Source organism: Qipengyuania sp. NPDC077563, from assembly GCF_044901345.1.
In the GTDB taxonomy this organism is placed as follows: domain Bacteria; phylum Pseudomonadota; class Alphaproteobacteria; order Sphingomonadales; family Sphingomonadaceae; genus Qipengyuania; species Qipengyuania aestuarii.
In genome coordinates this window covers 172,161-280,272 of the sequence record NZ_JBJDPC010000003.1, presented here as the reverse complement: position 1 = coordinate 280,272, position 108,112 = coordinate 172,161, and the positions used below count along the sequence as shown (strand labels likewise).

The 108,112-nt window shown below is 61.3% G+C and carries 123 protein-coding genes, 1 tRNA gene and 1 pseudogene (1 of these 125 running past the window's edge); 54 read left to right on the top strand and 71 right to left on the bottom strand.

Annotated elements, in window-relative coordinates; genetic code table 11:
- Positions 1–1,656, top strand: the 3' portion of a protein-coding gene (locus ACI2I1_RS12465; RefSeq protein ID WP_404679366.1) for an acyl-CoA dehydrogenase. The gene continues 78 nt to the left of window position 1, outside the view; only the last 1,656 of its 1,734 coding nucleotides appear in the window; the start codon falls outside the window, past its left edge; the stop codon is at positions 1,654–1,656.
- Here the strand turns inward: ACI2I1_RS12465 and ACI2I1_RS12460 are convergent.
- The gene (locus tag ACI2I1_RS12460) at positions 1,653–3,104 is read right to left on the bottom strand and encodes a PQQ-dependent sugar dehydrogenase (RefSeq protein ID WP_404679365.1); all 1,452 of its coding nucleotides are present in this window, start codon (positions 3,102–3,104) and stop codon (positions 1,653–1,655) included. The two genes, ACI2I1_RS12465 and ACI2I1_RS12460, sit on opposite strands and share 4 nt — an antisense overlap.
- Positions 3,105–3,180: 76 nt before the next feature.
- On the opposite strand from ACI2I1_RS12460, the gene ACI2I1_RS12455 reads away from it, so the two are divergent.
- Entirely contained in the window at positions 3,181–3,663 is a 483-nt protein-coding gene (locus tag ACI2I1_RS12455) for a GAF domain-containing protein (protein WP_404679364.1), read from the top strand.
- 2 nt (positions 3,664–3,665) lie between these two features.
- Here ACI2I1_RS12455 and ACI2I1_RS12450 read toward each other — a convergent pair whose 3' ends face one another.
- The 6 genes from ACI2I1_RS12450 to ACI2I1_RS12425 all read right to left on the bottom strand — a co-directional run bounded on the left by ACI2I1_RS12450 (position 3,666) and on the right by ACI2I1_RS12425 (position 9,506).
- Positions 3,666–4,610: a ParB/RepB/Spo0J family partition protein gene (locus ACI2I1_RS12450; RefSeq protein ID WP_404679363.1), complete on the bottom strand. Its 945-nt coding sequence runs from the start codon at positions 4,608–4,610 to the stop codon at positions 3,666–3,668.
- Positions 4,607–5,395: a ParA family protein gene (locus tag ACI2I1_RS12445; RefSeq protein WP_404679362.1), complete on the bottom strand. Its 789-nt coding sequence runs from the start codon at positions 5,393–5,395 to the stop codon at positions 4,607–4,609. The genes ACI2I1_RS12450 and ACI2I1_RS12445 overlap by 4 nt, the downstream gene beginning before the upstream one ends.
- Entirely contained in the window at positions 5,392–6,027 is a 636-nt protein-coding gene (rsmG, locus tag ACI2I1_RS12440; protein WP_404679361.1) for a 16S rRNA (guanine(527)-N(7))-methyltransferase RsmG, read from the bottom strand. The genes ACI2I1_RS12445 and rsmG overlap by 4 nt, the downstream gene beginning before the upstream one ends.
- Positions 6,024–7,877, bottom strand: a complete 1,854-nt coding sequence (mnmG, locus tag ACI2I1_RS12435; protein ID WP_404679360.1) for a tRNA uridine-5-carboxymethylaminomethyl(34) synthesis enzyme MnmG — start codon at positions 7,875–7,877, stop codon at positions 6,024–6,026. Before mnmG ends, rsmG begins: the two co-directional genes overlap by 4 nt.
- Positions 7,878–7,949: 72 nt before the next feature.
- Complete coding sequence (mnmE, locus tag ACI2I1_RS12430; protein ID WP_404679359.1) at positions 7,950–9,224, bottom strand: tRNA uridine-5-carboxymethylaminomethyl(34) synthesis GTPase MnmE; 1,275 nt, start codon at positions 9,222–9,224, stop codon at positions 7,950–7,952.
- 27 nt (positions 9,225–9,251) lie between these two features.
- A complete protein-coding gene (locus tag ACI2I1_RS12425) occupies positions 9,252–9,506 on the bottom strand; it encodes a DUF6489 family protein (RefSeq protein ID WP_221544149.1) in 255 nt (84 codons plus the stop codon).
- Between the two features lie 97 nt (positions 9,507–9,603).
- On the opposite strand from ACI2I1_RS12425, the gene ACI2I1_RS12420 reads away from it, so the two are divergent.
- Both ACI2I1_RS12420 and ACI2I1_RS12415 read left to right on the top strand, forming a co-directional pair.
- Positions 9,604–10,302: a dienelactone hydrolase family protein gene (locus tag ACI2I1_RS12420; protein WP_404679358.1), complete on the top strand. Its 699-nt coding sequence runs from the start codon at positions 9,604–9,606 to the stop codon at positions 10,300–10,302.
- 94 nt (positions 10,303–10,396) lie between these two features.
- The gene (locus tag ACI2I1_RS12415; RefSeq protein ID WP_404679357.1) at positions 10,397–10,798 is read left to right on the top strand and encodes a nuclear transport factor 2 family protein; all 402 of its coding nucleotides are present in this window, start codon (positions 10,397–10,399) and stop codon (positions 10,796–10,798) included.
- 3 nt (positions 10,799–10,801) lie between these two features.
- Here the strand turns inward: ACI2I1_RS12415 and ACI2I1_RS12410 are convergent, their stop codons facing one another.
- From ACI2I1_RS12410 to hemE, 4 genes are all read right to left on the bottom strand, one after another.
- Positions 10,802–11,200, bottom strand: coding sequence for a BLUF domain-containing protein (locus ACI2I1_RS12410; protein ID WP_404679356.1), 399 nt, complete (start codon positions 11,198–11,200; stop codon positions 10,802–10,804).
- An 18-nt stretch (positions 11,201–11,218) separates the two neighbouring features.
- Positions 11,219–12,484 carry a transcription termination factor Rho gene (rho, locus tag ACI2I1_RS12405; protein WP_404679355.1) on the bottom strand — a complete coding sequence of 422 codons (1,266 nt, stop codon included), beginning with the start codon at positions 12,482–12,484 and terminating at the stop codon, positions 11,219–11,221.
- A gap of 174 nt (positions 12,485–12,658) precedes the next feature.
- Positions 12,659–13,102 carry a CopD family protein gene (locus ACI2I1_RS12400; RefSeq protein WP_404679657.1) on the bottom strand — a complete coding sequence of 148 codons (444 nt, stop codon included), beginning with the start codon at positions 13,100–13,102 and terminating at the stop codon, positions 12,659–12,661.
- A gap of 31 nt (positions 13,103–13,133) precedes the next feature.
- Positions 13,134–14,159, bottom strand: a complete 1,026-nt coding sequence (gene hemE / locus ACI2I1_RS12395) for a uroporphyrinogen decarboxylase (RefSeq protein WP_404679354.1) — start codon at positions 14,157–14,159, stop codon at positions 13,134–13,136.
- Between the two features lie 374 nt (positions 14,160–14,533).
- Here hemE and ACI2I1_RS12390 point away from each other — a divergent pair, with 374 nt between their 5' ends.
- The 9 genes from ACI2I1_RS12390 to ACI2I1_RS12350 all read left to right on the top strand — a co-directional run bounded on the left by ACI2I1_RS12390 (position 14,534) and on the right by ACI2I1_RS12350 (position 20,409).
- Positions 14,534–15,325, top strand: coding sequence for a pyruvate, water dikinase regulatory protein (locus ACI2I1_RS12390; protein ID WP_247710948.1), 792 nt, complete (start codon positions 14,534–14,536; stop codon positions 15,323–15,325).
- A complete protein-coding gene (locus tag ACI2I1_RS12385) occupies positions 15,322–15,918 on the top strand; it encodes a Maf family protein (protein ID WP_404679353.1) in 597 nt (198 codons plus the stop codon). The genes ACI2I1_RS12390 and ACI2I1_RS12385 overlap by 4 nt, the downstream gene beginning before the upstream one ends.
- The gene (locus tag ACI2I1_RS12380; RefSeq protein WP_404679352.1) at positions 15,915–16,766 is read left to right on the top strand and encodes a shikimate dehydrogenase family protein; all 852 of its coding nucleotides are present in this window, start codon (positions 15,915–15,917) and stop codon (positions 16,764–16,766) included. The genes ACI2I1_RS12385 and ACI2I1_RS12380 overlap by 4 nt, the downstream gene beginning before the upstream one ends.
- Complete coding sequence (gene coaE, locus ACI2I1_RS12375; protein ID WP_404679351.1) at positions 16,763–17,377, top strand: dephospho-CoA kinase; 615 nt, start codon at positions 16,763–16,765, stop codon at positions 17,375–17,377. Before ACI2I1_RS12380 ends, coaE begins: the two co-directional genes overlap by 4 nt.
- Before the next feature lie 30 nt (positions 17,378–17,407).
- Positions 17,408–18,097 (top strand): DNA polymerase III subunit epsilon, encoded by a 690-nt coding sequence (dnaQ, locus tag ACI2I1_RS12370; RefSeq protein ID WP_224812796.1) that lies wholly within the window; start codon positions 17,408–17,410, stop codon positions 18,095–18,097.
- Between the two features lie 75 nt (positions 18,098–18,172).
- Complete coding sequence (gene hpf / locus ACI2I1_RS12365; protein WP_224812795.1) at positions 18,173–18,745, top strand: ribosome hibernation-promoting factor, HPF/YfiA family; 573 nt, start codon at positions 18,173–18,175, stop codon at positions 18,743–18,745.
- A 24-nt stretch (positions 18,746–18,769) separates the two neighbouring features.
- A complete protein-coding gene (locus ACI2I1_RS12360) occupies positions 18,770–19,228 on the top strand; it encodes a PaaI family thioesterase (protein WP_404679350.1) in 459 nt (152 codons plus the stop codon).
- A complete protein-coding gene (locus tag ACI2I1_RS12355) occupies positions 19,225–19,566 on the top strand; it encodes a DUF1491 family protein (RefSeq protein ID WP_404679349.1) in 342 nt (113 codons plus the stop codon). Before ACI2I1_RS12360 ends, ACI2I1_RS12355 begins: the two co-directional genes overlap by 4 nt.
- A 240-nt stretch (positions 19,567–19,806) precedes the next feature.
- On the top strand, positions 19,807–20,409 hold the full coding sequence (locus tag ACI2I1_RS12350) for a cell wall hydrolase (protein WP_404679348.1): 603 nt from the start codon (positions 19,807–19,809) through the stop codon (positions 20,407–20,409).
- 56 nt (positions 20,410–20,465) lie between these two features.
- Here ACI2I1_RS12350 and xth read toward each other — a convergent pair whose 3' ends face one another.
- From xth to ACI2I1_RS12335, 3 genes are read right to left on the bottom strand one after another with little or no spacing between them, the layout of a single operon-like run.
- Positions 20,466–21,251: an exodeoxyribonuclease III gene (gene xth / locus ACI2I1_RS12345; protein ID WP_404679347.1), complete on the bottom strand. Its 786-nt coding sequence runs from the start codon at positions 21,249–21,251 to the stop codon at positions 20,466–20,468.
- A 38-nt stretch (positions 21,252–21,289) separates the two neighbouring features.
- Positions 21,290–21,619 (bottom strand): iron-sulfur cluster insertion protein ErpA, encoded by a 330-nt coding sequence (erpA, locus tag ACI2I1_RS12340; RefSeq protein WP_221543798.1) that lies wholly within the window; start codon positions 21,617–21,619, stop codon positions 21,290–21,292.
- Between the two features lie 31 nt (positions 21,620–21,650).
- A complete protein-coding gene (locus tag ACI2I1_RS12335) occupies positions 21,651–22,082 on the bottom strand; it encodes a CBS domain-containing protein (protein WP_404679346.1) in 432 nt (143 codons plus the stop codon).
- A 114-nt stretch (positions 22,083–22,196) separates the two neighbouring features.
- Here ACI2I1_RS12335 and ACI2I1_RS12330 point away from each other — a divergent pair, with 114 nt between their 5' ends.
- Positions 22,197–22,493, top strand: a complete 297-nt coding sequence (locus ACI2I1_RS12330) for a hypothetical protein (protein ID WP_221543800.1) — start codon at positions 22,197–22,199, stop codon at positions 22,491–22,493.
- On the opposite strand, the gene ACI2I1_RS12325 is transcribed toward ACI2I1_RS12330, so the two are convergent.
- Genes ACI2I1_RS12325 through ACI2I1_RS12305 form a run of 5 tightly spaced genes read right to left on the bottom strand, consistent with a single transcriptional unit; the run spans position 22,490 to position 27,667 of the window.
- The gene (locus ACI2I1_RS12325) at positions 22,490–22,864 is read right to left on the bottom strand and encodes a (2Fe-2S) ferredoxin domain-containing protein (protein WP_404679345.1); all 375 of its coding nucleotides are present in this window, start codon (positions 22,862–22,864) and stop codon (positions 22,490–22,492) included. The two genes, ACI2I1_RS12330 and ACI2I1_RS12325, sit on opposite strands and share 4 nt — an antisense overlap.
- On the bottom strand, positions 22,857–24,965 hold the full coding sequence (locus ACI2I1_RS12320; protein WP_404679344.1) for a prolyl oligopeptidase family serine peptidase: 2,109 nt from the start codon (positions 24,963–24,965) through the stop codon (positions 22,857–22,859). The genes ACI2I1_RS12325 and ACI2I1_RS12320 overlap by 8 nt, the downstream gene beginning before the upstream one ends.
- Positions 24,966–25,007: 42 nt before the next feature.
- Positions 25,008–25,505, bottom strand: coding sequence for a DUF2497 domain-containing protein (locus ACI2I1_RS12315; protein WP_404679343.1), 498 nt, complete (start codon positions 25,503–25,505; stop codon positions 25,008–25,010).
- A 51-nt stretch (positions 25,506–25,556) separates the two neighbouring features.
- On the bottom strand, positions 25,557–27,065 hold the full coding sequence (locus ACI2I1_RS12310; protein WP_404679342.1) for a TolC family outer membrane protein: 1,509 nt from the start codon (positions 27,063–27,065) through the stop codon (positions 25,557–25,559).
- A gap of 2 nt (positions 27,066–27,067) precedes the next feature.
- Positions 27,068–27,667, bottom strand: coding sequence for a protein-L-isoaspartate O-methyltransferase (locus ACI2I1_RS12305; RefSeq protein WP_404679341.1), 600 nt, complete (start codon positions 27,665–27,667; stop codon positions 27,068–27,070).
- 165 nt (positions 27,668–27,832) lie between these two features.
- Here ACI2I1_RS12305 and ACI2I1_RS12300 point away from each other — a divergent pair, with 165 nt between their 5' ends.
- The 7 genes from ACI2I1_RS12300 to ACI2I1_RS12270 all read left to right on the top strand — a co-directional run bounded on the left by ACI2I1_RS12300 (position 27,833) and on the right by ACI2I1_RS12270 (position 33,728).
- Entirely contained in the window at positions 27,833–29,350 is a 1,518-nt protein-coding gene (locus tag ACI2I1_RS12300) for a fumarate hydratase (RefSeq protein ID WP_404679656.1), read from the top strand.
- A gap of 84 nt (positions 29,351–29,434) precedes the next feature.
- The gene (locus tag ACI2I1_RS12295) at positions 29,435–30,670 is read left to right on the top strand and encodes a sensor histidine kinase (RefSeq protein WP_404679340.1); all 1,236 of its coding nucleotides are present in this window, start codon (positions 29,435–29,437) and stop codon (positions 30,668–30,670) included.
- A complete protein-coding gene (locus ACI2I1_RS12290; RefSeq protein ID WP_404679339.1) occupies positions 30,663–31,400 on the top strand; it encodes a LytR/AlgR family response regulator transcription factor in 738 nt (245 codons plus the stop codon). Before ACI2I1_RS12295 ends, ACI2I1_RS12290 begins: the two co-directional genes overlap by 8 nt.
- A gap of 51 nt (positions 31,401–31,451) precedes the next feature.
- On the top strand, positions 31,452–31,718 hold the full coding sequence (locus ACI2I1_RS12285) for a hypothetical protein (RefSeq protein ID WP_224812783.1): 267 nt from the start codon (positions 31,452–31,454) through the stop codon (positions 31,716–31,718).
- Positions 31,719–31,757: 39 nt separating this feature from the next.
- Positions 31,758–32,615: a diacylglycerol kinase family protein gene (locus ACI2I1_RS12280; RefSeq protein WP_221543809.1), complete on the top strand. Its 858-nt coding sequence runs from the start codon at positions 31,758–31,760 to the stop codon at positions 32,613–32,615.
- Positions 32,605–33,465 carry a metallophosphoesterase family protein gene (locus ACI2I1_RS12275; protein WP_404679338.1) on the top strand — a complete coding sequence of 287 codons (861 nt, stop codon included), beginning with the start codon at positions 32,605–32,607 and terminating at the stop codon, positions 33,463–33,465. The genes ACI2I1_RS12280 and ACI2I1_RS12275 overlap by 11 nt, the downstream gene beginning before the upstream one ends.
- Positions 33,466–33,494: 29 nt before the next feature.
- Positions 33,495–33,728, top strand: coding sequence for a hypothetical protein (locus ACI2I1_RS12270; protein ID WP_404679337.1), 234 nt, complete (start codon positions 33,495–33,497; stop codon positions 33,726–33,728).
- An 83-nt stretch (positions 33,729–33,811) separates the two neighbouring features.
- Here the strand turns inward: ACI2I1_RS12270 and rpsI are convergent, their stop codons facing one another.
- The 3 genes from rpsI to ACI2I1_RS12255 form a co-directional block, all read right to left on the bottom strand.
- A complete protein-coding gene (gene rpsI / locus ACI2I1_RS12265) occupies positions 33,812–34,336 on the bottom strand; it encodes a 30S ribosomal protein S9 (RefSeq protein ID WP_224812781.1) in 525 nt (174 codons plus the stop codon).
- On the bottom strand, positions 34,336–34,815 hold the full coding sequence (gene rplM, locus ACI2I1_RS12260; protein ID WP_221543811.1) for a 50S ribosomal protein L13: 480 nt from the start codon (positions 34,813–34,815) through the stop codon (positions 34,336–34,338). The genes rpsI and rplM overlap by 1 nt, the downstream gene beginning before the upstream one ends.
- A gap of 254 nt (positions 34,816–35,069) precedes the next feature.
- Positions 35,070–36,086 (bottom strand): COX15/CtaA family protein, encoded by a 1,017-nt coding sequence (locus ACI2I1_RS12255; protein WP_404679336.1) that lies wholly within the window; start codon positions 36,084–36,086, stop codon positions 35,070–35,072.
- Between the two features lie 141 nt (positions 36,087–36,227).
- Here ACI2I1_RS12255 and ACI2I1_RS12250 point away from each other — a divergent pair, with 141 nt between their 5' ends.
- Genes ACI2I1_RS12250 through ACI2I1_RS12240 form a run of 3 tightly spaced genes read left to right on the top strand, consistent with a single transcriptional unit; the run spans position 36,228 to position 38,199 of the window.
- Complete coding sequence (locus ACI2I1_RS12250) at positions 36,228–36,632, top strand: MerC domain-containing protein (RefSeq protein WP_224812778.1); 405 nt, start codon at positions 36,228–36,230, stop codon at positions 36,630–36,632.
- A gap of 9 nt (positions 36,633–36,641) precedes the next feature.
- Complete coding sequence (gene thiS, locus ACI2I1_RS12245) at positions 36,642–37,613, top strand: sulfur carrier protein ThiS (protein ID WP_404679335.1); 972 nt, start codon at positions 36,642–36,644, stop codon at positions 37,611–37,613.
- Positions 37,614–37,671: 58 nt separating this feature from the next.
- A complete protein-coding gene (locus tag ACI2I1_RS12240; protein WP_221543816.1) occupies positions 37,672–38,199 on the top strand; it encodes a hypothetical protein in 528 nt (175 codons plus the stop codon).
- 1 nt (position 38,200) lies between these two features.
- On the opposite strand, the gene ACI2I1_RS12235 is transcribed toward ACI2I1_RS12240, so the two are convergent.
- The 3 genes from ACI2I1_RS12235 to ACI2I1_RS12225 all read right to left on the bottom strand — a co-directional run bounded on the left by ACI2I1_RS12235 (position 38,201) and on the right by ACI2I1_RS12225 (position 42,853).
- Positions 38,201–40,009, bottom strand: coding sequence for an AMP-dependent synthetase/ligase (locus tag ACI2I1_RS12235; protein ID WP_404679655.1), 1,809 nt, complete (start codon positions 40,007–40,009; stop codon positions 38,201–38,203).
- A 90-nt stretch (positions 40,010–40,099) separates the two neighbouring features.
- Positions 40,100–41,815 (bottom strand): gamma-glutamyltransferase, encoded by a 1,716-nt coding sequence (gene ggt / locus ACI2I1_RS12230; RefSeq protein ID WP_404679334.1) that lies wholly within the window; start codon positions 41,813–41,815, stop codon positions 40,100–40,102.
- Positions 41,816–41,824: 9 nt separating this feature from the next.
- Positions 41,825–42,853 (bottom strand): quinone-dependent dihydroorotate dehydrogenase, encoded by a 1,029-nt coding sequence (locus tag ACI2I1_RS12225; RefSeq protein WP_404679333.1) that lies wholly within the window; start codon positions 42,851–42,853, stop codon positions 41,825–41,827.
- Between the two features lie 399 nt (positions 42,854–43,252).
- Between ACI2I1_RS12225 and ACI2I1_RS12220 the strand changes: the two genes are divergently transcribed.
- From ACI2I1_RS12220 to ACI2I1_RS12165, 12 genes are all read left to right on the top strand, one after another.
- Positions 43,253–44,989, top strand: coding sequence for a DUF885 domain-containing protein (locus tag ACI2I1_RS12220; protein WP_404679332.1), 1,737 nt, complete (start codon positions 43,253–43,255; stop codon positions 44,987–44,989).
- Positions 44,990–45,219: 230 nt separating this feature from the next.
- On the top strand, positions 45,220–45,804 hold the full coding sequence (locus ACI2I1_RS12215) for a helix-turn-helix domain-containing protein (protein ID WP_404679331.1): 585 nt from the start codon (positions 45,220–45,222) through the stop codon (positions 45,802–45,804).
- Between the two features lie 100 nt (positions 45,805–45,904).
- Entirely contained in the window at positions 45,905–46,315 is a 411-nt protein-coding gene (locus ACI2I1_RS12210; RefSeq protein WP_221543825.1) for an SUF system Fe-S cluster assembly regulator, read from the top strand.
- Positions 46,312–47,793: a Fe-S cluster assembly protein SufB gene (sufB, locus tag ACI2I1_RS12205; protein WP_404679330.1), complete on the top strand. Its 1,482-nt coding sequence runs from the start codon at positions 46,312–46,314 to the stop codon at positions 47,791–47,793. Before ACI2I1_RS12210 ends, sufB begins: the two co-directional genes overlap by 4 nt.
- 109 nt (positions 47,794–47,902) lie before the next feature.
- Complete coding sequence (locus ACI2I1_RS12200; protein ID WP_404679329.1) at positions 47,903–48,139, top strand: hypothetical protein; 237 nt, start codon at positions 47,903–47,905, stop codon at positions 48,137–48,139.
- The gene (locus ACI2I1_RS12195; RefSeq protein WP_404679328.1) at positions 48,136–48,660 is read left to right on the top strand and encodes an endonuclease domain-containing protein; all 525 of its coding nucleotides are present in this window, start codon (positions 48,136–48,138) and stop codon (positions 48,658–48,660) included. Before ACI2I1_RS12200 ends, ACI2I1_RS12195 begins: the two co-directional genes overlap by 4 nt.
- Positions 48,647–49,396, top strand: coding sequence for a Fe-S cluster assembly ATPase SufC (gene sufC / locus ACI2I1_RS12190; RefSeq protein WP_404679327.1), 750 nt, complete (start codon positions 48,647–48,649; stop codon positions 49,394–49,396). Before ACI2I1_RS12195 ends, sufC begins: the two co-directional genes overlap by 14 nt.
- Entirely contained in the window at positions 49,393–49,785 is a 393-nt protein-coding gene (locus ACI2I1_RS12185; RefSeq protein WP_404679326.1) for a hypothetical protein, read from the top strand. Before sufC ends, ACI2I1_RS12185 begins: the two co-directional genes overlap by 4 nt.
- A complete protein-coding gene (locus tag ACI2I1_RS12180) occupies positions 49,782–50,537 on the top strand; it encodes a SufD family Fe-S cluster assembly protein (RefSeq protein ID WP_404679325.1) in 756 nt (251 codons plus the stop codon). The genes ACI2I1_RS12185 and ACI2I1_RS12180 overlap by 4 nt, the downstream gene beginning before the upstream one ends.
- The gene (locus tag ACI2I1_RS12175; RefSeq protein WP_404679324.1) at positions 50,534–51,751 is read left to right on the top strand and encodes a cysteine desulfurase; all 1,218 of its coding nucleotides are present in this window, start codon (positions 50,534–50,536) and stop codon (positions 51,749–51,751) included. The genes ACI2I1_RS12180 and ACI2I1_RS12175 overlap by 4 nt, the downstream gene beginning before the upstream one ends.
- Positions 51,748–52,266 (top strand): SUF system Fe-S cluster assembly protein, encoded by a 519-nt coding sequence (locus ACI2I1_RS12170; RefSeq protein ID WP_404679323.1) that lies wholly within the window; start codon positions 51,748–51,750, stop codon positions 52,264–52,266. The genes ACI2I1_RS12175 and ACI2I1_RS12170 overlap by 4 nt, the downstream gene beginning before the upstream one ends.
- A complete protein-coding gene (locus tag ACI2I1_RS12165) occupies positions 52,266–52,625 on the top strand; it encodes a HesB/IscA family protein (RefSeq protein ID WP_404679322.1) in 360 nt (119 codons plus the stop codon). Before ACI2I1_RS12170 ends, ACI2I1_RS12165 begins: the two co-directional genes overlap by 1 nt.
- A gap of 70 nt (positions 52,626–52,695) precedes the next feature.
- Here the strand turns inward: ACI2I1_RS12165 and ACI2I1_RS12160 are convergent, their stop codons facing one another.
- From ACI2I1_RS12160 to ACI2I1_RS12150, 3 genes are all read right to left on the bottom strand, one after another.
- Entirely contained in the window at positions 52,696–53,634 is a 939-nt protein-coding gene (locus tag ACI2I1_RS12160) for a hypothetical protein (RefSeq protein ID WP_404679321.1), read from the bottom strand.
- 61 nt (positions 53,635–53,695) lie between these two features.
- Positions 53,696–54,112 carry a hypothetical protein gene (locus tag ACI2I1_RS12155; RefSeq protein WP_404679654.1) on the bottom strand — a complete coding sequence of 139 codons (417 nt, stop codon included), beginning with the start codon at positions 54,110–54,112 and terminating at the stop codon, positions 53,696–53,698.
- Between the two features lies 1 nt (position 54,113).
- Positions 54,114–54,800, bottom strand: a complete 687-nt coding sequence (locus ACI2I1_RS12150; protein WP_404679320.1) for an EI24 domain-containing protein — start codon at positions 54,798–54,800, stop codon at positions 54,114–54,116.
- Between the two features lie 112 nt (positions 54,801–54,912).
- Between ACI2I1_RS12150 and ACI2I1_RS12145 the strand changes: the two genes are divergently transcribed.
- On the top strand, positions 54,913–55,908 hold the full coding sequence (locus ACI2I1_RS12145; protein WP_404679319.1) for an adenosine kinase: 996 nt from the start codon (positions 54,913–54,915) through the stop codon (positions 55,906–55,908).
- An 81-nt stretch (positions 55,909–55,989) separates the two neighbouring features.
- Here ACI2I1_RS12145 and ACI2I1_RS12140 read toward each other — a convergent pair whose 3' ends face one another.
- The gene (locus ACI2I1_RS12140; protein WP_404679318.1) at positions 55,990–56,388 is read right to left on the bottom strand and encodes a DUF4168 domain-containing protein; all 399 of its coding nucleotides are present in this window, start codon (positions 56,386–56,388) and stop codon (positions 55,990–55,992) included.
- Positions 56,389–56,606: 218 nt separating this feature from the next.
- On the bottom strand, positions 56,607–57,884 hold the full coding sequence (gene purD / locus ACI2I1_RS12135) for a phosphoribosylamine--glycine ligase (RefSeq protein ID WP_404679317.1): 1,278 nt from the start codon (positions 57,882–57,884) through the stop codon (positions 56,607–56,609).
- On the opposite strand from purD, the gene xseA reads away from it, so the two are divergent.
- Genes xseA through ACI2I1_RS12120 form a run of 3 tightly spaced genes read left to right on the top strand, consistent with a single transcriptional unit; the run spans position 57,883 to position 60,535 of the window.
- A complete protein-coding gene (gene xseA, locus ACI2I1_RS12130; protein WP_404679316.1) occupies positions 57,883–59,373 on the top strand; it encodes an exodeoxyribonuclease VII large subunit in 1,491 nt (496 codons plus the stop codon). The genes purD and xseA overlap by 2 nt on opposite strands.
- A gap of 23 nt (positions 59,374–59,396) precedes the next feature.
- Positions 59,397–59,600, top strand: a complete 204-nt coding sequence (locus ACI2I1_RS12125; RefSeq protein ID WP_221543860.1) for a DUF2093 domain-containing protein — start codon at positions 59,397–59,399, stop codon at positions 59,598–59,600.
- Positions 59,597–60,535, top strand: a complete 939-nt coding sequence (locus tag ACI2I1_RS12120) for a M23 family metallopeptidase (protein ID WP_404679315.1) — start codon at positions 59,597–59,599, stop codon at positions 60,533–60,535. The genes ACI2I1_RS12125 and ACI2I1_RS12120 overlap by 4 nt, the downstream gene beginning before the upstream one ends.
- A 115-nt stretch (positions 60,536–60,650) precedes the next feature.
- Here the strand turns inward: ACI2I1_RS12120 and rpmB are convergent, their stop codons facing one another.
- Positions 60,651–60,938, bottom strand: coding sequence for a 50S ribosomal protein L28 (rpmB, locus tag ACI2I1_RS12115; protein ID WP_221543862.1), 288 nt, complete (start codon positions 60,936–60,938; stop codon positions 60,651–60,653).
- Between the two features lie 158 nt (positions 60,939–61,096).
- On the opposite strand from rpmB, the gene ACI2I1_RS12110 reads away from it, so the two are divergent.
- On the top strand, positions 61,097–61,552 hold the full coding sequence (locus tag ACI2I1_RS12110; RefSeq protein WP_404679314.1) for a nucleoside deaminase: 456 nt from the start codon (positions 61,097–61,099) through the stop codon (positions 61,550–61,552).
- A 108-nt stretch (positions 61,553–61,660) separates the two neighbouring features.
- Here ACI2I1_RS12110 and ACI2I1_RS12105 read toward each other — a convergent pair whose 3' ends face one another.
- The 6 genes from ACI2I1_RS12105 to ACI2I1_RS12080 all read right to left on the bottom strand — a co-directional run bounded on the left by ACI2I1_RS12105 (position 61,661) and on the right by ACI2I1_RS12080 (position 66,182).
- Entirely contained in the window at positions 61,661–61,918 is a 258-nt protein-coding gene (locus ACI2I1_RS12105) for a hypothetical protein (protein WP_224812754.1), read from the bottom strand.
- A 114-nt stretch (positions 61,919–62,032) separates the two neighbouring features.
- On the bottom strand, positions 62,033–62,740 hold the full coding sequence (locus ACI2I1_RS12100; protein ID WP_404679313.1) for a ribonuclease T: 708 nt from the start codon (positions 62,738–62,740) through the stop codon (positions 62,033–62,035).
- Positions 62,730–63,158, bottom strand: coding sequence for a hypothetical protein (locus tag ACI2I1_RS12095; protein WP_221543870.1), 429 nt, complete (start codon positions 63,156–63,158; stop codon positions 62,730–62,732). Before ACI2I1_RS12095 ends, ACI2I1_RS12100 begins: the two co-directional genes overlap by 11 nt.
- Positions 63,159–63,200: 42 nt before the next feature.
- Positions 63,201–64,064 carry a carboxylating nicotinate-nucleotide diphosphorylase gene (gene nadC, locus ACI2I1_RS12090; protein ID WP_404679312.1) on the bottom strand — a complete coding sequence of 288 codons (864 nt, stop codon included), beginning with the start codon at positions 64,062–64,064 and terminating at the stop codon, positions 63,201–63,203.
- Positions 64,065–64,170: 106 nt separating this feature from the next.
- On the bottom strand, positions 64,171–64,968 hold the full coding sequence (locus ACI2I1_RS12085; protein ID WP_221543873.1) for a LytTR family DNA-binding domain-containing protein: 798 nt from the start codon (positions 64,966–64,968) through the stop codon (positions 64,171–64,173).
- Complete coding sequence (locus ACI2I1_RS12080) at positions 64,965–66,182, bottom strand: sensor histidine kinase (RefSeq protein WP_404679311.1); 1,218 nt, start codon at positions 66,180–66,182, stop codon at positions 64,965–64,967. Before ACI2I1_RS12080 ends, ACI2I1_RS12085 begins: the two co-directional genes overlap by 4 nt.
- A 72-nt stretch (positions 66,183–66,254) precedes the next feature.
- On the opposite strand from ACI2I1_RS12080, the gene ACI2I1_RS12075 reads away from it, so the two are divergent.
- The gene (locus ACI2I1_RS12075) at positions 66,255–66,881 is read left to right on the top strand and encodes an HD domain-containing protein (RefSeq protein ID WP_221543877.1); all 627 of its coding nucleotides are present in this window, start codon (positions 66,255–66,257) and stop codon (positions 66,879–66,881) included.
- 10 nt (positions 66,882–66,891) lie between these two features.
- Here the strand turns inward: ACI2I1_RS12075 and ACI2I1_RS12070 are convergent, their stop codons facing one another.
- The 8 genes from ACI2I1_RS12070 to ACI2I1_RS12035 all read right to left on the bottom strand — a co-directional run bounded on the left by ACI2I1_RS12070 (position 66,892) and on the right by ACI2I1_RS12035 (position 75,682).
- Positions 66,892–67,578 (bottom strand): DsbA family protein, encoded by a 687-nt coding sequence (locus tag ACI2I1_RS12070; RefSeq protein WP_404679310.1) that lies wholly within the window; start codon positions 67,576–67,578, stop codon positions 66,892–66,894.
- An 18-nt stretch (positions 67,579–67,596) separates the two neighbouring features.
- On the bottom strand, positions 67,597–68,979 hold the full coding sequence (locus ACI2I1_RS12065; protein WP_404679309.1) for a M48 family metalloprotease: 1,383 nt from the start codon (positions 68,977–68,979) through the stop codon (positions 67,597–67,599).
- A 10-nt stretch (positions 68,980–68,989) separates the two neighbouring features.
- The gene (locus ACI2I1_RS12060; protein ID WP_404679308.1) at positions 68,990–69,904 is read right to left on the bottom strand and encodes an alpha/beta hydrolase; all 915 of its coding nucleotides are present in this window, start codon (positions 69,902–69,904) and stop codon (positions 68,990–68,992) included.
- An 11-nt stretch (positions 69,905–69,915) separates the two neighbouring features.
- The gene (locus ACI2I1_RS12055) at positions 69,916–71,025 is read right to left on the bottom strand and encodes a phosphatase domain-containing protein (protein WP_404679307.1); all 1,110 of its coding nucleotides are present in this window, start codon (positions 71,023–71,025) and stop codon (positions 69,916–69,918) included.
- Between the two features lie 75 nt (positions 71,026–71,100).
- Complete coding sequence (locus tag ACI2I1_RS12050) at positions 71,101–73,503, bottom strand: hypothetical protein (protein WP_404679306.1); 2,403 nt, start codon at positions 73,501–73,503, stop codon at positions 71,101–71,103.
- Positions 73,504–73,747: 244 nt separating this feature from the next.
- Positions 73,748–74,221: a DUF2141 domain-containing protein gene (locus ACI2I1_RS12045; protein ID WP_404679305.1), complete on the bottom strand. Its 474-nt coding sequence runs from the start codon at positions 74,219–74,221 to the stop codon at positions 73,748–73,750.
- Positions 74,218–74,934 (bottom strand): sterol desaturase family protein, encoded by a 717-nt coding sequence (locus ACI2I1_RS12040; protein WP_224812744.1) that lies wholly within the window; start codon positions 74,932–74,934, stop codon positions 74,218–74,220. Before ACI2I1_RS12040 ends, ACI2I1_RS12045 begins: the two co-directional genes overlap by 4 nt.
- Before the next feature lie 52 nt (positions 74,935–74,986).
- Positions 74,987–75,682, bottom strand: a complete 696-nt coding sequence (locus ACI2I1_RS12035) for an MmcB family DNA repair protein (protein ID WP_404679304.1) — start codon at positions 75,680–75,682, stop codon at positions 74,987–74,989.
- Positions 75,683–75,830: 148 nt separating this feature from the next.
- On the opposite strand from ACI2I1_RS12035, the gene ACI2I1_RS12030 reads away from it, so the two are divergent.
- Positions 75,831–75,907, top strand: a tRNA-Arg gene (locus tag ACI2I1_RS12030).
- A gap of 493 nt (positions 75,908–76,400) precedes the next feature.
- Here the strand turns inward: ACI2I1_RS12030 and ACI2I1_RS12025 are convergent.
- On the bottom strand, positions 76,401–77,453 hold the full coding sequence (locus tag ACI2I1_RS12025) for a type I restriction endonuclease (RefSeq protein WP_160727637.1): 1,053 nt from the start codon (positions 77,451–77,453) through the stop codon (positions 76,401–76,403).
- A 144-nt stretch (positions 77,454–77,597) separates the two neighbouring features.
- Positions 77,598–77,786, bottom strand: coding sequence for a hypothetical protein (locus ACI2I1_RS12020; RefSeq protein ID WP_160727638.1), 189 nt, complete (start codon positions 77,784–77,786; stop codon positions 77,598–77,600).
- Between the two features lie 517 nt (positions 77,787–78,303).
- Here ACI2I1_RS12020 and ACI2I1_RS12015 point away from each other — a divergent pair.
- From ACI2I1_RS12015 to ACI2I1_RS11990, 6 genes and pseudogenes are all read left to right on the top strand, one after another.
- Positions 78,304–79,050 carry a hypothetical protein gene (locus tag ACI2I1_RS12015; protein ID WP_404679303.1) on the top strand — a complete coding sequence of 249 codons (747 nt, stop codon included), beginning with the start codon at positions 78,304–78,306 and terminating at the stop codon, positions 79,048–79,050.
- On the top strand, positions 79,050–80,249 hold the full coding sequence (locus ACI2I1_RS12010; RefSeq protein ID WP_160727640.1) for a M48 family metallopeptidase: 1,200 nt from the start codon (positions 79,050–79,052) through the stop codon (positions 80,247–80,249). The genes ACI2I1_RS12015 and ACI2I1_RS12010 overlap by 1 nt, the downstream gene beginning before the upstream one ends.
- A gap of 1 nt (position 80,250) precedes the next feature.
- Positions 80,251–80,853: a hypothetical protein gene (locus tag ACI2I1_RS12005; RefSeq protein WP_160727641.1), complete on the top strand. Its 603-nt coding sequence runs from the start codon at positions 80,251–80,253 to the stop codon at positions 80,851–80,853.
- 473 nt (positions 80,854–81,326) lie between these two features.
- Positions 81,327–81,689, top strand: coding sequence for an excalibur calcium-binding domain-containing protein (locus tag ACI2I1_RS12000; RefSeq protein ID WP_160727642.1), 363 nt, complete (start codon positions 81,327–81,329; stop codon positions 81,687–81,689).
- Positions 81,690–82,211: 522 nt separating this feature from the next.
- The gene (locus ACI2I1_RS11995) at positions 82,212–82,550 is read left to right on the top strand and encodes a hypothetical protein (RefSeq protein ID WP_404679302.1); all 339 of its coding nucleotides are present in this window, start codon (positions 82,212–82,214) and stop codon (positions 82,548–82,550) included.
- A gap of 258 nt (positions 82,551–82,808) precedes the next feature.
- Positions 82,809–83,432 (top strand): annotated as a pseudogene (locus ACI2I1_RS11990) (IS5 family transposase); the annotation flags it as partial.
- A 193-nt stretch (positions 83,433–83,625) separates the two neighbouring features.
- Here the strand turns inward: ACI2I1_RS11990 and ACI2I1_RS11985 are convergent.
- Complete coding sequence (locus ACI2I1_RS11985; RefSeq protein WP_160681134.1) at positions 83,626–83,838, bottom strand: GDCCVxC domain-containing (seleno)protein; 213 nt, start codon at positions 83,836–83,838, stop codon at positions 83,626–83,628.
- A complete protein-coding gene (locus tag ACI2I1_RS11980; protein WP_160681135.1) occupies positions 83,831–84,178 on the bottom strand; it encodes a mercuric transporter MerT family protein in 348 nt (115 codons plus the stop codon). Before ACI2I1_RS11980 ends, ACI2I1_RS11985 begins: the two co-directional genes overlap by 8 nt.
- A gap of 75 nt (positions 84,179–84,253) precedes the next feature.
- Here ACI2I1_RS11980 and ACI2I1_RS11975 point away from each other — a divergent pair, with 75 nt between their 5' ends.
- Complete coding sequence (locus ACI2I1_RS11975) at positions 84,254–84,643, top strand: helix-turn-helix domain-containing protein (protein WP_337191212.1); 390 nt, start codon at positions 84,254–84,256, stop codon at positions 84,641–84,643.
- Between the two features lie 226 nt (positions 84,644–84,869).
- Here the strand turns inward: ACI2I1_RS11975 and ACI2I1_RS11970 are convergent, their stop codons facing one another.
- The 19 genes from ACI2I1_RS11970 to ACI2I1_RS11880 all read right to left on the bottom strand — a co-directional run bounded on the left by ACI2I1_RS11970 (position 84,870) and on the right by ACI2I1_RS11880 (position 104,621).
- Positions 84,870–85,373: a hypothetical protein gene (locus ACI2I1_RS11970; protein WP_375246625.1), complete on the bottom strand. Its 504-nt coding sequence runs from the start codon at positions 85,371–85,373 to the stop codon at positions 84,870–84,872.
- Positions 85,370–85,993: a hypothetical protein gene (locus tag ACI2I1_RS11965; RefSeq protein WP_375246626.1), complete on the bottom strand. Its 624-nt coding sequence runs from the start codon at positions 85,991–85,993 to the stop codon at positions 85,370–85,372. Before ACI2I1_RS11965 ends, ACI2I1_RS11970 begins: the two co-directional genes overlap by 4 nt.
- A 2-nt stretch (positions 85,994–85,995) precedes the next feature.
- Positions 85,996–86,520, bottom strand: a complete 525-nt coding sequence (locus ACI2I1_RS11960) for a hypothetical protein (RefSeq protein ID WP_404679301.1) — start codon at positions 86,518–86,520, stop codon at positions 85,996–85,998.
- Between the two features lie 106 nt (positions 86,521–86,626).
- Positions 86,627–87,148 carry a hypothetical protein gene (locus tag ACI2I1_RS11955; protein WP_404679300.1) on the bottom strand — a complete coding sequence of 174 codons (522 nt, stop codon included), beginning with the start codon at positions 87,146–87,148 and terminating at the stop codon, positions 86,627–86,629.
- Positions 87,149–87,537: 389 nt separating this feature from the next.
- Entirely contained in the window at positions 87,538–88,017 is a 480-nt protein-coding gene (locus ACI2I1_RS11950; RefSeq protein ID WP_404679299.1) for a hypothetical protein, read from the bottom strand.
- A 44-nt stretch (positions 88,018–88,061) separates the two neighbouring features.
- Entirely contained in the window at positions 88,062–90,401 is a 2,340-nt protein-coding gene (locus tag ACI2I1_RS11945) for a heavy metal translocating P-type ATPase (protein WP_086491589.1), read from the bottom strand.
- A gap of 13 nt (positions 90,402–90,414) precedes the next feature.
- On the bottom strand, positions 90,415–91,911 hold the full coding sequence (locus ACI2I1_RS11940) for a multicopper oxidase family protein (RefSeq protein WP_404679298.1): 1,497 nt from the start codon (positions 91,909–91,911) through the stop codon (positions 90,415–90,417).
- A 103-nt stretch (positions 91,912–92,014) separates the two neighbouring features.
- Positions 92,015–92,401 (bottom strand): copper-binding protein, encoded by a 387-nt coding sequence (locus ACI2I1_RS11935; RefSeq protein WP_234029091.1) that lies wholly within the window; start codon positions 92,399–92,401, stop codon positions 92,015–92,017.
- Positions 92,380–95,547 (bottom strand): efflux RND transporter permease subunit, encoded by a 3,168-nt coding sequence (locus tag ACI2I1_RS11930; protein ID WP_160673276.1) that lies wholly within the window; start codon positions 95,545–95,547, stop codon positions 92,380–92,382. Before ACI2I1_RS11930 ends, ACI2I1_RS11935 begins: the two co-directional genes overlap by 22 nt.
- The gene (locus tag ACI2I1_RS11925) at positions 95,544–97,040 is read right to left on the bottom strand and encodes an efflux RND transporter periplasmic adaptor subunit (protein WP_123882996.1); all 1,497 of its coding nucleotides are present in this window, start codon (positions 97,038–97,040) and stop codon (positions 95,544–95,546) included. The genes ACI2I1_RS11930 and ACI2I1_RS11925 overlap by 4 nt, the downstream gene beginning before the upstream one ends.
- Positions 97,041–97,048: 8 nt before the next feature.
- A complete protein-coding gene (locus ACI2I1_RS11920; RefSeq protein WP_404679297.1) occupies positions 97,049–98,284 on the bottom strand; it encodes a TolC family protein in 1,236 nt (411 codons plus the stop codon).
- 115 nt (positions 98,285–98,399) lie between these two features.
- On the bottom strand, positions 98,400–98,756 hold the full coding sequence (locus ACI2I1_RS11915) for a hypothetical protein (RefSeq protein WP_221563801.1): 357 nt from the start codon (positions 98,754–98,756) through the stop codon (positions 98,400–98,402).
- Positions 98,757–98,818: 62 nt separating this feature from the next.
- Positions 98,819–100,168, bottom strand: coding sequence for a rhodanese-like domain-containing protein (locus tag ACI2I1_RS11910; RefSeq protein WP_221543380.1), 1,350 nt, complete (start codon positions 100,166–100,168; stop codon positions 98,819–98,821).
- A gap of 43 nt (positions 100,169–100,211) precedes the next feature.
- Positions 100,212–100,916: an NAD(P)H-binding protein gene (locus ACI2I1_RS11905; RefSeq protein WP_221563811.1), complete on the bottom strand. Its 705-nt coding sequence runs from the start codon at positions 100,914–100,916 to the stop codon at positions 100,212–100,214.
- A 108-nt stretch (positions 100,917–101,024) separates the two neighbouring features.
- On the bottom strand, positions 101,025–101,513 hold the full coding sequence (locus ACI2I1_RS11900) for a DUF6692 family protein (protein WP_054527895.1): 489 nt from the start codon (positions 101,511–101,513) through the stop codon (positions 101,025–101,027).
- Positions 101,510–102,037, bottom strand: coding sequence for a DUF305 domain-containing protein (locus ACI2I1_RS11895; protein WP_202389005.1), 528 nt, complete (start codon positions 102,035–102,037; stop codon positions 101,510–101,512). The genes ACI2I1_RS11900 and ACI2I1_RS11895 overlap by 4 nt, the downstream gene beginning before the upstream one ends.
- Complete coding sequence (locus tag ACI2I1_RS11890; RefSeq protein ID WP_119511733.1) at positions 102,034–102,447, bottom strand: potassium channel family protein; 414 nt, start codon at positions 102,445–102,447, stop codon at positions 102,034–102,036. Before ACI2I1_RS11890 ends, ACI2I1_RS11895 begins: the two co-directional genes overlap by 4 nt.
- Positions 102,444–103,793, bottom strand: coding sequence for an APC family permease (locus ACI2I1_RS11885; RefSeq protein WP_221563812.1), 1,350 nt, complete (start codon positions 103,791–103,793; stop codon positions 102,444–102,446). The genes ACI2I1_RS11890 and ACI2I1_RS11885 overlap by 4 nt, the downstream gene beginning before the upstream one ends.
- A gap of 282 nt (positions 103,794–104,075) precedes the next feature.
- On the bottom strand, positions 104,076–104,621 hold the full coding sequence (locus tag ACI2I1_RS11880; protein ID WP_404679296.1) for a helix-turn-helix domain-containing protein: 546 nt from the start codon (positions 104,619–104,621) through the stop codon (positions 104,076–104,078).
- Between ACI2I1_RS11880 and ACI2I1_RS11875 the strand changes: the two genes are divergently transcribed.
- On the top strand, positions 104,622–104,852 hold the full coding sequence (locus ACI2I1_RS11875; protein ID WP_404679295.1) for a hypothetical protein: 231 nt from the start codon (positions 104,622–104,624) through the stop codon (positions 104,850–104,852).
- Between the two features lie 123 nt (positions 104,853–104,975).
- Here the strand turns inward: ACI2I1_RS11875 and ACI2I1_RS11870 are convergent, their stop codons facing one another.
- The 3 genes from ACI2I1_RS11870 to ACI2I1_RS11860 form a co-directional block, all read right to left on the bottom strand.
- Positions 104,976–105,257 carry a DUF5676 family membrane protein gene (locus ACI2I1_RS11870; RefSeq protein WP_054527892.1) on the bottom strand — a complete coding sequence of 94 codons (282 nt, stop codon included), beginning with the start codon at positions 105,255–105,257 and terminating at the stop codon, positions 104,976–104,978.
- 203 nt (positions 105,258–105,460) lie between these two features.
- Positions 105,461–105,925: a DUF411 domain-containing protein gene (locus ACI2I1_RS11865; protein ID WP_221563814.1), complete on the bottom strand. Its 465-nt coding sequence runs from the start codon at positions 105,923–105,925 to the stop codon at positions 105,461–105,463.
- Positions 105,922–106,626 (bottom strand): class I SAM-dependent methyltransferase, encoded by a 705-nt coding sequence (locus ACI2I1_RS11860; RefSeq protein WP_241554610.1) that lies wholly within the window; start codon positions 106,624–106,626, stop codon positions 105,922–105,924. Before ACI2I1_RS11860 ends, ACI2I1_RS11865 begins: the two co-directional genes overlap by 4 nt.
- Positions 106,627–106,759: 133 nt before the next feature.
- Here ACI2I1_RS11860 and ACI2I1_RS11855 point away from each other — a divergent pair, with 133 nt between their 5' ends.
- The 3 genes from ACI2I1_RS11855 to ACI2I1_RS11845 are packed head-to-tail and all read left to right on the top strand — an operon-like array spanning position 106,760 to position 108,061.
- Positions 106,760–107,056, top strand: a complete 297-nt coding sequence (locus ACI2I1_RS11855) for a hypothetical protein (RefSeq protein WP_066761572.1) — start codon at positions 106,760–106,762, stop codon at positions 107,054–107,056.
- A 3-nt stretch (positions 107,057–107,059) separates the two neighbouring features.
- The gene (locus ACI2I1_RS11850; RefSeq protein WP_008603940.1) at positions 107,060–107,494 is read left to right on the top strand and encodes a Spy/CpxP family protein refolding chaperone; all 435 of its coding nucleotides are present in this window, start codon (positions 107,060–107,062) and stop codon (positions 107,492–107,494) included.
- Between the two features lie 6 nt (positions 107,495–107,500).
- The gene (locus tag ACI2I1_RS11845; RefSeq protein WP_278328895.1) at positions 107,501–108,061 is read left to right on the top strand and encodes an RNA polymerase sigma factor; all 561 of its coding nucleotides are present in this window, start codon (positions 107,501–107,503) and stop codon (positions 108,059–108,061) included.
- Positions 108,062–108,112: the final 51 nt, after the last annotated feature.

The window sequence follows — 108,112 nt, the reverse complement described above, 5'->3', positions numbered from 1 at the left end:
GAAAAATTCGCAGCGGCCGAGCCCGATATGGTGGAGGCCATCGTGGAGGGTGTGGGCCAGTTCGCGGCTGGCGAGTTTGCTCCGCTCAACAGGGTCGGCGATCTGGAAGGCGCCAAACTGGAGAATGGCGTCGTCCGCTTGCCCGATGGATATGAAGAAGCCTACGCCCACTATGTGGAGCAAGGGTGGAATGCCATCTCCTCGCCGGAAGAGTTCGGTGGTCAGGGACTGCCCTTCACGCTGGCCTGCAATGTGCTCGAAAATCTCGGTACCGCAAACATGGCTTTCAATTTGCTCCCGATGTTGAGTGTGGGCGCCATCGAAGCACTCGAACATCATGGCTCGCAGGAACTGCAGCAGAAGTATCTGCCGGATTTGGTGAGCGGCAAATGGTCTGGCACAATGAATCTGACCGAGCCGCACGCGGGCTCCGATGTCGGCGCGCTGCGCACAACGGCCCATTTGATCGAGGATGGTGAGCATGCTGGCAAATACCTGATCAAGGGCCAGAAGATTTACATCACCTGGGGTGAGCATGAGCTCACGCAGAATATCATCCATCTGGTATTGGCCCGGGTTCCCGACGCGCCGGAAGGAAGCCGCGGAATATCACTCTTCATCGTGCCAAAGTTTCACGTGAAACCGGATGGTTCGCTTGGGCCGCGGAATGATGTCCGCTGCGTAAGTCTCGAACACAAGTTGGGCATCAACGCCTCCCCTACCTGCGTGATGAGTTATGGCGACAATGACGAGTGTATTGGCGAACTCGTAGGCGCGGAGAATCGCGGCTTGGCGGCCATGTTCACCATGATGAACAATGCCCGCATCAATGTTGGCAATCAGGGCGTTCAGATCGGCGAGCGCGCACTGCAGCAGGCAACAGACTACGCGCAGGAGCGCGTGCAATCGGCCCGCGCCGGATCGGCGGAGAAATCACCTGTTTCGATCATCGAGCATCCGGACGTGCGGCGGATGATTATCCGCATGAAGGCGCTCACAGAGGCATCGAGAGCGCTCCTCTACTACACCGCCGGTCAAGTCGATCGCGGCGTTCTGGGCGATCAGGATGCCAGATCGCGTGGGGAAGTCCTGACGCCGCTTATCAAGGCATGGGGAACCGACATCGGTATCGAAGTCGCCAGCCTGGGCATCCAGGTCCATGGCGGCATGGGCTTCGTCGAGGAAACGGGAGCCGCCCAGCACTGGCGCGATTCGCGGATTGCGCCTATCTATGAGGGCACGAACGGTATCCAGGCTGCCGATCTGGTCACTCGCAAGCTTGCGCTGGATAGTGGTGAGGCGCTGACTTCTCTTATCGAGGACATCGCGCGGGAAGCAGGGGATGAGAAAGCACTCTTCGATCTTGCGGGCGATTGCGCCGCCATCGTCAAATGGATGCGCGAAGACGCCAGTCTCGACGACAAGCTGGCCGGTAGCGTTCCGTTCTGCACAATGCTTGCTGTGGCCACGGCGGGATGGCAGCTAATCCGCCAGCTCAAGGCCGTGGAAAGCGAAGCCGATATCGCGCGAGCAAAGCGCGCGACAGTCAGGTTCTTCCTCGATCGGATCGTCCCGGAAGCGTCAGGCCTCAAGGCATCGGCCACTGCCGGCGGAGATTCGCTCTACGACATCCCCACCGAGGCCTTGCTGCATTAATTCTCCGTGACGATCCGGGCGTAATCGTCCTCACCGAAGGTCGCGGTCTGCCCGCGCAGCTCACGCTGCGGCGGGAGCCGTCTTCCGGTCACTCGCTCGATGGCGGGCTGTGGTGATGCGCCCGGAGAACTTACGCGCCAGATGATGCCTGCCGTGTCGTCACTGACCAGCAGGGAGCCATCCTTGGCCCAATCCACCCAGGTGGGGCGGCCCCTGGTTTCCCCGTTCGATTTGAGGAACCCGGTCAGGACCGGGATCGGCTTGCCGAGCGGATTGCCGCGCTCATCGAAGGCCACGTAGACCACATCGTAGCCCGACGGGGGTTTGCGGTTCCAGGAGCCGTGACGGGCAACGAACGCGCCGTTGGAGAATTTCTCCCCCATGGCCGCGCCTTCCGCGCTGAAGACAAATCCGAGGGCGGCGACATGCGGGCCCAGCGAATATTCGGGCCGGCGAACATAGTTGATATAGGCGGGCACGGGCGCTTCAACACGGCGATCGTAATTGTCCCCCCAGTAGACCCACGGCCATCCGTATTGGGCACCAACTGGAACGTTGGTCAGGTAATCCGGGACGAGGTCGGAGCCGAGCATGTCGCGCTCGTTCACGGTGGTCCAGAGCTCGCCCGACCACGGGCTGAAGTCGAGACCGTTGGCATTGCGCAACCCGCCGGCGAACTGGCGCCGGCTGCCGGTGGCAAGGTCGACTTCCCAGATGAGCGCGCGCCCCTCTTCGGCCTCCATTCCCTTGTCACCGATGTTGGTGTCAGAGCCTACGGCGACGTACAGCCGGTCACCATCCGGATGAAGCGCGAGATTGCGCATCCAGTGCCCTCCGCCGCCAGCAAGATCGATGACCTTGCGGGGCTTTGCCGTCACGCGGTCAGCCCCCAATTGATAAGGAAAAGCAAGAACTTCGTCGTGGTTTGCGACATAAAGTGTGCCATCACTAAAGGCGAGACCAGAAGGAGAATCGAGCCCGTCGAGGAGAGTCCTCACCGTCTCGGCTTTCCCATCCCCATCCTGATCGCGGAGGAGCACTACTTTGTTTGCAGAAGGCCCGTTAGCACCTGCCTTGCTCATCAATTTGTTGGTGATCCACGACAGGATGCCCTCCGATTCCTGATTCGGCGAGCGGGTCAGCGAGACGAGGACATCCCCATTGGGAAGCGTGTAGAGCGTACGCGGATGGTCGAGACCCTCGGCGAACCGGTCCACGAGCAGTCCCTCTGCGGCGACAGGCTTTTCGCCCTCTGCCCAGCCCACCGGGTCGGCGATCTGTACGGTCGGGAAGGTTTCGGCATCGGGTTCGTCAAGGACCGGATCGTCCCCAGTCACTTCGTCCATCGAAAGGCTGGCTGTGTCACCGCGCGTTACGAAGAAGAAGAAGATCGCGAGGATCGCTATCAGGACGACAAGGCCAATGCCCAGCTTCTTAAGAATGCTCATGGCTTGAGGATAGGCGAGGCCGAGCCTGGCGGCAACGGCTCTTGAACTGGCGCCGTGACGAGTTAAGTGCCCTCCCATGTTCGATTTCAAACCCGATGCCGATTGCCCCAAGGCAGAAACCTATCGCCAGCTTCAGCAGGCCGCCGCCGCGCTTACCGAGGGGGAGCCGGACCCGGTCGCCAACATGGCCAATGTCGCCGCCCTGCTGGGTGATTTTCTGCCCGATCTGAACTGGGCCGGGTTTTATCGAGTCGTTGATGGCGAACTGGTCCTCGGCCCATTTGTGGGCCGCCCGGCCTGCATCCGCATCCCTTTTGGCAAGGGCGTGTGCGGAACGGCGGCGGCTGACGGCGAAACCCGGCTGGTCGAAGACGTGCACGCCTTCCCGGGGCACATCGCCTGCGATTCAGAGACGAATTCGGAACTCGTCGTCCCGGTGAAAAGAAATGGCACCGTGATCGCCGTGATCGATCTCGACAGCCCTTCCCTCGCGCGCTTCGACAATGAAGATCGCGAAGGAATAGAAGGGCTTGCCGAGATTATCTCGGGACGAATCTGAACCTATATATCGCCGCCCGTAAGGCGCTGGCAGATCAGGTCCAGCTGGTCGAGCGTACGATAGCTGATCGTGACCGTGCCATTGCCCGGGGCACCTTCCGGCTTGATCCGCACGGACAGGCCGAGGAATTCTTCGAGATGGCCTTGGACGGCGGCGATATCCGGATCCTCGGCACCATTCCCGGTTGATCCGGGGGACTTGGCCTGGCTTTCCCGTTTGGGCCGGTCGCCGCGAGCGAGCTTTTCGACTTCTCGGACCGAAAGATTGTCGTTCACCGCACGGTTGGCGATATCTGAAGCCTCTTCGTTTCCGATCAGGGGGCGGGCATGCCCCATCGAGAGGCGGCCATCGGCCAGCATGTCCAGAACATCTTCAGGAAGAGCCAGAAGACGTTGGAAATTGGCCACATGGCTACGTGATTTATCGACCAGCTTGGCGATTTCGGACTGGGTCATGCCCTCGTCATCCGCCAGTTTCTGATAGGCACGGGCTTCTTCGAGAGGGTTTAGGTCTTCGCGCTGAAGATTCTCGATCAGGGCCAGTGCCATGATTTCGCGCTGGTCGAGATCCCGCACGATCGCGGGGATGGTGTGCAAGCGGGCACGCTGTGCGGCACGCCATCGGCGCTCGCCGGCGACCAGCTGGAACCGCCCCTGTCCCTTGGTCGTCACGATGATAGGCTGAATAACCCCGCGCTGCGCGATCGAGGCTGCCAGCTGATCGAGAGCTTCGTCGTCAAAACGCGTTCTCGGCTGACCCGGCAAGGGGCTGATGTCCGCTACCGGAATATCAGCGAGGCCCGTGGCATTGCTTGCAGCCTGACCAGATGCAAGATCGTTACCATCGTTACCGGTTCGTGAGGATAGCGGCTCTTCGCGCTGAATTTCCCCCATCAGCGCGCCCAGCCCGCGGCCGAGTTTCTTCTTGCGGTCGACTGCGGCACTCATGCGGCTTTCCTTTTCTCGGGGAGACGTTCGATCAATTCTCTTGCGAGGCCGATGTAGGCTTTGCTTCCCGAACAATTGTGATCGTAAATAAGAGCGGGCATCCCATGGCTCGGGGCTTCCGAAAGCCTCACATTACGGGGAATGACATTCTCGAACACGAGTTTGCCAAGGCAATCGCGGACGTCATCCGCTACCTGGTCCGTGAGCCGGTTGCGGCGATCGAACATCGTCAGCGCAATGCCCACAATGCCGAGGTCAGGATTAAAGCGCTGCTGCACACGCTCGACCGTCTGCAGAAGTTGGCTAAGCCCCTCCAGCGCGAAGAATTCGCATTGAAGAGGCACGAGAAGAGTATTGGACGCACACAGGGCATTGAGCGTCAGCAGGCCGAGCGACGGCGGACAATCGATAAAAACCACGTCATAGCCGGCAAAGCCCGGCTCCTGGGATGCAAGTGCCTTCTGAAGGCGATGCGTGCGATCTTCCACGGCGACGAGTTCCACCTCTGCCCCCGAGAGGTCTTGCGTAGCGGGTACGACATCCAACGAGGGTATCTCGGACGGCTGCGCCGCCTGCGACAAAGTGGCATCGCCCATCAGCAAATCGTAACTCGTGTATTCACGCGCAGAGTTTTCAATGCCCAAGCCGGTCGATGCATTCCCCTGCGGATCGAGATCGATCAAAAGCGTCCGCCAGCCCGAAGCCGCCATTGCTGTCGCTATATTGATGGCACTGGTCGTTTTACCGACCCCGCCCTTCTGATTGGCAATTGCGATTGTGATCATTTTCCCGTCCCGATCTTGCCATGGCCGACAACGATTCCCGCGTCTGTGTCTGTCATAGATTGTTGCACGTGAAACATTGGTTTCAACTTGGGAGAAAGTTCTTCAACTTCTTGGGTTGCGGACCGCCCTTTCGGCAAGACCCACTTGGTGCCTCCTGTGGAGAAGCGTGCGGATAACCTGAGGAGTTTTGGCAGCGGCGCGAAGGCGCGGGCCGAAATAACTCCTGCAGGAAAAGATTCGACAAGTTCCAGTCGCGACCCTTCCACACGGCAATTCTGCAACTCCAACGTCGATACCATCCCCTCGAGCCACTCTACTCGCTTGCGGCGCGATTCGACGAGGATCACCTTCTGCTTGGGCCGGAGAATAGAAACAACCAAGCCTGGGAAGCCTGCGCCGCTACCCAGATCCAACCACGACGATGTCGTTTCACGTGGAACATGATCGAGCAATTGCACCGAATCCGCGAAATGCCGAACCCAGACCTCGTCCAGAGAAGACCTTGAAACCAGATTCTGACGGTCATTTTCCGCGGACAGCAATGCGGCCAGTTTTTCGAGCTTGTTCAGAGCAATATCGTCGAATGCCAGATTGGAAATGAACTCTCGCGCTTCATTCTCGGTCACGATCATGCTGCGCGCTCTTTCAACCGGCGCGCATAGACAAGAAGCGTGGCCAATGCTGCGGGGGTGATTCCCGGCACCCGTCCCGCAGCAGCCAGCGTTTCAGGCGATGACGCCTTTAGGCGTTCTACCATTTCATTGGAGAGACCAGGGACAGTTTCATAAGGGAAGTCATTTGGCAAAGAGACCAGGTCCCCGGCCTTCAAATCGCGCAATTCCGCTTCCTGTCGTGCGAGATAGGGAGCGTAGATAATGTCTTCCGCCATCTCGACGGTGAGCGGATCGGTTGGGTCGAGACCGTCAACAAGACCTGCGAGTGTCTCGAGCGAGATCTGCCCGCCCCGGAGCCAATCGCGGACGGGAATCGTGCCGCGCTCACTCTTGACGGCCAATCCGCTTGCCCTGAGCGCTTCGGCATCCACCGCCACATCGAGGGCTTGATCCACTGTCTCGCGGCGCTGAAGACGTTGCTCGTACCAAGCTTGACGTTCCGCCCCCACCAATCCAGCAGCGATGCCCTTGCGTGTGAGCCTGGTGTCTGCATTGGCAGCACGAAGGCGCAAGCGATATTCCGCGCGTGCCGTCAGCATGCGATAGGGTTCACTCACGCCATGCAGCGTGAGATCGTCCAGCATGACGGCAATATATGAATCCGAACGATCAAGATCGAGAGCTTCGACGCCGAGAACGTTGGCGGCGGCGCTTGCTCCCGCCACCAGACCCTGTGCCGCCGCTTCTTCATAACCGGTCGTGCCGTTGATCTGCCCCGCGCAATAGACCCCGGGGACAGCCCTTATCTGGAGTTGCTTCGTCAACGCTCGGGGATCGATATGGTCATACTCCACCGCGTAGCCAGGCACGACCATTTCGACCCGCTCCAGTCCGGCCATGCAGCGAAGCATGTCGTGCTGGACATCGGTAGGGAGCGACGTGCTGATACCGTTGGGATAGACGAGGTGCGTCGAGAGACCCTCTGGCTCCAGGAAAATCTGATGGCCGTCACGGTCACCGAAGCGATGGATCTTGTCTTCTATCGAAGGGCAGTAGCGCGGCCCGGCCGCACCGATGGCACCGGAGAAGAGCGGCGACCGATGCAGGTTTGCGCGGATGACGTCGTGCGACTTTTCATTCGTGCGGGTTATGGCGCAGAAAATTTCGGGGTTTGGCCGAGCGCCAGTGAGCGACGACATGGTCCAGCCTTCGCCATCGGAAGGCTGTTCTTCGAGCGCAGCCCAGTTGATAGTGCGCCCGTCGAGACGGGGCGGTGTCCCCGTCTTGAGACGAGCCATGGGCAGATCGGCATCGCGCAATTGCTTTGCGAGAATGTGTGCCGCATCCTCCCCGATCCGTCCGCCTTGAAGCCGCTCTTCCCCGCGGAACAGACTTCCGCCGAGGAAAGTCCCTGTGCAAAGGACGACCGCCCCACCCTCGATGCTCGAACCGTCCGCCAAATCCACTCCGTTGGCCACACCAACGGAGAGCCTGAGGGCGGCAACCTCGCCCTGGATCAGGGTGAGATTATCCTGCGCCGCAACGATCCTGTGAACTTCGGCACCGAACAGATGCCGATCCGCTTGGACGCGCGGTCCCCACACGGCACTTCCCTTGGAGCGGTTGAGCATGCGATAATGAATGGCACCGGCATCTGCCGCCCGGGCCATGACACCGTCCAGCGCATCGACTTCGCGAACCAGATGACCTTTGCCCAACCCGCCGATCGCTGGATTGCAGCTCATCGCGCCAATTTTGGTCAGGTCAAAGCTTATCAGAGCGGTCCGCGCACCCAGGCGAGCGCTGGCGCAGGCAGCTTCGACTCCAGCATGGCCACCGCCGACAATGATGACATCGAAATTCAGCATGGTGCGCGATTAGCGGAAAAGCAGTGGGGTTACAAAGCGCAATCGGTGTTTCACGTGAAACAATATCAGCTTTTATTTGCCGATACAGAAGCGTTCGAAAAGCGAATTTAGCATATCTTCCGTCGAATTGCGGCCAAGGATACGGTCCAGCCCTATCCGCGCAAGACGAAGATGCTCACCGACAATCAATGCATCGTTAAGGCCACCAAGGTTGGCCAGAGCGGTATGCGCATCAGAAAGCGCGTCGGTCTGCCTCGCATTGAGGGTTGCCGTACCGGGCTGCGGAAGAAGGTCGCGCGCTCGAGCGACTAGAGCACTGATCAGATTATCTATTCCTGATCCGGTTACCGATGAAACTACGAAATCCGGGGACTGCTTCGAACCACTTGCTTGGTCAGCGAAGGATTCGACCTCAAACCCGCCAGATGGTCCCTTCCCTTCATCACCGAGCCACAGCACTATATCCGCCTCGCTCAGCTGCAGCCGTGCTCGTTCGATGCCGATCCGCTCGATCTCGCCCGCATCGCTGTCGCGCAAGCCTGCGGTGTCGATAAGAACAAAAGGAACGCCATCGAGGGCGATGGGCCGCTCGATCACATCTCTCGTCGTTCCGGCCTCTGCCGAGACAATCGCCGCACCTTCCCGCAGGATAGCGTTGAAGAGCGACGATTTGCCCACATTGGGTGGTCCCGCCAGGACGACCCTGATCCCATCCCGCAACCGTTCCATCTTGGGTCTGCGAAGTTCCCGCTCCCACTCCCCTACAAGCTCGGAAAGTTTCACGTGAAACACTTCCGGGAGTTCGGAAACATCGTCTTCGTCAGAGAAGTCCAGCTGTGCTTCGACCAAGGCTGAGAGGCCGAGAAGGCGATCGCGCCATTCTTCGACCGTCCTCGTCAGACCACCGCCAGCAATCTCCTGCGCCGCCCGGCGCTGTAGTTCGGTTTCTGCCGAGAGCAGGTCACCCAGTCCTTCAGCCTCCGCCAGGTCGAGCACACCATTGGCGAATGCGCGCCGGGTGAACTCGCCCGCCTGAGCGCGGCGCAGGCCAGCGAAACTCGCCAACTCGTTCTCGACGGCCGCGACGACCGCCCTGCCCCCGTGGCAATGCAGCTCTACGAGATCTTCGCCGGTGGCGGTCTTCGGAGCGGCAAACCATAGCAGCAGGCACTGATCCAAGACGCGCCCCTCCCCGTCGCGCAAAGAGCGTAGTCCTGCACGCCGCTCTTCGGGAAGCGAGCCAGCGAGGCGCTCAGCAGCCTCGCAGGCCTGGGGCCCACTGATCCGGATGATGCCGATGGCGGCAGGCGGCGCTCCGCTGGAGAGCGCGAAGATCGTGTCGGTCATTATGAAACGGTTCGCTTGAGCGGCAGCTTACTTGTCTGGCTTCTTGGGAGAGGACTTAGCCGCGTTCGCGCCCTCCATGAAACTCTGGAACAGCTTGAAGCCTGCCTGCCCCATGGGGGCCAACTGGCGGGCATATTCCTGGAGCTGCTCGGTGTTCGAGACGCCCTTCATCGCATTGGACATCATCTCGACATAGACGTCGTTCGCCTTGCCCACATCGGGCAGACCCATGAAGCTCCGGGCCTCTTCCGGCGTACAATCGATTTCCACATGGACCTTCATGGCATTTTCTCCGTTGAGCTTCACTGAGACCTCATCTGGGTTTGCCAACAAAACTCCACAAGGGCTAGACCCGTCACCAACCAGCGGAGATCGACGAATGACCGAAATGATTACCCTTGAAACCATCGACGGCGCAGACAGCTTCCCCGCCTATGTCGCGAACCCGTCGGATACGCCCAAGGCCGCCATCGTGGTCATTCAGGAAATCTTCGGCATCAATGCCGGCATCCGCCGCAAATGCGACAAGCTGGCGGAAGAAGGCTATCTGGCCATCGCACCCGACCTCTTCTGGCAGTTCGAGCCCGGCATCGAACTCGATCCCGATATCGAACCTGAAATGCAGAAGGCGCTCGATCTGTTTGGAAAGTTCGATCAGGATCAGGGCGTGCGCGATATCGAAGCGGCCATCAAATGGGCCCGCGCCGAGGGCTGCGGCAAAGTCGGCGCAGTAGGCTACTGCCTCGGTGGCCGCCTAGCCTATATGACCGCAGCACGCACCGACAGCGATGCCACCGTGGGCTATTATGCGGTCGGCGTGGACAATCTTCTGCGCGAAAAAGACGCCATCGCGAACCCGCTGATGCTGCATATTCCCACCGAAGACGGCTTCGTCGATAAGGAAACGCAGCAGGCCATGCACGGAGGGCTCGACGACCATCCCAAGGTCACGCTTCACGATTACGAAGGCCTCGACCACGGATTTGCCACCGAATTCGGCAAACGGAGGGATGACGACGCAGCCGATCTGGCGGATTCGCGCACGGCCGAATTCTTCAAGACCCATCTGGTCGGCTAATCCGCCGCACCCTTACTGAGCTTCCCGGATCCTGCGCGCTGGCCCGGCCGCCGCAGGATCCAGAAGCATGAAAAATTCCCGGGAGAGAATAGTAATGTCCGCACAAAAAGGCCTCGAGCAATGGCATCTCACCATGCAGGCGGGCAATCAGGCGGAGGATCTGATGAAGCTCGTCCATGCGGATGCGGTCTTCCACTCCCCCGTCGTTCATTCCCCGCAGAAGGGCCGCGCTCTCGTCGTCAGATATCTCGCTGCGGCGGGACAGACGCTGGGCAACGACAGTTTCACCTATGTCCGCGAACTGGTCGATGGCGACAATGCCATGCTCGAATTCACCACCGAAATGGACGACGTGCATGTCAACGGCATCGACCTCATCCAGTTCGACGGGGACGGTATGATAGTGGATTTCAAGGTGATGATCCGGCCGCTCAAGGCCGTGAACAAGGTCTGGGAAATGATGGCTGCCCAGCTACAGGCAGACGCTAAAGCCTGATCGCTATCCGCGCTTCAAGAATGCCCTCGCCTGCTCGGTCAGGTCGAAATCATCCTGTTTGCCGGACAACTGAGCTGACAGCTCCTGGATCGCGGGCGGTCCGTCGAAACTGATCAGCGACTTCATCGACCAGTCCGCAAACAGGCGATCAGAGCCGCTTTCGCGTGCCAGCACGTTAAGACTGTGGTGGCGCGGATCCTCGGCGATGATGCCCATCAGATCCTCGATGACCATGGGCGGCCCCTCGAGATATTGCAGATAGCGATCACCGTCGTTCATCAGAAAGCCGGTCACCCGCTGCAGGGCATTGTTGCGCGCAGCTTCCTCGATAATGTCGAAAGTGTCGCGCGCCGGAGATTGCCCGGCGGCGACACTTTCATAAAGGACGCGTGAAAGACTCAATCAATCCGCCTGAGAACCCTACTGGTTCATGGTCGCGAAGAAGTCTTCGTTGGTCTTGGAATCCTTCATCTTGTCGAGCAGGAATTCCATCGCGTCGATCGTGCCCATCTGCATGAGGATGCGGCGCAGGACCCACATCTTCGACAGCTTGTCCTTCTCGACCAACAGCTCTTCCTTGCGCGTGCCGGACTTGCCGACATCCAGGGCCGGGAAGATGCGCTTGTCGGCAACCTTGCGGTCGAGGACGATTTCGCTGTTACCCGTGCCCTTGAATTCTTCGAAGATGACCTCGTCCATGCGGCTGCCGGTATCGATCAGCGCGGTGGCGATGATCGAAAGCGAACCGCCTTCCTCGATGTTACGCGCGGCACCGAAGAAGCGCTTCGGGCGCTGCAGCGCGTTGGCATCCACACCGCCGGTCAGCACCTTGCCCGAGCTGGGCACCACTGTGTTGTAGGCGCGGCCGAGGCGGGTGATGGAATCGAGCAGGATCACGACATCCTTCTTGTGCTCGACCAGGCGCTTGGCCTTCTCGATCACCATTTCGGCGACCTGCACGTGGCGGTTGGCCGGTTCGTCGAAGGTCGAGGAGATGACTTCGCCGTTCACGCTGCGCTGCATGTCGGTGACTTCTTCCGGACGCTCGTCGACCAGCAGGACCAGCAGGAACACTTCCGGGTGGTTGTCGGTGATCGCCTTGGCGATGTTCTGCAGCAGCACGGTCTTACCGGTGCGCGGCGGTGCGACGATCAGGGCGCGCTGGCCCTTGCCCTGCGGCGAGATGATGTCGATCACGCGGGCGGACTTGTCCTTAACCGTCGGATCGAGCGTGTCGAGATTCAGCTTCTCTTCCGGATAGAGCGGCGTGAGATTGTCGAAATTCGTGCGGGTCCGGACATTTTCCGGATTTTCGTAATTCACCGCGGTCAGGCCGGTCAGGGCGAAATAACGTTCGCCTTCCTGCGGCGCGCGGATCTGGCCTTCGACCGTATCGCCGGTGCGCAGGCCCCATTTGCGGATCTGGTTGGGCGAGACATAGATATCGTCCGGGCCGGCGAGATAGTTCGCTTCGGGGCTGCGCAGGAAGCCGAAACCGTCCTGCAGCACTTCGATCGTGCCGATCCCCATGATTTCTTCGTTATATTCCTCATCGTCCGCGAGTTCGCGAAGGATGCAGAACATCAGGTCCTGGCGCCGCATGGTGCCGGCTGCCTCGACGCCCAGCTCTTCGGCCATGGCCACCAGATCGGCGGGCACTTTTGCTTTTAAGTCTTTGAGATGCATAGATTTTCTCGAATTTCCGAATGGGTATGGCCGGCAGGTCGGTATGGGCTTGGAGAAAGCGGACCCGGCCTCGTCTGAACGCGAGGCCTCTAGCCGTCAGAGCGCTTCAAATAAATTCGCTTGCCCGCCCCGTCAATCGCCAATGCAAAACAGGCGTCGCCGCAGGGGGTCGGATCAGAAGGGTTTGACGACCACCAGCACCACGATCAGCGCCAGCAATATGCCGGGCACTTCCCCAATCATGCGCAGCTGCTTTTCGGTGAGGGGACGTTCGCCCGCGGCCATCTTCTTGGACTGCACGACCAGATAGCCGTGGAAGCCGCTCAGAAGCAGCACCAGCAACAATTTGGCATGCAGCCACCCCTCACCCCATGCGGACAGCGTTTGTGCCAGCAGCAGGCCTAAAATCCACACCACGATGATGCTGGGAGTGAGGATGACCTTGCGCAGCAGGCCCATGCGCTTGCCCCACAGGTCCGATTCGGCCGAACCGGCCGCTGCGGGATGCAGATAGATCATCTGGCGCGGCAGCATGAACAGCCCCGCCAGCCAGAAAACCATGAAGATGATATGGCCGGCCTTGAGCCACAGATAGGTCATCGAAAGCAAATCCTGCATGCGGGTGATGTAGCGTGTCGCATCGAGGATTTCATCCCTTCCAGCCGCGCACAGCCGCAATCAATCGCTCGACATGCGCAATCGGCGTGCGCCGATCGATTCCATGGCCAAGATTGAAGACATGCGGGCGGTCCGCGAAAGCCTTCAGGATGGTCGTCACCCGCTCTTCGAGCCGGTCGGATCCCGCCAGCAGCAGCAGCGGATCGAGATTGCCCTGCACCGGCATGCCTTCGGGCAGTTCGCGTGCCACCCAGTGGGGATCGAGCGTTTCGTCCACGCCCACCGCCTTTACGCCGGTTTCGCGTGCATAGGCCGGCAATTTCTCGCCCGCGCCTTTCGGAAAACCGATGACCGGCGTCGCCGGATGCCGCTCAGCCAGCGCCGCCACGATCCGGGCATTGGGGGCGATGACCCAGCGTTCGAATTCATCCGGCGCCAGGCTGCCCGCCCAGCTGTCGAACAGCTGCACGGCTTCCGCGCCCGCTTCGATCTGGCCGGAAAGATAGGTAATCGTCTGTTCGGCGATCGCATCAATGATCGCCTGCAGGGCGGCGGGATCGCGATAGGCCAGCGCGCGGGCCTCGTGCTGGTCGCGGCTCCCCTCGCCCGCGACCATGTAGGTCGCCACGGTCCACGGGCTGCCCGCAAAGCCGAGCATGGTCACGCCTTCGGGCAGGCGCTGACGGCACAGGCGCACGGTCTGGTAGATCGGTTCGTAACGCGAGCTATCCGGTGTCAGATCGGCCAGCGCGGTATCGACCAGCCGGGGCGACAGCTTGGGCCCCTCGCCCGCCAGGAATTCGAGATGCTGGCCCAGCGCGTGGGGCACGATCAGAATGTCGGAAAACAGGATCGCGCCGTCGAAACCGAAGCGGTCGATCGGCTGCAGGGTAATCTCGCAGGCCGCCTCGCTATCGTAGGCCATCGCCAGGAATCCGCCCTTTTCCGCGCGCAGTTCGCGATATTCGGGGAGATACCGGCCGGCCTGGCGCATGAGCCAGAGCGGGACAGTGCCGGTGGGAGAACCGTTGAGTGTATCGAGAAGGGGACCGGGCATTCAGGAGTCCAATAATACCTAGTTATTATAAGGATTGATGGAGTCTGTTGGCCCTGTGGATATCGGGCACAAGTGGCCCCTGCCCTATTTCTCCCGCCGTGGAAAGGGTTCGATCCGATCATCCGACTCGTGTCCGCGCTTGAGTCGAGTCAAACTTGTCCCCACTGTTACCAGCCTGCGCAAAAGTCGCCGCTTGGTGTGCGGGAATCACCCCCTTGCCTGACTCGTAGTGGGGAGCGATTTCGTCCCCGAACTTGTCGGCAGAGCTGTCCCGTGGTTTATCCCACGCCTGTCCACAGGCCCCCAGCGAGGATCCCATCTCCGACCGTATCCATCTCCACCTGCTTTCCGACAGCACCGGCGAAACGCTGGAAATGCTGGCGAAAGCGGCGCTCGCGCAGTTCGACGATGCCAATGTGGTGCGCCATTTCTGGCCCATGGTCAGGAGCCGCCAGCATCTCGACCGGATCGTGCCCGAACTCAAGGCCAATCCCGGGCTCGTGCTGTTCACCCTGGTGAATGCCGATGCGCGCGCGCGGCTGGAAGAAGTGTGCGCCTCGTTCGGCCTGCCCGCGGTGCCGATCCTCGACCGGGTGACCGCCGCGCTGGAAAAGGCGCTGGGCCAGGAAGCGCACGGCCGTCCGGGCAAGCAGCACCAGATGGACAAGGCCTATTTCGAGCGGGTCGAGGCGATCCAGTTCACCATCGCCCATGACGACGGCATCCTGTGGGACGAATGGGAAGAGGCCGACATCCTTCTGGTCGGCGTGTCGCGCAGTTCCAAGACGCCGACGAGCATCTATCTCGCCAATCGCGGCTACAAGGTCGCCAATATCCCGCTGGTGGTGGAAAGCCCGCCGCCGCCCAAGCTGTTCGAGCTGAAGAACCCCATGGTGGTGGGTCTCACCACGGCGCCCGAACGGCTGGTCCAGATCCGGCGTAACCGGCTCCTGACCCTGAACGAACAGTCCGAGACGGCCTATGTCGACAATGAGAAGGTCAAGAGCGAGGTCGCCTTTGCGCGGCGCATGTTTGCCGATAACGGCTGGCCGGTCATCGATGTGACCCGCCGCTCGATCGAAGAAACCGCGGCGGCCATCATCCGCCTTTATGGCGAACGCAGCCAGCGCGAAGGTGGCGATTTCGAAGGAGTGAAGGCGATATGAGCGGTATTTCAGGCAGCGGGATCGTGCTCGCGTCGAACTCCGCCTCGCGCAAGGCGATGCTGGAGGCCGCGGGTGTGGCCTTTGAGGCGCGCCCCGCCGAAGTGGACGAGCGCGCGCTCGAAGCCGAGATGGAGGGGGCGGAGCCCGCCGAGGTGGCCCAGGCGCTGGCCGCGGCCAAGGCGGCGGCAGTGGCCGACAGCCGCATCGTCCTCGGCAGCGACTCGCTGGTCGAGGTGGGCGGCCGCCGCTTCGACAAGCCCGCGAGCCGGGAAGAGGCAGCCGAGCACTTGCGCTTCTTCTCGGGCAAGGTGATGACTCTCCACAGCGCCGCCGCCCTCGCCCGCGACGGCCAGATCATCTGGGTCGGCTCCGACTTCGCCCGGCTCCGTATGAGAGAGCTTGGCGAAGATTTCATCGCTGCCTATCTCGATGCCGAATGGCCCGCCGTATCCTACTGCGTGGGCGTCTTCCGCATTGAGGGCCCCGGCGTCCAATTGTTCGACAGCATCATGGGCGATCAGTTCACCGTGCTCGGCATGCCGCTGCTGCAGGTGCTGGGTGCGCTGCGCGAGGAAGGTGTACTAGCTTCGTGACCAGCTATGCGGAAGTCATCGGCGATCCGATAGCACAGTCGAAATCGCCCACGATTCACGGGTTCTGGATCGAGAAGCTTGGCCTCGAAGCTGCCTACCGCGGGCATCATGTGACGAGCGGGACCCTTGCCGCCTATCTGTCCGAACGGCGCGAAGACGCAGACTGGCGCGGCTGCAACGTCACCATGCCGCACAAGCAGGCTGTCGCGCCATTGGTAGACCGGATCGAACCGCTGGCGAAGCGGGTGGGCGCGATTAACACGGTGTACCGGGCCGCGGATGGCGCCCTCGTAGGCCGCAACACGGATGTCGCCGGCTTCCTGGAGCCACTCGCCGGGCAATTGCGCGAGCAACACTACTTCCGCATGGCCCGCGTGCTGGGAACGGGAGGGGCGGCGCGTGCGGTCATCTCCGGCCTGGCCGCAGAAGGCTTCACCCTTGTGGTCGCCGGGCGCGATCCAGACAAGGCGCGCGGCCTTCTGGATGAGCTGACCGAGGGTGAGCATCATACCGCCCCTCTTTCCCACTTCGCCGAGCCGACGAATTTCGCATTCGACGACCGTGAGGGGTGCCGCGACCTGATCGTGAATGCCAGCCCGCTGGGTATGCGCGGCCAACCACCGCTCGCTTTCGACTGGAGCCATGCTCCGCCCGGCTCCATTGCCTATGATATCGTCACCGATCCGGTGGAAACCGAATTTCTCAAGCGGGCACGCAATGCCGGATTTGCAACCATCGACGGCCTGGCGATGCTTATCGGCCAGGCTGCCGCTGCCTTCCGCCATTTCTTCGGCGCAGAGGCCCCGCGCGAGCATGACGCAGAGCTGCGAGAGCTGCTGACCCGATGACCGCGCCCCTCATCATCGGGCTGACCGGCTCCATCGGCATGGGCAAATCGACCGTGGCAGCCATGTTCGAAGCCGCAGGCGTGCCCGTCTTCGACGCCGATGCCGAAGTGCGCGCCATGCAGGGGCCGGCGGGCGCGCTCGTTGCCGCGATCGAGGCGGAATTTCCGGGCAGCACGGACGAAAACGGCGTTCTTCGCGACAGGCTCGGCCAGGAAGTTTTCGGCGACACATCGGCCCTCGCACGGCTGGAAGCCATCGTGCATCCTGCCGTCGCCCGCAAGCGCGAGGCATTTCTGGCAGAGCATTTGGACACGCCCCTGGTGGTCTTCGACATCCCCCTTTTGTTCGAGAAGGGCGGCCACGCGAGCGTTGACCGCATAGTGGTGGTCTCGGCACCTGCGGAAACCCAGCGTCAGCGCGTTCTCGCCCGGCCGGACATGACGCCGGAAAAATTCGCCCATATCCTGTCGCTCCAGACGCCGGATGCCGAAAAGCGCAAGCTAGCCGATCACGTCATCGATACGGGCCAGTCGCTCGGCGGGACGGAAGAGGATGTCATCGCGCTGATCGCGCAGTTGCGCGCGGATGCGGCCAATCGAGACCCCTTGTAATATCGGCCCGCGAGTCCGATAGGTTACCCAATGCGTGAGATTGTTTTCGACACCGAAACCACCGGCCTCGATCCCAAGACTGGGGACCGCATGGTGGAAATCGGCTGTGTCGAAATGGTCAATCTTGTCCCTACGGGAAACACGTTCCACGCTTATTACAATCCTGAACGCGACATGCCGGCAGGTGCCGAGGCGGTGCATGGCCTTTCTGCCGCATTCCTGTCCGACAAGCCGTTTTTCCGCGACACTTTTCAGGAGCTGCTCGATTTCATCGGCGATTCGCCGCTGATCGCCCATAATGCCGGCTTCGACTTCGGCTTTCTCAATGCGGAGCTTGCCCTATGCCGATGCGAGCCCGTGTGTATGACCCGCATGGTGGATACGGTGCAGCTTGCGAAAAAGCGCCACCCGGGCGCCAAGCTCTCTCTCGATGCGCTGTGTAGCCGCTATGGCATCGACCGCAGTCACCGCGTCAAACATGGCGCCCTGCTGGATGCCGAATTGCTGGCGCAGGTCTACGTCGAACTGAAGGGTGGCCGCCAGATCGGCCTGGAGCTCGCCGCAGAACAGGCAAAGGCTCAACCGGCTGCCGAACTCATCGCGGTACGCAAGGCGCCGGAGGGACCGCGACGGGACCCGCGGCCCCATGCACCCACGCCCGAAGAGCTGGCGCGGCATAGAGAATTCATGGCCGGGATCGAAAACCCTCTCTGGGGGTAAGTCCACGGCCCATGCAATCCGGCTGGACGGGGCCGGAAGTATCGGCGGGGCGCGATAAAAAGGAGAACGACGCTTATGGATATCCGTGTTTCGGGCCACCAAATCGACACTGGCGCAGCCTTGCAAACCCATGTCGAGGACCGATTGCAGGGCATCGTGGAGAAGTATTTCAACCGCGCGATCTCCAGTCATGTTACTTTCGGCAAGGCCGCAGGCGGGGCATTCTCGTCCGATATCGTGACCCATGTCATGCAGGGCCTCATCCTCAAGGGTCACGCCGAAGCTCATGATGTCCATCAGGCATTCGATGCTGCAGCCGCCAAGATCGAGAAGCAGCTGCGCCGTTATAAACGCCGGATCAAGGATCGGCACGAGCAGGCCGATCACGCCATGCGTGAGCAAGAGGCAGCCTATACGATCTTCGCCGCTCCCGAACCGGAAAGCGAAGCTGAGATAGAGCACGACAGCCCGCCGATCATCGCGGAAACGAGCGCGATGATTCCCGAATGTTCGGTTGCCGATGCGGTCATGCTGCTCGATCTGCAGAACACCAATGCGCTTTTGTTCAAGAACGGTGCGACGGAACGGCACAATATGGTCTATCGCCGTTCGGATGGATCGATCGGCTGGGTCGAACCCCGCAGCTAAGGGAATCGACGAAGACAGATGGTTATGACGGGGGAGCCAAACAGCGGGGCCGAAGGGCACTGGCGCGCGCTCGAACGCCTGTATTCTTCGGCTCCGGTCAATTCCAAATTTGCCTCTTCCCTCGAAGTGACAGGTGAAGGAGCGGCGCGAATTACCTTCGATATTACCGAAGACGTGTTCCATGCGGCGGGCGCGGCGCATGGCACGGTCTACTTCAAGATGCTGGATGATGCCGCCTTCTATGCGGCCAATACGCTGGTGACCGATCGCTTTCTTTTGACCACCTCTTTCAACCTGCATTTCACCAAACCGGTGCGCGATGGCACGATCATCGCCGAGGGGCGCTGGGTCAGCGGTAGAAGACGGGTCTTCGTCGCCGAATCGCGCCTTATCGATGCGGAGGGGGACGAGATCGGGCGCGGAACAGGGACGTTCATGAAGTCGCGAATCCCGCTGTCCGGCCTGCCGGGGTATGCGGAATGACCAGTGATGATCGCCTTCCCGCACATCTCGAAGTGTCCGGCCTGCTCAAGCTTACGCAAGCGCTGGGGGGCTTCGGCATGGTGCTGCAGAAGGGGGAGCGGGATGCCGGTACGTTGGTGATATTAACCACGAACAGTGGCAAAAATACCCGCATGTGGGAGCGTATGCCGCAGATGGACGGCAGCCGGTACTTCGTTCCGACTAAGGAGCAAGATCCTGAAAACCCTAGGGATTTTGACGAATACGTTGACCGGCGCAAAGGCCAGGATCCGGATTGCTGGTTTATCGAACTGGATGGCCCGGATGTAGAACGGTTGATCGATCCCACCGCCCGTTAACTTGACATGGTTGCCGATGACACTATTTGGCCCGCCAGCTTCGATGCGCAGGCGGTCGGGCTGGCAATGGTGTCAGCAGACTAGCACGCAGACGGGGAGTAAGCGGCAGGCCAGTTAACGGATCCACCTTTTAGACGCACGTAACGCGCAAAGGATCCCAGCCTGCGACAGCTACTCACCGCCAAGATAAGCGGGATCATGCGTAAATATCTGTTTGGTATGGCGGCGGCTGCCGCAACTATGATTGCAACGTTTGCCGGTGCGGAAGAAACCGGCGCGCAGGCTGCTCAGGCAGCCGCAGAAACCACTACGGAAGAAACCACCCTCACCACAGAGGTCGTTCCGGTCTTCGTTAGCGAAGAAGTGGTTCAGGAGCTTCCCGAGGAAGCTGTCCAAGAATCCACCGACGTCGATTTCCCCGAGGCGGATAGCCTCTACGAACTGGTTGCCGAAATGCCGGCGACTGAAAATCTGTCGGACGAAATGCGCTGCCTTGCAGGCGCCGTCTATTTCGAATCGCGCGGCGAACCGCTCGCAGGCCAGCTGGCCGTTGCCCAGGTCATCGTGAACCGCAGCGAATCCCACCAGTTCCCTTCCAGCTATTGCGGCGTCGTTTACCAGCGCTCGCAATTCAGTTTCGTGCGCGGCGGAGCCATGCCGCGGATCAAGACCGGCTCGACTGCCTGGAAACGCGCCAAGGCGATCGCCCGCATTGCCCATCAGGGCCTGTGGGACAGCGAAGCCCACGACGCTCTCTATTTCCATGCGAAATATGTAAAGCCGAGCTGGGCGCGCAAGAAGATCGCTCGCGCCACCATCGACACGCACATCTTCTATCGCTGATTGAGCGAAAAGCTGAACGGTGAGGCCGTCTTCATCTTCGAAGGCGGCCTCTTCAATCAGTCTTGGAGTTCGACCCAAACCGGTGTGTGGTCGCTCGATTTCTCGCGGCCGCGGTATTCCTTGTCGACACCGGCGGCAACCATCCGATCAGCCAGCTCCGGCGAGAGCAGGAGATGGTCGATCCTGAAGCCATGATCGCGTTGCCAGGCACCTGCTTGGTAGTCCCAGAATGTCCACACCCCGCCGCGCGGGTTGTATGTGTCGATCGCATCGGTCCAGCCATCGGCCAGCATGCGCCGGTATGCATCCCGGCTTTCCGGCTGCATCAAGGCATCACTGGCCATCGCCTTGGGTGACCACACGTCCTTGTCTTCGGGTATCACGTTGAAATCGCCCAGCACGACAGCCGGGATTTCTTCGTTCCAGAGCGTAGTCATGCGCGCGCGCAGCTTCTCCATCCAGGCAAGCTTGTAGTCGAACTTCGGTCCGGGGTGTGGATTCCCGTTGGGTAGATACAGATTGCAGATCCGTACGCCGCCAACGTCCGCCTCTAGATAGCGGGCCTGTTCGCCCTCACCCTCTTTGGGTCCGTCGATCCCCAAGCCTCGCTGAATTTCAACCGGAGCGGTATTTCGGGCGAGGATGGCGACGCCGTTGAAGCTTTTCTGACCATGCCAGATCGCCTTGTAGCCGATCTTTTCGAAGTCGTCGGCGGGAAAGCCGTCGTCCATCGTCTTGATTTCCTGCAGGCAGGCGACGTCGGGCTGGGTTTCCTCCAGCCATTCTAAAAGGCGCGGCAATCGCGCCTTGATCCCGTTTATATTGAAAGTGGCAATACGCATGGCCGTGTCCATGCCCGAAGCGGCAGCGCGGGTCTAATTTAAATCCCGAAACTCGACCCGCATCCGCAGCCGGCGGCCGCATTGGGATTCTCGACACGGAAGGCTGCGCCGCCCAGCGATTCGACGAAATCCACCACGCTACCGGCGACGAGATCGAGACTGATCGGATCCACTACCAGGCGGACGCCATCCGTGTCGCTCACCGAATCGTCATCCATCGCACCGTCGGCGAGGTCGAATTTGTACTGAAAGCCCGAACATCCCCCACCTTCAACCGAGAGACGCAGGATCGCCGGTTTAGCCTGTTTGTCGGCAATGGTGGCAACGCGCTTGGCAGCGGCGGGTGTGAGAGTGAGCATTTCGGCCATGGGCAAGATGTAGTGAGCGTGCGCCCCGTACTCAAGCGGTCTGGATATACGCCCGCATTTCGGACGCCTCCCGCTGGATTTCGTTCAGCCGTCCCTGAACCAGATCGCCGATGGAGATGAAGCCGCACATTCTCTGTCCATCGAGAACCGGCAAATGGCGGATCCGGCGCTTGCTCATCAGTCCGAGCGCGTCGAGAATGTCGGTCTGCCGGTCGATCGTTATGGCCGGTGCGGTCATTACATCGCCGACCACGCGATCGAGGCAGGATTGCCCTTCATCGGCGAGCCGGTAAATCACATCGCGTTCGGAAAAAATTCCGGCGACCGTATCGCCGTCCATCACCGGCAGTGCTCCGATCCTTTTGGAAGCCAGTATGGCCACGGCATCGCGGACCGGCTGGTCGATGCCGACGGTGATGATGTCCGAACTGGGACGGTCCTCGATAAGCTTGCCGATATTCATGCCTGCTCCTCCTCGATGGATTCTCAGGAGCAGGATGCCATTTTTACCGGCAATTGGCGAATCGATCCAAAACCGGCGTTGAAAGCCTGGGTCCATCGGGCCATGAGCGGTTACATGGCTGGAAAATCCCCTCTCGATGATCCTGAAGCGGCTGCTTTCGCATGGGCGCGCTTCCGGCGAATCATGCGTTTCCTTTTCCTCATGACGGCAGGAATCGTTGCGATCGCGATGGCCCTGCTATGGAAGTTCGAGGACGTATCGATCCACTTCTACATCGCGACTGCGCTGGGGATCGCTTTCACCATGCTTCTGGCCGGTGCCCTGATGGGGCTGATGTTTCTCTCATCCGGGACCGGGCATGACGAATCGGTCGACAACAGCCTGCCCGATAACAAGATCGACGAGGATTAATCGCTCGCGGCGGAGCGAAGGCGATATTCTTCGACCGGAACCCCGCCGATCAGGTGCCGCTGGATGATGGCCTCCAGCACCTCCTCGTTGCAGGAGTGGTACCACACGTTTTCCGGCCACACGACCGCGATCGGTCCGTGGGCGCAGACCTGCAGACAGTCGGCCTTGGTGCGCTGGACTACCCCGCCCCGTCCGACCAGCTTGAGCTCCTTCAGCCGTTTCTTGAGGTAACTCCACGCGGCCTTTCCCTCTTCGCGCGAGCAGCATTTCTGCTTCTCGCTGATCGAGCAGAGGAAAATCTGGCGCTCGGCAGTTTCGCCGCCGATCTTTCCGAGCGCCTTCTGCGCCTTCTCGAGGCCCTTCTTACTCATCCGGCTTCAGCCAGCGGTCCAGCCATGCGAAAACGGTGTTGTGCCATTGCAGCGAGTTCTTGGGATCCAGGACCCAGTGGTTTTCTTCCGGGAATACCAGCAGCTGGCTGGGAATCTGGCGTTCCTGCAGCACGGTGAAGGCAGCAAGGCCCTGCGTGTAGGGCACGCGGAAGTCCTTTTCGCCGGTTACCACCAGCATGGGCGTTTTCCAGTTGTCGACGTGATTGACCGGATTCCAGCGCTCGTAGAGTTCCTTGTTGTCGGCATAGCTTCCGCCGAAATCCCACTTGGGGAACCACAGTTCCTCGGTGGTATAATAGAAGCTGCGCATGTCGAAGAGCCCGTCATGCTGCACGAGGCAATCGAACCTGTCGGGCCACTTGCCCGCGATCCAGTTCATCATATAGCCGCCGTAACTCGCCCCCATGGCGCAGGCGCGGCTGCCGTCGATCTGCGGATCCTGCTTGAGCGCTGCCGCAAGCCCCAGCTTGAGGTCTTCGAGCGGCTTGCCGCCCCAGTCTCGGTTGATGCTGTCGGTAAAGGCCTGGCCATATCCGGTGGAGCCGTGGAAATCGACCGAGATGACGGCATATCCCTGGCTTGCCACAACGCGGGGATTCCAGCGGCTCGACCAGCCATCGTTGAACGAACCCTGCGGCCCGCCGTGGACGTAGAGAATGGCCGGCATGGGGCCTTCCTGACCCTCGAGCTTGGTGATCTGGCCCCAGACCGTATCGCCCCCGGCCCCGGTAAAGCTGAACCGTTCCACCACCACCGTTTCCATCTTGCCGATGGTTTCGGTGGCCACCTGCGTCAGCGGCTGGGCCTGGTCCCAATCCTGCGACAGGAAGAGCTCTGCCGGCGCGCCGATGGAATCCCTGGTGAACAGAATATCTCCGCCATGCAGCGGCACGACATTGCCGATGTGGGCTTCATTGCCCGCCATCAGATCGAGCCGTTCGACATCGCCATTGCGCGGATCGATCCGGAAGGCGGGCGTATCGAGCACATCCTGAGCGGTCGCGACGATCCAGCGCGAATCGGGCGTCCAGGCGAGCGAGCCGAAGCTGCGGTCGAAATCCCCTGTCAGAGCGGTGGTCACGCCGCTCTTGAGATCGCGCAGCATCACGACCTGCCGATCGGCTTCGTAGCCTGGCCGGTCCATGGCGACATAGGCGAGATATTGCCCGTCGGGTGACGGGGTCGGCAACATGTCGAGTGCTTCATTGGCGGCCGTCAGATTGGTCGGCGCAGTGCCGGACAGATCGCTCCACCAGATGTCGAAATTCACACTGTAGGGTTCCTGGGCATCCGCCTTCCGCGCAGCGAAATAGAGGCCCGATCCGTCGGGTGCCCAGGCCACGTCCTCGCCGCCGCCGAAGGGCATGGACGGCGTATCGCCGATCGGACCACCGGCGCCCAGCGGCCCATCCACAGCAATTCCCTCACCGGACACCCGGCCGTTGCTCAGCGGGAAGGCGAAGACGCGGCTGTAGGTCCCCGGCGTTTCCCAGCTGTCCCAGTGACGATAGAAGCCGCCATCGCCTTCGTAGAGCCGGCCATCCCCGGGACCCGGGGCATAGGCTTTGGCGCTGTCATCACAGGCGATGTCGGTGCAGCTGCGGGCAATCTCGGTCCAGATCGCAATCCTGTCGCCGTCCTTGGCGACCGAATAACCGTTTACCCCGCGGGCGATGTTCGTGACCTGCGTTTTCTGCGACACTGCGCCGTTGTCGGCGATCCTGGCGCGCCATACCTGCGTGGTTTCGGTGTCAGCACCGCTGTCCATGTAATAGAGCCAGCCATCGCCGCCAAAGCTCGCCCCGCTCCCTTTCAGATCGAGCGCGACCGGTGCGGCATTCATGTTGTCCAGCGAGCGCAAGTAAAGCTGGCCCTTGCGCGCAAAGCTTTCCGCATCGGTCGTGGTCACGGAATAGACCGCGATCGTCCCGTCAGGCGATACGGTGGGGCTGCCGAGGCGCGGCATGGTCACGAGATCGCTTGCCTGCATGGGCTCGGGCGCCGACTGTGCCACGAGCGGTGAGGCGAAAAGCGCAAAGGCGCTGGCGAGCGGGAATGCGACCCTGGAGCGAACTGTCATGGCTGCGCGATGTAGCGCGCCGCAAAGCGGATGGGTAGAGGCTTAGCGCTTCTTGCCCGCGATGCGGGAAATCTCCGCCTTGACCAGCTCTTCGACCATGGCGGGCAGATTGTCGTCCAGCCACTGGGACAGCATGGGCCGCAGCATGTCGCGGACGAGACCTTCGAGCGACGTTTCCCCTTCGCGGACGATTTGCGGCGGCTTGCCCGGTTTCGAAAGCATGGTCAGCGCAGCGAAATTCTGCTGCATCGCACTGCGCGTCGCGTCTGCGATCAGGCTCTCTTCGTAATCTTCCTCGCCCGGTTCCTCGCCATAGATCGCGTCGAGATCGGCATTGTCCTGGATCAGCAGCTCTTCGCCCAGGCCCGAGCCAAGCTCGAGCACCTCTTCCGCTTCTTCGGCATCGGCGGGTTCCGCGCCGCCAGCGATCAGGCCGCGCCGCCGCTGGGGCGGCTGCCCCTTGGCTTCGGTATCGCGCGCGATCACCTTTTTGATCGAATCGAGAATTTCCTCGACGGAGGGTTCACCGTTGATTTTCATAATCCGGGTTCGGCCCCTTATGGCTGCATCGAGTCGTAATCGAGAGGTACGCTAAGGCCTATCGAGCGGCTGGGCAACTTCTGGAATTTCCGCAGTCGGGGCCGGTATATCGCGGGTAGAGGTGGTAACGACTTCCGGACCCGGTACGCTTTCCCAATCCCAGATCCGGCCGCTCACGCTGTCGTAATTGGTGACAGGGTCGTAAAGCAAGCCTTCTTCCGCCAGCCCGAGATCGCGCGCTTCTGCCCTGCCCATGGCCGCCAGAAGCGAGAACCCGGCGACATAGGCGTTGCGGCGAGCAGTGACGAGCTCGACCCGCGTTTGCAGCAATTCCTGTTCGGCGTTCAGCACATCGAGAATCGTGCGGTTGCCGATGGAATTTTCTGCCCGCACGCCTTCCAGGCTCAGCTCGGCGGCCGAAACGGCGGTTTGCGAACTTTCGATGATGGCAAGCGCTGCCTGCCAGCTGGAATAGGAAGAGCGCACCTGCGCGATCACATCGCGTTCCGCGGCAATGACCTGCTCCAATGCGGCGCTGGCACGCGCGGTCGCCTGGCGCTGCAAGGCAGCCGGGCGGCCGCCCTGGAACAGCGGCACCCTCAGCGAAACGCCGGCTTGTGCGGCCGTGGTGGTCTGCGGGCTGGCGACGGTCGGGCCCAGCGGATTGTCCGGATCAAGTGGCGCATCGGCGACGCTGCCGAGGAAATTCTGGTAATCGTATCCGGCGAAGACCGAGACGCGCGGAAGCCTGCTCGAACCGGCGACATTGATGTCATAGCGCGATGCCTGTGCCCGTTCCTTGGCAGCGATCAGGTCCGGATTGTTCTCCAGCGCGACATCGACCGCCGTCTCGACATCGGTGGGCAGGCCGGCAAGTGGCGGCGGCGCCTGCAGGTTCACGGGCGCTTCGCCGACCAGCGCGATATAATCTTCACGCGCGGCAATGAGGTTCGCCTGCGCGCTTCGTAGATCACCTTGTGCCAGCGCCAGGCGGGCCTGCGACTGGGCGACATCGGTGCGGGTGAGATCGCCGATTTCGAAGCGATCGCTCGTCGCCTGCGTGTTCACGGAAAGCACGTCGACCTGATTGAGCGAGAGCGAGACCAGCGCCTGACCGCGCAGAACATCCATGTAGGCTGCAACGACCTGCGTGAAGATGGCGCTTTCGGTGCCGCGCAAATCTGCCCGGCTGGCGTCCACGCGTTCCTTGGCCGCCCGGACCGAATTCTTGACCGCGCCGCCCGAATAGATCGGTACGCCGAGGTCGACACCGGCAACAAGGGCCCGGTCAGGCGTGAAGAAACTGGTCGAACTCTGCTTGAGAAATTCGGTGGCCGAGGCTGTCGCTTCGGCAGAGGGGAGACCGTCGGCACGCTCGATCTGCACCGTCTCGTCGGTTGCGCGCTGTCCGGCGCGTGCCGCCTCGAGCGTGGGGTTGTTGAAATAGGCTTCGGTCAGGGCTTCCTGAAGCGTATCCGCCTGCGCCGAAGCTGCGCCCAGTGTCAGGGCGGCCAGGCTGGCGGTGATTGCAAGCTGCCGGATCGTCCCGCCCTTGCTCATGCTCAGAAGCTCCAGCTGGCTGGCTTGTCGAATTCGCCCATGCGCGGGATGCCCATTTCGGCGAGCGGCAGCAGGACGAGCGACTTGCCCGACTTGCGACCGGTGGCGAGCCGCGTGACGCCGCGCTCGACGAGGCCGGTTACGATCCGGCCGTCAGCTTCGACGAGCTTGGCGAGGCTGGCGGGTGCATGTTCGATCGCCCCGTCGACGAGAACGAGCGAATATTTGCCCTTCTTCGCTTCCATTGCCTCTGCCGGGCTGAGGGTCTTGACCGAGGAGACCAGCGGTTCGATCAGCGCCGCGAGATATCCGCTGCCGCCTTCGATGATCAGCACCGAATCGCTCGCCATCGGGCGGGCTTCGGACAACATCGCCCCGTGAAACAGCGGTGCCGGCAGATAGCCACCGTCTGCCAGCCGGATCGCGCGGTCCATATAGGCCGTGCCTCTGGCGGTTTCGGGGACGAAATCTTCGCGGGGCACAGTGCCCATGCGTTCGAGCACGAAGGCTTCGTTGATGCCGCTGGTGCGCAGCTGGCTATCGAGCATCGCCTTGCGGGCGGCGGCGTAGTCGTGGCGGGCTGTGGTCGTGGTCATAATCATCCGGAGGCTGTATTACATCAATAACACGGCATTTCAAGCGCTGTCGCGTCCGGGCGTTGCCTTAGGCGCAAGGCCGCGTGCTTCCAAGCGCTTTGACCGATGGCTGCAAACGCGCCTATCGGGGAGCGCAAATCTGCAACATGGGAACGCGCCGCGATGAGCGACATGACGATTATCAAGGAAGAGGATCTGATCGAGAGCGTGAAGGACGCTCTCCAGTACATCTCCTATTACCACCCGATGGATTACATACGGGCGCTGGGCGAAGCCTACGAAGCCGAGCAGGGGCCGGCCGCCAAGGACGCGATCGCCCAGATCCTGACCAACAGCCGCATGTGCGCCGAAGGCCATCGCCCGATCTGCCAGGATACCGGCATCGTCAACGTCTTCGTCAAATGGGGCATGAACTGCCGCCTCGATACGCAGCGCAGCCTGCAGGAGGTCGTCGATGAAGGCGTGCGGCAGGCCTATAATCACCCCGACAACAAGCTGCGCGCCTCGATCCTTGCCGATCCTGCTTTCACGCGCCGCAACACCCGCGACAACACGCCCAGCGTCCTCTCGGTCGAGATGGTGCCCGGCGACACCATCGACGTGGATGTCGCGGCCAAGGGCGGCGGGAGCGAGAACAAGTCCAAGTTCAAGATGATGAACCCCAGCGACAATATCGTCGACTGGGTGGTCGAGCAGCTGCCCAGCATGGGTGCCGGCTGGTGTCCGCCGGGCATGCTCGGCATCGGCATCGGCGGCACCGCCGAACATTGCATGAAGCTGGCCAAGCTCAGCCTGATGGACCCGATCGATATGGGCCAGCTCAAACAGCGCGGCGCGCAGACCGACATCGAGCAGCTGCGGATCGACATTTTCGATGCGGTCAACGCCCAGGGAATCGGGGCCCAGGGCCTTGGCGGCCTCTCCACCGTGCTGGACGTGAAGATCCTCGATGCGCCCTGTCATGCAGCGGGCAAGCCGGTGGCGATGATTCCCAACTGCGCCGCCACGCGCCATGCGCATTTCTCGCTCGACGGGTCCGGTCCTGCCTATCTCGAGCCGCCCAGGCTGGACGACTATCCCGCCGTGACCTGGAAGCCCGATGCGGCGGCTAAGAAGGTCGATCTCGACAATCTCACGCCCGAGGAAGTCGCCAGCTGGGAGCATGGCGACCGCCTGCTGCTGTCGGGCAAGATGCTGACCGGGCGGGACGCGGCGCACAAGCGGATCCACGACATGCTCGAAAAGGGCGAGGAACTGCCGGTCGATTTCAAGGGCCGCGCGATCTATTACGTCGGCCCGGTCGACCCGGTGATGGGCGAGGTGGTCGGCCCCGCCGGTCCCACCACCGCCACCCGGATGGACAAGTTCACCGAGACGATGCTCGACCTCGGGCTCCTCGCCATGATCGGCAAGGCCGAGCGCGGGCACGATGCCGTCAAGGTGATCAGCCGCTTCAAGGTTGCCTATCTGATGGCGACCGGAGGCGCTGCCTATCTCGTGAGCCGTGCGATCAAGGGCGCCAGGGTCGTCGGCTTCGAGGACCTCGGCATGGAGGCGATCTATGAATTCGAGGTACAGGACATGCCCGTCACCGTTGCGGTCGATGCGCAGGGCAACAATGTGCACACGCTCGCACCGGCCCAATGGCGGGAGAAGATCGCGCGAGGCGAGGTCGAATCGGTCGGCTAGCCTCACGGTTGTTCGACAAACCGCATGGGCAGTCCGACAGCCGGACTTCCCTGCGGTTAGTCATATGGGCAAAGTTAGCGGGCTTTGACCACCGAACGTAACCCCACTCCCGAGACCGGAACCGTTTCGATCCGCACGGTCCTCGTGTCGATCGCCTGCGTCTGGTCAGCCTATTTCCTGCTGATCAGCGCCCGCGGCTGGCTGATCGGCCTCGACTTTGAACTCGATCTCGTATCGCGCCGGGTGGCGGTCACGATTGCCGCGATGGGCGTTACCTTCGTCCTCTGGCTGATCATTCGCCTCTTCGACAATCGCTCCCTCGCGATGCAGATCTGCGGCGCATTGGTCTTCGCCCTGCCAGCGGCCTTGCTGATTGCCCAGTCCCAACAGTGGCTCTTCTCTTCGATACAGGAACGGTACGAAGCCAAGATCGCGCAGGACCGAGGTATTTCCCTGCGGAGAGACGATAATGGCAATCTGATCATCGAAGGACCGGTTCCGACCGAACCGAAAATAGGTGAACCGCTCGGAACAGCCACGCCTGCGACCAATACCGCGCAGGTGGTCCTGCCCGATGGCCGCGAACAGGACCGGTGGCTGCAGCTGATCGAGATGGGCCTCGATCGTTATTTTCTGCTGCTCGCATGGGCCGCCCTTTATTTTGCGCTGCTTGCAGGCGCGCGGGTGCAGGCGGCCGAGAGGCGCGGCGAACGCTTCCGCAGCGCGGCGAAGGCTGCAGAATTGCGGTCCCTGCGCTATCAGGTCAATCCGCACTTCCTCTTCAACACGCTGAATTCTCTCTCTGCTCTGGTGATGACCGGCAAGGAAGACCGTGCAGAAGAGATGATCCAGTCGATTTCGCGGTTTTATCGTCATTCCCTGGCCGATGAATCGACAGGAGACGTAACTCTGGAAGACGAGATCGATCTTCAGGAACATTATCTTGAAATCGAGGCGGTCCGGTTCCCTAAAAGGCTCAAGACGCGGGTAGATTTGCCCGATGAGCTGGCTCAAATGAAGGTTCCCGGCATGATCCTTCAGCCCTTGGTTGAAAACTCGGTCAAATACGGCGTATCTGCGAGCAACCGTCCGGTGACCATTTCGATTGTGGCGCGCGAAGAAGGCGGCCGGCTCATTCTGCGGGTTGGCGACGATGGACCTGGCCTGCCATCCGGCCACACGGGAGGGTTCGGCATCGGCCTCGCCAATGTGCGGGACCGTCTGGAAGCGCGCTTCGGCAGAGAGGCGTCGATCCACTCCAGTCAGACGCCGGACGGTTATGAAACCGTGTTGAAGCTGCCAATGGTGAAGCATGGCTGAGGATATCCAAGAAAAACTGCGCACGCTTATCGTCGACGATGAACCGCTCGCAGTCGAACGCATGCAGATCATCTGTAAAAAGCTTGCCAACATCGAGGTTATCGGAACTGCGGGCGATGGAGCCGAAGCTCTGAAAATGATCGAGCAGCAGCGTCCTGAGCTCGTTTTGCTCGACATGACCATGCCCGAAGTCGACGGGCTTTCGGTAGCTCGCACTCTGTCCAAACAGGATAATCGGCCGGCTGTCGTCTTTGTAACCGCTCACGATAATTATGCCGTCGAGGCCTTCGACCTCGACGCGGTCGACTATGTGCTCAAACCCGTCAAGCCGGAGAGGCTTGAGCGCGCGATCCAACGCGCATTTGATCGCCGCGGCGGGGGCGGTGGTCAGGAAAGTAAATGGTTGGAGGAATTATGGATCCCTCACCGCAGCGAACTTCTTCGAATTGATACAGCGGAGGTTTCGCGGATCGATGCGGAGCGGGACTATGTTCGCCTTCACGTCGAAGACCGCAGCTATCTTCTGCTGCAGACAATCGCCGGCCTTGAGAAGCGGCTTGATCCGGCGAAGTTCATTCGCATCCACCGCTCCACCATTCTGCGCAAGGACCGGATCACCGGCCTGCGCCATGATGGTCTCGGCGTCTGGTCTGCGGAGATGGAAGATGGCGAAGCCCTGCGCATCGGCCGTACCTATTTGCCCAAGGTGAAAGCGATGGCTGGCCGGTGATGGCGAGCAAGTGGATTGGCAAACTGTCAACACAGTGCCTATTTTGTATGAATGGTCATCTTGATCGTGTTTCTTCTCGGCATAGGCAATTTCGCTGCCCATAAGGCTGTGCTCGAGAGCGGTCATCCCATGCTCGACGCACTGCCGAGCTTCTATCGCACCGGCGGAGGACGCTTTTCGCTGTGGTTCGAGTTCTTCATCCTGCTGGCTGCGATGTTGCTGGCCGGAAATGGCTGGACCGGTATGGCGTGGGCGTACGGCGTTTACAGTCTGATCAATTTTGCCACTGCCTGGATAATACTCTCTGGCAAGATCTGAACAGTGGGAACCGCCGCTGATATGGCGCGCTAATGCAGCATGGCGAGTGATAATCCTATCTGGCTGCTCACGAATTCGAAGTCAGGCAGTAACACCGATCAGGCTATCGAGATTCTCGAAAGTCATTGCCAAGCCAAAGGCTTCTTCATCGCGCGCAAGATAGGTTTCCCGGACGAGGATCTGCCAAGCGCTGCCGAACTTGATGCCGCCGACATCTCGCAACTCGCTATCTTTACGGGGGATGGCTCGCTGAACGCTGCCATAACCAAGCTTCAGGGTTGGCGTGGGTCCATCATGGTCCTCCCTGGCGGGACGATGAACCTCCTGAGCAAGCGCCTGCACGGGCCTAATGCCGATCTCGAAACGATTATCGAGCGGCATGCAAGCGGCGCGGCGCGTGCCGTCCGGCCATTGATGGCGCGCTGCGATAAGGGCGACGCTCTGGCTGGACTTCTTGCCGGTCCGGGTACTTCGTGGGCAAGCGTGCGTGAAGCGATGCGCGACTTCGACATTCCGGGGATGGCGGGCGGCACGAGTGAGGCGCTCTCGGAAACCACCGGAGGATCGATGGTGCGATGTTGCGATCCGCCCTTGGGAAAGAGCGGCGGTTATCCGCTTATCGAGTTCACACCCAGCCATCGCGGCATGCAGCTTGACGCTTTCCACGCTGAGGGCGCAGGTGAGTTGCTCGCTCAAAGCTGGGCACTGCTGCGCCGCAGCTTTCGCGAAGGTCCGCACACCAGGTTGGGGCTTGTCGACGAGATCGTGCTTGAAACCTGCGATGGCGCTCCGCTGGAGGTGCTGCTCGATGGCGAGCCTGCAACTCTGCCCCCCAAGGCCGAGTTCACGGTAGCGCGGTGCGAGGTCGATCTGCTAGCGACACACCATGGCTTCTGACTTCCGACGCATCTTTCACTTGTCCGATATTCACTTCGGGTTGGAGAACAACACCGCATTGGACTGGGTCAAGCAGCAGATAGAAGAACAGAAGCCGGATGCGGTGGCGATTACCGGAGATCTCACCATGCGCGCGCGCCATCGTGAATTCGAGGCGGCGACCCACTGGATAAATTCGCTATCTGCCCCCGTGACGGTCGAGGTCGGCAATCACGACATGCCGTATTTCAATCCGTTCGAGCGTTTCTTTGCCCCCTACAAGCGCTTCCGCGGTATGGAAGAGAAGGTGGAGAAGGAGCTGGACCTCGGCTCGCTGGCGATTGTTCCGCTCAAAACCGCGGTCCGTATGCAACCTCGCCTCAACTGGTCGAAGGGGTGGGTGTCATCGGCCGCCTTGGAGAAATGCCTTGCCGCCATCGATGCCCTCCCCGCAGGCAAGCGAGCTCTCGTCACCGTCCATCATCCTTTACGGGAAGTAGGGACGCAGGGAACTGCGCTGACCCGCCATGGCGACAAGGCATTGCGCGAACTGGCCAAGCGCCCTGTACAGGCGGTGCTGTCAGGCCATGTGCACGACGCCTTCGATATCATGGAGGACACAGACAATGGTCCCGTTCGCATGATCGGCGCCGGTACTTTGTCCAAACGCACTCGTTCCACGCCGCCAAGCTTCAATGAAATCGAATGGGATGGCAACAAGCTCACGGTATGTGTCCGCAATCTCAGCGACGTGGAGACACGTGACATGCAGATCGACGATGTGCCTGAAGATGCAATGCCGCCACGTGAACCAGGAGATCCGGTCGCTCCCGTCCGTCAGGTCCCGCGCGTCGATCCGCCGGTTCATTAACTAGAAGAACTTGCCATTTCTCAACTCTGTTGGGCGACAATCCAGCAAGAGTTCGAGGGAAAATCATGGAATTCTTCAAAGCCGTGCCGCTCGGCGCGCTACTTTCATATGTCGTTTCGATTGTTGTGGGCACTCAGGGCTCGGATGGCGGGCCGCTCGCGATCTTTCGTGCCGAAATCTATCAATACGACATCTGGTGGAGCTGGCCGATTTTCTTCGCTGCGACGGGACTGGCCTGGGGGCTGATGATCATCCAGCGATGACCCTAAGGTAGGTCAACAAAAAAGGGCGGCTCTGCGGAGCCGCCCTTTTTCTATTTGTCCGGTTGCCCGGCTCTCGAGGTGAATTAACGCTTCGAGAACTGGAAGCTACGACGAGCCTTGGCACGGCCGTACTTTTTACGCTCGACCACGCGGCTGTCGCGGGTAAGGAAGCCGGCGGCCTTTACCGTCGAACGCAGAACCGGTTCATATTTGGCGAGTGCCTGGCTGATGCCATGCTTTACCGCACCGGCCTGACCCGAAAGACCGCCGCCCTTGACGGTGGCGATCACGTCGTACTGACCCTGACGCTCGGTGATGGCGAAAGGCTGGTCGATCACGAGGCGCAGGGTCGGACGTGCGAAATACACTTCCTGATCTTTGCCGTTCACGGTGATCTTGCCACTTCCGGGAACAAGCCAGACGCGTGCAGTTGCGTCCTTGCGGCGACCGGTCGCATATGCGCGGCCCTGACCGTCCAGTTCCTGCTCGCGCAGGGGAACGTCAGCCTTGGCAGCGATGTCCGCGCTGTCGCCCTGAGGTGCGTCGGCGGCAATGTCCTTCAGATCTGCGAGATCCGAGACGGTGTCGTTCTTGGTTTCGTCAGCCATTACGCAACAGCCTTGTTCTTGCGGTTCATCGAAGCGACGTCGAGCGTCTTGGGCTTCTGCCCGTCATGCGGATGCTCGGTGCCGTTGTAGAGGTGGAGTGCACGCATCTGCGCACGGCCCAGCGGACCACGCGGGATCATGCGCTGCACGGCCTTTTCGAGGACGCGCTCGGGGAAACGGCCGCCGAGCACCTTCGCAGGAGTCGTTTCCTTGATGCCGCCCGGGTGGCCGGTGTGCTTGTAATAGGTCTTGTCGTCCATCTTCTTGCCGGTGAACTTCACCTTGTCGGCATTGATGACGATGACATGGTCGCCGCAATCGACATGCGGGGTATAGCTCGGCTTGTGCTTGCCGCGCAGGTGATTGGCGATGATGACGGCGAGACGACCGACGACGAGATTCTCGGCGTCGATGATGTGCCAGTCCTTTTCGACCTCTGCCGGCTTGGCCGACTGGGTCAGTTTGGTGAGAGCCTTCATGGCTGATATGTCCGTTTGCTCGAGTTATCGTGCCTTGCATGGGGCACTAAACGATTGCGCGGCGCCAAAGAGGGAACCGCTAAGCGCGCGCCAATTGACGGTCGAGGACCGATTCGTCAAGTATTTCTGCGGGTCTCGAGTGGGGTATAATAATACGCAGCCGCTTTTGGCGGGATGTCATCGCGCGGGTTGCGCAGTTTTCCTTCCGGTCGTCCAGCTTGGATGCCGGCTTGCTAAGCTGCCATGCCAACACTCTACCGACCAAGTGCATGGGCGCCCCACGCCACAGATGCTACGAGCAACGCCCCAACCAATTGGTGCAACACCGCCAGGTGAAAGTCGACGCCGCTCATCACGGTCGCGATGCCAAGCAGGATCTGGGTTCCGAAGACCGCATGAATGGCAATCGATGCTTTTCGGGAAATGGGCTTCACCTTTCGCGCCATAATGACAAGTGCAGCAACCGCGACCCATGCCCACCAGCGATGCATCCAATGAATGAGGAAGGGATCATGGGACATCGCCCAAAGGATCCCCTGTGACCGGTCGAATTCCGGGAAGAAGCGACCTTGCATCAAGGGCCAGCTATCCGATGCAAGACCAGCATCCAAACCCGCCACCCAGGCGCCCAGCAAAAGCTGTAGGAAGAGAATAAGACCAGTTGCGGCCGCGATCATCGTCAATTTCGCGGGCCGGGCGCTGCTCATGGCCAACCGCCGCAAGTCCAGCGCCGTCCAGATCAACCCGCCAAGCAGGATCAGGGCCGTACAAAGATGGATGGCCAAGCGGAAATGGCTGACGTCTGTACGGGTCTCAAGCCCGGAAGCGACCATCCACCAGCCAAAGCTGCCCTGCAGCGCCACAAGCGCCGCCAGCGCAAAAAGGCGCCAGAAATAACCCTGCGGTATCATGCGGCGAATGGCGAAGAACGCCAAGGGGACGACCAGTGCGAGCCCGATCAGCCGCCCGAGCTGGCGATGGATCCACTCCCACCAGTAAATCGACTTGAACGCAGCCAGATCCATGCCCGCCGGCCCATTGATCTGCGTGTATTCCGGGATACGCTGATACAGCTCGAACTCGGCTTGCCAGTCGGCCTGATTCAGTGGCGGCAAGGCACCGAGAAACGGCTTCCACTCTGTGATCGAAAGCCCGCTTTCGGTCAGCCGCGTTATACCGCCCACCGTGACGATGACGATGACCAGCAGGGCGACGCTGAAGAGCCAATTGGCCAGCAACAAAGGCCTGCTTCGTAGAGGGACGGTGTTCATGGTATGCCTGTTCGCCGCGCACGATGCGTTTCGCAAGTGCAAATGGAGCAAGCGACATAGCGACTGGGTCAAGCGACGAAAAGCCGTCCAATTGCTGACTGGACCTTGTAAGAAGAGACACTATCACATATCTAGCCTTGCATGTTGCAACGCGCTTTAAATCCGATTCGTCAACGGCTGGATCGTGTCGGCATCGGTCTTTCCGGCCTGTGCGCATTGCACTGCATTGCCAGTATCGCTCTCGTATCCGGTCTGGGTATCGGCGGAGAATTCCTGCTTTCTCCTGAAATCCATCGGTGGGGATTGCTGGTCGCCACCCTGATTGCTGGCGTTGCAATCGGATGGGGCGCCTTACGCCACCGGATGGCGATGCCCTTTGTTATCGCCATGACTGGATTGACCTTCATGGGCGCTGCCCTGGCCGTTCCGCATGGCTACAAGGAAGCGATACTGACCATTCTTGGCGTTGCCTTGGTATCATTGGGCCACATTCTGAATATGCGCCATTGCCATTCGGCCGCTTGCAAGGAGCGCTGCGGAGACTAAGTCGGAGCCATGATTGCCCTGACCGTAAATGGCGAAAGCCGCCGCACATCCGCCTCCACCATCGCTGAACTGGTTCGCGAACTCGAACTGGATCCAGCCAAAGTTGCTGTCGAACACAACGGAACGATCGCGCCGAGAAGCGAACTCCACGCCAAAAAGATACAGGACGGAGACGCGCTTGAAATCGTTCACTTCGTGGGCGGCGGGCAAGACGATGACAGCTGGTCGGTAGCTGGTCATACCTTCAAGTCGCGCCTCATTGTCGGCACGGGCAAGTACAAGGATTTCGAACAAAACGCCGCTGCACTCGAGGCAAGCGGCGCGGAAATCGTCACGGTGGCCGTTCGCCGAGTCAATGTGAGCGATCCGAAGGCTCCGATGTTGACCGACTACATCGATCCGAAGAAAGTCACCTATCTTCCGAACACCGCTGGCTGCTTCAACGCCGAGGAGGCGATCCGCACGCTGCGGCTCGCGCGGGAGGCCGGCGGTTGGAATTTGGTAAAGCTCGAAGTTCTGGGAGAGGCGAAAACTCTCTATCCCGACATGCGCGAGACCTTGAAGGCGACCGAAGTCCTCGCAAATGAAGGCTTCCACCCCATGGTCTATTGCGTGGATGACCCTATCGCCGCGAAGCAGTTGGAAGATGCCGGCGCCGTCGCGGTAATGCCTCTGGGCGCTCCTATCGGCTCCGGCCTTGGTATCCAGAACCAGGTAACGATCCGCCTGATCGTCGAAGGCGCCAAGGTGCCCGTACTCGTCGATGCAGGCGTAGGCACCGCGTCCGATGCAGCCGTGGCGATGGAACTTGGTTGTGACGGCGTGTTGATGAATACCGCCATCGCCGAAGCGAAGGATCCCTTGCGCATGGCTCGCGCGATGAAGCTGGCGGTAGCAGCTGGCCGTGATGCGTATCTGTCGGGCCGGATGGGACGCCGCAGATATGCCGACCCCAGCAGTCCGCTCGCTGGCCTGATCTGACTCCCACACAAAATTAACCATATTCGGCGAGACTCCGATTCGACGAAGGAGTCGAATCATGGCTGTTATCAATGCTGCATCGCTGACCATCGCCGAGATGCGCGAGTTTGCGGGCTTCACTGCTGCCGAGCAGCGTTACATTCGCCGTAGCCTGGATATCGGGCTTGGCCGAAATGACGCCTTTCGCGTTTGGGGCCGAAGCTCGGGGGAAACGGCCGCAATTCGGAGCCAATATGTTGCCTATCAGGAACTCAAGACGCTGCGCGGCGCCATTCCGCACCAGTCCGGCTTCGACGGCATCGAGAGCTTTATCGGCAAGATCACCCGAGTAGCTGCCTTCGATCTTGCGCAGGAACGGCTCGATTGTTTTTCGGCGTTTCGCTTCCTGTACGAACGTCTACTCGGAGCCGAGGCGCGCCCGTGGTTGCCCAGCGCCTTCTGCGCTGCCGCAGCGCTCCCCCACATTCGCCCCGATCGGCGAAAAATGCTGTTGCAGTCATTGAGCGAAGCCGCGGCTACCGCACCGGGCTGGTCCGACCGGGCCCCAAGCTTCTATCCTGAATACATCGAAGAGGTGCCGGCCTAGCCTAGCTGCGATAGAGGCCCGCAAGTCGGTCGCCGTATCGCTCCTTGATTTTATGCCGGCGGATTTTCATCGAGGGCGTCATCTCTTCGTTCTCGATGCTGAAAGCTTCATCGGCAAAAGCAAATTGCCGCACCTTTTCGATCACTGACAGGTCCTTGTTGACCCGGTCCACCGCCTTGCGAACGGCGGCTCGAAATTCCGGATCATCCTGCAACGCTTTGAGGTCGAACTTCTTGCCTTGCTCGCCAGCCCACTCAAGGGCCCATTCGGCATCAGGCACGAGCAGGCCCACAATGTAGGGGCGCTTGTCTCCAGCAACCATGGCCTGCCCGATTTCTGGCTGGAGCGTGAGCATGCCTTCCAGCTTTTGAGGAGCGATATTATCGCCCTTGTCGTTGACGAGCATATCTTTCTTGCGATCGGTAATGACGATCCGGCCCTTCTCGTCGAGATGCCCGATATCGCCGGTGTGAAGCCATCCGTCCTTGATCGCGCGCGCGGTCTCGGCATCGTTCTGCCAGTAGCCGTGCATAACGAGCTCGCCGCGGCAGAGAATCTCTCCATCATCGGCAATCTTCACTTCGACTCCCCGCATGGCCGGTCCCACCGAATGCATTGCGATACCGGCCTTGGGGCGATTACATGCGACTACAGGACCGGCCTCGGTCTGCCCGTAGCCCTGCAGCATTGTCAGGCCCATCGATTCGAAGAATATCCCGACTTCCGGATTGAGCGGAGCCCCACCCGATACCATTGCCTTGATACGGCCGCCGAAGCGTTGGCGGATCTTTGGTTTGAGCAGTTTTCCGACCAGGAAATCCTTGGCCCCATCGCCGAACTTCGCCCTTCCCTCGGCCCGCCGCTCACCAACTTCGAGCGCCATGGTCATCAGCTTTTCGGCCATCCCGCCCTGCTTGGTGACCTGCTTCATGATGCGGGTACGCAGCACTTCGAAAAGGCGTGGCACCACAACCATGATCGTAGGCCGCGTCTCCTCAATATTGCTCGCCAGCTTTTCCAAGCCTTCGGAGTAAAAGATCTGTGCGCCTACACCGATCGGCAGATACTGGCCGCCTGTATGCTCATAGGCGTGGCTGGCGGGCAGGAAGGACAGGAAGCGCTCTTCATCGTCGATGCCGAAATCCTCCATCAGAATTTCGGCGGCACCCGCCACATTGCAGAGGATCGAGCCGTGATGCTGCATAACTCCCCGTGGAGCGCCGCCGGTGCCGCTGGTGTAGATGATGCACGCCGTATCACCGCGACCGACATTCGCCATGCGGTCCTCGACGGCCTTTCGCGCCGCTTCTGCATCTCCCTGAACCAGTCGGTCCCACTGGTGAAAGCTGAAACTACCCGATTGCTGGCGGTGCAGATTTTCGATCCCGATCACATGGTCGGCGATGCCTGTCACCTGCAACGCCCCGTGAAGAGGGCCGAGAAGTTTCTGCGAAGATACGATGACGGCCCGCGCTCCCGAATTATCGAGAATATGGACATGGTCCCGTTCGGTATTGGTCACGTAAGCGGGAACGGTGATGCAGCCTGCCGCCATGATCGCCAGATCCGCAATGCACCATTCGGGCCGGTTTTCCGAAACGAGGCAGACCCGGTCGCCGGGCTTCAGGCCGAGTTCGCGGAGGCTTTCGGCCAATAGACATACCTGATCCGCAGCTTCTTTCCAGCTTATGGTCTGCCATTCCCCGTCACGTTTCGCGCCGAGAAAGCCGCGGTCGGGCCGCTCGGCAGCGCGTTTCAGGAATAGTTCGACGAGATTGTTAGCGGAGTCGATGTCCGACAGCACAGGCAGGCTCCTCACAGAATTATCTTTGTTGTGCGACCAACGACAGGCCGAGGCTTAAGCTCCCCACGCCGCTACGGCAAGGCATCAGGAGCCCTGTCAGGGCAAGTCCAGCTGGCCGTCCAGCCTCGGGTCACGGGCACTTTCCCAGCTGGCTCCCCGGCGAAGGATTGCACCGCCCTTGATGGGGGCTGCCCGGACCGTGATCTCGTCGTGTCCCAAAGCACGAAATTCATCCGCATGGTCCTGCAGCCAGGTTCCTTCCTCGAGAAGCACCTCGTCTCCGAATGCCATCAGAAACGGCAGTGCGAGTGCCTGACGGACACTCAGCTTGAAATCGATCGCCCCGATAATGGCGCGTGCCGTGGTCACGGGAATGGTGCTTCCCCCAGCCGCGCCGACAGCCATGAACGGCTGTCCGTCTGGATCGAAAACCACAGTCGGAGACATCGAACTGCGCGGGCGTTTGCCGCCCTCGACGCGATTGGCCACAAGGCGTCCGTCGACCTCGGGCATCCGACTGAAGTCGGTGAGCTCATTGTTGAGATAATAGCCGCCTGTCATCAATCCGGACCCGAAGGCACCCTCTACGGTAGAGGTGTAGCTGACCATCGTGCCATTATTGTCGACAACCGCGATGTGGGACGTCCCATGCTCTTCCGGTTCATCTCCATCGGCCAGCGCTTGCGGCGCTCCGCGAGGTTTTCCTGGCTGCACGAGGCCAAGCGTGCTGTCGGCAGAGATCAGGGCGCTACGCTGGGCAAGATAGTCATGGTCGAGAAGCCCTTCGACCGGCACGCTAACGTAATCGCTGTCGGCGAGGTATAATTCCCGATCGGCATAGGCGAGCCGCTGCGATTCCAGAAAGAGGTGCCAGGTGACAGGATTGTGCCGACCGAGCGCGGCCAAATCGAAGCGCTCGAGCTGGCCTAGGATCTGCTGCACGGCAACGCCGCCCGATGTCGGTGGTCCCATGGAACAGATCCGGTAAGCGCGGTATGAGGTGCAGACCGCATCGCGCTCTTTGGCCCGATAGGTTGCGACATCCTGTACGCTCATGGCGCCCGGCCGGGGAGTTTGCGCACCGACGGTGGCCGCCAGTGCGACTGCGTTTGGCCCGGTATAAAACGCTTCAGGCCCGTTTGCGGCAATCGCTTCCAGCGTGCGCGCAAGCTCTTCGTTCTGAATACGTGTCCCGACTGCCAGCGGTTCTCCGGCAGCGTCAAAGAAAAGGTCGCGGCCCTCTTGGCTGTGGGCCGCCCGCGTTTTGGAACTGGTCAGCGATGTGTTCATGCGCGGATTGATGACCCAGCCTTCGCGCGCAAGGCGGATGGCAGGTTCAAACAGGATCGCCCAGTCGAGTGAGCCATGCTCTGCATGCGCCTTTGCAGCCAGCGCAATGTTGCCGGGCACGCCAACGCTTAAACCGCTCAGGACCGAATCCATGAATGGCGGAACTTGGCCTTTGCCATCGAGAAACCAGTCCGGAGTAGCACCCGATGGCGCCGTTTCCCGCCCGTCGAACGTGGTTACACTTCCATCCGCTTCACCGCGAACCATGAGCCCGCCGCCGCCGATACCCGAGCTTTGCGGCTCCACCACGCCGAGCGCCAACATCACTGCGATGGCGGCATCGGTCGCGCTCCCCCCCTTGGCCAGCATCTCCTCGCCGGCCTCCTGCGCGCGTGGATCGGCGGCGCTTACCCAGCCATAATGTTGGGCATCGGCGAGGACCGGAGGTCCGTAATCGGGAGTGGAAGTGGCGCAGGCCGCAAGGCTGAGCGTGGCGAGTAGTAGAGAAAAGAACCGAAGCATGCTGCGTGGTTATTCGCTTCCAACCGCCTCCGCAATCGAGGAAAAGCCGTCACGCTGCATCAGGTCCGACAGACCGCGTGTGATGCGGCGCGGCAAGCCCGGCCCCTCGTAGACCATGGCGCTGTAGAGTTGCACGAGGCTCGCGCCTGCCCTTATCCGGCTCCATGCATCCGCTGCCGATCCGATTCCGCCGACTCCGACGAGCGGCATGCTTCCGCCCGTGGCGGCTCGAAAATCGCGAATGCGCTGAAGTGCAAGGTCCTTGAGCGGCGCACCGGATAGCCCCCCGGTCTCATCCGCATGGGAAGAGGCCAATGGCGGGCGACTGATTGTGGTGTTCGAAACGATCAGAGCTCCGAGTTTCTTGTCGGCAGCGATGCGCGCGATCGCATCGATATCCGCTGGCGCAAGATCTGGGGCCACTTTCAGGAAAACTGGCGGACCTTTTTCACCTCTCGCGGCAAAGACTGCATCGAGTAGGCCGATCAATGCGCCTTCGTCCTGGAGCGCCCGGAGGCCCGGCGTGTTCGGGCTGGAAATATTCACAGCGAGATAGGTCGCCAGCGGTGCCATAATGCGCGCCATTTCAGCGTAGTCCGCGATCCTGTCCGGACTGTCCTTGTTGGCGCCGATATTGATCCCGACCACGCCCGGTCGTTCTGCGCGTGCTGCCAGCCGTTTGGCGGCGCTTTCCGACCCGCGATTGTTAAATCCCATGCGGTTGATGACGGCGCGATCCTCGACCAGCCGAAAAAGGCGCGGCTGCGGATTGCCCCGCTGCGGTCGGGGAGTAATCGAGCCGACTTCAACGGAGCCGAATCCAAGACCAAGCAATTGGTCCGGGACCTCGCCATCCTTGTCGAAGCCGGCTGCCATGCCCAGGGGATTGGGAAACTCTATGCCCGCGATTCCAATCGCGAGACCTTGCGGGTGGCGTCCGGGCGCCACCGGAAGGGTTTTCAGTGCCTTTACCGTCAGGCGATGCGCGCGTTCGGGATCGAGGGCGAAAAGTAAAGGACGGATGAGATCGAAGAGCATTACCGCCCTATGGCGGACAGCCCTAAAGGTGTCGAGAAGACGAGCGCATTCACGACATGGGAATAGTATAATTCCGCCAACTTCATGAGGTGCGCAACTCAATGTCGTGTCTTTACAATATTGAGAGCGTAAATTGCGCTACCTCGAATCTTGCGACCCGAAGGGCTCGAAGCACACATGCAAAGAGCTCTCAACTTTTAAGGGCGGTCCTGACGGGCCGTCCTTTTTTTGGCTCATCGCGATTTCGGACGATCCGCCTGGATACGTCCACTGTTTACTGTTGCGACCTGGCATGCTTGACACTCCGCTCGATAAAACGAGGGGATTACAAAAATGATGCATTCCGCCCGCTTCTGGCTTGCCGGCGTCTCGATTCTGAGCTTGCCAGCTTGCACAACAATGGAAAATTCCGCGCCCATCGCATCTGCCGAGGTAGTGCAGACTTCCGATAGCGAAGCACTGGCGGATCTGTTCGACGAATATGATAAGGCGTCGCTGGCCCTCTCCCCGCTTTCCAAAGCCTACCGCGGTATTCGCGATGAGGATTATGCGAGGTGGGGTGACCTGTCGAGCGCTGCCGATCGGCGGAGCGAGGCCTTGCTGCAGTCCACCGCTGCGAAAATGCGTCAGAACTTCGATCCGGATCGTCTGTCGCGTGAAGATGCGCTGAGTTTCCGTCTTTTCGATGCCATGGCGAAGCGCAGTGCAGCGCTGTACCCCTTCCGCGACTATGGCTATATCTTCGACCAGATGAATGGCGCGCAGAGCCAGTTGCCGGCATTCCTGATCAATATTCACCGTGTAACCGACGAGACGGATGCCCTAGCCTATGTCAGCCGCATCGAAGGTCTGGGGCCCGCGATAGACACGCTTGTGGCGGAGTCTAAAGAACGGGCTGCCAACGGGATCATGCCGCCGGACTGGGTCTATCCCTATGTTATCTCGGACATCGAAAATCTTCTCGCTGCTGGCAATGATAATGCAATTCTCGAAGATTATCGGGATAAGGCCGCCACGATCGATGGGGATGCGGTAGCCGAAGGGGCAGCCGAACGAGCATGGGAGAATAGTGCGCGTCCCGCTTACGAGCGGCTATTAGCTGAAATGAAGCGCCAGCAGGCGATCGCCCCTGCTCAAGATGGCATCTGGCGCTTTCCGCAGGGGGCCGGTTACTACGCTGCACTGCTTCGCAATTACACTACCACCGATCTGACAGCCGATGAAATTCACCAGATCGGTTTGCGTGAAGTTGCGCGCATTCATGGCGAGATGCGCGACATCATGGCCGAGGTCGGCTTCGAGGGGTCGCTGCAGGAGTTCTTCGACTATACCCGCACCAACGATCGCTTCTTCTACGAAACACGCGAAGCCTATCTCGCCGACGCGGAGGACAAGCTGGAAGCGATGGAAGCGAAATTACCTGATTTTTTTGCCACGCTGCCTTCCGATCCGCTGGTCATAAAGCCGGTCGAGGCATTTCGCGAACAGAGCGCAGGCAAGGCTTTTTACCAGCGGCCTGCGCCCGATGGGTCACGCCCGGGCACCTATTACGTCAATCTGTATAATCTCAAGGACATGAGCAAAAACGAGCTCGAGGCTCTCGCTTATCATGAGGGGCTTCCGGGCCATCATCTCCAGCTCTCCATCCAGACCCAGCTGGGCGAGGTCCCGCCCTTCAGGCGTTTTGGCGGGGTAACCGCTTATAGCGAGGGCTGGGGCCTCTATTCCGAAGAGCTTGGCAAAGATATGGGTTTCTACACCGACCCGTATTCCGATTTCGGGCGCCTCGGGATGGAGTTGTGGCGCGCCTGTCGCTTGGTGGTGGATACAGGCATGCATCACAAGCGCTGGAGCCGGGAAGAAGCTATCAGCTATCTCACGGAAAACACGCCGAACCCCGATGGTGACATTCGTAAGGCGATCGAGCGCTATCTTGTCTATCCCGGCCAGGCCACAGCCTACATGATCGGCAAGCTCAAGATCATGGAACTACGCGACCGAGCCCGACAGGAGCTGGGCGAGGAATTCGACATTCGCGCATTTCACGACGTGATCCTCACCAATGGACCCGTGCCCTTGTCGATCATGGAAGAAAACGTGGATCGCTGGATCGCCGATGAAAAGCGCGGTTCGTGATCCTGAGATGACCAAATCGGGGGAGATTGGCCAGGCATATGCCTTTGAATGGTTGGAGGCTGCCCCCGATCTCGCCCCTTATCTCAATTCTTTCTACATTCTGCGTGTTGGCGCCGAGAGGGTGGCGGACACCATGCCCGCTTACCCGGGCGCATCAGTTCGAACTTTCACCCGGCACGATAATCGTAGGCGCCTCGCTCAACTTTCGGGGTTGGGCGTCGCTCACCCGGTTGGCTGTCGACGAAAATCAGGACTGTTACCTTCCGGTCGAGAGGGGGCTCCCATTACCGCTGGTTTGTCGTGCTGAAGAGCTGCCCGAGCGCTTTGCGCGCGAAGAAGTGACCGAGCGCGAGGCTCTGGAGGTTCTTGTCGAGGTCGTACGCTCTGGAATTTCCCCCCTGCCGATGCGCCACAGCCAGGTAATCGACACGACGCTGGAGTGGATCTCCTCTTCCTTCAAACCGGACATCGCAATCTTGCGGGAGCGGCTTTGTTATTCTGAAAGGCAGATGCAGCGCCTGGTGGCACGGTTTTTCGGCCAACCGCCCGTGCGCCTTATCAGGCGTTATCGCGCCATCCGATCGGCAACCCTGCTTTCCATGCCCGACCTTTCGGCTGCCTTGGAACAGGAGGTGTTCGATGCGTTTTACGATCAAGCGCATATGATCAAGGAGATTCGCCATTTTACAGGCCGAACCCCGAAGCGCCTGCAGCCCAGGGCGGCATCGATAATAACCGAAACCTTGGCTGAACCAGGGTATGGATCGGTGGACCTTTTCGGAGGACATGAGCAGGTCCGCCGGAAAAAATCTTAAGCCGCAGAGATGCTAACGACTCGCAACTGGCGGTTTTCCGTTGAAAATCGCCTGTTCCGCTCATAGCTGACTAATCAGAACGATATTGTCCGATTAAACCATGCGCCTTTCTAACCTTGCAGATTACGCTGTCGTCACGATGAGCCAGGCTGCCCGCCATTGCGGTGGGGCGCGGGTCAGTGCGTCGGATCTGGCGGCGGAAACCGGCCTTCCCGTACCGACGGTGCAGAAGCTTGTCAGCAAGCTGACAGCGGCAGGATTGCTCCGGTCCGTTCGCGGTGCCGGTGGTGGTTTACAGCTGGCCCGGCCAGCGGCAGCGATAACGCTGGCCGATATCGTCGAAGCAGTCGAAGGACCGATCGCGCTGACTGCATGCGTCGACGGCGGTGATTGCACTGTCGAACATGACTGCCGGGTCAGGCCGCATTGGCCAATGGTGAACAAAGCGCTGCGGGGCGCACTGGCGAATATCTCGCTGGTGCAACTTTCGCAGGAAAAGGAACTCGCGTGAACGAGCAAGTGGATATCCAGGATCGTGAAGCCAGGGAAGCTGCCGCCAAGGCTGCCGAATATGAGCATGGCTGGTCGTCGGACATCGAAACCGAATTTGCGGAGAAGGGGCTGACCGAAGACACGGTACGCTTCATATCGGCGAAGAAGAACGAGCCCCAATGGATGCTCGATTGGCGTCTGAAGGCGTTTCGCCTGTGGCAGGATATGGAAGAGCCGGATTGGGCTAAGCTCGGCTATCCGGAAATCGACTACCAGAACGCCTATTATTATGCTGCGCCGAAGAAGAAGGCGGAGCTGGAATCGCTCGATGAACTCGATCCCGAGATCAAGCGCGTTTACGACAAGCTTGGCATTCCGCTCGGGGAGCAGGAGGTGCTGGCGGGCGTCAAAGGCGCACGAAAAGTGGCCGTCGACGCCGTATTCGACAGCGTCAGCGTGGCCACCAGCTTCCGCGAGGAGCTGAAGCGCGCGGGCGTCATCTTCCTGTCCATCAGCGAGGCGATCCGAGAATATCCCGAACTGGTGAAGAAATGGCTCGGCAAGGTCGTGCCGCAAAAGGACAACTTTTTCGCCACGCTGAACTGCGCTGTCTTTTCGGACGGCACCTTCGTTTACATTCCTGAAGGCGTGCGCTGCCCGATGGAACTTAGCACCTATTTCCGCATCAATGCGGAAAACACGGGCCAGTTCGAACGCACGCTGATCGTTGCCGAAAAAGGCAGCTATGTCAGCTATCTCGAAGGCTGCACCGCGCCGATGCGCGATGAAAACCAGCTCCACGCAGCCGTGGTCGAACTGGTCGCGATGGAAAACGCCGAAATCAAGTATTCCACCGTCCAGAACTGGTATCCGGGGGACGAGAACGGCAAGGGCGGAATCTACAATTTCGTCACCAAACGCGCCCTGTGCCAGGGTGCGCGCAGCAAGGTCAGCTGGACGCAGGTCGAAACCGGTAGCGCGGTGACGTGGAAGTACCCTTCGTGCGTGCTCAATGGCGAAGACAGCGTGGGCGAATTCTACTCGGTCGCAGTCACCAACAATTTCCAGCAGGCCGATACCGGCACCAAGATGATTCACAACGGCAAGGGCAGCCGCTCGACGATCATCTCGAAGGGTATATCGGCGGGCAAATCCAACAACACCTATCGCGGTCTCGTTCGCGTGGCGGCCAATGCCGACGGAGTGCGCAACCGCACCGAATGCGACAGTCTGCTGATCGGTGACGAATGCGGCGCGCACACCGTGCCCTATATCGAGGTGAAAAACCCCGGCGCTCAGATCGAGCACGAGGCCACAACCAGCAAAATCAGCGACGACCAGCTCTTCTACGCCATGCAGCGCGGTCTGGACGACGAGGAGGCCATCGCGCTGATCGTCAACGGATTTGCCAAGGATGTGCTAAAAGAATTGCCGATGGAGTTTGCCGTAGAAGCGCAGAAATTGCTGGCGATCTCGCTCGAGGGAAGTGTGGGATGATTAGACCTGTTTTGGCTATCAGCTACTTCTCCGTTTTTCTTGCGGGGCCTGTGGTGGCGCAGCAATCTCAACCAAGCGCATGGCGCTTGCACAGGCGCAGGATCGTTGCATGACGAGATACGCCGTGCGTCTCTCGCGGGAAACCCAAGACGATGATGTCATTTATGCGACTGCTAAAGGCAACTGCTCCGAGCTTGACGCTGAGCTTGTTGCCGCCCTCGATCGGGAGCTCCCTCCCGAAACTGCGGACAAGATCAAGATGCAAATGGCGGAGCAGGCGAAGCCAAATTTCATGTCTTTACTAGGCAAAATCCGTGCTGATCGTGCTTCCAAGGCTTCACAATGACTGACCGCAAGACCCTCCAGCTTCGCGATCCTAGCGAAACTTCTGACACCGCGCCCACCATCAAGAAGAAGGGCCGCGGGTGGGAAATTTCCGAAAAACGGCTCGATGCGCTCCACGAACAGGCGCGCGAATTGCGGCGGTATTCGACTGAGGCGCACAAGGCGCTCGCCGAAAAATTCGCCACTGCCAATATGGGGCGTTACGCCTTCAAGCGGCATGCCGTGGTTGGCAGCGCGATCGTCGACTTCAACTGCCACAACCTCGGCATGGCGATCATGATCGACGAGCCCGGCCAGGACGATGCGCTGGCAAAGCGTCGCGACAAGAGCCTCGAGACTGTCGGCATCCGCGTCATGCGCATCGCTGCCAAGGACATTCTCGAGAATATGGACGCCGTCCTCGAACGTATCACCCTCGGCATGCGCAGCCGTATCGCCGACAAGCAGCAGGCCCGCCGCGAGCATGAGCGCAACAGTGCGCCGCGGCCCCGCTATTCCAGGAACGACAATGCTGAAAATTGAAAACCTTTCCGCCGAAATCGACGGCAAGCAGATCTTGAACGGGCTGACCCTCGAAGTCGCCAAGGGCGAAGTCCACGCGATCATGGGGCCGAACGGCGCAGGCAAGTCGACGCTCGCCTATGTGCTGGGCGGGCGGCCCGGCTATGAAGTGACTGGTGGCTCGGTAAGTTTCGATGGCAAGGATTTGCTAGACATGGAGCCGCATGAACGCGCCGCTGCCGGCCTTTTTCTCGGCTTCCAGTATCCGGTCGAAATCCCCGGCGTCTCCAACGTGCAATTTCTGCGCGAGGCCTTGAATTCGCAGCGCAAGCAGCGCGGCGAAGAGCCGCTGACCGGCGGTGAATTCCTCAAGCTCGCCAAGGAAAAGGCTGGCTTGCTCAAGCTCGACATGGACATGCTCAAGCGCAATGTGAACGTCGGCTTTTCGGGCGGCGAGAAGAAGCGAGCCGAGATGGTCCAGATGGGCATTCTCGACCCGAGTTTCGCAGTTCTGGACGAGACGGACAGCGGCCTCGATATCGACGCATTGCGCGTGGTGGGCGAAGGCATCAACGCCATCATGCGCTCGCCCGACAAGGCTGCGCTGCTGATCACGCATTATCAGCGCCTGCTGGAAGTGGTGAAGCCCGACAGGGTTTCGATCCTGGCTCAGGGCCGGATCGTGAAGACTGGCGGGGCCGAGCTCGCCGAGCAGCTGGAAAACGAAGGTTACGACGCCGTGATGGAGGCTGCATGATGCTCGCCGCACTGACATTGGTCCTGGCCCAAGCTGCCGCACCTGCCGCCACCGTGCCGAGCGAGGACGCGATCGCCGAGCAGGTGGTCGAGATCAACCGGACGCTCGATAAATGGAAGGGCGGCGTTTACAAGAAAGATGACGGCAAGCTGACCTGCCGGGTGGAGCAAAGCTCGGGCGACCAGGCGGTCGACCTCTTGCGCTGCGGTGCGATGGTTGGCTGTTATACGCCGCGCGTTGCAGAACTCGATGCAATTGCGGGGGCCGACGCACCCGAAGCCGATCGCAGGAAACAGATGCAGGACATCATGGACGAGGTCCAGCCGTGCATCGAAGATGCTCACCAGCTCGGCGTGCGCCGCATCGCGACAGTGAGAGCGGCAAAGTGAGCGGGACGCTCGACCTTCCAACCCGCAAGCACGAAGCCTGGCGCTATTCGGCAGTCGACAAGCTGCGCGCTGGCGATCTTGGCAAATGGCGCCAGATCGATGTGGCATCAGGCGATAATGCGCGAGAGCTTCTGCTCATAAGCGACGAGAATGCCGGCGAAACTGAAGTCGTGCAGCTGCGGGTCAATATCGCTGAGGACGCGCGGTTCGAACTGTTTGGCGTCATTGCTTCGGGCGAATTCTCGCGCGTCGAAGTCGAGGTGACCATGGGCCGAGGCGCACATTTCGAAATGGGCGGTATCACGGTTGGCGGCCGCAACACGGTTCGTGAATTCATGACCCGGGTGACCCATGCCGAGCCGGAGGCGACGTCGAACCAGACCGTGCGAAGCGTTCACTGGGGCGGGGGCACGGGCAACTTCCTCGGCGCGATCGATGTTGCCCGGCATGCACAGAAGACCGATGCCGCGCAGGATTTCAAGGGGTTGCTGCTCGAAAAGGGCGCCAGCGTAAATGCGGTGCCCCAGCTGGAAATTTTCGCCGACGATGTGAAATGCGCCCACGGCGCCACTGTCGGCCAGCTCGATGAGACCGCCCGGTTCTATATGGCAGCGCGCGGCGTTTCGCCGGATCTGGCGCGCCGGCTGCTGGTGCAGGCCTTCATCGGCGACGCGCTGGTCGGCCTCGATGATGAAGAAGCGCATGAGAAGCTGCTTGGCACGGCGCTCGACAAGCTGGACAAGCATTTATGAGCGAAACAGCCACTCTGACCCGCAAGGCAGACTTTCCCGGCCTCGTGACCGATTCCGGCGAGGTCTGGCATTATCTGGACACCGGCGCTTCGGCGCAGAAGCCGCAAGCTGTCGTTGACGCCATGGCCAATGCGCTGGGCCGCGATTACGCGACGGTTCACCGCGGCGTTTACGGGCGCTCTGCCCAGATGACGCTGGGCTACGAGGCGGCGCGCAGGCGGGTTGCGCAGTTCATCGGCGCCCAGACGGAAGAAGAAATCGTGTTCGTCCGCGGCGCGACCGAAGCGATCAATCTGGTTGCCGCCACCTGGGGGATGACGCGGATCGGCGAAGGTGACCGCATCGTCCTGTCCCAGCTGGAACATCATTCGAATATCGTTCCCTGGCAAATGCTTGCGGAAAGAAGCGGAGCCGAAATCGAGGTTTGCCCGCTGACGGCAGATGGCCGGATCGATCTTGGCGCGCTGGAAGCCATGCTGACGCCGCGCACCAAAATGGTGGCTCTGGCGCACGTCTCCAATGTTCTGGGTTCGGTTCTGGAGGCCCGCCAAGCGGCCGATCTGGCGCACTCGGTCGGCGCGAAGATCCTGCTCGACGGCTGCCAGGCCGCGCCGCGCATGGCGCTCGACATGGCGGCGCTGGACTGCGATTTCTACGCATTTTCGGGGCACAAGCTTTACGGGCCGACCGGTATCGGCGTGCTCTGGGCGCGCGAAGAACTCCTTGAAACAATGCCTCCCTATCAGGGCGGCGGCGCGATGATCGACAAGGTTGCTTTCGACGGCACGACCTACGCTCCCCCGCCGCAGCGCTTCGAGGCCGGCACGCCAATAATCACGGAGGCAATCGCGCTCCATGCGGCGATCGATTACGTCGACGCGCTTGGCCCCGATCGCTTGTTCGAGCATGAGGCCGGCCTTGCCCGCCAGTTGCGGGACGAGTTGCGCAAGCTCAATGCGGTGACCCTGTTCGGCCCTGATGAAAGCGCCGGAATCGTATCTTTCGCGCTCGATGGGGTTCATCCGCACGATTTGGGCACCATATTGGACGAAGAAAATGTCGCGATCCGTGCGGGCCATCATTGTGCGCAGCCCTTGATGGAGCATCTCGGCGTTCCCGCCACAGCCCGCGCTAGCTTCGGCCTCTATAGCGACGAAAGCGATATCGACGCGCTGCTGCGCGGAATTGAAAGGACCCGGAGGATCTTCGGATGAACAAGCCCACCGCATCTACAAAAAACGACGAACAGGATTTTATCGCCGCTCCGTCGCCTGCCGACACCGTCGTTGGGAAACCTCCCCGCGCGCGCGTGTCCGATGCGGTGGATCCGGAGGAAACGGCAGTCGAGAAGCTGGGCCGCAAGCGAGATTATCTCGAAGGCTTTCTCCAGAAGAAGCCCGAGCCGGATAGCGCGACGGGCACCGGCGGCAAGCTCCAGCAGGACGTCATCTCGGCATTGAAGGAGATTTACGATCCGGAAATCCCTGTAAATATCTACGATCTCGGCCTTATTTACGGCGTTGAGGTCGACGATGAATGCGACGTCACGGTGATAATGACGCTGACGACGCCCAATTGCCCGGTGGCGGAATCGATGCCGGGCGAAGTCGAATTGCGCGCGGCCAGCGTGCCCGGCGTACGTGATGCCGAGGTCAATCTGGTCTGGGATCCGCCATGGTCACCGGAAAAGATGTCGGACGAAGCGCGTCTCGAACTGGGGATGCTGTGATGGTGGATACTGCAACCCGCCCTGCCCCGAAGGCTGCTGTCATCCTCACCGAACGTGCGGAAGCGCGCATCGCCGAACTGATGGCAAAGGCGCCCGATGATGCGGTCGGCGTCAAGCTGTCCACGCCGCGTCGCGGCTGCTCTGGCCTGGCCTACTCCGTCGATTATGTGACCGAGGAAGCCAAGTTCGACGAGAAGATCGAGACGCCCGGGGGTATTTTCTACATCGACGGGGCCAGCGTGCTCTATCTGGTGGGAAGCACGATGGACTGGGTTGAGGACGATTTCTCAGCCGGCTTCGTTTTCGAGAACCCGAACGCCAAGGGCGCGTGCGGCTGCGGCGAAAGCTTCATGGTCTGAGCGCACGCTAACTGAGGGCGGTCTATCATCGTCGATCAGCGGTCCGACAGGCGCGCGAATGCTTGCCTGATCAGCCTTCCGCAAGGAAATCGAGCAGTGCCTGTTCGTACTCGTCAACCTTGCCATCCTGATCGATCTTCCGGTCGAGCCACGCCTGTTCCGCCTTGGTGATGACCTTACCTGTCGCGGCATCGGCCTCGCGATCCGCAAACACGCCGATACTACCATCGCGGGCCTGCCGAAGGCCTTCGTTATCCGGTAGCGTGCCGAACATGCGCATCAGGAAACCGCCCACGCTCGATGAGGTGTCATTCATGAACCGCTCCAGTTCGATGGCCTTTTCACGGTCGAGTTGCGCTGCCTCGGTGGCAAACCCCTCGACGTAGCTCGCCACGCCCTGAACGAACAGTTGCTTCCATTCCGGCGCATTGTCTGCGGTCAGCGTTACATTCTTGATACGGAACAGCATTTCGGCCTCAGACTGGCTGACGCCTGCGGGACGGTCGCTGGCGGGGGCGAAGATCGCACGGCGCAGCAGCCGGGCCTCCGTGGCATTGACGTTCCCTGCCTCCAGATCGCCACCCCGGCGGGTCGGGCCGGTGCCTTCGACGACTGCTGTCTCCATCTGCCGGATGGCATAGTCCTTGAGCGCTTGCGGGACGTTCTTGGCAATTTCGAAAATCCGGACCAGCGTCTCCAGTTCGGCCATGGAGCCCAGCTCGCCGTCGGCATCGACCTGCGCCATCAGCCAGGCGGCATTGGCATCATCGACATAGCCCTTGGGGGCAATCTGATTGACGACGAATTCGCCGATCGCCTCCACGAAGAAATCGGTCCAATCTGGACCGCGTTCGGTAAGCTGCCGATTGAGAGCGAAGATCGCTTCGGCCTCGTCCTTCGAAATCACGCCATCCGGCCAAGCGCTGCGGCGCAGCTCCAGCAGTTCGTCCGCGCTGACGCGGCCATCTTCGGCGATCCGCCGCGTCAAAACATCGAAAGAAGGATTCATAAGTAATTCCGCCAAGATCCAAGAATAGCGGAATGACTAGGTCATAGCGGTTAAAGGCGCGTTATCGCCGCAATGCTCTGACACAAGCTCCGCGGTCGACATCTGCACTATCGCTAGCCCGGCGTGCCTCGACATGGGTGGCGCTCGGCTGGCCGCCGGGCTGGAGCGGATAGAGATAGATATCGAGCACGCAGGCGCTGCCGCTGAATTGCAGCTTGAGAGCATCGCCCTCTTCCACTTCCAGCCGCGGCGCTCCGAACAGATTGGCCAGCGCGGTGGCATCACGGCCGATCACCCCTTCCAGACCCGGGGCGTTCATCACCGTCGGCGCGATGAACGCCCCGGTCGATGGGGCCGGGCGCACAGGTTGTTGCGGCGGCGGCCGCGTCGAAGTGACCGGCCGCTGTGCGCCGGGAATGGTTTTTGGCGTGCTCACGCAGGCGGACAGGCTTGCCGCCATGGCAAGCAGGGCGATCATATTACGCAACGGCGGCTCTCCCGCGATGGACAAGGTGGGTGGCGCTCGCCGCGCCGATGACCGGGGCAAGCAGGTTGATGCCGGGCACCAGCAGCATTCCTGCAACCGCCCCGCCGAGAAGGAAACGTCCCCCCTGGCCAAGCGGAGCGATATCCTGCTCCGATTGACGATGGCGCAACCAGACCATGTCGCGCAGTTCCCGTCCGAGCAGGAATGCATTCACGGCCCAGAACAGCAGCGCCGTTCCCACGCCGGTGACGAGAAGCGCAATGGCAAAAGGCAGGGCAACGAGATTGACCAGTAGTGCCCGAAAGGTCGATCGCAGGCCGTTGCGCAGTTCCTGCGTGAGCGGAAGCGATTTGGCGGCGCTGGCCTGGGCCGGATAATGTTTCGCCTCCACCGCCCGGACAACATCCTCGGCGAAGAATTGCAGCACGAACAAGGCGACGAAGCGGAATAGCAGCCATGCGCCTATCAGCGTGGCCAGCAGGGCCAGCAGAGTGCCTGCTCCGCTGCCATCGGCCAGCCCTGCCCGTTCCAGCAGCGCTTCGAAGCCGAAGCTCAGCAGCCAGCCCAGCAGCAGGAAAATGGCGATGGTCACCAGCAGGCTCTTGCCGAGAACCTTCAGGATCGCCGGATCGCGCAACTGGCTGAAGGATAAGGCAAGGGCGCGTGGCAGCGATATCATATGGCGTGGGTGAATCGCCGCCGCGCCGGGTAATGTCAACGGCGCCCTTGGCGTCTGCACGACGAACCGCTAACCGCGCCCGACCAATTCTTAAATCCCGCGCGGAGAAAATATGACCGACCCCCGTTACGATGTCGTCGCGATTGGCAATGCCATCGTGGATGTGATGGCCCCCTGCCAGGACGAACTGATCGAGGAGCTGGGCCTGGCCAAGGGTGGCATGACCCTGGTCGATACCGAACGTGCGCAGGAGCTTTACAGCGCCATGGGCCGCGCCACGGAAATCTCGGGCGGATCGGCTGCCAACACTCTGGCCGGCATGGCCGCGCTGGGCGCGCAATGCGCTTTCGTCGGCCAGGTCGCAAAGGATCAGCTGGGCGATATCTTCGCTCACGATATCCGGGCCGTCGGCATCGATTTCGATACCACGCCCCGCGATGCCGAACCGCCGACCGCGCGCTGCCTCATCTTCGTCACTCCCGATGGGGAACGGACGATGAATACCTTTCTCGGCGCCTCGCAATATCTTCCGCCGGCCGCGCTCGATGAAGAGCTTATCGCCAGTGCAGGCGTGCTGTATCTCGAAGGCTACCTGTGGGATCCGGAAGAACCGCGCAGCGCCATGCGCCGCGCCATCGATGTCGCGCGCAATGCGGGGCGCAAGGTCGCCTTCACGGCTTCGGAAAGCTTCGTGATCGACCGCCACGGCGATGATTTCCGCGCGCTGATCGATGAAGGCAAGATCGACCTTCTCTTCGTGAACGAGGGCGAACTCGCCACGCTGACGGGAGAAGCCGAATTCGAAGCCGGGCTGGCCGCGCTGAAGGACAAGGTGCCTACTCTGATCGCCACGCGCGGTGCACAGGGAGCGGTCGCCCTTGCTAATGGAGAGCGCGCCGAAGTGGCCGCCGAGCCGATTGAGCAGGTGGTGGACACGACCGGTGCGGGCGATCTTTTCGCTGCCGGCTTCCTCACCGGGCACACCCGCGGTGAAGATCTGGAAACCTGTCTGCGGATGGGCGCCATCTGCGCCGGCGAGATCATCAGCCACATCGGCGCGCGCAGCGAGAAGGACCTGAAGGCTCTCGTGGCGCAAAAGCTGGGCTGACCGGTTCGCCCGGTCGGAGAACCGGATCGATCTGCATGCGGGCCCCGGCCGTCTCGGCAAGGGCCCGCATGCACGACAGCGCTATTCGGCTGGCTGAGGCTGCAATTCCGCCGCCGCTAGCCGGACGCGCCGGGCCAGTTCCTCATCGGTCTGCATCGCCGAGCCGATCGCGTTGAAGGTTTCGGTATCGATGCCCGATTGCGCGATGATCTCGCTCGCCTGCTGCTGCTTGGTCGCGGCATCGCCGGTCAGCGCCTGCAGCTCCATCATGGCTCCGGCAAAGCTGCTGACCTCGGCATCGGTGAAGGCCTTCTCAGCCGCAGGATCGCTTGATCCCGGGTCCGCCATTGTGGGATCGGCGGCCTCGTCCTGGGGCGTGACCGCATCCGCACCATCCATCTGTTCGTCCACGGTCTGGGCGATCGCACCGCTGGCGAAAATCAGGGCCGAGCCGGCGAGCATGGTAGGGAGGTATCTCATGGGTATTTCCTTCGATCATGTGTCCCCTGTGCTCCCGACATCGCCGCAAATCGGCGGAAGGCGAACCGCAAGTGGACCAAATGTGTCAGAAAGAAGGCGAGATATAGGCACTTGACGCTGACGCAGGACGAGCGGAGCGGAGAGCCTCCCTCCGCTCGCCATGATCCGCTGATCCATTACAGGACTGCTTCGAGCCGCAGCCTTATGCCGCGAAGGCGTTATCCGTGTCGCTCGCGGCGTACCTCGCGCTGGCCGATGTCGCGGCGGCAGAAGCCGTCGGGAAACTCCACCGCATCGACCGCCTCATAGGCCGCGGCCTGCGCCTGGGTCGCGGTGGCGCCTTTCGCGGTCACATTCAGCACGCGCCCGCCATTGGCGACGAGCCGGCCGTCCTGGTGCTTTGTCCCGGCGTGGAAGATCTTGGCCCCGTTGTCCTCGGCGCTGCCGAGATCGATCGCGCCGCCCTTCTTCGGCGTGCCGGGATAGCCTTCCGCCGCCATCACCACGGTCAGCGCGAAATCCTCGCTCATGCGCGGCGCCTCGATCTCGCTCAGCCGGCGTTCGGCACAGGCCAGCATCAGTTCGACGAGATCGCTCTCGAGCCGCATCATCAGCACCTGACATTCGGGATCGCCGAAACGGACATTGTATTCGATCAGCTGCGGGCCGTTCTTCGTCAGCATCAGCCCGGCATAAAGCACGCCTGAATAGGGCATGCCTTCCTCGCGCATGGTGCGGACCGTCGGCTCGATGATCTCACGCATCGCCTGCTCGCGCAGCGTGTCGGTCAACACCGGGGCGGGGGAATAGGCGCCCATGCCGCCGGTGTTGGGCCCTTCGTCCCCATCGCCCACTCGCTTGTGATCCTGCGCGCTGGCGAGCGGCACGATGGTTTCCCCGTCGGTCAGCGCGAAGAAGCTCGCTTCCTCGCCGGTCAGGAATTCCTCGATCACCACTTCGGAGCCGGCGCTGCCGAATCGCCCGTCGAACATTTCCGACAGCGCATGCTGCGCTTCTTCGCGTGTTTCCGCGATCACCACGCCCTTGCCCGCGGCGAGGCCGTCGGCCTTGAGCACGAACGGCGCATCGAATTTCTTGAGCGCGCCCCAGGCGGCTTCCAGCGAGGTGCAGCGCTCGAACCGGGCGGTGGGGATCTTGGCGCGTTCGCACAGATCCTTGGTGAAGCCCTTGCTGCCTTCCAGCTGCGCCGCCGCCCTGGACGGGCCGAAGCTGAGCACGCCGGCTTCGGCCAGAGCATCGGCGAGGCCTTCGACCAGCGGTCCTTCGGGCCCGATCACCACCAGCCCGATCGAATTTTCCTCGCAGAACTTGACCACGGCGGCATGGTCGCTGCTATCGAGCGCGACGCAGATGGCGCATTCTTCCATGCCGGGGTTGCCGGGGCTCGCCCACAGCTTGTCGCATTGGGGCGATTGCGCCAGCTTCCATGCCAGAGCATGTTCACGCCCGCCGCTGCCGAGCAAAAGGATATTCATGGCCGCCGATTTCCCGATAAATTCCGAAGAGGAAGGCTTGGTAGCGAAGCGTCGCCCCGGCGACAACGCCGAGCCGCTGTCGGTAAGCGAAATCTCCAGCATCCTGAAGCGGACAGTCGAAGATCGCTTCGGCTTCGTCCGGCTGCGGGGTGAATTGTCCGGCGTGAAGCGCGCCGCCTCGGGCCATCTCTATGCCGCGCTCAAGGACGAGAAGGCCATCATCGATGCGGTGATGTGGCGCGGGAATACCCTGCGCCTGCCGTTCAATCCCGAAGACGGGCTGGAAGTCGTCGCGTCGGGCAAGCTGACGACCTATCCGGGGCGCAGCAAATACCAGATCGTGATCGAACGGATGGAACTGGCGGGCGAAGGAGCGCTGCTGGCGCTGCTGGAAAAGACCCGCGCGCGCCTGGCTGCCGAAGGGCTGTTCGATGAACAGCGTAAGCGCCCGCTGCCCTTCCTTCCGCGCACGATCGGCGTGGTCACATCGCCCACCGGGGCTGTGATTCGCGACATCCTTCACCGGTTGGCCGACCGTTTCCCGAGCCGGGTGGTGGTGTGGCCGGTTCTGGTGCAGGGCCAGGGCGCCGCCGCGCAGGTGGCGGGCGCGGTGCGCGGCTTCTCCGCCATGCCCGAAGGCCATCCCGACCGGCCCGATCTGGTCATCGTGGCGCGCGGCGGCGGCTCGATCGAGGATCTGTGGAGCTTCAACGAGGAAGAGGTTGTCCGCGCGGTCGCCGAATGCGCGATCCCGACGATCTGCGCCGTCGGGCATGAAACCGACACCACGCTGGCCGATTACGCTGCCGACCGCAGAGCCCCCACGCCCACGGCGGCGGCAGAGATGGCCGTCCCGGTGCGAGCCGAACTGGCGGCGGGACTGGCCGATTTCGGCGCGCGCAGCCGCCGCGCCATCATCCGCCCGGTGCAATTGGGCCGCGAACGGCTGGCCGCCCGGACCGAGCGCCTGCCTTCGCCCGAGGCCCTGCTTCAACCCCAGGCGCAGAAGCTCGACGATCTGGCAGAGCGTCTGAAGCGCGGCCTGCAGGACCGCACCGCGCAGGGGCGCGAACGGCTGGGCAATCTCCGCCTGTCGCCGGGCGTGCTGCAGGGGCGGCTGCGCGAGGCGCGCGGACGGCTCGATGCGGCGCGGCTGTCGCCGACCCTGATCACGAGGCCGATCGGCGAAGGTCGCGAACGGCTGGACGCGCTGTGGCGTCTTGCCCAGCAGCTGCACCCGGACCGGCCGCTGGCACGCGGCTATGTCCGCGTGACCGGGCCCGATGGCCGCACGCTCACCGACAAAGCGGATGCGGCCACATATCCGGCGCTCACGCTCAAATTCCGGGACGGCGACCTGGCGGTGTCCACCGGCGAGCCTGCCGACGGCTCGGGTTCTGCGCCTCCTTCCCGCCCCGCTCCAGCGCCAGCGCGGCGCAAACCGGCGCGTAAGGGAACGCCGCCCAAGCAGGATGATTTGTTCGGCTAGACGCAGCCTGCTAGGATGATGCCATGCTGATGAACAAGAATTCCTCGTCCGGCGAGGCGAAATTGCAATATGGTCCCAACGGTTTTCGCGTGCTGCGTACCGGCAACCACGTATTCTGCGCGGCCAGCGGGGTGCCGATCCCGCTCGAAGAGCTGCGCTACTGGTCGGTCGACCATCAGGAAGCCTATGCAACGCCCCAGCTGGCGACGGAGCGGCTTAAGCCGTGAGATTGCACCGGGTCGCGCCGCTTCTCCTTCTTTCGACAGCCGGATGCGCGGTCTCCACGCCGCAAGCCGATATCATGACCTCCGGCGGGGCCGAGCCTGTCCGCGTGCCAGCGCCCACGCCTGCCCCCGCTCCTGCACCCGTGCCCGCCAAACCTGCCGTCGCTGCGCCAACACCGCAGCGCATGGCATTCACCTATCAGGGCGAGCTTGAACAGGGCGGCTGGCTACGCGGCCGGGCGCCTAGCGATGTCGTCTCGGCAACTCTGGGCGATACCGAGCTCAGCCTGGACGAGGAGGGCTATTTCTTCGCCGCCTTCGACCGGGATGAAGGTGCAGCCATCCGCTTGAGCGCCACGCGCGCGGACGGGCAGGTCGTCGCCGAGAATCTGGCGATCAAGCCGCGTGACTGGAACATCGAACGCGTCAACGTCGCGCGCCGGGCCGGCGGGGCATCGGAAAGTTTCATGCAGCGCCGCCGCCCCGAACTCGAGGCAATCTGGAATGCGCGGCAGGAAGAAACCGGCGCCGAAGGCTGGCGACAGGATTTCGTCTGGCCGGCCACGGGCCGCATATCGGGTAGGTTCGGCTCGCAGCGCATCTATCGCGGCGAACCGGGCAGCTATCACTCGGGCCTCGATATCGCGGGCGGAGCGGGCACCACCTATGTCGCCCCTGCCGATGGTGTCGTGGTGCTGAGCGAGCCGGACTTCAGCCTGGAAGGCCAGCTTCTCATCATCGATCATGGCCAAGGCCTCAACAGCGCGTTCCTGCATTCTTCCGAGCTTTTCGTGCGCGAAGGGCAAAAGGTCACGCAGGGCCAGCCGCTGGGGCGAATCGGCTCGTCAGGCCGCGCCACCGGGCCGCATCTTCACTGGAGCCTGGTCTGGCGGAACAAGCGGCTCGATCCGCTGCTGTTCCTGCCGTCCATGCCTTGAGACAGGGCGGAAATCAGGAACCCTTCTGATAGCAGGTACGACAAAAGGCGCGCAGGGAAAGCCCGGCGCGCCTTTTTGCCTGTCGGTCTGAAACAGCGCCGCAGCGCCGCCCAGTTTACGAAGCTGCGGCGGCTTTCTTCAGCTCGCGCTTCACCTTCAGCGCATTGGCCGAAAGCTTTTCGTCGCTGGTCTTCATCAGCCAGTTGTCGAGGCCGCCATTGTGTTCGACCGAACGCAGGCCCTGCGTCGAAACGCGGAACTTGAAGCTGCGATCGAGCTTCTCGCTCAGCAGCGTGACGTTCTGCAGGTTGGGCAGGAAGACACGCTTGGTCTTGTTGTTGGCGTGGCTCACATTGTTGCCGACCTGGCGGCCCTTGCCGGTGAGTTCGCAAATACGCGACATGGATCAGTCTCTTCGTTCGAATGGGCGGGCGAGTTCCCTTGGCCGCGCTGTGCGGGTCAGGGCCTCATTAATCCCGGAAAGCGGCGCGCATAGCGGTGAGGGTCCGAATCGTCAAGCACGTTGCGCCCCCGGAGCCTGCGGGCTAGCGAGACGCTGGTATGACCGGCTGGACACTTCCGCAACCCATGCAGCGCGCGCTCGCGCTGGCACATGCCAGTGCGCAGGCTGGCGAAGTGCCGGTGGGCGCGGTCGTCACGCGGGGCGGGGAAGTAATCGCCGAGGCGCATAATACGCCCCGCGAAACCTGCGATCCCACTGCCCATGCAGAAATGCTCGCGATTCGCCGCGCGGCGCAGGCGCTGGGGCAGGAACGGCTGACCGATTGCGAATTATGGGTCACGCTGGAGCCCTGCGCCATGTGTGCGGGTGCGATCGTCCATGCGCGGCTGGCCCGGGTCTATTATGCGGCAAGCGATCCCAAGGGCGGCGCGGTGGAACATGGCGCGCGCGTATTCGAGCAAGCGCAGTGCCTGCACCGGCCCGAGGTCTATGCCGGGATCGGCGAGGCGAAGGCCGCCGCTCTCCTGCGGGAATTCTTCAGCGCGCGGCGCTGAGCGCCCATTCCGGCTCGGATAGAGCGATCCCGAAACGAAAAAGCGGCACCCGTCCGCAGACGGATGCCGCCAGATCATCAGCCGGCGTGAAGACGCCGACCGCTGAGATTAGTTGGCTGCGTCGACAGCGTCTTCAGCCTGGTCGCCAGCTTCGCCCATGGCGTCTGCTTCCGCGTCGAGAGCTTCTTCCTGAGCTTCGTTGCCCTGTGCTTCAGCAAGGTCGGCCTGCTCTTCGAGAGTGTCTTCAGCCGATTCGTACTGCTGCTCTACCAGGTCTTCCTGAGCTTCCTCTTCGCTTTCCGCACAGCCAGCGAGAGCTGCGAAAGCGAATGCCGAAGCGACGAGTGCTGCTTTGTTGAATTTCATTTGGTTTCCCCTTTTTCGCCACAATTGGCTTGGTGCGCCATGAACTACTTCCGGATAAAAGGTCAAATGTTGAAATGTTTAATTAGGAATTAGGGCGCGGCTTAGGGTCGGTCTCTAAAGCCCGCGCCAGATCTTCACTGGCTGGCCGTCCCCCGTCCCGAACCGCCGGGCATCGCAGGCGCGCGGCATGAAGCGCCGGTCGTAGCAAAGGCGCAGTTCCTCCAGCCAGCCCTTGCCGTCCAGATGGACGCCGATCGCTTCGGGCATCCAGCCCGGATTGGCATCGGCCAGGCGCTTGCGAACGGTGGCGGCGGTCAGCCCGTCTTCGCGGCTGATGCGCACGAAATCCGGCCAGCGCAGGCCGTTATAGAGAATGCGCGTTACCTTGAGATAGGTCGCCGGGCGCTGGGCCATGCAGCTGCCGTGCTTTTCCCATTGGCGTGCGATCAGCCTGGCATCGGGGCTGATGCAGAGATTGGCGCGTGCCTCGCGCGCAGTGAGGTCCGGTCCGCCGCACCATTGCGGCCAGCTGCGCCCGCTGTCGGGCCACAGACCGTGCACGGTAAAGCCGAATCGCCCCGCCTTTCCCGAACATTGGCGGGTGTGGCGGGGCTGATCCTCGCGGAAGCGGCAGAATTCCGGCGCCCAGCTCAGCGCCAGCGTATAGCCGGTGACCGGCAGGCGGCGTGGGCGCTCGGGTTCGATCCGGGGCAGCTCCACCGCGCCGGGCAGGCTGCACTGGAAGGCCTGCGCCCGGCCCGCTTGCGGCAGGGCGGCGCAGGCCAGTGCCGCGATCAGGAGTGCGGCGCGCTCAGTCGCCACGCTTTTCGGCGAACCATGCCTTCGCATCGGGCTGGAACAGCATGTAGATCGCCGCGACGGACATGACCGTCGAGATGATGCCCCATATCTGGTTCGCGGCGAAACCGGTCGTGGCGATGCCGACCACCAGCGAGAAGACGCCCCACACGGTGAACAGCAGGAGGATCCATTTCACAAATTCGATCCGCAGCACAGAGATCACGAACCACAGCGCCAGACTGATGGCGGTTCCAATCACGAAACCCGTGATGACTGTCGTGGTGGCGAAATTGCCTTCCGGGGCCAGACCCTGCGCCGCGAATTCGGCATTCATCTGCGCTATCAGTCCGTCCCAGCCGACGATCAGGCCGACAAGTCCAACTAGGACCGAACCGATGTACAGATAATCGAATTTCTTGATGGAAGCGGGTTTAGTCACGCTTGCCCTCCCTGTTGTTCAGGGAGCGGGAGTGCAACGCTTTTACAGTGGAGTAAAGTCCAGACCGATATCGGCGGCCGGCGCGCTCTGCGTCAGGCGGCCGACCGAGACATAGTCGACCCCCGTCGCCGCCTTGGCGCGGATGGTGTCGAGATTGATGCCGCCGCTCGCTTCGGTGGGCACGCGGCCCGCCACCAGCGCTACCGCCTCGCGCAGGGTCGCCGGTTCCATATTGTCGAGTAGCAGGCGCGTGGCCCCTGCCTCCAGCGCGGGTTCGATCTGGTCGATCCGGTCCACTTCGCAGATGATGTCCTTCACCCCGGCTTCGACCGCGCGGCGCACCGCTTCGCCCACGCTGCCCGCGACCAGCACGTGGTTGTCCTTGATCATCGCCGCGTCCCACAGGCCCATGCGGTGATTGGCCCCGCCGCCCATGCGCACGGCGTATTTCTCGAGATGGCGCAGGCCGGGAATGGTCTTGCGCGTGTCGAGCAGCGTGCAGTCGGGATTGGACATGGCGCGCACATATTCGGCGACCATCGTGGCGATGCCCGAGAGATGCTGCACCGTGTTGAGCGCGGCGCGTTCGGCGGTCAGCATGGCGCGGGCATTGCCTTCGAGCCGCATCAGATCGGTGCCGCCGGGCACTTCCGCCCCTTCTTCGACCAGTATCTCGATCGTCATGCCGGGATCGAGCGCGCGGAAGAACGCCTCCGCCACCGGCAGTCCGGCGACCCGGATCAGGTCGCGCGTGTCCATCAACCCGGCAAAGCGCGCATCGGCGGGGATCACGCTTTCGCTAGTGACATCGCGCCCGCCGCCGGGCAGCCCTTTGCCGAGGTCTTCGGCCAAGGTCTCGCGGACGAAGGTGTCGAGGTTAAAACCGGGAAGAATAAAGGCGCTCACGTCAAAAATCCTCAGTCATTGCGAGCGACCGAAGGTCGCGAGGCAATCCAGTGCCGTGGCCTGGATTGCTTCGTCGCTGCGCTCCTCGCAATGACGGTGGGCAGGGTCAATGCACGAAGCGCGCCACGACGTCGCGATAGCTGCGCGAAACCTTCACCTCGGCGCCGCTGTCAAGCACGAGGAAGCATTCGCCATTGGTATGCGGCTTCACCTGCCGCACCTGGTCGAGATTGACGATGGTGGAACGGTGCACGCGCTGGAACGTGCGCGGGTCCAGCCGGCGCTCCAGATCCTTCATCGTTTCGCGCAGGATCAGCGAATTGTCGCCGGTATAGATGCACATGTAATCGCCCGCCGCCTCGATATGTTCGATCGTGTCGACTTCGACGCGGAAGATCTGGCCGCGATCCTTCACATTGATCAGCTTTTCATAGCGGCCCGCGGTTTCCGTATCGCCGTCTTCCATGTCCTGCGCCGCTTCGGGCGCGACTTCGGACAGGACGCCGCGCAGGCGGTCGGCCTCGTCGCTGCTCTTCTTTTCGGCGAGGCGCTGGCGCACCCGCTCGATCGTGTCGGCCAGCTTGTCCTCGTCCACCGGCTTCATCAGGTAATTGACCGCATTGGCCTCGAACGCGCGGATCGCGTGTTCCTGGAAGGCGGTGACGAAGACGAACAGCGGCGGATCGATTTCCATCACGCCCTGCACCACCGAGAAGCCGTCGAAGCCGGGCATCTGGATGTCGAGGAAGACGAGGTCGGGCTTGAGCGTCTTGATCGCCCGGATCGCCTCGCGTCCGTTCTGGCAGGTTTCGATCACTTCGACGTCCTCGAAAGGTTCGAGGCGCAATTGCATACCCTGGATGGCCAGCTTTTCGTCGTCGACGAGGATCGTTCGAATAGTCATTTCGCGGTACTTACCTTCTGGGGAGTATTAGTCTGTCCAACGTCAGAAGCGCTGGCTTGTTTCTGAAGCTGTGTCGCCGATCCTGCGGCAGACGGCTCTTCCTTGTCGGCGAGTTCGTGCGGAATTTCGATCAGGACGGTAAAACCGCCCGCTTCGGGGCTGCGGATTTCGAACCGGTGGTCGTCGCCATAGGCTTGCGCCAGCCGGTCGCGGATATTGGCGAGCCCCACGCCGGTGGAATTGCGCCGCTTGTGCGTGGCCATCACGGCAGGCAAATCGTCGGCCACCCCGCCCACATCGACGCCGGGGCCGCTGTCGGACACGGTAATGCGCAGGCGCGGGCCCACGATCTGCGCCAGCAGCGTAATCTCCGCGCCTTCTTCCAGCGGGCTGACGCCGTATTTGATCGCATTCTCGATCAGGGGCTGCAGCAGCATGGAAGGGATCTGCGCCTTGGCGGCGGTGTCCTCGACCCGGAAATCGGTCTGCAACCGGTCTTCGAACCGCATCCGCTCGATATCGAGATAGAGCTTCAGCGTTTCCACTTCCTGCGCCACGGTGACCTTGCCGCCCGGCTGGGTCACCAGCGTATGCCGCAGGAAGCTGGACAGCCGGGTCAGCATCGCATTGGCCGGTTCGGTCTGTTTCAACAGCACCAACGTGCTGATCGAATTCAGCGTGTTGAACAGGAAATGCGGATTGAGCTGATAGCGCAGCATGGCGAGCTGCGCGCTGGTGGCCTGCGCTTCCAGCCGTTCCAGCCGGTCGGCCTGTTCTTCCACTTTCAGGAAGTAATTGATCGCGAAATAGAGCGCGGACCATGCCCCCAGCAGCGCCAGCGGCCAGATGAACAGGCCGATGAAGAGCGAGACGAAATCGCCATCGAAACTGGCGCGCGTCAGGCTGGTGACCCAGGCGATGATGAAGGTGAAGATGCCCACGCCCGCGATCAGCACCAGCAGCATGGAAGTCCACACGATCAGCGGCTTGTCGGAGATCACGCGGTGATAGACCACCGACAGGATCAGGCTGATCGAAAAGCCGGTAATCCCCTCGATCGCCAGATTGATGATGAAGCTGACGTCCTGCCCGCTGACCAGGCTGGTGATCGCGCGCAGCAGGAAGGCCCCGCCCCATCCGGCGATCTGCAGCGTCCAGAAGGCGCGGTTCTTGTCGGAGAAGAAGGGGGTCGGTTCGAAGGGCAAGACGGCCATGGTCCGCCCGCCTTAGCCCAATTGCCTGCGCCTTTGCCAGCAGCTAGGCTTGCTGCCAGCTGGAGAGAGACGATGAACAAGCCCGAAAACCTTGCCCATGCGATGGCTGAACGCGCCCGCTTCCGCGAAATGAAGGAAGGGACGAAGGAAGACTGGGCGATCATCGGGGCGGAATACCGCGCTTTTGCCAGGGGCCTGCCCGACCGGGTGCTCGATCATCTCAGGCTGCTCGACGGCGATTTCGGCGGCTTTCCGATCTGCCGACTCGAACATTCGCTCCAGACGGCGACGCGCGCGCACCGCGACGGGCGGGACGAGCAATATGTGGTCATGGCGCTGCTGCACGACATCGGCGATACGCTGGGCAGCTACAACCATCCCGAAGTGGGCGCGGCGATCATCAAGCCTTTCGTGAGCGAGGAGATCCACTGGATCTGCCAGAACCACGGCGCGTTCCAGGGCTATTACTATTTCCACCATCTCGGTATGGACCGCGATGTGCGCGAGACCTTCCGTGACCACCCCCATTTCGAAGCCTGCGCGGAATTCTGCGAGAAATACGATCAGGCCGCTTTCGATCCCGATTACGAAAGCGAGGAACTGGCCTTTTTCGAACCCATGCTGCGCCGGGTCATGGCGCGACCGCTGGCCTCGGCCTATGCCAAGGCGGCGGAAGACCAGCCCGCGACTGGGGAATAGCGAATAGCGCTCAGCCCGCGTCGCCGGAGACGATGTTTTTCAGCTGGTCGTAACCCACCGCGCCTTCGAAGCTGCGATCCCCGAACACCCAGCTGGGCGTGCCGGTGAAGCCCAGCTGCTGGGCAAATCCGGAATTCTGCGCCAGTTCGGCGCTGACCTCGTCGGAAGCGGCGAAGGTTCGCGCCTTTTCCATGTCCAGACCGGCGGTGCGTGCGGCGGCGGCGATGTTATCCGCAGTGGGCGAACCCAGCGCGAACAGCGCGTGGAAGAAGGCATCGTACTTGCCCTGATCCGCTGCGGCGAGGCCCATGCGCGCCGCTTCCTCGCTGCCGTCGAAGATCGGCCATTCGCGGATGACCACGCGCAAATCGGGATCGGCGGCGATCAGGCGGTCGACATCGGCCACGCTCGCGCGGCAATAGCCACAGGCGTAATCGGTGAACTTTACCAGCGTCTTTGAACCATTGGGGTTACCCAGCACAGCGCCGTCGAAGGGCTCGGAAACTGGACCCGCCACCGAGGCCAGCCGCTCGCGCGATTGCTTGGTCTGATAGGCTTCGGCCATTTCCGGGAGGATTTCCGGGTTGGCCACCAGATAATCATGCGTCTGCGCGTGGCCGAGGCCGCTGTAAGTGAACAGCGCCGCGCCGCCAAAGCCCGACAGCAGGCCGATCGCCACCATCAATATGTATTTCATCAGATCCCCGGGATGTCTTTATCGTCTGCGCTTGTCGCAGTTTGCGCGGTCCATCTCGCACATCTGTTCCATCAGTGCACGCGCTTCCATCGCGATGTCCTGCGCGCGCAGCCAGTCGGGCGAACCGTAGGGCAGCTGCGCCTCGGCCGCCTGCGCGCTGCGCAAAGCGAGCGGGTACTGGCGGCGCATCACCTGCTGTTCGGCGCTGGCGAGGCGGGCGCGGGCCATGTCGCCGCGCGCGGCATAGACCACGCCCAGCTGGTACCAGGCGAAGGGATTGTACCGGTCCCGTCCCACGGCGGCGCGCAGCACTTGCTCGGCCTCTTCGAAATTGGCCTTGTCCTCGGTCGCGATCAGCGCATGGCCGAGCGAGGAGGCAATCAGCGGTTCGGCGCGGGTCAGATCGACCGCCTTGCGCAGCGGCACGATCGCTTCTTCCGGGCGGCCAGATTCCAGCAGGACCTGACCCTTAAGCTCGAGGAAATAGGGATCTTCGGGCGCTTTCGCGATCAGCGCATCGGTGGTTTCCAGCGCGCGTTCGACCAGCGCATCCTTGTGATAGGCATAGGCGCGGGCATAGAGCGCGGGGATGGAGGTGTCGCTTTCGGGATAGTCGCGCAGCGTCGCCTCGGGATCGGCGACATAACCTTCCAGCTTGGCCTTCACGCGCGCGAAATTGGTTTCCCATTTCTGGTTGAGCGGGGCGTCCCACGCGGGGTCGCGTTCGTAGACCTCGCTCAGCTTGGCGATGCGATCGCCCGACAGTGGGTGGGTGCGGTAGAAGCCCGATTCGTCCTTCTGGCTGATGCCGCGTCGAAATTCCTGGTTCAGCAGCTTGCCGAAGAAGGCGAGCGAGCCCTTGCCGGTGATGCCTGCCTTGGAGAGATATTCCGCCCCCGCCGCATCGGCGCTGGCTTCCTGCGTGCGGCTGAAGGCCAGAAACTTGCCCATTGCCGCCTGCTGGCCCGCCGCGATGATGCCCATGGCCGCTTCGCCCCCGCCCGCCAGCGCCGCGCCGATGCCGGCCAGTAGCGACAGGATCGAGATGTTCGCTGCCGTCTGGTAGCCTTCGCCGATGCGGATCACGTGCCCGCCGGTAACATGGCCCAGTTCGTGCGCGATCACGCCCTGCACTTCATTGGCGGTATCGGCGGCATCGATCAGCCCGCTGTGGATATAGACCGCCTGCCCGCCCGCCACGAAGGCGTTGATCGACGGATCGTTGATCAGGATCACATCGACATTGTTCGGCTCCAGCCCCGCCGCCTCAATGAGCGGTTTGGAGATATCGTCGAGGAAAGCCTCGGTCTCCGCATCGCGCAGGATCGACTGGGCAGCGGCGGGCTGCGCGGCAAAGATCGCAAGCGCAAGGATCGCGGCGATATGGGAGAAAAATCGCATCGCCCCCAGCCTAGGGGGTTTTTGGCTGAACCGGAACTGAAGTTGTTACCGCGCGGTCGATGAAGTCCATCATGGTGTCGAACACCCGCCCGTCGCGCCGCCAGGGGCTGGCCAGCATCAGCAGCGGATCGGCGTGGTTCTTGCCCGGCAGGTAGAGGGTCTCGACACTGTCGCCCTCGGCCCGCAACGCCGCCGCCAGCGCCTGCGAATTGCGCGGTTTCACCGTGGTATCCGCCTCGCCGTGGACCAGCAGCACAGGCGGCAGACCGGGGCGCACGTTGTTGACCGGCTGGCTCTCGGCGCCCGCGCCCACGCTCTGGAATGCGGCGCGGGTGCTGTCGACATCGAAGGGATAGAAATCATAGGGGCCCGACAGGCCCACGATCCCGCGTACCGCGTCCTGCGACACGCCCGCCGCCGCCAGCCAGCGCGGATCGAGCGCGGCCTGCACGGCATTATAGGCGCCCGCCGAATGGCCCGCGATCACGATGCGCTGCGGATCGCCGCCATAGCGCGCGATATTGCGATGGACCCAGCCGATCGCCGCCGCCGTATCCTCCACCATGGCGGGATAGCGCCCGCCTTCGCCCAGCCGGTAACCGCCCAGCACCGCGACATAGCCCTCACGCGCGACATTCCGCGCCACGAAGCCGTAGTCCGCCGGATCGCCGCTCGCCCACGAGCCGCCGTGGAAGAACACGAACACCGGCAGCGCGTCCCCGCCTGCCGCAGCCGCGCGGAACACGCGGAGCTGCTGCTGGGGCGAGGGGCCGGTGCTGGCAGTTTCGACTAATTCGACCGCGGCGGAGGGGCCCGCGATCCGGTCCACCGTGTCGAGTACGGCGGGGCCATTGCGCTGCACCGCGATCCACAGCCCCAGCCCGGCCAGCAGCACAAGCGCGAGGAGGATGGCGAAAGCCCACATCACCCGCCGCCTCATCCGGCCGCCTCTGCCGTGTCCCCCTTGCCGACCGAATCGACGATGGTCTTCGCCTCGTCATCCTCGAGCAGGCCGATCGAGGCGAGGAAATCGTGGCCCTGCTCATAACCCTCGCCCAGCCACAGCGGGATCCCGGCGGCCTCCAGCGAGGCTTTGGCCGCCAGTTCTTCCGCACTCATCGCCTCGCCCACCTTGCGGATGAACACGGCGCGCACGCGGCCCGGCATGGCCTTGGCGATGTCGGCGAAGGCGGTCAGGTCGCCTTGCGAATCGTCCCCGATCAGCGCGAATTTCAGTTCCGGATAGGTGCCGATGATGCCTTCGATCGCCGCGCGCTTGTGCGCCCCGTGGCTGGAGGACCCGAAGGTCGCCCGGTTGAGGCCCCAGTCGCGCAGCATGATCGGGCCGAGCGGCAGCCCGCGCCCCTTCATATAGGTCACGAGATAGGAAAACAGGTTCCACGGGCTGGAGGAGACATAGAAGAACGGCCGCCGCGAGGCGCGCTGGTGATCGCCCGCATGGCCGGCGTCCTTCGGCATCCCCTCGTTCCCGCCCAGCGCATTGTAGAACATGTCCGCCCCGGGCACGAGAATGCGTTCTTCGGGCATCTGCATCAGCACGCGCCGCCAGTTGCGCATCACCGCGCGGAAATTGCCGGTAATGCCGGTCTCGATGATCGTATCGTCGATGTCCGAGATCATGGCGAGGCCGGTGCTGGTCCCCGGCGCCAGCACGTGGCCGTCGACGCATTGCTCGCCCGCATCGTTGCGCCAGTGGAACGTCACCGTCTCCCATTGCGGATGCTCTTCGTAAGGCCACTCGCCCTCCAGCGCGATGTCGAAATGCGCGAAGCCTTCCTTGTCGGTGGTTGCCTGGTGGCGGCGCGTTTGCCCGCCGGGTGACACCACTTCCAGTTCGACCGCGAAGCCGCCCGCTTCATGGCTGGCGAATTGCGACAGCATGGTGCGCATCGCCCGCCAGCGGCCGGTCTCGCCGAACTCGCTCACGCGCGAGCGCAGGGCGCGCACGGTGATGTGCAGGCGGTCGCGGTTGCGATAGCCGAAATAGGGCTGGATGCGGACGGGTGCGCTGGGAAAAAACGGCATGGGGCGAACCGCTAGCCTGCGGTCCGCCCCATACTCAAGCCATTCGTCCCGCGAATGCGCGGATTATGCCCGCGATCAGCGGCCCGCCAGCTTCATCGCGGCGGATTCGAGCAGGCCGGTGTCGTGCGGCACTTCGCCGATCACCTCGGCCCCGCCATCGGGCGTGCGGCGCACCATGACCAGCGCGGTTTCCGGTCCGTCCTCGGCCAGATCGCCCACCGGCAATTGCGCGATCACGCGGCGCTGTTCGTGGCCGCTGCTTTCGGCGGCGATCACCGCCTTGATGCTGACATCGAAGGCCCGGCCCACGGCTTCGTAAAGCGCGCGGCGGCTGCGATCCGGCGTCGTGCGCGCGGCTTCGGTCAGCTCGTGAACGGCAGCCAGCAGGCCGTGCAGGCTTTCCGGCTCGGGATGGCCAGCACGCTCCTCGGCGACCAGATCGCCCTGCGAAACCGCTTCGGCGCCGTGGTCCTGCTCTGCCGCAGGCTGTTCGTCCACGATCAGCTCTTCGCCAAGCTCGAGCGGTTCGGCAGCCGCTTCGAGTTCCGCGACATAGGGTTCGAGCGAGAGCGGCTCGTCTTCGGCCTCATCCGCAGGCTGCTGGTAGGAAACCTCGTAACTGGCTTCGTAAGGCGCCGCATATCCGGCGTCTTCGCCATGCACGTCGTCGGCATGCCCAAACCCGGCTTCCGGCTCGGCTTCGCTGGAAACTTCGTAATGCGCTTCGCCGCCTTCGTGGCTCAGCGCTTCGGCTTCGTGGGCCGGGGCGTCTTCCGGCTCCGGCGCATAGCCATAGGCCGGGCCCTGATCATAGTCGTAGCTCTCGCCGAACTCGCCCTCATCCTCGTCCTCGTCCTCGTCATAGGCCTGGGGAGTGAGCAGCGTGTCGACCGAAGGCGCCTTGGGGCGGAACAGCGGGCGTTCCTCGGCCTCTTCCTCGGCGGTTTCATCCTCATCGTCCAGCGAACCCAGATCGATCGGCGACTTGCCGCGCACGCTCGAACTTACCAGCGACATCAGGCGGCTGTTGAGATCGATATCGGCGAGCGGATTGACCACCCCGTCGACATCTTCTTCGGTCTCTTCCTCGTCGTCCCATTCGGGCAGGCCGTATTCCTCGGCGATCGACATGGGCGACGGTGCTGGCTCTTCGGCCCCGTCGTCCGTCGCCGCGCCGCCGATCGGATTGCCCAGCGCATCGACCGCGCGATTGCGCTTCGGCGTGAGCACGGGCTCTTCGGCCGCGTCCGCGTAACCCGCCTCATGGCCGGTGTCGTAGGAAACAGCTTCGTGACCGGCATCGTAAGCGGCGTAATCCTGCGGCTCCTCGGGCTCGGGCGCCCATTCGCCGGTGGCAGGCTGGTCATAGGCCGATTCGCCCTCCGCTTCGGCTTCGTAGCCCTGGGCATTCTGGCCATAGGCATTCTGGCCGAAGCTGGGCGAAGGCAGCTCCACCGGCTCGTCCTGCTCGCCGTAAGCCTGATCTTCGTAGGAAGTCTCGCCATAGGCGGAGGCGTTCAGCGCGCCGTTCATGGACAGCACATTGTCCTGCGCGGGTTCTTCCTGCGGCGCGGCGTAACCGGGTTCGCTTGGCGCTTCGTAAGTCGCTTCCGGCGCGGATTCCCAGGCCGATTCTGTGGCCGTTTCCGGGGCGGTTTCCGCCTCGGGCTGATTGCCCGCGTCCTGACTGGCTTCCTGGCCGGCTTCGGGCGAAGCGGCCGGTTCGGGGTCGCTCAGCCCGTGGCCCGAGCGCAGGCGCGCAAGCCGCTTGGCAAATTCATCGCGGACGGTTTCGTGGCGGCGGTCGAAATGCACGATATTGGCCATGTCGGCTGGCTCCTGTGCGCTGTGGTCGGTGGAAGGTGCGCCCTGCTGGGCAAGAGCTGCGTCGATTTCATTGAGCAGCGCATCGGCGGTGGCGGCGTCGGCGATCTCTTTCCAGTTCACCACCGCATAGACGAAATCGATCGTGTCGTAGTCGCTCGAATAGGGCAGCAGCACGCCGCGATAGGCGACCCGGCGGCCGCGCGCATTGCGCGCTTCGGCTTCGAAATTGACCGGGCCCTGCGCCGATACGACGCGCAGATAATTGTCCGCCACCTTGGCCAGCAGCGAATCGCCGGGAATGTCGTCGAGCGTTTCGACCAGATCCTGCGCGCGGCATTCGCCCTGCAGTTCGCTGCCCACGAATTGGATCGAGGGCGTCGTGCTGCCGGTCGAAAAATCGAGCAGCACCGAATAGGGGCCGAAATCGCCGAGGAATTCGGGTTCGAGATCCTCGATATGCGGCAGCGTGCCGTTGCCCAGCAGGCTGGCCCAGTGATTATAGGCGCGCACCTGCATGCGGCGTTCGTCCTGCCCGACCGGCGATGGCGGCGGGTTGGAATGCGCGCCGTCGTCGTAATTCTGGGAGCCGTGGCGCTGCTCGAATCCGTCATCGCCGCCATATGCGTCGAAATCTGAGCCTAACGTATCCATTCCAGCAAAAGCCCCCGGGCAGTGTGTTCGAGGCATGCTATGTGCCCCGCCCATGCTGAAAAAAGAGTTAAGGTTAATCGGGCCGGTAAGCATGAGCCTGCCGCTGGCTGATGGGGTGGGCCTTGGCGAGGGGGCCTGAGCGGGGGGCCTGAGCGGGGGGCCTGAGCGCGCTGGCCTGAATGGCGGGCCGCTGAGGGCCTCGGGGGTCGGAGGCGGGCCGAACTTTTCCGGCCCGCGGCTGGTCCTAGAGCATGTAGCGCATGCGGATCGTCATGCTGCGATCCTGCGTGCCGATACCGAATTCGGCATCGTGGAAGGCGGGCGGCCCCATGCGCACGGGGGCATCGCGCGAAAAACCGAAGCCTTCGCGCGGCATCATGCCCAGTGCGCGGTCGGCCTTGCCATTGGCGTTCTCGTCGTGAAGCAGGGCGATGGCGTAATTGCCCGGCGGCACATCCTCGAAGGTGAGGGTGAGCCTGCCTTCATGGGCTTCGACCCGGCTCGATTTCGTGCCTGCGACTCCGCGGCATTTGGGGAAATTCTTCTCGTTCGCCGTCATGCAGGCCAGCACCACGCCATCGGCATTCCTCAGATTCGTGACGGTCACCACCACCTTGGCGGCCTTGCCGGCCGTCGCGGTCTGGGGAAGGGGCGCGCCGCCGCCCAGCGCCAGGGCGGCGACGGGAAGGATGGCGATTCGTTTCGCGAGCCCGCTCAAATGCGCGTACTCAGCCCCTTGTCGGTCCCGCACAAACGATCCCAGAACCTGAAATAAAGCCCGTAATTGCATCGATATTCTTCGTGATGACGTTGGTGATGGCTGGCGGTTATCAGCCATCCTCCTAACGCGGAGTGAACCAGCCGTTTGGGAAACAGCTCCCAGCCCATGTGGTTGGTGACGCCCATCACCGTCATCACCAGCAGCACCAGGCTCAGCATGGCGATATGGATCGGGATCACGAAGACCAGCAGCGGAATGACAATAGCGCCGGTCAGCGCTTCCCAGGGGTGGAAGCTCATCGCCGCCCAGGCGGTGGGAGGGCGGCTGGCGTGGTGGACGGCGTGCATCGCGCGGAACAGCTTGGGGCGGTGCATCAGCCGGTGGGTCCAGTAGAACCAGCTGTCATGGAGGAAGAGATAGATCAGCGGGGCCAGCGGCAGATACCACAGCGGCAGCGCGTCCCATTCGGCATAGATGCGGGTCCAGCCGCGTTCCTGCCAGCCCCAGGCCACGATGCCCGCCGGAATGCCGTAAATCGCGGCCGAAACCAGCGACCAGCCGATCTCGCGGCGGATCTGCCGGCCCAGCTTCGCGTGATATCCCGGCAGCCTGCGGCCTGTGGCAAAGGCGAACAGGCCGCTGGTCGCCAGATAGCGCGCCGCGACGATCGCGGTCATGGACAGGGCGGAGATGAGAATGGCGGTCCACATGATGCTGGTCTTCCGCCCTAGTCTCTAAATCGCCCCAGGTTAAGAACTGCTTCTATTCACTCCCGCCCCAGGTCGCGCAGTGCGGATCCGTTGCAACAGTCATCCGGCGCATCGCGGCGCGGGCCAGCCGCTCGGTCTCGGTCTTGCGGCGCGCGGGGGCCAGCGGCTTGAGCGATGCGGGGCGCACGATCTCGCCGTCATAGCCATCGGCCACCACGATGCCGCAGCGGTCGGGCCGGAAAATGTCGCGGTCGAGAATCGTGCGGTCGATATCGGTCGACACGCCCCAGAAGAAACGGTCGCAATAGTCGAGATAGTCCTGCCATTTGTTGTCGCCCAGCAGATCGCCGCGCTGCACCTTGATCTCGATGATGATCACGCGGCCCTGGGCATCGACCCCCATGAGATCGGCCCGACGGCCATTGCGCAGCGGCATTTCGGGCAGCAGCCATACCCCGTAGCGGGCAAACAGGCGCTGGATCCCCCGGCGCACGCTCGCCGAATCACTCCCGGTAGGGGTGGTTTCAAAATCGGCAGCATCGACAACGTCCCTATCGGCGTCGGCGGCCACCACGCCCGGACTATGGGGCGAGGTGCTTGCGGGGGCACCGGTATCGGCCGAAGCGGTATCCGGAGCAGCAGTATCGGCGGAGGCAGGATCGTCGGAAGCGGTATCGAAGGAGGCGTTATCGGCGGGCGCCATGGCCCCCCGCTTGCCGGGATTCGGAATGACGTGTGATTCGCTCATGCCTTCTTGCTGGAACAAAATGGGAACGCAGTCAACCAGCGGGTGTTCGGGCTGCGGCGCCCCGATCAAGTGGGTGTTCGGAGCGAAATCCGGAACGGTTTTTAGTGGCGGGAGCCGCCGCGCCTTGCTAAGCGCCCCGCCACGGCATGCACCCGTAGCTCAGCTGGATAGAGCGCTGCCCTCCGAAGGCAGAGGCCACAGGTTCGAATCCTGTCGGGTGCGCCACAATTTCAATGACTTAGCGATGCTAATTCTATTTTGTATGGAATGCGCATGTAATCGATTATCGGTGGACGCCCCCGAACTCATGTGGATGGCGGTGCACGATACATGTGTTGCGCGAGCCCTTCGCCGCCTGGTTCGGCAAGGTTCCAAACTTCTACGGTTGGCGCGAGCGCTAATCGTAATCGGCTTTGCGTCCGAGACCGCAAGCTAACGCTTGCCTTGGTAAGGGTGAGGCCGGGAGTTCAATCCTCCCCAGCAGCACCATTTTTCAAGCACTTCGCATGTGCGACCGTCTAATCCATGAAAATTCCATGAAGTTGGCTATCCCGGTCGCCCGTTGGGAGGAGAACCATGATTCGCTGCTGATTCAGCAACCCAGCGGCAATCTCTAAGCCTTCCGAGGTAAAGTCATCAGACGTTGCCGACGTGATTTCGCTATCTAAGGGGACGGGCAGCTAGCGATAAGTCTGCTGGCACATTTTAGGAACAGCCCTCACTCTTCCTCAAGCTCAGCTACACGCTTCAAAATTGCCCGCTTGTGCTTGAAGATATCTACCGGCCCCATAACGCCTTCCCGGGCTTCATCCTTTCCGCTGAATAGCCCCAGATAGCGCGAGGTAGGACTATTGAAATGCATCCGTGCAATCGTACGCCGGTTGTTATCGTCCAGGAGGATCGCGCAGTAGGACTTAGCGTCTCGCATCACCACGCGAGAGGGGTCGACCTTCTCTGCACAAATGGCCCGGATGATGTTGAAACCCTCAATCTCTACGTCTGTAGTCTCGACTGCGCCTTGATCGACCTCAGCCATTTGATGGTCTGGTTCGTCACTGCCCCCGCTAATCGCCTTCTCAAGTCGCTGGTGGACTCCATCCCTAATCAACGAACCGTAGGCTTGGGTAATAGCTGACCGGAACCGGTCCCTAACACCTTTAGTGATGATCCCATCATGCAGCCGGCCGGCGATGATTTTCACAAGATCGTCCGAAGGCTCACCGAACTCCTTGCGGAGCTCTGCCAAAACTTCAGACTGAAGCTTTAGCGCTCCGGCATGTGAGACGATCCGAGCAAGATCGAAGTCAGCGCGCTGGAAAGTTGCAAGTGTTCGAAGATCAGAGGCTTTGTAGTTATCCAGATCGAATGTGAAGAACGGTCGATCGTCCATCATGTTGGTTTTCTCGGCATCCGTGAAGAACCGATAGACGACGCCATTCGTCAGCAGGGCAAGTCGCGCATCGGTGGCTGCGAAATACCGATAGAGCTGGCTAGCATGTTTAATCGAAAGATCGCCGTTGGCAGGTTTGCATTCCACGAGGATCTTGATCTCGCCGCCTACGCAGATTCCGTAGTCGACCTTCTCGCCCTTCTTCGTGCCAACATCGCAGGTAAACTCTGGCACAACTTCGTCTGGGTCAAAGATGTTGTATCCGAGCGCCCTGAGGAACGGCAGAACAAGCGTAGTCTTAGCGGCTTCTTCAGTGGCGAGCTTTTCGCGGTGCTTCCGTAAAGTTGCTTGCAGTTCTGCGATGCTGGCTTCGATTTCCATTAGTTCCCCCCGGTGTTTGTGAAGGAAGCTAATAGATGAGGTAGCTTCGTCAATCGGTTAACGAACTTTGAGGCTGACAATGCTCTGCTGCGGGCGGCTGGTACGGATGATTGAGGGGCGGGCCGAGACCCACCCCTCTCCGGCTTAGACCGGGCGAAGGCCAGTGATATGGCCACCCCGCTTTCCAGTGTTGACCTCAGAAATTCGGCCTTGGTTGATGCCAAAGTCCGCCGCGATATCGTGTTGCATCTCGCCTAGGCGAAGACGATCCCAGATGGCGCGAATCGTTTCATCGGTTAGTTTGGCGCGGTTGCGCCCTTCTTTGCGTGCCATAGTATTACCTCTTTGGTCTGGCACGACGCAGAGGCTTGACGAAGGCTTTCAGTCAGCGCAGATAGTGCGCGTCAGGTTACCTCAGCTTCGCGCCCCCACGACCGGTTTTGCGAAGCTCTCCTGATCTGAAAGCCCAGCGTCCTACCGCTGGGCTTTCGTCTTTTCAGGACAGACCCCGACATGATTCCGCGACTCACCGCCAGAGTCGAGGGGGTTCGATAGTTACCCAGCGTTTATCCCCAAACGAGAGCCGTTGAACAAGCTGGCGGACCTATTAAAGTGCCACGTAATCTAGGTGCTGGTGCGGCGGCTCTGGGGCCGTAAGCGGAATATCCGTTTTGCAACGCAAAAACGCTGGTAGCGGACGCTATTCCCACCTCTGCAGCAAACGATCGCGACTTGAGCGGCAACGTTTTCGTTATCTCAAGGTCACCAAATTTTAATATTGCTTACTAGCTTCCCGATAAACTAGCCATGCTAAGTCGAGCTGTTAAAAGCGGCTCAAAGGGGGCAATACATGAAATTATTGGCACAATGGGTCGCATTAGCGATCGCATCACTGGCGTTCGCGCTAACTCCTGTTCACGCGCAAGAGCGTTCAGCCGTAAAACAAGGCTTCGAGCTTGTAGCTCAAAGCGGAAAGCGCATCTTGGTCTTTCGACCGTCTGTTAGCGTCGGATCTCAGTCCACCGGCGGGATGTTTGAACCGAACGCGGAGTGGACAGAGCAGGCGAAATCCAACATCCAGGTAGCGCTCGAAGACCTTCAATCTCGGCTGGGCAACGAGGTCATCGTTGCACCCGAGGCATACGGTAAAGACGCGCAAGCGGTCGAGGAACACATGGCCCTCTTCGCAGCTGTCTCACAGGCAGTCATCGAGTATCAGTTCTTCGTCGGAAACCGCCTGCCCACGAAGAAGCGCGACAACAAGGACAACGTCTTCGACTGGTCGTTGGGAGACGGGGTGTCGAGGCTGCCCGGGGCCAAGAGCGCGGACTACGCTTTGTTCATCTACAACAAGGACGCTTACGGCTCGACTGGGCGCAAGATCTTACAGGCGGTTGCTCTTCTTGGGCCGGGTATCGCGGTGAAATCTGGAGAGCACGTGGGCTACGCAGGTCTTGTCGATCTGCGGACTGGTGACCTGCTTTGGCTCAACGCCGATGCCGCCATAGGAGGCGATGTCCGCGAGATCGACGGTTCGCAAAAACGAGTTCGGCAGTTGCTCGAAGAATTCCCTGGTAGCGATATCGGGAAAGAGTGATGGGACACTTTCGCCTGGCTAAGGCCGCCCTAATTGTCGCCAGCGTTATTGGTGCGACGCACGTGAATGCGGAGCCGGCCCCCACGCCACCGCCCTATCACGGGTTCTACCAACCACAGGGCGTCGACGAGGTCGGCCTGTGGAGGGAGGACGACGAGAGCGAACGTCGGCTCGCAGCCTCCCAACTCGTCATTCAAGACGAGGCCCTTAACGCATATCTCAAAGAGGTACTCTGCAAGACCGTTGGGACCGACCGTTGCACCGCGACCCGGATCTACGTCCTGCGAGAACCGACTTTCAACGCGACCATGTCTCCCAACGGTACCATGCGCGTTTTTAGCGGCATGCTTCTAAGAATGCGGAGCGAAGCTGAACTCGCCGCCATATTGGGTCACGAGTTCGGCCACTTCGAGCAACGGCACAGCCTGAAGCAGTTCAAGGAAAGGCGAACCGGAAGTGACCTGCTGGCGTGGGGCGCCCTGCTTGCGAGCATGTCTCCTGGCTACGATGCACGGCGCACTTACCAGTCTCTCGAGATCTCGGTTTACGGCAATCTGTATCGTTACGGCCGCGATCAGGAGCGCGAAGCCGACCTTCTTGGCCTAGGTTACCTCAACCAGAGTTCGCTGCGACCCCAAGCGGCGTCGGAAGTCTGGCAGAACCTGATGGGCGAGATCGATGCTTCCGCTCTGGCGCGAGGATTGAAAAAGCCCAAGTACAACGCGATCGCGTTCACGGCCTCGCACCCGCCCCACGGTGAGCGAGCAGGCTATCTCTCGGAACTGGCCTCTCCTGGTGGCGCCATTCGTAACGACGGGGCCCCGAGGTACCGACAGGCACTCGCTAAGTGGCTGCCAGTATTTTTGGAAGACCAGATCAAGCTCAATGATTTCGGCGCAAGCGAGTATATCATCGAGAATCTCGCTAGAAATGGCTGGACGCCGACTCTTTGGCATGCCCGTGGCGAGCTATATCGGACGCGAGGGAATCAACGCGACCTCGTTCATGCTGCCCAGTTTTACCAGAACGCAATCGCCCTAGATGGTAACCTCGCTGCATCGTATCGCGGCCTTGGCCTCTCCCTTTTCAAGACAGGTGAGCGCCTCCGCGGCCAGGAAGCCTTGAAGCAATATCTCGAGCTTGCCCCGGACGCCGAAGATGCGGGTATGATCCGCCTGATGCTCCCGAAGGAGACCTAAAATGAAAACCATCAAGATTAAAACCGCAGTCATCGGCGTTTGCATCTCGGTTGCCTTTGTAGCCGCGCCCGCCAGCGCCCATAAGCTCCGGGAGCAAGGCGAGACCGTCGACGTGGCGGATTCGAACGTCCTGGTGACGCCGGCAAGGGACTGGAATAGGCTAAGCGGTAAGATCGGTAAGCGAACCGAAACGTGGACCTTGGACGGCGGCCAGCTGAACGACGTCACTTTCTTCGGGGGAATCGAAGCTGGGGATCCCCTGGTCAAGGAACGAAACAAGAAGCGTGATCCATTACCAAAGTTCACGTCTTCAACACTTCTCGTAGAAGTGCCGGAGCTGCTCGAAGGAACTTATAGGACCTACAAGGACCTAGCGGCATTCCAGCTGGTTTCCGCGGAGCCCGGCACCTTCCTCGGTCGCGACGGTGTCCTGTTCGCCTACGAATACACCGACCTCGATGGTCTAACGAGAAAGGGCGAAGCGAGGGCGACGATAGTCGACGGCAAGCTGTACATGGTAACTTTCGACGCTCCGCGTCTCCACTATTTCGACCGGACTCTCCCAGATTTCCGCGCTTTGGCGGATACCGCGAGATTAAAGTGATGGGCCTTTCTCAATGCCCTCAGTTCTAAATATTAGAACTTACCCGTGAGCTTCTTGCTTTTTCTCGCCACGGTTATCGTCCCGAGCGGACAAACCTTTTCTTGTACGCCCGTCGCTGTGTGGGACGGTGACGGGCCGATATGGTGCGAGGAAGGTCCCCGGATCCGGCTTTCCGGGATAGCGGCGAGAGAAAGGGACGGCTCCTGCAGCCTCGGCCACCCCTGTACTCCCGCAGACGCTACGGTCGCACGGGACGCGCTGGTTGCCTTCTTAGGCAAGCCTGTAGGTGAGAATGCCCATGGGCATGTTTTGGTAGAAGGCCCGGCGATGCGCTGTGTTTCAGTCGGATCGGCAGGCGGCAACCGTACTGCGGCTTGGTGCATTTCTCCGCGAGGTGGGGACATTAACTGTGCCATGGTCCAGGGCGGCTGGGCCGCCCGCTGGGATAAGTACTGGAGAGGGCACAAGTGCGGATGAAAAAGCCACGCGATGACGCCTATGGATCCGAGAAGGGAATTCGCTTGGAGTTCGCTCTCAGAAGCATGGTCTTGATCTTCGGAGGATTGATATTTTTATACTCGCTTTTAGTCCCCGCCTTCGTCGCTGCCCATCCTGGTGGTTTGGCCGCGGACGGATGCCACAATGATCGCAAGAACGGCGGGAGACATTGCCATCGTGCCAACGCACAGCCGACGAAGCCGAAGTCGCAACCAAGCGGTACCTACTACGTCAATTGCGCCGCGGCGCGAGCCACTGGGGCCGCTCCCGTCCGCAGGGGCGACCCAGGTTATGGAAACCATCTCGACCGGGACAACGACGGCGTGGGATGCGAATGAGGATTGGTCGAGGTGGTGCTATCACGACACCACACGCGACTCTTACTTCGACCTCGGCCGATTGAACGAGGTCCGCCTATACTGGTAAGGCAGAAGAAGGGCCCTAGCACGAATCCGCTTCGCGGGATGGTTGCTTGTGGCGAGGGTGATGTCGAACGACGGGCGTAGCGTCTGGTCCGAGAGAGGCAGACGATCGTGGCTCCCTCAACCGAATCGAACAAGGTTTGCGGCGGTCCGCCGCGAAAAATGTCATCGGTGGATCACTTGTCGAGCGTCGTTTCGAGCATTTTTTGAACAACGGTTATTCCTTGTTTCTTTCGACGCACGAGAGTTCCTCGTTTCTCAGGAGGAAACGAGAAAACCTAGAACGCGATTTGCGCGAAAAGTTAGAATCGAATTGACTTCCAGATCCCAAAACAACTCGAGGTCCCTCGCATAAAATTCACTCTTCCAGCGTTGCTCATCATCTCTCTGAGTAACACTTCCGTAGCCGCCAAACCCTTTCACAACGAAATACCGTCTGTGTTTCATGGAAACTGGGGTTCGGCCGCAGAAGACTGCGCAGACGAATACGGCGTCAACACGTTCTTCATCGATGCAGAGAGCGTCAACTACTACGAGAGCAATGACTACCTCCTGATCGGCGTCGAGTTCATGGGAGCCATGACAGGCGGCGGGAGCGGCAGCCTTTTCAATGGGCGGTTCACCAGCCGCATGGAAACTTTCCTGTTAGGCGAGAGCGACATCCGGTTCGAGATCGACGACGACAACAAGAACATCCTCTATCGTTATCCGATCGGGGAGGATGGCGAGCCAATTGTCTCGCGCCAAGTTCGCAGTGTTCGCTGTACATCTAATTGAAAGTTATATTCATGCATCGACTTTTCACATTGGCCTCGCTTTCGGTCTCTAGCCTGCTGCTCGGCCTCAGCGCGACAAGCGCCAAAGCGGACAGCTATCTAGATAAATGCATCGCAGCTGGCTCCGGCAGTTCTAGCCATCACTATAAGTGCGCTAGAGCCTGACCCGAAACTAAGTTGGGTGATATCAGCGAGTTAGCTTGACGGCCAAATCCAGGGCTGATTCAGGAGTTTTGCGAAGAACTTCTGGAGATCAGTGATGTGGACCGATACCACCCGTTCGCAGGATGCGCGCAAGGGGCTGGCTTTGCCAAGCGATTTGACGGATACGGAATGGGCGCTTCTGGAGCCCTTCTTCCCCGCACCATCCGATACTGGTCGTCCGCGCAAATGGCCGATGCGGCGCGTGGTGGAGGCGATCCTCTACCTTTTGCGTGGCGGCCTGCCGTGGAGGATGTTGCCGCCCTGCTTTCCACCAGTCTCGACAGTTCAGCGCTGGTTCTACCAGTGGCGCGATGCGGGTCTGTGGGAACTGATCAACCATTACCTGTTGCAAGACCTTCGCACTGCGCAAGGCCGGGAGGCATCGCCCAGTGCAGGAGTGATCGACAGCCAGTCTGTCAAAACCACCGAAAGCGGCGGTCCGTGCGGCTATGACGCAGGCAAGAAGATCAAGGGGCGCAAGCGCCACATCATCACCGATACCGACGGCAATCTGGTTCATGGCATGATCCACACTGCCGACATCCAGGACCGCGATGGTGCTCCGCTGGTGCTGGCCGAGATTGTTACATCCTTCCCGTGGCTACGGCATCTCTTCGCCGATGGCGGTTATGCAGGACCGAAACTGAAGCGCGGCATCGCCCGTCTCGGACAATGGACCAGCTTTCGACGCTAAAGCAGACGCATGCCGACCTTTGTTGCTTCTTCAATGCGGTCGATCATTTAGCGAAAAGCAATGGGTATCTGCAGCATCCGTTAGGGAGTTTCAGGCGACTGGGTGAAGTCGCCGCACGTCAACCGACCATGTATCCTGCGCAGCCGTTCCGGAACCGATTGCGATGAAGTCAAACTTCTCAGCCACTACAGCAATTTCCCTCTTGGATCGGTGGGCAGGGGACCGTGCCGTATGAACAGAACACGCAGCAATCGCCGTGGAGCGGCTGAAGGCGTACGCCGCAGCTCGAGCAATTATAGAAAAACATGCAGGCGTTGGTCGGCATTTCCTCTTCCTTCTCGTGCCCGCACTCAGGACAACGCAGGCGAGAAGTCAAAATCAGTTCAGCCATAAAAGAAAGCTCCAATCAGCAATACTGCACCGATGGCGATCCCTACGGCGGTCAAAACCCGATAGGTTAGTGAGCCACAATTCCCATCAGCCGGGCACGTTCGGACGGTGTGAAATTGCCAAAGTAGTCGGAGAGTTGCCGCGAAAAGCAGAACCGACGCGAGGATAAGAAGCGGTGACCGATAAGGCGCTACGACCGGTGACACACTGCCAAGCCAAGCCGAACCTACGCCGACCGACGCCAGTGCCAAAGGAAGCGCACAGCAAGCGGCAGCACCGAATGCTGCAAAGAGGCCGCCGCCCGTAGCTAATCCGTTCCACCAAGTGCCAAGGCTGCGCATTGAATGTCCTTTTGCAGAATCCGAGTCGCAGCCATATCTACTGTCTGTAGCAACTACAGACTCAAGGGGTTCTGTGTGAAAATCGGTGAAGTGTCGAAGCAAACCGGATGCAACATCGAGACGATCCGCTATTACGAACGGATCGGTGTGATCGAGCCGCCCCCGCGCAAGGGTGCTTACCGCGATTATGGTCCGTCGGATATAGAGCGCCTCCGTTTCATCCGGCGCGCACGAGAACTCGGCTTTTCGCTTGAAGAGGTGCAAGCACTGCTCGATCTTGCGCCCCGACCTCAGAAGAATTGCGATCGAGTGCAATCGATCGCCGAACAGCACCTATCAAATGTTCGCACCAAGCTAGCAGATCTCAAACGGATGGAAATTGCTATCGCCACATTGGTCGAACAGTGCGGCACAGGGAATCATGATCAATGTCCGGTGGTAGAGAGTTTAACCGGTAACGACTGAAACGGCCGCGCAGCAAGGTTCGAGCGCACCAGATAAAGCCGGCAGCTATCCACCCCAGCTCCGACATTTAGGGGCCGCCCGGAATGTCCCGGAAGCGGACGTCGCTGTAGACTGACGGCTATGTTCGCTTTCGGGAGCCTTGGATGATTGGGTCTATGATCGGGATGGGGGCGCAAAACTGCCGCTCCCGCTAAATGGTCTAGCGCTGAGCGGCAGCTGCTTCAATTCAAGACCGATTTTCATGCCACTGGCTCAGAAAGAAGAAAGCTGCTGGCGCATTCCTCCCTTGGTCGAACTTCTCGAGGGTCTGCTGGAGTGACGGCGATATGAAGGTCTTCGAGAAGTGGAAGTCTCCCACGCCGGGATTCACATTGGCGCCGTTCGCGAGCGTATGCCCGATGTGAGCCGCCAACTTTCGGCGAAACTCGTCTTCATTCCGCGCCAGGGCCGCCGCAAGATAGACGGTATGCCCCTGCCCCGTTGCCAAATCGCTCACCGTTCCGAGGAAGACGCGTCTGGGAGCATTGGCCGGAACCTCACTGATCTCCCATGGATACGGAGGCAATTCGAAGGGGTTCTCCCCTTCTGCATATTGCTGGACCTCCCCGCTTTCCAGCAGCTGGCGAGCCAGGTCGACGGTGGCTTGGATCTTTTCGACTTCGTCCGGTCCTTTTCGGGCCAGATGATTTGCCAGGAATTCGGAGGGCTTGGTGTTCTCTTCCGCGCTCATGCTGCCACGTCCCAGTTCTTCTTGTGTTCCTGCCACGCAGCGACCGCCGCTTCATAGCCGCGGTCCGAGCACAGGTTCGTGCACGCTCCGCCAAAACCATTGATGTTGATCGTCCTCGAGAGGACCGCGCAGTGGATGTGATTGCCCTGCCCCTTGAGGCCGGCCGTGCCCGGGATATGCGCGATGAGGATGACCACGTACCGGTGAGCGAAATGGGAACGAGCAAAACTGCGTACCCGCTCATAGCCGATGTGCCAGGCTTCATCGTCGTCGAGCATGATCTTGGCCTGGATCAATGCGTGCTTCTCAAAGGGCGGCAAGGTCTCGTCGAACCGCTGGGTCAAGAACTCGATATTCGTGTAATCAGCGGGCGCGCTGGGCGGCAACAAGACCTCGATCCGCGCCGCGTGGCCGAACTTCGGATCGTCGCCGGGGGCGCTCTTCTTCTCGATCCACTCGGTCACGGTCGCACGGTCGAATTCGGTCTCGTACCAGTAACGGAACCAGCCGAAATCAGGGTGCCCGTCACACGGCTCGTGTTTGAAGATCTTCATCTTGACCTTGGACGGCGCTTCCGCGGTTTCCGCGACTTGGACTTTTTTGGGTTTTGCCTTCGCCATGATCAGAACCTCCCTTCGAAAGAGGGAGTTTCGATGGCCCGAATGATGCCGGCGTAGCGCTGAGACCCGTTCTCGTAAGGCGCGCCCTCGAAGGCATCGAGCCCCTCTTTGCTCAACCGAAAGAAGGGGCCTGCGGTGTGGGCGGGGACGAGCCAAAGCGCACCGCCATCGCGGCGCCATGCGAGGTAATTGCACAGCCAGGTCTGGCTACCTTCCAGCAAGACATCGAAGGTCGCGCCATCCAGGGGATCGAAGCGCATCAGGACGAGATCCTGGCTCAGGAATTGCGAGAGCAATTCACACTCGGGATAGAACAGAGGGCGGTTGCAGGAGGTTGCAGTCAGCACCACTCCCGCGTCGTCGTCTTCGAAGAAGCCGCGCGCGATACTCTCGTCAAGGCGAGCAGCTTCGACACTGGCGAGACCGCAGGACGTCACGAGCGAGGCAAAACGGCTCCGCGTCCGGTGGGTAATCCATGGCCGCAGGGGTTCGCCCTCGAGCGGGCGGTTCAGGGTAATCATATTCATCGGGAGATATCCTTTGGGGGACGGCGCTCTGACCGAGCTCGCCCTCCCCGGTTCTAATTTCATTATCTACTCGGCCAACAAGCCGAGCCTTCTCTTCATTCCGGGATCAGCTGGGCCGCTGGTCGGTCCCTTCAGCCAGAAGCAGGACCATTGCTTCGGCAAGACCGCGCCTGCGGTCGGCCTCGTCAGCCCAGGGTTGCTTGGCAATGTGCAGGCCGCGATCGAACTTGAAGCATGCGCTGCCCGCTTCGGAGGTATCTTCGGGTATGAGATAAAGACCGCCATCTCGATCGATCCACGCGCGCATGGCCGCAAATCGCTCGGCGTTGCCGTTCGCAGCGAACAGCACGGCGAAGTCGGCAATTCGTTGATCGTCGCGAGAACGAAGGCACCTTACGCCGATGGCGGTGGTTCCGAGTTTCGCGATGCCTCTCACCATCTCGTCAGATGCAAGCTGGACGCCCGGCATGAGGATCAGCGATTGCAAGGTGCTGGATTGGTTGTCGCCATTATCCGGTATCAGGATCTGGTCGCCCACCATTTCGTAAACGGTAAGCCGGGCAAGGTTCCGGCAAATAAGGAGAGCGCCCGCGTAGGACGCTCTTCCTTTGGTTTCTTTCTTTGTCATGGGAGTCTCGAGGCGGCGCGCAGCTGGCTGCAAGTCTGCGCGCCTCAGTGGAATTTTCACCTTTCGGCGTCAGCCACTCAGTCCTCCAATGACATTACTCAACTATCCTTTTGCGGACGAGATCTCGTGAAGCCCGCAACATTTCTTGATGTCCGCTTCGCGCCCTAATTTCGGCCGTTCCACTCCTTCCATGGGTGATCCACAAGCGGACAGCCATTGAGATCTTGCACAACGCTATGGTGCCCGAGGCATCCGATGACCTTGCATTCACCGATCTTGTCCGACTCGCAGGACCGTAACATCTGTCCCAGCTCGTCTCGTAAAGCCATTAGATCGGAGATTTTGCGCTCCACCTCGGCTAGTTGCTGCTGAACCAGTTGATCAACTTCCTATCGCGTGGGTCCGGTTCCCATTCGCCGCGCGAACCACAAAGTCGCTGAAGGGACCACAATCCACATCAGCATGGGGACTAGGCCAATGTCGGTCCCCGGCAGCAGAGGCATGCTCTCGCTGTACGTCCATCCCCAATCGGCGCCGACCGCCAGGATTTCGACGAAAGCCGTTATTACGAGGCCGGTCGCAAGGTAGACGGCGAAGCGCCAAGCCTCAAAACGGGTCAACCACGGACATTGTCGATTGCCGATCGAGGCGACGAGATAAGCCGCAACCATTATGCCAGCGTCGCCGAACGAGGCTAGGCCACAGCGGCGAGCAGCCTCGGCGGGCGACAGACCAGCTGACTGGTAGAAGGGAAGCTGGAGCATCTCCCAGGCGAAAGCGATGAAAATTCCGAACAGGGCGATCCAGAGCGCTGGATGAGCACCGCGCCATTCGCGCGATTTCTCAGAGATTGGGTTTTGATCCTGCATCGCCTTATCCGTTACTCGCGCCATCTCCGTCCCGCCCTCACCGCTCAGGTATCGAATTTGGGAAGAGCGAGGCCGCGCAGGCGCAGGGCGTTGCCGATCACCGATACCGAAGACAGGCTCATCGCTGCGGCCGCGATCATCGGGTTCAAAAGCAACCCGGTCCATGGATAGAGGACACCTGCAGCGACCGGAATTCCGAGCGCATTATAGGCAAAGGCAAAGAACAGGTTCTGCCTGATGTTGCGCATAGTGGCCCGAGACAGGACGAGCGCCTGAACAACGCCGACGAGGTCGCCGCGCACCAATGTCACGCCCGCGCTTTCGATCGCGACATCGGTACCCGTTCCCATCGCGATGCCGACATGCGAAGCGGCAAGCGCGGGTGCGTCGTTTATGCCGTCGCCGGCCATAGCGACCCGGCGACCCTCGCTCTTCAACTGCTCGATCTTGCGATGTTTGTCCTCGGGCGAGACATTCGCTTCGACTTCGTCGATACCGACCTGGCTTGCTACCGCACGCGCGGTGGCTTCGCTGTCGCCGGTAAGCATCACGATCTTGATGCCGCGCTCATGCAGCGCGGCAATAGCGGTGCGGCTGGTTTCCTTGATCGGATCGGCGACAGCGATAAGGCCTGCCGGTGCCCCGTCCACGGCCACGAACATCACCGTCTGTCCGAGGCTTCGGCCTTCGTCCGCCGTTGACCGCCAGCCTTCTTCGAGCGCCCCTATACGCTCCATCATCTTTTCATTCCCGATCGCGACCCTGCGCTTGTCGACATTTGCCTGGATGCCTTCGCCGGTCACGGACTCGATATCGGAAGCGTCGAGAATGGCAGCGCCCCTGTTTTGAGCCCCTTCCACGATCGCGTGGGCGAGCGGATGCTCGCTTCCTCTCTCAACGGCAGCGACAAGGCTCAGCAACTCCTGCTCGTCGAAATCTGACTGCGGTTTTACGTCGACAAGATCGGGCTTGCCCCGGGTCAGTGTGCCGGTCTTGTCGACAACCAGCGTATCGATCTTTTCCAGCGTTTCGAGCGCTTCGGCGTTCTTGATCAGGATGCCGTGCTGGGCTCCCTTGCCGGTGCCGGTCATGATCGACATTGGCGTCGCCAGTCCGAGCGCGCAGGGACAGGCGATGATCAGAACGGCGACCGCGTTGACGAGCGCGTAGGCAAGGGCCGGTGCCGGTCCCCAGATGGCCCAGACGACAAAACTCACGATAGCGACAAGGACGACGATGGGCACGAACCATCCGGTGACTTGGTCGGCGAGCCGCTGGATCGGTGCCCGGCTGCGCTGCGCCTCCGCCACCATCTGCACGATCTTCGAGAGCATGGTGTCCGCGCCGACCTGCGTCGCGCGCATGGTGAAGCTGCCGGTCTGGTTGACAGTGCCTCCGATCACGGGATCGCCAGCGCTTTTCTTGACGGGAATGGGCTCGCCGCTGATCATGGACTCGTCGATGGCGCTGCTTCCATCCTCGAGCGTGCCATCGACGGGGACCTTGTCGCCCGGACGCACGCGCAGCAGGTCCCCCGACGTCAATTCATCGAGCGGTACTTCGCGCTCATCGCCGCGACCGAAGATCTTCATCGCGGTCGGGGGCGCGAGTTCGAGAAGCGCTCGCAAGGCGCTCGATGTCGATCCGCGCGCCTTGAGCTCGAGCACCTGCCCGAGCAGCACGAGGGTCGTGATAACCGCTGCGGCCTCGTAATAGACGCCGACCCGGCCCGCATGATCGCGGAAAGCCTCGGGGAAGATGTCCGGGGCGAGGGTTGCCACAAGGCTGAACAGATAAGCGATGGCAACGCCGAAGCCAATCAGGGTGAACATGTTGAGGTTCATGGTTCGGACTGATTGCAGCGCGCGGGTGAAGAAGGGCCAGCCGCCCCAAAGCACCACCGGAGTGGCCAGCAGAAGCTGCAGCCACTGCGCGAAAGCGGGTTCGATGACCTGATCGAACGGTCGCGACGGGATCATGTCGCCCATCGCATAGGCGAAGAGCGGCAGGGTGAAGAGCGCGCTCCACCAGAACCTTCGCCGCATGTCGACGAGTTCGGGATCGGGGCCCTCGTTCAAGGTGACCGTTTCGGGTTCGAGGGCCATCCCGCATATCGGGCAGGAGCCCGGCCCCGGCTGCCGGATCTCCGGATGCATCGGACAGGTGTATATCGTACCTTCCGGGACATCCTCGACAGCATCGAGGTGCGCCTTCGAAAGATACATCTCCGGATCCGCGCGGAACTTGTCGAGGCAGCGCGAGGAGCAGAAGTAATGGTCGCCACCCTCGTGTCGATCGATGAAGCGGGCGCCGTCCATCTTCACGCTCATTCCGCAAACGGGGTCGGTCGCCGTACCCTCGATTGCATTGTGCCCATCGCTCATCTGTCGTTCTCCCCTAATTGGCCGTGACCACGAATTGCCCCATCATGCCTGCGTCCTCGTGCTCGAGGATATGACAGTGATACATGTAGGGATTGTCGGGATCGGTATTCTCTTCGAACCGCAACAGCAGCCTGACCTGTTCACGTGGCTTGACGATAACGGTGTCCTTGAAGCCCGCCTCTTCCGCCTGCGGAGGCCGACCGTCCCGGTCGAGCAAGCGGAACTGCACATTATGAATATGAAAGGGATGGGCCATCATCGATGCGTTGGCGATTTCCCATATTTCCCACTGACCCACCGGTACGCGCTGATTGATGACATCCATGTCCATGGTCTCGCCGTTGATCGCCATGCCCCGACCCATCATGCCCATATCGAGTACGAAACGGCGGCTGCGAACGGCGAGCGAGGGGTCTGGCGCGGCTAGCGCGGCCAGGGTGGGCGGGAGCATCACTGGAGTCGATGATCCGGAGGGACGCATATCGAGGATCGAAAAGGTGCGGCCCTGCCTCTCGCGACCGGTCCGGTTTCCCATCATTCCGCCGTCCATCATACCCCCGCCTTCTCCGGCCATCATGCCCATGGCGTTATCAGGACTGCTGGCATTCAGGCGCAGCGGGCGCCCTTCGGAAAGGTCGACGATCACTTGTGCGCGTTCGCCTGGGGCAAGGGTAAGACTGCGAATCTCGCGGGGTGCGGCAAGCAGGCCGCCATCGCTTGCGATGAGTTGCATCGGACGATCACCTTCGAGCGAGAAGGTGTAGAACCGCGCATTCGATCCATTGAGAAGCCGCAGGCGCAGCGGACCGGCGGTGGCGTCGAAAACGGCATTGGCCGTTCCGTTCACATAGATGCGCTCACCTATCACCCCCATCATCCGCGAGTGCATGTTGAGCGGGTAAACGAGGCGGTCTGAGCTGTCGATCACGCGATCCTGCACGACGAGCGGGATATCATCTACACCGTACCGGCTCGGCAGATCGAGGCGATCCTCTTCCTCGTCGCGCACGTAGATCGGGGCAGCAAGTCCGGCATAGACCTGTGGTCCGGCCCGGCGATGCGTATGAGAATGATACCAGTATAGCGAAGCGCGCTGGCGTATTTCGAAGGACGGGCTCCAGCGTTCGCCGGGCCGCACGAGTTGGTGCGGTCCGCCATCCGCGGTGGCGGGAAGTTCGAAACCATGCCAGTGGACGGTCGCATCCTCGGCAAGCTTGTTGTCGATATGAAAGCGAACCTGTTCGCCGCGGCGCATTTCGAGGGTCGGACCGAGATAGGATGCGTCGATACCGATCGTCGGTGACGGCGTGCCGGGCACGAATTCTTTCTCGCCCGGTGTCAGGGACAGGCGAAAGACACGCTCGCCCCGTTCGATCGTTCCGGCCTGTAGCCGAGGTATGGCAAGAGGATTGCTTGCTCCTCGCTGATCGAGCGACACCCTGCTTTGCGTGTCGCAACCCACCAGCGGCAGCGCCGCGAAACCCGTCGCCGCGAGGCCGGCGCTTTTCATGAAGTCGCGGCGATCCTTAAAGTCGGGCCTGTCGATACCGGGCATATTCACCTGTTTTTGCGTGGGAGGCACCGGCGCAACCGCGCGCCTCCCACCCATCATGCTATCGCGGCGTTACCGAGGTAACGACGCTGCCTTCGGTTCCAGTACGAAATTCAAAGGCTATTCCCTCACCGACACTGACCTGTTCGAGGATTTGCGCGTCGGCTTCGAAGGTCATGGTCATCGCGGGCCATCCGATACTTTCGACCGGACCGTGCTCGATGGTCACGGTGCCCGCCCCGGGATCGATGTCTGTTACCGTTCCCTCCGCGCTGGCGCTCTGCTCGCCGCCGGTCTCCTCCGCCATCGGCATTTCGCCTGACATGGGCATACTGTCCGAGTTCGCCATCTCGTCAGACATCATGGTCCCGGTGCTGTCGTCTGCAGCGTCGCAAGCTGCAAGCGCCAGCGGTGCCGCGAGCAGGATCATGTAGGTTGGGGTACGCATTCTTCTTCTCCTTGAGGGTTCGCCGGTTTTTCCGGACGGGGACGCCGCAACAACAGATAAGCGGCGGGAAGCAGGAACATGGACAGGAGCGGGGCGGTGATCATGCCGCCGACCATCGGCGCGGCGATGCGGCTCATGACTTCCGAGCCCGCGCCGGTGCCGATCAGGATCGGAAAGAGACCCGCAAGGATGACTGCGACGGTCATCGCCTTGGGCCGCACGCGCAGGAGCGCGCCTTCCCGGATGGCCTCGTCCACTTCTTCGGCGCCCAGGTCAGCTTGCCGTCGCTCCAGTGCGGCTTTCAGGTAAATCAGCATCACCACGCCGAATTCGGCGGAGACACCGGCAAGCGCGATGAAGCCGACCGCAGTCGCCACCGACTGGTTGTAGCCCATCAGATAGAGCAACCAGTATCCGCCCGTCAGCGCGAAGGGCAGCGTGCCCATGATCAGCAAGGCTTCGTCCCAGCGCCGGAAAATGAGATAGAGCAGCAGGAAGATGATCGCGAGCGTCGCGGGAACCACGATCTTCAGTCGCTCATAGGCGCGCGTCAGATATTCGAACTGGCCCGCATAGGACAGGCTGACGCCGGGAGGCAGATCGACGCCCGTGGCGACGGCCTCCTGCAGATCGGCGACCACCGAGGTAAGATCGCGGCCACGGACATCGACATAGATGTAGCTGGTCAGACGACCCTGCTCGCTCTTGAGCATCGGCGGACCGTCGCTGACGGCGATACGGGCGACAGTGCCGAGCGTAATCTGTTGGCCGGACGGCGTCAGAACCGGCAGGGCCCTGAGTTCATCGACGCTGTCCCTGATTTCGCGGGGATAGCGCACATTGATCGGATAGCGCGCCAGCCCCTCGACGGTCCGTGCGACATTGGCGCCGCCTATTGCACCAGAGACGATCTGCTGGATGTCGGCAATGTTGAGTCCGTATCGCGCGGCCGCCATCCGGTCGATATCGACATCGACATAGCGACCGCCCGACAGCCGCTCGGCCAGCGCGGAACTCACGCCAGGCACGGTCTTGGCGATACGCTCCACATCGAGTGCAACGCGTTCCAGTTGATCGAGATCGTCGCCTGACACCTTGACCCCGATCGGGCTCTTGATTCCGGTCGCGAGCATGTCGATCCGGTTGCGGATCGGCGGCACCCAGACATTGGCGAGGCCCGGCACCTGGACGACCCGGTCGAGTTCCTCGACCAGCAGATCGGGCGTCATTCCCTCGCGCCATTCTTCGCGGGGCTTGAAGCGGATCGTCGTTTCGAACATCGTCAGGGGAGCCGGATCCGTCGCCGTATCGGCGCGCCCCGCTTTACCGAACACCGTTTCCACTTCCGGGACCGACTTGATCAGGCGATCGGTGCGCTGCAGCAGCGCCGACGCCTCGCCGGGGGAAAGGCCGGGCAATGCACTCGGCATATAAAGCAAATCGCCTTCATCGAGCGGCGGGAGGAACTCGCCGCCAAGCCGGGTGAAGGGGATCGCGGTGGTCAGAAAGATCAGCGCCGCGATCGCCAGCGTTGCCTTGGGGCGCCGCATGACCCAGTCGAGCCCCGGACGATAGATTTTCGTCAGCCAGCGGTTTAGAAAATTGGAATCTTCCGAAGGGATCTTCCCACGGATCAGCCAACCCATCATCACCGGCACCAGCGTTACCGAAAGAATGGCCGCGGCAGCCATCGCATAGGTCTTGGTGAAAGCAAGCGGTGCAAATAACCGCCCTTCCTGCGCCTGCAGGGTAAAGACCGGTAGGAACGACAGCGTAATGATCAGCAGGCTGAAGAACAGCGCCGGTCCCACTTCCTTCGATGCATCGGCGATGATCCGCCAGCGTTCCTTCACCGCGAGCACGGTATCGGGATTCTCGTGTTCCCATCGCTCGAGATGCTTGTGCGCGTTCTCAATCATGACGACGGCGGCATCGACCATCGCACCGACCGCAATGGCTATTCCACCCAGCGACATGATGTTGGCATTGACGCCCTGAAAGCGCATCACGATGAAGGCCGCGAGCACGCCCAAAGGCAGGGTGATGATGGCGACAAGTGCCGAACGCGCGTGCCAGAGGAACAGCGCGCATACGAGCGCCACGACGATAAACTCTTCGATGAGCTTCGTGGTGAGGTTTTCTATAGACGCATCAATGAGCTGAGAGCGATCGTAGGTCGTGACGATCTCGACGCCTTCGGGAAGGCTTGCCTGCAAGTCGTCGAGTTTCTGTTCGACGGCCTGTATGGCGCTTCTTGCATCCGCACCCTGACGCAGAACGATGATGCCGCCGGCAACCTCGCCTTCGCCATTGAGCTCGGCGATGCCTCGGCGCAGTTCGGGTCCGACCTGGATCGTCGCTACGTCGCCCAGCGTGACCGGGACACCGCCACTCGCAGTGCGTAGTGGAATTTGCCGAAAATCATCGAGGTCGCCGAGATAGCCAGAAGCGCGGACCATATATTCGGCTTCGCCCATCTCGACGATCGAGCCGCCCGCTTCCTGGTTGGCGGACTGGATTGCGCTCACGATCTCGGCGTGAGTCACGCCGAGCGATGCCATCCGGTAAGGCTCGAGAACGACTTGGTATTGCTTGACCATGCCGCCGACGCTGGCGACCTCGGCAATGCCGGGGATCGTCTTGAGCTCATAGCGCAGGAACCAGTCCTGCAGGCTGCGCAGTCCTGCAAGGTCGTGCCCGCCGCTGCGATCGACCAGCGCATATTCGTAGATCCACCCCACACCGGTTGCATCGGGGCCAAGCGTGCTCGTGACGCCATCGGGCAGGCGGTTCTGCACTTGGTTGAGATATTCGAGCACGCGCGAGCGCGCCCAGTAGAGGTCGGTTCCGTCCTCGAAGATGATATAGACATAGCTGTCACCGAACATCGAATAGCCACGGACGGTTTTCGCCCCCGGCACCGAGAGCATGGTCGTTGCCAGGGGATAGGTGACCTGGTCCTCGACGATCCGGGGGGCCTGACCCGGATAGTTTGACCGGACCACAACCTGCACATCGGACAGATCGGGCAACGCGTCGACCGGCGTCGTGCGCACCGCCCAGAAACCGGCCAGCGTTACCGCGACGGCGGCGAGAACGATAAACAGGCGGTTGGCGATCGAGGCATCGATTATCCGAGCAATCATTGTCCGGCCCTCGTGATAGACTCGATCCGGGGGCCGGCATCCTCCTGGGTGAAGGTGAAGCGCACCCTGTCTCCCGTCTCGAGCCCGCGCATTTGCGCCGCGCTCTTCGTGCGGAAGGTCATGGTCATCGCGGGCCAATCGAGCCGGGGCACAGGACCATGCCGCAGCGTCACCGAACCATTGGCGATCGACTGGATCGTGCCGGTGGCACCGAAGGTCGCTGGTTCGTCCTCGCCGCCGGTGGAAGCGTCATCTGCCTGATCGACCGGACGGACGTCCAGTCCGGTGAGGCTTGCTTCGGAATCGAGCAGGAACTGACCCGATGTTACGACCTGCTCGCCTGCCGACAGACCGGCCAACACTTCGCTCCTTCCACCCGCTTCGCGGCCGATCCGGACCTCGGCGGGCATGAAACCGCCCTCGTCCTGCTTCACCATCACGATGGTTCGACGTCCGGTCCTGATAACCGCTTCGGAGGGGACCAGCAGCGCGCGGCGTGTGTCCGGGGTCAGCGAGACCTGTGCGAACATGCCCGGCTTGAGGCGCCCGGATGCATTGGGCAGTTGCGCACGAACGGTGATCGTACGGCTTGCATCCTGCGCGCTCGGCAGGATAGCGATGATGGGCCCGGAGAAGCGTTCCTCGGGGAATGCGGTCAGCGTCGCGCTGACAGGTTGCCCGACGCGGACAGTCGCCGCCTGCCTTTCAGGCACCGCGGCTTCGAGCCAGATCGGTGAGAAACCGGTTATCTCGGCGAGCGTCTGTCCGGCCATGACTGTCATTCCCGGACGCACGCCGAGCGATGTGATGGCACCTCCAATCGGCGCGGTAACGGTGATCGTGGACTGCGGACGTCCATTGCGCCCTACCGATGAGATCAGGCCTGGAGGCATGCCCAAAAGGCGCATGCGTTCGCGCATGGCCTGCGCAAGTTCTTCATCACCGCTGTTCAGGACGGCCAGATACTCCTGCTGCGCTCCGCCCCATTCGGGAACCAGGATATCCGCGAGCGGCGCGCCCCGTCCAACGACATCGTCGGGCGCGCGGCCGTAGGTTCTTTGTACATAGCCTCCGGCACGTGGCTGGACGATCGCGACGTCGCGTTCATTGTAGGCCAGAACGCCTGTGACGGTTATTTCCGGCTCGAGGACGCCGTACTCGGCTTCAGTGGTGCGGATGCCGAAATTCTGCACCAGGCCGGGATCTATCCTGACGCCTGCAGTGGCCTCCTCGCCCGCGCACTTGGGCACCAGCTGCATATCCATGAAGGGCGACTTGCCCGGCTCGTCGAAGTGCTGCCCCGGCACCATCGGGTCGTACCAGTAAAGGACCTCCTCGCATTCGGTCGCACTGCCGCCCGCGTCGCTTGCACCACCCTGGCCTTCGCCGAGCTGCGAGAGACCATAGCCGGCGGCAAGACTGATGAGCGCGACCGTGCCTGCCATCATCCAGGATTTCTGGCGCGGCGACAGCCTGTCCCACGCGGCTCCCATTGCGGGTCTCATCGGCCATACTCCCCATAAGTCAGTCGCAGGTTCGCGGCGGCCTCGACGGACGCCTCTTCGCGTTGCAGAATTTCCACCCGCAGCATGGCGAGCGTTTTGATGGCGTCGATGATGTCGAGCAGATCCGCGCGGCCTGCGGCAAAGCTCGCGCGTTCGAGGTCCACGCGGCTTTCGGCAAGAGGGAGCAGTTCGTCCGTCGCGCGCTGCCATTGTCGATAAGCGCTGCGCCATGCGGCGAGATCGGTCTCGAACTGGGCTTCGAGTTCACGGAGCCGGTCTGCTCTGGCCGACTGCGCCGCCGCCGCCTTGGTGTCGGCGGCGGCTACACGCGGGTTTTGGCGCCGGTCGGCGAAAATCGGGAGCGTGATCGAACCCATCACCGAGACGACATCGCCAAAGTCGGGATCGCGCCTTCCATAGCTCACATTGACGCCGAAATCCGGACGCCTTTCCGATCGGGCAAGATCACTTCGCGCTTCCGCTTGACGAACCTGCGCAAGCGCCACGACAAGCTCCGGATTGCTTTGGAGCATGGCCCGCAAACCTTCGGGATCGAGATCGGCCGAAGGGATGGTTCCGGTCGCGGTAGCGTTCGGCAGAGCCGTATAGCGCGACAGCATGGCCTGAGCGGTCTCTCGGTCGGCTTCGATCCTGGTCCGCATGTCTTCGACTTCGAGCACGGCACGGCGTACTTCCAGACTTTCGGCGGGTCTGGCCGAACCGGCGGCGACAGAACTGCGCGCGAGTGGTACGAGCCTCTCGATTTCAGCAAGTGCATCGTCGGCGACGGTCAGAGCCCGTTGGGCATAAGCCAACGAAATCCATGCCATTCCTGCTCCCACGCGCACCCTGTAACTTGTTTGACGCAACTGTGCTGCGGCAAGGTCGATGTCGGCCTCCGCCATTCCGAACCGGGCCCGACGTTTCGCGAGATTGGGGATCTCCTGTTCGATACCGACTTGGATCTGCGTTGGGAGCTGGCGATTCAGCTCTAACGCAGCCGGCCCGCTTACCGGCAGGTTCTGGATGCTCGCGCGAAGCCGCGGATCGGGCAATTCATCGGCAGCGTCGGCGATCTCGCGCCGGGCGTCCAGTCTTAGCTCGCTTGTTCGAACCTGGGGCTGGTCGCTCGTTGCTGCTCGCAAAGCTTCCTCATAGCCCACCGACTGGGCATTACTCGCCGGCGCGAGGGCCAGCAGGACCGGAAGCGCGGTCCAGCTTATTCGTTTCATGATCGTTCATCCGCAAAAGGAGCGCGTCAGACACGCGTTCCGGATCACCGGCCCGCGTCGAGCGCAGGCCGTTCATCCAGAGGCAGGAGCGCGCAGGCTTGAGCCTGCACACGGGTCATGCCGGAAGTTGCGGAGGTGGCGGCTCTGGCCCTAGTCCTGTGGCTGCGAGCGAATTGGAGACTAATCTGCTGAACTGAGAAGCCTGCGCCGGTATTTCACCGACCAGGGTCGCATCACCCCCTGGAACGAGGGGCGGGATGCAGCCGAATGCCACGAGACAATCCAGCCGAAGGTTCTTGCAAGGCACGCCGTCATGATCGTCCATGGAAGCTGCGCCCGCCATCATCTCCATCTCGGCGCAGGCCGGTTTGCCTGCATCGACCGCCTGAGGCAGGGCAGATGCATGCGCTGCCGACTGGACGAACAGCCCGCAGGCGATCAGTAGCAGTCCAAGGGTGCGCAAGACTCGCATAAAAAAGGCGTAAAGCTTTGAAGAGCGCAAGACAAGGACCTCGCATCGGGTGCGATGGTTCATCACGACGCGTGCTGCCAGGCACCCATCGAGCCCAGATATATATCGAGCTTTTCGAATCCTTTGCTTTGCAGCCAGCCCGCCGCCACACTCGCACGCATGCCACTGGCACACATGACGGAATAGGCGCGTTCGCGATCGAGCTCGGCGAAGCGGGAATTGAGTTCGCCCACGTAGATGTGTTCCGATCCCTCGATCGCGCTGCTGCGCCGCTCATCGAGGTCACGCACGTCAAGCAAGGTCCAGTTGTCGCGCTTGCGCTCGAGACGATCCTGAACCTCGCTCGTCCCGATCATCGGAAGGTTCGCCATGTCCATTCCTTGCGCTGCAGCCGGGACGATACCGACATAGCCGCCGTCGATCGAGTCGAGCCCGATCCTCACAAGGTGTGTCATGGCCGAAGCCAGCTGGTCTTCCGCCGATCCGACGAGGGCGATTGTTTCACCCTCCCTGATGAACCAGCCCGCAAACGCCGAGATCATGCCGACCGGAAGGCATATCGAACCAGGCAGATGCCCGCTTGCGTATGCAAGCGGATCCCGTACGTCGACGACATGATCGGGGTCGATTTCGCGAATGTCCGAGAGCATGAGACATTTTGGTCGCAAAATCCGTGGCGCAGGAGATGTTCCCTCGACATTCAGGCGCTCCATCAGCCTGAAATAGGGCGGTTGGTAATGATGCTCGGCGAGCTTGGCCTCGATAAATTCCTCGCGATGGGCGATCTGGAGCCGGGGATTGTTGCGACGTTCGTGGCCTATGGTCGAGAATTCCCGGTCCGCCATTCCCGAACCGCAGACCGAGCCTGCTCCATGCGCGGGGTAAATGATCGTCTGGTCACCCAGACCGCAAATCTTCTGCAGTGAATCGTACAGGAGGCCCGCGACCTCCCGCGCGCGCTCGGGATAGAAATCGGTGCGTCCGACGTCGCCAACGAAGAGCGCATCGCCGGTGAACACGCCGATCGGTCCTTCGGGAAAATCGTCGTCATGGAGGACGAAGGCGAGATGATCGTCGGTGTGACCGGGAGTTTCGAGCACCGAAATCCGCAACTTCCCGATCTCGAAAACGTCGCCCTCTCGCGCGGTGTCGGCGAAAACAATCTCGTCCGCAGGGTTTGGACCGTGCAGAACGCGGGCACCGGTCATTTTGGCCAATACCGGCGATCCCGTGATGAGATCCTCATTCCTGTGCGTTTCGAAGATATGCGTGATCTCCAGCCCTTCGGCGCGGGCACGCTCGACATAAATCTCGCAGTCCCGGCGCGGATCGATGACCGCTGCCTTGCCCTGCGAACCAATCAGATAGGAAAGGTGGGAGAGGCCGGGGGTCTTTATCTTCTCGAGCAGCATGTTTTGCCTCGTTGTTGGAGTGTTTCCGTGAGACCGCGTCGATCTAGTCGATCCCGAGTTCGGCTTTGAGTGCCGAGACATTCTCGAAGCGGTCTGCTTCTGGCCGGGCGATAGCGGGCTTGGCGTTGACCCAGGTGTTCTCACAGACGAATTCGAGCATGGCTGCCGCGAGGTCGGCGTGCCGGCAACGAAAGCAACCCTCGGCAAGACGCTCGTCGGTAATGACGGCTTCACCCGTATAGGGTTCGTCGAGGAGCCAGCCCGGTCGCGCAGACGTCCAATTCAGGCCTTTCGCGCGCTCCAGAAGATCTTCCATGGCGCGCATCTGTTCGAGAATATTGTGCAAGGCTGGTCTTGCCGTGAGCTCGAACCATGCAGGAACGCTGGGCTGCGGCTCTACAAACGCCGCCGATATCACGACGATCCGGGAAATGCGGGTCGTCGACATCGCTTCCACCAGCTTGCGGGTTCCCTCCGTATAAAGCGGAGGCGGATCGATCGCCGTAGATGGACTAAACTCTATACCGAGTGCGGAAATAACAGCACGGCAACCTTCGAGCTCGCTGCTGAAGTCGTCATTGAGTACATCGCACTGGAGGTACTCGACGTTGTCGACCCGGTCCGATGGTTCGGGCAAGGTGTGCTCGAACGCTCGAACTTCGATGCCCTTGTGAACCGCATGGCGCAGTATTTCCGTGCCGGTCTTTCCTCCGGCACCGAAGACCGCAAGGGGGGCTGCATCGCTCACAGGCTCAGCTTCCACTGTAGCACCTCATTATAAATTCGGCCGCGCGTGCCGGGCCGAACATGATCATAGAGCGGGCACCGAGGCACGCTGGCGCCCGCTCGCTCGTGTTCACGCTTCGCTGTTGCCGCAGGTCGTGTACCCCCAGAACCCGAACTCGTCCTTCATCCGAGGTCCGGCGACGATGAGTTCCTGCATCTGCAGGCCCGCGTCTCCTTCGTCATCGAGAAGGCGCGTGCGGATACGAAGCTCACCATTCGCATACTCACCCGAGGCGCTTGCTGTGACAGGGATCAGCTTGCCGTTGATCTTGATCGCCCCGCGACCGCTGTTGTCGTAGACGAACGACGGAAACGCGACCTCGGTCAGGCGAAACTGACACGTGTTCTCGGCTCCTAGCGCGGCGAGGTCCGCCTCGCTCATCGTCTCGGGCAGCATGAGGCCGGGGCTGAGATTGGCAAGAGCGCTCGCAGCACTCTCTATCGGCGCCGCCGTTGCCGGAGGATCGAGCTGTGCTTCGCGATCATTGCCGACCGCGGTATTGGTGTTGCAGGCCGCCAGCGGGAGGGCTGCAAGCGTCAGAATTGCGATCTTGTTCATTGCTGCATCTCCTCGGGCAGACGTTCCTCGGTGCGCGGACCGTTCTCCTCGATATCCTGGATGAGATATTTCATCTCGGCGATCTCGCGCCGCTGCGCGACGATGATGGCCTGCGCGAGTTCGCGAACCCGCGGATCCTTCAGGCTCGCTCTCTCGCTGGTCATGATCGCAATCGAGTGGTGCGGAATCATCGCGGCCATGTATTCGGTATCGTCCACCGTGGTCTGGCTGCGTACGAGCCATAGCGCGAGCGCGAAGACGACGGCTCCGACACCCAGGATGATGAAGTTCTTGGTCCGGTCCTTGTACATGCCCCACATGAAGAGAAGCATGACCACCATCATCATCGCGCCCATGACGAACATCATCCAGAAGCGCGTCTCGCTCCAGAAAACGTCGTCCATGTCGAAGCTGTTGGCATACATCAGGAAGAACATGATCACGGTCGAGGTCGATACCATGGCCATGAACCGCCAGTAGTTGCCGCCCCCTCCCTTATCCGAGTGGCATGTGCTTTCAGTCATGCGTTTTCTCCTTCCTTCATCATGGTCCAGAACAATTGTGCCGAGCAGCTGATGAGCGCGAAGCCGGTCAAGGCTTCGACGCCGGCAATGACGCGCAGGTGCTCGGTCGGGTAGATGTCGCCGAGCCCCAGCGTGGTCACGTTGATCAGCGAGAAATAGAAATAGTCCATCGCCCTCATCGCCGGCGTCTTGTCGAACCCGCCGAGGTCCAGTTCCGCGCCCAGCCAGAAACCGCCAGCGAAGAGCGTCGCGACAAGCAGGTGCGATGCCAGGACAAGAAGCGCGACCCCAAGCTTGGCGGAGAAACTTCCGGGTGCGTCGAGCACGCGATGCCCGGCGCCGAGGATCGACAGATGCATGCCGACCGAGGCCAGGAAAAGTGCAATGGCGAGAATTAGTGCGGCGATCATCGATGATCTCCATCGTGTGTGGCGGGCATTTCCCGCAGCGCAGGATTCCGACGGAGATAGAACCATTCGGCTCCGAACACTGCGGCAATACCTGCGACCGCATAGGCAACGACCGCAGGGTCGGTTTTGAGCTTGGCGAGGGCAAAAGCCGTCAGGACTACGCCGTCCGCCATGAGCGCCGACCAGAGGATCCAGGCACGCGCGCCTATCTCTTCCCGCAAACCGCGCAGCACGCCCCAATGCACGAGCATGTCCATTACGAGATAGAAGAACGCTCCGAGCGAGGCGATCCGCGAAAGATCGAACAGGACCGCGAGCGTGCCTGCGACAACAACGGTATAGACCAACATGTGACTGCGGATCGGTCCGCTCATGCCAAAATGGCTATGCGGGATCATCTTCATCTCGGTCAGCATGGTCAGCATACGCGAAACGGCGAAAACGCTGGCGATGACACCCGAGGTCGTGGCGGCGATGGCGATTGCCACTGTGAAATAGAAGCCAAGCTCTCCGAGCGCGGGACGCGCAGCCGCCGCAAGCGAATAATCGCGCGCCTCAGCTATTTCTGACGTGCTGAGGCTGGCACCGACCGCCGCCGCGACAAGCAGGTAGACGACCACGCATATTGCGATCGAGATGATTATGGTTCGACCGACATTCCGGTGCGGATTGATGATTTCACCGCCACTGTTGGTGATGGTGGTGAAACCTTTGAAAGCAAGGATCGAGAAGGCGACCGACGCGAGCAGCGCGTCGAGGCCCGAAAGCACGACCGGCTCTGAGAAGGCACCGTCCGAAAATCCGCTGGCCCAGATCGCCGCAATCGCGAACAGGGCGATGCCGCCGATCTTGATCGCCGACATAATGAGCGAAAATCCGCTGACCGATTTGTTGCCGGCGGCATTCACGAAATAGGCGAAGACGATGAGCGCCAGTGCCGCGACGGAAACCAGAATGCCGCTGCTCTCGAGCCCAAAGGGCCGCAAGGCATAGGTCGCGAAGGTTCGAGCGACCAGGCTTTCGTTGATGACCATCGACAGCGCCATCAGGAGCGATGCCGAGGCTGCCACGACGCCTGGTCCGTAGGCTTTCTGAAGGATCATCGCGATGCCGCCCGAGGAGGGCCAGCGGTTCGACATCTTGATGTAGCTGTAGGCGGCGAGCGAAGTAACCAGCGCGCCGGCAATGAACGAAAGCGGAAATAGCGGTCCAGCCAGTTCGGCAATCTGGCCAGTCAGTGCGAAGATACCGGCGCCGATCATGACGCCGGTTCCCATCGCGACGCCGCCCAGCAATGTTATCGAGGCCGCACTCTCGTTATGTTGATCGTCGCCATCTGTCTGCAAGTCTTTCCCCTGTCGATGTCCTCCCGTCCGAGAAACATCACGCCAGACAGTACGTTGCGTAGCGCCTCACCCCTCAAAAAAGTTTCGACATGGTGCGCGCCTGCCCCAGGGGGCGGTTTGGCAAGATAGGGAGTCCGCTTTTCGCGAGGCTTCTCTCAGCACAAGGTGCGTCGATAGGAGGCGACGCGTATCGCCAGGGTGGCCCACTGTGAATTTTCTCTAGCAGGTCTCGCGAGAGGTAACTGGCCCTGTTCGATCAATCTGACGTGCCCAGCAGCCGGATTAAGCTCGACCGGGGGATCGATTGCGCAAATGTGCCTGCGCTTCGCGCACGTCGAGCTCACGCGTGCTGTTTCCGATACGTAACATCAGGCGCGCGGTACCTCCCTCTACGAGGTAGACAGGATCAGCGCTCCTTTCAGCAATGACCCGGCATACCGTCTTCTCTGTCATTTCGTGAAAACGGCAATGGACCAAAGCGCACGCGTGACCGCCGAAACCATCCTTCACGAGGTCCATCACAAGGCGCTCGAACCCATCCCGATTGGCATGTTTGAGTGTCTGCATATCGGCTTCAATGCCAGTGATGTTCCCATCGTCTCCAACCCCGATAAGCAGTGTTCCGCCCTCATGGTTGAGAAAGCCGGCAACCGTTTTGAGTACGACCTGCTGGAGTGACCGGTTGACCCGGTTCTCACGCCTGTCCCACCGCAAGGACGATTTGAATTCCAATCGCTCGCCCTCGCCGCGTGCGATAAGAAGCGGCAATTCCTCGTCGAGTTCGCGTTCGAGAAAAAGTACCTTGGACTGAGCTCGCGCCAACCGCATGTGATACATGCCAAATCCCAGACCAAGGGCGCCGCCGATCACCGCGTAGATGGCGCTCATGGGAAGCATTTCGAACGCGAAAGCATTTACCAGCCGGCCGATCATGAACCCAATGGCAGTATTGCTGCCGGTGTCGTGCGACGGACCGAACTCGTACCAGAAGACGAGGGTGGTTACCGGATGGAGGATCGTGATGCCGAGGGCAGCACCAAGAACCGCATGGGCGGTTAGCGTTCGAGCGCTATGTGAAGGCTTTGTCCTGTAGATCGCGCATTCCCTTTTTTCGTTTTTTCAGGCTACCGGCCTAATGGCTTCGCATGCAAAACGTCTTGTCCCGCGAAGGGCATCGGGAAATCAGACCGAATTACCAGTTCGTCTCCGGAAATACCGATAGAGCGGAACCGCGATGAGTGCGATGTACCAGCCATAGAGAAAGCTCCCCACCGCTCCGGCGAGGAACCCGCGCGGCGTTAGCCATTCGAACCATGGCAGCAACGGAGCCCAGGCTTCATGCATGTGAAAACGCTCGGGCGCGAGGACTCCAAAGGCAATGCAAAGGAGATAGCTGACAAGCAGGAACACGCTAAGCGTCCAGCCCCATGCGAATATCGAGCTCTTGATTGATCCTTTTACCATCGCATTTCTCCCACTTCGTGCGTGCTGAAATCATGCAATTGGACGGGTCCGGGGCGGTGGGGGCAGCCAGCCCCGGACCCTGCGAGAATTCGATAGGCTTCTTACCGCCTGTCCCGGTTTTACCGGGTTCTGTGTCGCTTCCCGCAAATAATCTTCATCACCTTCATCCCTTTCACGGTGACGCATGGTGTGGTTCCACACACTCACGGAAAGGACGCGAAGACGCTCCGTCCGGCTGAACCAAAGGCGATGACCTCGAAGGGCTGCACCCGGTCTCCTGCCTCCATGCCGGGAGATCCCAGCGGCATTCCCGGAACCGCGAGGCCGGCAACGCCGGCGGGCCGTTCGCGCAAAAGCTTGGCGACGGCTTCTGCAGGCACGTGACCTTCGATGATGTATCCATCGACCTCCATCGTATGGCATGACCATAACTCTTGGGGTACGCCCCGCGCGGTCTTGATCGCCGCCATGTCGTTGCTGTCGACCGATGCCACCTTCGTGTTCATCCCGTCTTCGACATGGCCTGCCCAGTTGAGACAGCACCCACATCCTGGATCCCGGAACATCGTATAGGTCGCTGCCTGTGCCACGTTCGAACAGGCTGCCAGCACGAGCAAGGCCGCGCCGCTAATCGATCGCCGGAACAGGGCAGGCTTTTTCCAGATCATTGTGCAATTCCTTTCTTGTATCCGCGCCATAGCGAGATCGTCCCGGTCACCGTCGGGAACCGGTGGAGCAGGCATGGCTCGGTGAAGATTTCGGCGAATAGTTTTTCGACCTCGCCGTCGGCGCTGGGCTGCGTGTCGCTTACGCCGTCAAGCGACTGGACGGTCGCCCGGAAGAGGCTCCGCATGAGTGGGCTATCCTGCTTCATATAATCGGCGATCAAGACGGTTCCGCCTGGCACGAGCAAGCTTTCGATGGTTTCCAGGATTGCCTGCTTCTTGCGCAAGGGAACCTGGTGAAGGACGAGGCTGCTGACGATCTTGTTCGGCCGCCACCCTGCGGGCAGCTCGAGGCTTTCGAGAAAGCCATTGTGCCATTTCACGAGATCGGCTCCCGCGCCAAACTTGCGCCGCGCAAGCGCGAGCGCCTCCTGGTCGGGTTCGACACCGATCAGACCCGCTTCCGGACAATCCGTCATCAAAGCCTTGAGAAGAGTGCCGGTTCCGCTGCCAACATCGATCACCCGGTCGCCGGGGACAAGGTGCAGTTCTTCGACAATCCTTTGTCGCCAGAGATGTTCGCGGGTGAACAGACCGATCGCCCGGTCGTAAAGGGGCGTCAGAAAGCTCTTGCCAAGAAGAGGCGTAAATTCGCCGTGATCTTCAGGTGCGGTGATATTGTTCACGAGCTGGTTCCCATTCATCCCGGGTTCGACCCGATTCTGACAGACCCGTCTCGGTTACGTATGGCGCTGGACATTCCCTCAAAAAAAGAAGTTTAAGGGATTGTGCAGGCGAGCGCGTATAGGACACGTGCAACCCACAGGAGTTTTTCGGATGCGTGACAATCACTCTCTTGATGCGGTGCTCGGAACGCTTTCCACCACCGCCGCCAACGAGGTCCCAGCCGACTTCATGGATGGCGTTTGGCAGCGCGCCGGACAGCTTGGCGAAATCGCCGACCGACGCCGCCGGACGGCCCTTTTCGTCGGTCTGTTCGTCGTCGGGCTTGGAGCTGGCGCCGGAACGAGCGGTTGGCCCGGCGGCTATGGCACGTCTTCCGCGTCATTTGGCGAGGGTCTTATCCTCGGCGAACAGCTGTCCCCATCGGCGCTCCTCCATGTGGAGCAATAGGGTTTGAAGACGACGCATATCGTTCTCGCGGTGCTTCTCGCAGCACTTGCAGGATGCCTCGGCGCGATTGCCGCGGATCGCTGGGCCAATCACGAGGCCGGCTCCGGCCTCCACGATTTCGTGCACGACGAGCTCACCCTGACGGCCGACCAGGAGCAGCGTCTCGATGCGCTCGAGGCCCGTTTCGCTGTCGAAAGGGCACGGCTCGAAGGATCGGCGCGCGCAGCCAATGCCCGGCTCGCCCAGGCGATGGAAAACGAGCATGAATACGGCCCCGAGGTCTCGGCCGCGATCGACGAGGTGCATGCACGCATGGGCGATCTGCAGAAGGCAACAGTGCGCCATGTCTTCGACATGCGTGAAATTCTCGAACCCGAGCAGCAACGCCAGTTCGACCGCAAGGTCTCCGACGCCCTGACCCGCGACCCGCGCGACTGAAGCGCCATGTCGGGGGCGGGCGACAATCCGGATGAGGCCCTTGTTTCGCAGGCGAGGGCTGGAAACAAGCGGGCTTTCAGCCAACTCGTCGAGCATGAAACCGGTCGGCTTCTCGCGCTTGCGACACGCATGCTTTCCTCTCCTTCTCAGGCCGAGGACGTTGTTCAGGACAGCCTCGCTTCGGTGTGGCTGACGCGCCATCGGCTCGATCCGGACAAGCCGATCGGACCCTATCTGACAACCGTCGTCCTCAACCGCTGCCGGGACCGTTTGCGCAGGCGCAAGGTCGCGGGCTTTTTCGGACTGTCGGGTGATGACGGACTCCATTCCATCGCCGACGATTTGCCGGGTCCTGAAGCGTTGGCCGTTTCCAGGGAAGAGCTCAATCTCGTTCAGGCCGAGATCGCACGAATGCCCGTAAGGCTGCGCGAAGCCCTCGTGCTCGTGACCATCGAGGGGCGTAGCCAGGCCGAGGCAGCCGATCTTCTCGGAACGACCGAAAAGGCGATCGAAACCCGCGTATACCGCGCGCGCAACAGGCTGAAGGAGCGCTTCGAAAAACTTTGAGGGGTTGGCTGGGCGCGCGCGTAAGTAACGGTAAACGCCACGTCAGGAGCC

Coding starts and splice junctions, on each gene's coding strand:
- ACI2I1_RS12460 (WP_404679365.1), bottom strand. CDS start 3,104: ATGAGCATTCTTAAGAAGCTGGGCATTGGCCTTGTCGTCCTGATAGCG.
- ACI2I1_RS12455 (WP_404679364.1), top strand. CDS start 3,181: ATGTTCGATTTCAAACCCGATGCCGATTGCCCCAAGGCAGAAACCTAT.
- ACI2I1_RS12450 (WP_404679363.1), bottom strand. CDS start 4,610: ATGAGTGCCGCAGTCGACCGCAAGAAGAAACTCGGCCGCGGGCTGGGC.
- ACI2I1_RS12445 (WP_404679362.1), bottom strand. CDS start 5,395: ATGATCACAATCGCAATTGCCAATCAGAAGGGCGGGGTCGGTAAAACG.
- rsmG (WP_404679361.1), bottom strand. CDS start 6,027: ATGATCGTGACCGAGAATGAAGCGCGAGAGTTCATTTCCAATCTGGCA.
- mnmG (WP_404679360.1), bottom strand. CDS start 7,877: ATGCTGAATTTCGATGTCATCATTGTCGGCGGTGGCCATGCTGGAGTC.
- mnmE (WP_404679359.1), bottom strand. CDS start 9,224: ATGACCGACACGATCTTCGCGCTCTCCAGCGGAGCGCCGCCTGCCGCC.
- ACI2I1_RS12425 (WP_221544149.1), bottom strand. CDS start 9,506: ATGAAGGTCCATGTGGAAATCGATTGTACGCCGGAAGAGGCCCGGAGC.
- ACI2I1_RS12420 (WP_404679358.1), top strand. CDS start 9,604: ATGACCGAAATGATTACCCTTGAAACCATCGACGGCGCAGACAGCTTC.
- ACI2I1_RS12415 (WP_404679357.1), top strand. CDS start 10,397: ATGTCCGCACAAAAAGGCCTCGAGCAATGGCATCTCACCATGCAGGCG.
- rho (WP_404679355.1), bottom strand. CDS start 12,484: ATGCATCTCAAAGACTTAAAAGCAAAAGTGCCCGCCGATCTGGTGGCC.
- ACI2I1_RS12400 (WP_404679657.1), bottom strand. CDS start 13,102: ATGCAGGATTTGCTTTCGATGACCTATCTGTGGCTCAAGGCCGGCCAT.
- hemE (WP_404679354.1), bottom strand. CDS start 14,159: ATGCCCGGTCCCCTTCTCGATACACTCAACGGTTCTCCCACCGGCACT.
- ACI2I1_RS12390 (WP_247710948.1), top strand. CDS start 14,534: ATGCTGGCGAAAGCGGCGCTCGCGCAGTTCGACGATGCCAATGTGGTG.
- ACI2I1_RS12385 (WP_404679353.1), top strand. CDS start 15,322: ATGAGCGGTATTTCAGGCAGCGGGATCGTGCTCGCGTCGAACTCCGCC.
- coaE (WP_404679351.1), top strand. CDS start 16,763: ATGACCGCGCCCCTCATCATCGGGCTGACCGGCTCCATCGGCATGGGC.
- dnaQ (WP_224812796.1), top strand. CDS start 17,408: ATGCGTGAGATTGTTTTCGACACCGAAACCACCGGCCTCGATCCCAAG.
- hpf (WP_224812795.1), top strand. CDS start 18,173: ATGGATATCCGTGTTTCGGGCCACCAAATCGACACTGGCGCAGCCTTG.
- ACI2I1_RS12360 (WP_404679350.1), top strand. CDS start 18,770: ATGACGGGGGAGCCAAACAGCGGGGCCGAAGGGCACTGGCGCGCGCTC.
- ACI2I1_RS12355 (WP_404679349.1), top strand. CDS start 19,225: ATGACCAGTGATGATCGCCTTCCCGCACATCTCGAAGTGTCCGGCCTG.
- ACI2I1_RS12350 (WP_404679348.1), top strand. CDS start 19,807: ATGATTGCAACGTTTGCCGGTGCGGAAGAAACCGGCGCGCAGGCTGCT.
- xth (WP_404679347.1), bottom strand. CDS start 21,251: ATGCGTATTGCCACTTTCAATATAAACGGGATCAAGGCGCGATTGCCG.
- erpA (WP_221543798.1), bottom strand. CDS start 21,619: ATGGCCGAAATGCTCACTCTCACACCCGCCGCTGCCAAGCGCGTTGCC.
- ACI2I1_RS12335 (WP_404679346.1), bottom strand. CDS start 22,082: ATGAATATCGGCAAGCTTATCGAGGACCGTCCCAGTTCGGACATCATC.
- ACI2I1_RS12330 (WP_221543800.1), top strand. CDS start 22,197: ATGGCTGGAAAATCCCCTCTCGATGATCCTGAAGCGGCTGCTTTCGCA.
- ACI2I1_RS12325 (WP_404679345.1), bottom strand. CDS start 22,864: ATGAGTAAGAAGGGCCTCGAGAAGGCGCAGAAGGCGCTCGGAAAGATC.
- ACI2I1_RS12320 (WP_404679344.1), bottom strand. CDS start 24,965: ATGACAGTTCGCTCCAGGGTCGCATTCCCGCTCGCCAGCGCCTTTGCG.
- ACI2I1_RS12315 (WP_404679343.1), bottom strand. CDS start 25,505: ATGAAAATCAACGGTGAACCCTCCGTCGAGGAAATTCTCGATTCGATC.
- ACI2I1_RS12310 (WP_404679342.1), bottom strand. CDS start 27,065: ATGAGCAAGGGCGGGACGATCCGGCAGCTTGCAATCACCGCCAGCCTG.
- ACI2I1_RS12305 (WP_404679341.1), bottom strand. CDS start 27,667: ATGATTATGACCACGACCACAGCCCGCCACGACTACGCCGCCGCCCGC.
- ACI2I1_RS12300 (WP_404679656.1), top strand. CDS start 27,833: ATGACGATTATCAAGGAAGAGGATCTGATCGAGAGCGTGAAGGACGCT.
- ACI2I1_RS12290 (WP_404679339.1), top strand. CDS start 30,663: ATGGCTGAGGATATCCAAGAAAAACTGCGCACGCTTATCGTCGACGAT.
- ACI2I1_RS12285 (WP_224812783.1), top strand. CDS start 31,452: ATGGTCATCTTGATCGTGTTTCTTCTCGGCATAGGCAATTTCGCTGCC.
- ACI2I1_RS12280 (WP_221543809.1), top strand. CDS start 31,758: ATGGCGAGTGATAATCCTATCTGGCTGCTCACGAATTCGAAGTCAGGC.
- ACI2I1_RS12275 (WP_404679338.1), top strand. CDS start 32,605: ATGGCTTCTGACTTCCGACGCATCTTTCACTTGTCCGATATTCACTTC.
- rpsI (WP_224812781.1), bottom strand. CDS start 34,336: ATGGCTGACGAAACCAAGAACGACACCGTCTCGGATCTCGCAGATCTG.
- rplM (WP_221543811.1), bottom strand. CDS start 34,815: ATGAAGGCTCTCACCAAACTGACCCAGTCGGCCAAGCCGGCAGAGGTC.
- ACI2I1_RS12255 (WP_404679336.1), bottom strand. CDS start 36,086: ATGAACACCGTCCCTCTACGAAGCAGGCCTTTGTTGCTGGCCAATTGG.
- ACI2I1_RS12250 (WP_224812778.1), top strand. CDS start 36,228: ATGTTGCAACGCGCTTTAAATCCGATTCGTCAACGGCTGGATCGTGTC.
- thiS (WP_404679335.1), top strand. CDS start 36,642: ATGATTGCCCTGACCGTAAATGGCGAAAGCCGCCGCACATCCGCCTCC.
- ACI2I1_RS12240 (WP_221543816.1), top strand. CDS start 37,672: ATGGCTGTTATCAATGCTGCATCGCTGACCATCGCCGAGATGCGCGAG.
- ggt (WP_404679334.1), bottom strand. CDS start 41,815: ATGCTTCGGTTCTTTTCTCTACTACTCGCCACGCTCAGCCTTGCGGCC.
- ACI2I1_RS12225 (WP_404679333.1), bottom strand. CDS start 42,853: ATGCTCTTCGATCTCATCCGTCCTTTACTTTTCGCCCTCGATCCCGAA.
- ACI2I1_RS12220 (WP_404679332.1), top strand. CDS start 43,253: ATGGAAAATTCCGCGCCCATCGCATCTGCCGAGGTAGTGCAGACTTCC.
- ACI2I1_RS12210 (WP_221543825.1), top strand. CDS start 45,905: ATGCGCCTTTCTAACCTTGCAGATTACGCTGTCGTCACGATGAGCCAG.
- ACI2I1_RS12200 (WP_404679329.1), top strand. CDS start 47,903: ATGACGAGATACGCCGTGCGTCTCTCGCGGGAAACCCAAGACGATGAT.
- ACI2I1_RS12195 (WP_404679328.1), top strand. CDS start 48,136: ATGACTGACCGCAAGACCCTCCAGCTTCGCGATCCTAGCGAAACTTCT.
- sufC (WP_404679327.1), top strand. CDS start 48,647: ATGCTGAAAATTGAAAACCTTTCCGCCGAAATCGACGGCAAGCAGATC.
- ACI2I1_RS12185 (WP_404679326.1), top strand. CDS start 49,393: ATGATGCTCGCCGCACTGACATTGGTCCTGGCCCAAGCTGCCGCACCT.
- ACI2I1_RS12175 (WP_404679324.1), top strand. CDS start 50,534: ATGAGCGAAACAGCCACTCTGACCCGCAAGGCAGACTTTCCCGGCCTC.
- ACI2I1_RS12170 (WP_404679323.1), top strand. CDS start 51,748: ATGAACAAGCCCACCGCATCTACAAAAAACGACGAACAGGATTTTATC.
- ACI2I1_RS12165 (WP_404679322.1), top strand. CDS start 52,266: ATGGTGGATACTGCAACCCGCCCTGCCCCGAAGGCTGCTGTCATCCTC.
- ACI2I1_RS12160 (WP_404679321.1), bottom strand. CDS start 53,634: ATGAATCCTTCTTTCGATGTTTTGACGCGGCGGATCGCCGAAGATGGC.
- ACI2I1_RS12155 (WP_404679654.1), bottom strand. CDS start 54,112: ATGATCGCCCTGCTTGCCATGGCGGCAAGCCTGTCCGCCTGCGTGAGC.
- ACI2I1_RS12150 (WP_404679320.1), bottom strand. CDS start 54,800: ATGATATCGCTGCCACGCGCCCTTGCCTTATCCTTCAGCCAGTTGCGC.
- ACI2I1_RS12145 (WP_404679319.1), top strand. CDS start 54,913: ATGACCGACCCCCGTTACGATGTCGTCGCGATTGGCAATGCCATCGTG.
- ACI2I1_RS12140 (WP_404679318.1), bottom strand. CDS start 56,388: ATGAGATACCTCCCTACCATGCTCGCCGGCTCGGCCCTGATTTTCGCC.
- xseA (WP_404679316.1), top strand. CDS start 57,883: ATGGCCGCCGATTTCCCGATAAATTCCGAAGAGGAAGGCTTGGTAGCG.
- purD (WP_404679317.1), bottom strand. CDS start 57,884: ATGAATATCCTTTTGCTCGGCAGCGGCGGGCGTGAACATGCTCTGGCA.
- ACI2I1_RS12125 (WP_221543860.1), top strand. CDS start 59,397: ATGCTGATGAACAAGAATTCCTCGTCCGGCGAGGCGAAATTGCAATAT.
- rpmB (WP_221543862.1), bottom strand. CDS start 60,938: ATGTCGCGTATTTGCGAACTCACCGGCAAGGGCCGCCAGGTCGGCAAC.
- ACI2I1_RS12110 (WP_404679314.1), top strand. CDS start 61,097: ATGACCGGCTGGACACTTCCGCAACCCATGCAGCGCGCGCTCGCGCTG.
- ACI2I1_RS12105 (WP_224812754.1), bottom strand. CDS start 61,918: ATGAAATTCAACAAAGCAGCACTCGTCGCTTCGGCATTCGCTTTCGCA.
- ACI2I1_RS12085 (WP_221543873.1), bottom strand. CDS start 64,968: ATGACTATTCGAACGATCCTCGTCGACGACGAAAAGCTGGCCATCCAG.
- ACI2I1_RS12080 (WP_404679311.1), bottom strand. CDS start 66,182: ATGGCCGTCTTGCCCTTCGAACCGACCCCCTTCTTCTCCGACAAGAAC.
- ACI2I1_RS12075 (WP_221543877.1), top strand. CDS start 66,255: ATGAACAAGCCCGAAAACCTTGCCCATGCGATGGCTGAACGCGCCCGC.
- ACI2I1_RS12070 (WP_404679310.1), bottom strand. CDS start 67,578: ATGAAATACATATTGATGGTGGCGATCGGCCTGCTGTCGGGCTTTGGC.
- ACI2I1_RS12065 (WP_404679309.1), bottom strand. CDS start 68,979: ATGCGATTTTTCTCCCATATCGCCGCGATCCTTGCGCTTGCGATCTTT.
- ACI2I1_RS12060 (WP_404679308.1), bottom strand. CDS start 69,904: ATGTGGGCTTTCGCCATCCTCCTCGCGCTTGTGCTGCTGGCCGGGCTG.
- ACI2I1_RS12055 (WP_404679307.1), bottom strand. CDS start 71,025: ATGCCGTTTTTTCCCAGCGCACCCGTCCGCATCCAGCCCTATTTCGGC.
- ACI2I1_RS12050 (WP_404679306.1), bottom strand. CDS start 73,503: ATGGATACGTTAGGCTCAGATTTCGACGCATATGGCGGCGATGACGGA.
- ACI2I1_RS12040 (WP_224812744.1), bottom strand. CDS start 74,934: ATGTGGACCGCCATTCTCATCTCCGCCCTGTCCATGACCGCGATCGTC.
- ACI2I1_RS12035 (WP_404679304.1), bottom strand. CDS start 75,682: ATGAGCGAATCACACGTCATTCCGAATCCCGGCAAGCGGGGGGCCATG.
- ACI2I1_RS12025 (WP_160727637.1), bottom strand. CDS start 77,453: ATGGAAATCGAAGCCAGCATCGCAGAACTGCAAGCAACTTTACGGAAG.
- ACI2I1_RS12020 (WP_160727638.1), bottom strand. CDS start 77,786: ATGGCACGCAAAGAAGGGCGCAACCGCGCCAAACTAACCGATGAAACG.
- ACI2I1_RS12015 (WP_404679303.1), top strand. CDS start 78,304: ATGAAATTATTGGCACAATGGGTCGCATTAGCGATCGCATCACTGGCG.
- ACI2I1_RS12010 (WP_160727640.1), top strand. CDS start 79,050: ATGGGACACTTTCGCCTGGCTAAGGCCGCCCTAATTGTCGCCAGCGTT.
- ACI2I1_RS12005 (WP_160727641.1), top strand. CDS start 80,251: ATGAAAACCATCAAGATTAAAACCGCAGTCATCGGCGTTTGCATCTCG.
- ACI2I1_RS12000 (WP_160727642.1), top strand. CDS start 81,327: ATGAAAAAGCCACGCGATGACGCCTATGGATCCGAGAAGGGAATTCGC.
- ACI2I1_RS11985 (WP_160681134.1), bottom strand. CDS start 83,838: ATGGCTGAACTGATTTTGACTTCTCGCCTGCGTTGTCCTGAGTGCGGG.
- ACI2I1_RS11980 (WP_160681135.1), bottom strand. CDS start 84,178: ATGCGCAGCCTTGGCACTTGGTGGAACGGATTAGCTACGGGCGGCGGC.
- ACI2I1_RS11970 (WP_375246625.1), bottom strand. CDS start 85,373: ATGAGCGCGGAAGAGAACACCAAGCCCTCCGAATTCCTGGCAAATCAT.
- ACI2I1_RS11965 (WP_375246626.1), bottom strand. CDS start 85,993: ATGGCGAAGGCAAAACCCAAAAAAGTCCAAGTCGCGGAAACCGCGGAA.
- ACI2I1_RS11960 (WP_404679301.1), bottom strand. CDS start 86,520: ATGAATATGATTACCCTGAACCGCCCGCTCGAGGGCGAACCCCTGCGG.
- ACI2I1_RS11955 (WP_404679300.1), bottom strand. CDS start 87,148: ATGACAAAGAAAGAAACCAAAGGAAGAGCGTCCTACGCGGGCGCTCTC.
- ACI2I1_RS11950 (WP_404679299.1), bottom strand. CDS start 88,017: ATGCAGGATCAAAACCCAATCTCTGAGAAATCGCGCGAATGGCGCGGT.
- ACI2I1_RS11945 (WP_086491589.1), bottom strand. CDS start 90,401: ATGAGCGATGGGCACAATGCAATCGAGGGTACGGCGACCGACCCCGTT.
- ACI2I1_RS11940 (WP_404679298.1), bottom strand. CDS start 91,911: ATGAAAAGCGCCGGCCTCGCGGCGACGGGTTTCGCGGCGCTGCCGCTG.
- ACI2I1_RS11935 (WP_234029091.1), bottom strand. CDS start 92,401: ATGCGTACCCCAACCTACATGATCCTGCTCGCGGCACCGCTGGCGCTT.
- ACI2I1_RS11930 (WP_160673276.1), bottom strand. CDS start 95,547: ATGATTGCTCGGATAATCGATGCCTCGATCGCCAACCGCCTGTTTATC.
- ACI2I1_RS11925 (WP_123882996.1), bottom strand. CDS start 97,040: ATGGGAGCCGCGTGGGACAGGCTGTCGCCGCGCCAGAAATCCTGGATG.
- ACI2I1_RS11920 (WP_404679297.1), bottom strand. CDS start 98,284: ATGAAACGAATAAGCTGGACCGCGCTTCCGGTCCTGCTGGCCCTCGCG.
- ACI2I1_RS11915 (WP_221563801.1), bottom strand. CDS start 98,756: ATGCGAGTCTTGCGCACCCTTGGACTGCTACTGATCGCCTGCGGGCTG.
- ACI2I1_RS11910 (WP_221543380.1), bottom strand. CDS start 100,168: ATGCTGCTCGAGAAGATAAAGACCCCCGGCCTCTCCCACCTTTCCTAT.
- ACI2I1_RS11900 (WP_054527895.1), bottom strand. CDS start 101,513: ATGAACAAGATCGCAATTCTGACGCTTGCAGCCCTCCCGCTGGCGGCC.
- ACI2I1_RS11895 (WP_202389005.1), bottom strand. CDS start 102,037: ATGACTGAAAGCACATGCCACTCGGATAAGGGAGGGGGCGGCAACTAC.
- ACI2I1_RS11890 (WP_119511733.1), bottom strand. CDS start 102,447: ATGATCGCCGCACTAATTCTCGCCATTGCACTTTTCCTGGCCTCGGTC.
- ACI2I1_RS11880 (WP_404679296.1), bottom strand. CDS start 104,621: ATGCGGTTGGCGCGAGCTCAGTCCAAGGTACTTTTTCTCGAACGCGAA.
- ACI2I1_RS11870 (WP_054527892.1), bottom strand. CDS start 105,257: ATGGTAAAAGGATCAATCAAGAGCTCGATATTCGCATGGGGCTGGACG.
- ACI2I1_RS11865 (WP_221563814.1), bottom strand. CDS start 105,925: ATGATCTGGAAAAAGCCTGCCCTGTTCCGGCGATCGATTAGCGGCGCG.
- ACI2I1_RS11860 (WP_241554610.1), bottom strand. CDS start 106,626: ATGAATGGGAACCAGCTCGTGAACAATATCACCGCACCTGAAGATCAC.
- ACI2I1_RS11855 (WP_066761572.1), top strand. CDS start 106,760: ATGCGTGACAATCACTCTCTTGATGCGGTGCTCGGAACGCTTTCCACC.
- ACI2I1_RS11845 (WP_278328895.1), top strand. CDS start 107,501: ATGTCGGGGGCGGGCGACAATCCGGATGAGGCCCTTGTTTCGCAGGCG.